General features: G+C 69.3%; 111 protein-coding genes, 3 tRNA genes and 1 other RNA gene (2 of these 115 only partly in view). 63 read left to right on the top strand and 52 right to left on the bottom strand.

Features of this window, described 5'->3' with window-relative positions:
• From lysA to ACZ1DY_RS42585, 5 genes are all read right to left on the bottom strand, one after another.
• A protein-coding gene (lysA, locus tag ACZ1DY_RS42605; RefSeq protein WP_465483075.1) for a diaminopimelate decarboxylase crosses the window boundary here: on the bottom strand, positions 1 to 1115 show its 5' portion. 229 nt of this gene lie to the left of the window's left edge; only the first 1115 of its 1344 coding nucleotides appear in the window; it begins with the start codon at positions 1113 to 1115; its stop codon lies off the left edge, out of view.
• Positions 1116 to 1383: 268 nt separating this feature from the next.
• Entirely contained in the window at positions 1384 to 1542 is a 159-nt protein-coding gene (locus ACZ1DY_RS42600) for a DUF6307 family protein (protein WP_185927419.1), read from the bottom strand.
• Positions 1543 to 1551: 9 nt separating this feature from the next.
• Positions 1552 to 1737 carry an RGCVC family protein gene (locus ACZ1DY_RS42595; RefSeq protein ID WP_126737541.1) on the bottom strand — a complete coding sequence of 62 codons (186 nt, stop codon included), beginning with the start codon at positions 1735 to 1737 and terminating at the stop codon, positions 1552 to 1554.
• Entirely contained in the window at positions 1734 to 2759 is a 1026-nt protein-coding gene (locus tag ACZ1DY_RS42590) for a fatty acid desaturase family protein (protein ID WP_126737542.1), read from the bottom strand. The genes ACZ1DY_RS42595 and ACZ1DY_RS42590 overlap by 4 nt, the downstream gene beginning before the upstream one ends.
• A gap of 433 nt (positions 2760 to 3192) precedes the next feature.
• Entirely contained in the window at positions 3193 to 4107 is a 915-nt protein-coding gene (locus tag ACZ1DY_RS42585; RefSeq protein WP_465483074.1) for a dihydrodipicolinate synthase family protein, read from the bottom strand.
• Positions 4108 to 4229: 122 nt separating this feature from the next.
• On the opposite strand from ACZ1DY_RS42585, the gene ACZ1DY_RS42580 reads away from it, so the two are divergent.
• Positions 4230 to 4613, top strand: a complete 384-nt coding sequence (locus tag ACZ1DY_RS42580; protein WP_465483073.1) for a hypothetical protein — start codon at positions 4230 to 4232, stop codon at positions 4611 to 4613.
• Positions 4614 to 4618: 5 nt separating this feature from the next.
• On the opposite strand, the gene ACZ1DY_RS42575 is transcribed toward ACZ1DY_RS42580, so the two are convergent.
• Positions 4619 to 5089, bottom strand: coding sequence for a heme-degrading domain-containing protein (locus tag ACZ1DY_RS42575; protein ID WP_465483072.1), 471 nt, complete (start codon positions 5087 to 5089; stop codon positions 4619 to 4621).
• Positions 5090 to 5122: 33 nt separating this feature from the next.
• A complete protein-coding gene (locus ACZ1DY_RS42570) occupies positions 5123 to 6352 on the bottom strand; it encodes a M20 metallopeptidase family protein (protein ID WP_192742588.1) in 1230 nt (409 codons plus the stop codon).
• Positions 6353 to 6428: 76 nt separating this feature from the next.
• On the opposite strand from ACZ1DY_RS42570, the gene ACZ1DY_RS42565 reads away from it, so the two are divergent.
• The 3 genes from ACZ1DY_RS42565 to ACZ1DY_RS42555 all read left to right on the top strand — a co-directional run bounded on the left by ACZ1DY_RS42565 (position 6429) and on the right by ACZ1DY_RS42555 (position 7678).
• Entirely contained in the window at positions 6429 to 6911 is a 483-nt protein-coding gene (locus ACZ1DY_RS42565; RefSeq protein WP_197684721.1) for a tRNA adenosine deaminase-associated protein, read from the top strand.
• Positions 6912 to 6934: 23 nt separating this feature from the next.
• Positions 6935 to 7387, top strand: a complete 453-nt coding sequence (locus tag ACZ1DY_RS42560) for a nucleoside deaminase (RefSeq protein WP_126737563.1) — start codon at positions 6935 to 6937, stop codon at positions 7385 to 7387.
• Positions 7388 to 7471: 84 nt separating this feature from the next.
• A complete protein-coding gene (locus ACZ1DY_RS42555; RefSeq protein WP_126737547.1) occupies positions 7472 to 7678 on the top strand; it encodes a CsbD family protein in 207 nt (68 codons plus the stop codon).
• Between the two features lie 47 nt (positions 7679 to 7725).
• On the opposite strand, the gene ACZ1DY_RS42550 is transcribed toward ACZ1DY_RS42555, so the two are convergent.
• Positions 7726 to 7813, bottom strand: a tRNA-Ser gene (locus ACZ1DY_RS42550).
• Between the two features lie 42 nt (positions 7814 to 7855).
• Positions 7856 to 8401, bottom strand: coding sequence for a DUF305 domain-containing protein (locus tag ACZ1DY_RS42545; protein ID WP_465483071.1), 546 nt, complete (start codon positions 8399 to 8401; stop codon positions 7856 to 7858).
• 94 nt (positions 8402 to 8495) lie between these two features.
• Between ACZ1DY_RS42545 and ACZ1DY_RS42540 the strand changes: the two genes are divergently transcribed.
• Complete coding sequence (locus ACZ1DY_RS42540; protein ID WP_465483070.1) at positions 8496 to 8954, top strand: limonene-1,2-epoxide hydrolase family protein; 459 nt, start codon at positions 8496 to 8498, stop codon at positions 8952 to 8954.
• 290 nt (positions 8955 to 9244) lie between these two features.
• On the opposite strand, the gene ACZ1DY_RS42535 is transcribed toward ACZ1DY_RS42540, so the two are convergent.
• The gene (locus ACZ1DY_RS42535; RefSeq protein WP_126737549.1) at positions 9245 to 9427 is read right to left on the bottom strand and encodes a hypothetical protein; all 183 of its coding nucleotides are present in this window, start codon (positions 9425 to 9427) and stop codon (positions 9245 to 9247) included.
• Positions 9428 to 9552: 125 nt separating this feature from the next.
• Positions 9553 to 10881 (bottom strand): BNR-4 repeat-containing protein, encoded by a 1329-nt coding sequence (locus ACZ1DY_RS42530; protein ID WP_465483069.1) that lies wholly within the window; start codon positions 10879 to 10881, stop codon positions 9553 to 9555.
• Between the two features lie 157 nt (positions 10882 to 11038).
• Between ACZ1DY_RS42530 and ACZ1DY_RS42525 the strand changes: the two genes are divergently transcribed.
• Complete coding sequence (locus tag ACZ1DY_RS42525) at positions 11039 to 13516, top strand: endonuclease/exonuclease/phosphatase family protein (protein WP_465483068.1); 2478 nt, start codon at positions 11039 to 11041, stop codon at positions 13514 to 13516.
• 762 nt (positions 13517 to 14278) lie between these two features.
• Here ACZ1DY_RS42525 and ACZ1DY_RS42520 read toward each other — a convergent pair.
• The 6 genes from ACZ1DY_RS42520 to ACZ1DY_RS42495 form a co-directional block, all read right to left on the bottom strand.
• A complete protein-coding gene (locus tag ACZ1DY_RS42520; protein ID WP_126737551.1) occupies positions 14279 to 14650 on the bottom strand; it encodes a hypothetical protein in 372 nt (123 codons plus the stop codon).
• Positions 14643 to 17384 carry an FtsK/SpoIIIE domain-containing protein gene (locus ACZ1DY_RS42515; protein ID WP_465483067.1) on the bottom strand — a complete coding sequence of 914 codons (2742 nt, stop codon included), beginning with the start codon at positions 17382 to 17384 and terminating at the stop codon, positions 14643 to 14645. Before ACZ1DY_RS42515 ends, ACZ1DY_RS42520 begins: the two co-directional genes overlap by 8 nt.
• A 15-nt stretch (positions 17385 to 17399) precedes the next feature.
• Positions 17400 to 17645: a hypothetical protein gene (locus ACZ1DY_RS42510; RefSeq protein ID WP_016337967.1), complete on the bottom strand. Its 246-nt coding sequence runs from the start codon at positions 17643 to 17645 to the stop codon at positions 17400 to 17402.
• 1 nt (position 17646) lies between these two features.
• Positions 17647 to 17907 carry a hypothetical protein gene (locus tag ACZ1DY_RS42505; protein WP_005167132.1) on the bottom strand — a complete coding sequence of 87 codons (261 nt, stop codon included), beginning with the start codon at positions 17905 to 17907 and terminating at the stop codon, positions 17647 to 17649.
• Positions 17908 to 18047: 140 nt separating this feature from the next.
• Positions 18048 to 18132, bottom strand: a tRNA-Ser gene (locus ACZ1DY_RS42500).
• Between the two features lie 72 nt (positions 18133 to 18204).
• On the bottom strand, positions 18205 to 18951 hold the full coding sequence (locus ACZ1DY_RS42495) for a PP2C family protein-serine/threonine phosphatase (RefSeq protein WP_465483066.1): 747 nt from the start codon (positions 18949 to 18951) through the stop codon (positions 18205 to 18207).
• Positions 18952 to 19028: 77 nt separating this feature from the next.
• Between ACZ1DY_RS42495 and ACZ1DY_RS42490 the strand changes: the two genes are divergently transcribed.
• The 5 genes from ACZ1DY_RS42490 (at position 19029) to ACZ1DY_RS42470 (ending at position 28322) form a co-directional block, all read left to right on the top strand.
• Positions 19029 to 20669, top strand: coding sequence for an N-6 DNA methylase (locus ACZ1DY_RS42490; protein WP_465483065.1), 1641 nt, complete (start codon positions 19029 to 19031; stop codon positions 20667 to 20669).
• Position 20670: 1 nt separating this feature from the next.
• Entirely contained in the window at positions 20671 to 21555 is an 885-nt protein-coding gene (locus ACZ1DY_RS42485) for a serine/threonine-protein kinase (RefSeq protein WP_257483296.1), read from the top strand.
• Positions 21556 to 21648: 93 nt separating this feature from the next.
• Positions 21649 to 22299, top strand: coding sequence for a L,D-transpeptidase (locus ACZ1DY_RS42480; RefSeq protein WP_465483064.1), 651 nt, complete (start codon positions 21649 to 21651; stop codon positions 22297 to 22299).
• A 122-nt stretch (positions 22300 to 22421) separates the two neighbouring features.
• Positions 22422 to 25409 (top strand): PQQ-dependent sugar dehydrogenase, encoded by a 2988-nt coding sequence (locus tag ACZ1DY_RS42475; RefSeq protein ID WP_465483063.1) that lies wholly within the window; start codon positions 22422 to 22424, stop codon positions 25407 to 25409.
• Positions 25410 to 25496: 87 nt separating this feature from the next.
• Positions 25497 to 28322, top strand: a complete 2826-nt coding sequence (locus ACZ1DY_RS42470) for a PQQ-dependent sugar dehydrogenase (protein WP_465483062.1) — start codon at positions 25497 to 25499, stop codon at positions 28320 to 28322.
• 51 nt (positions 28323 to 28373) lie between these two features.
• Here the strand turns inward: ACZ1DY_RS42470 and ACZ1DY_RS42465 are convergent, their stop codons facing one another.
• Entirely contained in the window at positions 28374 to 29897 is a 1524-nt protein-coding gene (locus tag ACZ1DY_RS42465) for a 3-hydroxyacyl-CoA dehydrogenase (protein WP_465483061.1), read from the bottom strand.
• A gap of 170 nt (positions 29898 to 30067) precedes the next feature.
• Here ACZ1DY_RS42465 and ACZ1DY_RS42460 point away from each other — a divergent pair, with 170 nt between their 5' ends.
• A complete protein-coding gene (locus ACZ1DY_RS42460; RefSeq protein WP_126737559.1) occupies positions 30068 to 30262 on the top strand; it encodes a hypothetical protein in 195 nt (64 codons plus the stop codon).
• A 9-nt stretch (positions 30263 to 30271) separates the two neighbouring features.
• Positions 30272 to 30895 carry a TetR/AcrR family transcriptional regulator gene (locus ACZ1DY_RS42455; RefSeq protein WP_465483060.1) on the top strand — a complete coding sequence of 208 codons (624 nt, stop codon included), beginning with the start codon at positions 30272 to 30274 and terminating at the stop codon, positions 30893 to 30895.
• Here ACZ1DY_RS42455 and ACZ1DY_RS42450 read toward each other — a convergent pair.
• A complete protein-coding gene (locus ACZ1DY_RS42450; RefSeq protein WP_465483059.1) occupies positions 30879 to 31568 on the bottom strand; it encodes a TetR/AcrR family transcriptional regulator in 690 nt (229 codons plus the stop codon). The two genes, ACZ1DY_RS42455 and ACZ1DY_RS42450, sit on opposite strands and share 17 nt — an antisense overlap.
• Before the next feature lie 117 nt (positions 31569 to 31685).
• Between ACZ1DY_RS42450 and ACZ1DY_RS42445 the strand changes: the two genes are divergently transcribed.
• A complete protein-coding gene (locus ACZ1DY_RS42445) occupies positions 31686 to 32174 on the top strand; it encodes a nitroreductase/quinone reductase family protein (protein WP_465483058.1) in 489 nt (162 codons plus the stop codon).
• Between the two features lie 375 nt (positions 32175 to 32549).
• On the opposite strand, the gene ACZ1DY_RS42440 is transcribed toward ACZ1DY_RS42445, so the two are convergent.
• The 5 genes from ACZ1DY_RS42440 to ACZ1DY_RS42420 all read right to left on the bottom strand — a co-directional run bounded on the left by ACZ1DY_RS42440 (position 32550) and on the right by ACZ1DY_RS42420 (position 36317).
• Positions 32550 to 33431 carry an IS3 family transposase gene (locus tag ACZ1DY_RS42440; RefSeq protein WP_465483057.1) on the bottom strand — a complete coding sequence of 294 codons (882 nt, stop codon included), beginning with the start codon at positions 33429 to 33431 and terminating at the stop codon, positions 32550 to 32552.
• Positions 33428 to 33712, bottom strand: coding sequence for a transposase (locus ACZ1DY_RS42435; RefSeq protein WP_465485635.1), 285 nt, complete (start codon positions 33710 to 33712; stop codon positions 33428 to 33430). Before ACZ1DY_RS42435 ends, ACZ1DY_RS42440 begins: the two co-directional genes overlap by 4 nt.
• Before the next feature lie 508 nt (positions 33713 to 34220).
• The gene (locus ACZ1DY_RS42430; protein ID WP_126737250.1) at positions 34221 to 34427 is read right to left on the bottom strand and encodes a hypothetical protein; all 207 of its coding nucleotides are present in this window, start codon (positions 34425 to 34427) and stop codon (positions 34221 to 34223) included.
• 67 nt (positions 34428 to 34494) lie between these two features.
• Positions 34495 to 35151: a response regulator gene (locus ACZ1DY_RS42425; RefSeq protein WP_126737249.1), complete on the bottom strand. Its 657-nt coding sequence runs from the start codon at positions 35149 to 35151 to the stop codon at positions 34495 to 34497.
• Complete coding sequence (locus ACZ1DY_RS42420) at positions 35148 to 36317, bottom strand: sensor histidine kinase (RefSeq protein WP_465483056.1); 1170 nt, start codon at positions 36315 to 36317, stop codon at positions 35148 to 35150. Before ACZ1DY_RS42420 ends, ACZ1DY_RS42425 begins: the two co-directional genes overlap by 4 nt.
• A gap of 52 nt (positions 36318 to 36369) precedes the next feature.
• On the opposite strand from ACZ1DY_RS42420, the gene ACZ1DY_RS42415 reads away from it, so the two are divergent.
• Entirely contained in the window at positions 36370 to 37431 is a 1062-nt protein-coding gene (locus ACZ1DY_RS42415; protein ID WP_465483055.1) for an AAA family ATPase, read from the top strand.
• Here the strand turns inward: ACZ1DY_RS42415 and ACZ1DY_RS42410 are convergent.
• A complete protein-coding gene (locus tag ACZ1DY_RS42410) occupies positions 37425 to 37970 on the bottom strand; it encodes a hypothetical protein (RefSeq protein WP_126737246.1) in 546 nt (181 codons plus the stop codon). The two genes, ACZ1DY_RS42415 and ACZ1DY_RS42410, sit on opposite strands and share 7 nt — an antisense overlap.
• Before the next feature lie 169 nt (positions 37971 to 38139).
• On the opposite strand from ACZ1DY_RS42410, the gene ACZ1DY_RS42405 reads away from it, so the two are divergent.
• Complete coding sequence (locus ACZ1DY_RS42405; RefSeq protein WP_125679704.1) at positions 38140 to 38889, top strand: response regulator transcription factor; 750 nt, start codon at positions 38140 to 38142, stop codon at positions 38887 to 38889.
• Positions 38867 to 40348 (top strand): sensor histidine kinase, encoded by a 1482-nt coding sequence (locus ACZ1DY_RS42400; RefSeq protein WP_465483054.1) that lies wholly within the window; start codon positions 38867 to 38869, stop codon positions 40346 to 40348. Before ACZ1DY_RS42405 ends, ACZ1DY_RS42400 begins: the two co-directional genes overlap by 23 nt.
• Here ACZ1DY_RS42400 and ACZ1DY_RS42395 read toward each other — a convergent pair.
• Positions 40326 to 41216 (bottom strand): serine/threonine dehydratase, encoded by an 891-nt coding sequence (locus ACZ1DY_RS42395; RefSeq protein ID WP_465483053.1) that lies wholly within the window; start codon positions 41214 to 41216, stop codon positions 40326 to 40328. The genes ACZ1DY_RS42400 and ACZ1DY_RS42395 overlap by 23 nt on opposite strands.
• Before the next feature lie 46 nt (positions 41217 to 41262).
• On the opposite strand from ACZ1DY_RS42395, the gene ffs reads away from it, so the two are divergent.
• Positions 41263 to 41357: signal recognition particle sRNA small type (gene ffs, locus ACZ1DY_RS42390), an RNA gene on the top strand.
• Positions 41358 to 41363: 6 nt separating this feature from the next.
• Here the strand turns inward: ffs and ACZ1DY_RS42385 are convergent.
• Positions 41364 to 42197: a spermidine synthase gene (locus ACZ1DY_RS42385; RefSeq protein ID WP_126737243.1), complete on the bottom strand. Its 834-nt coding sequence runs from the start codon at positions 42195 to 42197 to the stop codon at positions 41364 to 41366.
• 29 nt (positions 42198 to 42226) lie between these two features.
• Here ACZ1DY_RS42385 and ACZ1DY_RS42380 point away from each other — a divergent pair, with 29 nt between their 5' ends.
• Positions 42227 to 44254, top strand: coding sequence for a DNA polymerase III subunit gamma and tau (locus ACZ1DY_RS42380; protein ID WP_465483052.1), 2028 nt, complete (start codon positions 42227 to 42229; stop codon positions 44252 to 44254).
• Positions 44255 to 44278: 24 nt separating this feature from the next.
• Here ACZ1DY_RS42380 and ACZ1DY_RS42375 read toward each other — a convergent pair whose 3' ends face one another.
• Together ACZ1DY_RS42375 and ACZ1DY_RS42370 are read right to left on the bottom strand one after the other, a co-directional pair.
• A complete protein-coding gene (locus ACZ1DY_RS42375; protein WP_465483051.1) occupies positions 44279 to 45235 on the bottom strand; it encodes an ArsR/SmtB family transcription factor in 957 nt (318 codons plus the stop codon).
• A 275-nt stretch (positions 45236 to 45510) separates the two neighbouring features.
• Positions 45511 to 46374: an N-acetylmuramoyl-L-alanine amidase gene (locus tag ACZ1DY_RS42370; RefSeq protein WP_465483050.1), complete on the bottom strand. Its 864-nt coding sequence runs from the start codon at positions 46372 to 46374 to the stop codon at positions 45511 to 45513.
• 68 nt (positions 46375 to 46442) lie between these two features.
• On the opposite strand from ACZ1DY_RS42370, the gene ACZ1DY_RS42365 reads away from it, so the two are divergent.
• Positions 46443 to 46799, top strand: coding sequence for a YbaB/EbfC family nucleoid-associated protein (locus tag ACZ1DY_RS42365; RefSeq protein WP_007035126.1), 357 nt, complete (start codon positions 46443 to 46445; stop codon positions 46797 to 46799).
• A gap of 1 nt (position 46800) precedes the next feature.
• A complete protein-coding gene (gene recR, locus ACZ1DY_RS42360; RefSeq protein WP_005166260.1) occupies positions 46801 to 47397 on the top strand; it encodes a recombination mediator RecR in 597 nt (198 codons plus the stop codon).
• A 94-nt stretch (positions 47398 to 47491) separates the two neighbouring features.
• Here recR and ACZ1DY_RS42355 read toward each other — a convergent pair whose 3' ends face one another.
• Positions 47492 to 48604: a UDP-N-acetylglucosamine 2-epimerase gene (locus ACZ1DY_RS42355; protein ID WP_257483280.1), complete on the bottom strand. Its 1113-nt coding sequence runs from the start codon at positions 48602 to 48604 to the stop codon at positions 47492 to 47494.
• A gap of 61 nt (positions 48605 to 48665) precedes the next feature.
• Here ACZ1DY_RS42355 and ACZ1DY_RS42350 point away from each other — a divergent pair, with 61 nt between their 5' ends.
• Both ACZ1DY_RS42350 and ACZ1DY_RS42345 read left to right on the top strand, forming a co-directional pair.
• A complete protein-coding gene (locus tag ACZ1DY_RS42350) occupies positions 48666 to 49682 on the top strand; it encodes a glycosyltransferase family 2 protein (RefSeq protein ID WP_465483049.1) in 1017 nt (338 codons plus the stop codon).
• Positions 49679 to 50962 carry a polysaccharide biosynthesis protein gene (locus ACZ1DY_RS42345; RefSeq protein ID WP_465483048.1) on the top strand — a complete coding sequence of 428 codons (1284 nt, stop codon included), beginning with the start codon at positions 49679 to 49681 and terminating at the stop codon, positions 50960 to 50962. The genes ACZ1DY_RS42350 and ACZ1DY_RS42345 overlap by 4 nt, the downstream gene beginning before the upstream one ends.
• Here ACZ1DY_RS42345 and ACZ1DY_RS42340 read toward each other — a convergent pair.
• Positions 50959 to 53010 (bottom strand): DUF6541 family protein, encoded by a 2052-nt coding sequence (locus ACZ1DY_RS42340; RefSeq protein ID WP_465483047.1) that lies wholly within the window; start codon positions 53008 to 53010, stop codon positions 50959 to 50961. The two genes, ACZ1DY_RS42345 and ACZ1DY_RS42340, sit on opposite strands and share 4 nt — an antisense overlap.
• A gap of 277 nt (positions 53011 to 53287) precedes the next feature.
• Here ACZ1DY_RS42340 and ACZ1DY_RS42335 point away from each other — a divergent pair, with 277 nt between their 5' ends.
• From ACZ1DY_RS42335 to ACZ1DY_RS42295, 9 genes are all read left to right on the top strand, one after another.
• Positions 53288 to 53989, top strand: a complete 702-nt coding sequence (locus ACZ1DY_RS42335) for a glycosyltransferase family 2 protein (RefSeq protein WP_257489823.1) — start codon at positions 53288 to 53290, stop codon at positions 53987 to 53989.
• 12 nt (positions 53990 to 54001) lie between these two features.
• Complete coding sequence (locus tag ACZ1DY_RS42330; protein ID WP_257483276.1) at positions 54002 to 54439, top strand: DUF2304 domain-containing protein; 438 nt, start codon at positions 54002 to 54004, stop codon at positions 54437 to 54439.
• A 29-nt stretch (positions 54440 to 54468) separates the two neighbouring features.
• On the top strand, positions 54469 to 54984 hold the full coding sequence (locus ACZ1DY_RS42325; RefSeq protein ID WP_465485789.1) for a uridine kinase family protein: 516 nt from the start codon (positions 54469 to 54471) through the stop codon (positions 54982 to 54984).
• A gap of 338 nt (positions 54985 to 55322) precedes the next feature.
• Complete coding sequence (locus tag ACZ1DY_RS42320) at positions 55323 to 56996, top strand: ABC transporter substrate-binding protein (RefSeq protein WP_465483046.1); 1674 nt, start codon at positions 55323 to 55325, stop codon at positions 56994 to 56996.
• 86 nt (positions 56997 to 57082) lie between these two features.
• Positions 57083 to 58084, top strand: coding sequence for an ABC transporter permease (locus tag ACZ1DY_RS42315; RefSeq protein ID WP_126737231.1), 1002 nt, complete (start codon positions 57083 to 57085; stop codon positions 58082 to 58084).
• Positions 58081 to 59016, top strand: coding sequence for an ABC transporter permease (locus ACZ1DY_RS42310; RefSeq protein WP_126737230.1), 936 nt, complete (start codon positions 58081 to 58083; stop codon positions 59014 to 59016). Before ACZ1DY_RS42315 ends, ACZ1DY_RS42310 begins: the two co-directional genes overlap by 4 nt.
• Before the next feature lie 6 nt (positions 59017 to 59022).
• Positions 59023 to 60018: an ABC transporter ATP-binding protein gene (locus tag ACZ1DY_RS42305; protein WP_257483273.1), complete on the top strand. Its 996-nt coding sequence runs from the start codon at positions 59023 to 59025 to the stop codon at positions 60016 to 60018.
• The gene (locus ACZ1DY_RS42300) at positions 60015 to 61133 is read left to right on the top strand and encodes an ABC transporter ATP-binding protein (protein ID WP_257483272.1); all 1119 of its coding nucleotides are present in this window, start codon (positions 60015 to 60017) and stop codon (positions 61131 to 61133) included. The genes ACZ1DY_RS42305 and ACZ1DY_RS42300 overlap by 4 nt, the downstream gene beginning before the upstream one ends.
• Before the next feature lie 268 nt (positions 61134 to 61401).
• Positions 61402 to 62043 (top strand): SDR family oxidoreductase, encoded by a 642-nt coding sequence (locus ACZ1DY_RS42295; protein ID WP_192742620.1) that lies wholly within the window; start codon positions 61402 to 61404, stop codon positions 62041 to 62043.
• On the opposite strand, the gene ACZ1DY_RS42290 is transcribed toward ACZ1DY_RS42295, so the two are convergent.
• Positions 62036 to 62599: a CGNR zinc finger domain-containing protein gene (locus tag ACZ1DY_RS42290; protein WP_126737226.1), complete on the bottom strand. Its 564-nt coding sequence runs from the start codon at positions 62597 to 62599 to the stop codon at positions 62036 to 62038. The genes ACZ1DY_RS42295 and ACZ1DY_RS42290 overlap by 8 nt on opposite strands.
• A gap of 87 nt (positions 62600 to 62686) precedes the next feature.
• On the opposite strand from ACZ1DY_RS42290, the gene ACZ1DY_RS42285 reads away from it, so the two are divergent.
• Complete coding sequence (locus tag ACZ1DY_RS42285) at positions 62687 to 63385, top strand: SDR family oxidoreductase (RefSeq protein ID WP_465483045.1); 699 nt, start codon at positions 62687 to 62689, stop codon at positions 63383 to 63385.
• Positions 63386 to 63568: 183 nt separating this feature from the next.
• Positions 63569 to 64303, top strand: a complete 735-nt coding sequence (erm, locus tag ACZ1DY_RS42280) for a 23S ribosomal RNA methyltransferase Erm (RefSeq protein ID WP_465483044.1) — start codon at positions 63569 to 63571, stop codon at positions 64301 to 64303.
• Here the strand turns inward: erm and ACZ1DY_RS42275 are convergent.
• Positions 64206 to 65129 (bottom strand): EamA family transporter, encoded by a 924-nt coding sequence (locus ACZ1DY_RS42275; protein WP_257483267.1) that lies wholly within the window; start codon positions 65127 to 65129, stop codon positions 64206 to 64208. The genes erm and ACZ1DY_RS42275 overlap by 98 nt on opposite strands.
• A gap of 87 nt (positions 65130 to 65216) precedes the next feature.
• Between ACZ1DY_RS42275 and ACZ1DY_RS42270 the strand changes: the two genes are divergently transcribed.
• Positions 65217 to 66176 carry a LysR family transcriptional regulator gene (locus tag ACZ1DY_RS42270; protein ID WP_192742625.1) on the top strand — a complete coding sequence of 320 codons (960 nt, stop codon included), beginning with the start codon at positions 65217 to 65219 and terminating at the stop codon, positions 66174 to 66176.
• On the opposite strand, the gene ACZ1DY_RS42265 is transcribed toward ACZ1DY_RS42270, so the two are convergent.
• A complete protein-coding gene (locus tag ACZ1DY_RS42265) occupies positions 66112 to 66717 on the bottom strand; it encodes a TetR/AcrR family transcriptional regulator (RefSeq protein ID WP_465483043.1) in 606 nt (201 codons plus the stop codon). The genes ACZ1DY_RS42270 and ACZ1DY_RS42265 overlap by 65 nt on opposite strands.
• 58 nt (positions 66718 to 66775) lie before the next feature.
• On the opposite strand from ACZ1DY_RS42265, the gene ACZ1DY_RS42260 reads away from it, so the two are divergent.
• Positions 66776 to 67402 (top strand): peroxiredoxin-like family protein, encoded by a 627-nt coding sequence (locus ACZ1DY_RS42260; protein ID WP_465483042.1) that lies wholly within the window; start codon positions 66776 to 66778, stop codon positions 67400 to 67402.
• A 228-nt stretch (positions 67403 to 67630) separates the two neighbouring features.
• On the opposite strand, the gene leuA is transcribed toward ACZ1DY_RS42260, so the two are convergent.
• On the bottom strand, positions 67631 to 69388 hold the full coding sequence (leuA, locus tag ACZ1DY_RS42255; protein ID WP_185927396.1) for a 2-isopropylmalate synthase: 1758 nt from the start codon (positions 69386 to 69388) through the stop codon (positions 67631 to 67633).
• A 244-nt stretch (positions 69389 to 69632) separates the two neighbouring features.
• Here leuA and ACZ1DY_RS42250 point away from each other — a divergent pair, with 244 nt between their 5' ends.
• The gene (locus ACZ1DY_RS42250) at positions 69633 to 69998 is read left to right on the top strand and encodes a hypothetical protein (protein WP_257483265.1); all 366 of its coding nucleotides are present in this window, start codon (positions 69633 to 69635) and stop codon (positions 69996 to 69998) included.
• Positions 69999 to 70012: 14 nt separating this feature from the next.
• On the opposite strand, the gene ACZ1DY_RS42245 is transcribed toward ACZ1DY_RS42250, so the two are convergent.
• Both ACZ1DY_RS42245 and ACZ1DY_RS42240 read right to left on the bottom strand, forming a co-directional pair.
• The gene (locus ACZ1DY_RS42245; RefSeq protein WP_257483264.1) at positions 70013 to 70612 is read right to left on the bottom strand and encodes a hypothetical protein; all 600 of its coding nucleotides are present in this window, start codon (positions 70610 to 70612) and stop codon (positions 70013 to 70015) included.
• A gap of 159 nt (positions 70613 to 70771) precedes the next feature.
• Positions 70772 to 71602, bottom strand: a complete 831-nt coding sequence (locus ACZ1DY_RS42240) for a helix-turn-helix transcriptional regulator (protein ID WP_126737219.1) — start codon at positions 71600 to 71602, stop codon at positions 70772 to 70774.
• A gap of 103 nt (positions 71603 to 71705) precedes the next feature.
• Here ACZ1DY_RS42240 and ACZ1DY_RS42235 point away from each other — a divergent pair, with 103 nt between their 5' ends.
• Positions 71706 to 73166 carry an MFS transporter gene (locus ACZ1DY_RS42235; protein ID WP_465483041.1) on the top strand — a complete coding sequence of 487 codons (1461 nt, stop codon included), beginning with the start codon at positions 71706 to 71708 and terminating at the stop codon, positions 73164 to 73166.
• On the opposite strand, the gene ACZ1DY_RS42230 is transcribed toward ACZ1DY_RS42235, so the two are convergent.
• Positions 73127 to 73723, bottom strand: coding sequence for a nitroreductase family protein (locus ACZ1DY_RS42230; RefSeq protein ID WP_465483040.1), 597 nt, complete (start codon positions 73721 to 73723; stop codon positions 73127 to 73129). The genes ACZ1DY_RS42235 and ACZ1DY_RS42230 overlap by 40 nt on opposite strands.
• Positions 73724 to 73950: 227 nt before the next feature.
• On the opposite strand from ACZ1DY_RS42230, the gene ACZ1DY_RS42225 reads away from it, so the two are divergent.
• The 4 genes from ACZ1DY_RS42225 (at position 73951) to ACZ1DY_RS42210 (ending at position 78028) form a co-directional block, all read left to right on the top strand.
• Positions 73951 to 75216 carry an aspartate kinase gene (locus ACZ1DY_RS42225; protein WP_125679736.1) on the top strand — a complete coding sequence of 422 codons (1266 nt, stop codon included), beginning with the start codon at positions 73951 to 73953 and terminating at the stop codon, positions 75214 to 75216.
• Positions 75216 to 76256, top strand: coding sequence for an aspartate-semialdehyde dehydrogenase (locus ACZ1DY_RS42220; RefSeq protein WP_465483039.1), 1041 nt, complete (start codon positions 75216 to 75218; stop codon positions 76254 to 76256). Before ACZ1DY_RS42225 ends, ACZ1DY_RS42220 begins: the two co-directional genes overlap by 1 nt.
• A gap of 136 nt (positions 76257 to 76392) precedes the next feature.
• The gene (locus ACZ1DY_RS42215; RefSeq protein WP_465483038.1) at positions 76393 to 77583 is read left to right on the top strand and encodes an RtcB family protein; all 1191 of its coding nucleotides are present in this window, start codon (positions 76393 to 76395) and stop codon (positions 77581 to 77583) included.
• Positions 77584 to 77656: 73 nt separating this feature from the next.
• Positions 77657 to 78028, top strand: a complete 372-nt coding sequence (locus ACZ1DY_RS42210) for a hypothetical protein (RefSeq protein ID WP_257483259.1) — start codon at positions 77657 to 77659, stop codon at positions 78026 to 78028.
• Between the two features lie 72 nt (positions 78029 to 78100).
• Here ACZ1DY_RS42210 and ACZ1DY_RS42205 read toward each other — a convergent pair whose 3' ends face one another.
• Positions 78101 to 79243, bottom strand: coding sequence for an MFS transporter (locus tag ACZ1DY_RS42205; protein ID WP_465485788.1), 1143 nt, complete (start codon positions 79241 to 79243; stop codon positions 78101 to 78103).
• Positions 79244 to 79450: 207 nt separating this feature from the next.
• Between ACZ1DY_RS42205 and ACZ1DY_RS42200 the strand changes: the two genes are divergently transcribed.
• Together ACZ1DY_RS42200 and ACZ1DY_RS42195 are read left to right on the top strand one after the other, a co-directional pair.
• Entirely contained in the window at positions 79451 to 80893 is a 1443-nt protein-coding gene (locus ACZ1DY_RS42200) for a catalase (protein WP_126737213.1), read from the top strand.
• 433 nt (positions 80894 to 81326) lie between these two features.
• Positions 81327 to 81857, top strand: a complete 531-nt coding sequence (locus ACZ1DY_RS42195; protein ID WP_257483258.1) for a hypothetical protein — start codon at positions 81327 to 81329, stop codon at positions 81855 to 81857.
• 102 nt (positions 81858 to 81959) lie between these two features.
• Here the strand turns inward: ACZ1DY_RS42195 and ACZ1DY_RS42190 are convergent, their stop codons facing one another.
• The gene (locus ACZ1DY_RS42190) at positions 81960 to 83006 is read right to left on the bottom strand and encodes an alpha/beta hydrolase (protein WP_034314667.1); all 1047 of its coding nucleotides are present in this window, start codon (positions 83004 to 83006) and stop codon (positions 81960 to 81962) included.
• A gap of 148 nt (positions 83007 to 83154) precedes the next feature.
• Here ACZ1DY_RS42190 and ACZ1DY_RS42185 point away from each other — a divergent pair, with 148 nt between their 5' ends.
• The 6 genes from ACZ1DY_RS42185 (at position 83155) to ACZ1DY_RS42160 (ending at position 87155) form a co-directional block, all read left to right on the top strand.
• Positions 83155 to 83730: an NADPH-dependent FMN reductase gene (locus ACZ1DY_RS42185; RefSeq protein WP_257483256.1), complete on the top strand. Its 576-nt coding sequence runs from the start codon at positions 83155 to 83157 to the stop codon at positions 83728 to 83730.
• A 138-nt stretch (positions 83731 to 83868) separates the two neighbouring features.
• Positions 83869 to 84291: an organic hydroperoxide resistance protein gene (locus ACZ1DY_RS42180; RefSeq protein WP_126737210.1), complete on the top strand. Its 423-nt coding sequence runs from the start codon at positions 83869 to 83871 to the stop codon at positions 84289 to 84291.
• A gap of 56 nt (positions 84292 to 84347) precedes the next feature.
• Complete coding sequence (locus tag ACZ1DY_RS42175; RefSeq protein ID WP_125679743.1) at positions 84348 to 84824, top strand: Dps family protein; 477 nt, start codon at positions 84348 to 84350, stop codon at positions 84822 to 84824.
• Between the two features lie 72 nt (positions 84825 to 84896).
• Positions 84897 to 86270: a glutamate decarboxylase gene (locus ACZ1DY_RS42170; protein WP_465483037.1), complete on the top strand. Its 1374-nt coding sequence runs from the start codon at positions 84897 to 84899 to the stop codon at positions 86268 to 86270.
• A 62-nt stretch (positions 86271 to 86332) separates the two neighbouring features.
• Positions 86333 to 86959, top strand: coding sequence for a TIGR03085 family metal-binding protein (locus ACZ1DY_RS42165; RefSeq protein ID WP_257483254.1), 627 nt, complete (start codon positions 86333 to 86335; stop codon positions 86957 to 86959).
• 10 nt (positions 86960 to 86969) lie between these two features.
• Positions 86970 to 87155, top strand: a complete 186-nt coding sequence (locus ACZ1DY_RS42160; RefSeq protein ID WP_101611157.1) for a 2-hydroxymuconate tautomerase — start codon at positions 86970 to 86972, stop codon at positions 87153 to 87155.
• A gap of 13 nt (positions 87156 to 87168) precedes the next feature.
• Here ACZ1DY_RS42160 and ACZ1DY_RS42155 read toward each other — a convergent pair whose 3' ends face one another.
• Positions 87169 to 89013 (bottom strand): prolyl oligopeptidase family serine peptidase, encoded by a 1845-nt coding sequence (locus ACZ1DY_RS42155; RefSeq protein ID WP_126737207.1) that lies wholly within the window; start codon positions 89011 to 89013, stop codon positions 87169 to 87171.
• Between the two features lie 39 nt (positions 89014 to 89052).
• Between ACZ1DY_RS42155 and ACZ1DY_RS42150 the strand changes: the two genes are divergently transcribed.
• On the top strand, positions 89053 to 89745 hold the full coding sequence (locus ACZ1DY_RS42150) for a class I SAM-dependent methyltransferase (protein ID WP_465483036.1): 693 nt from the start codon (positions 89053 to 89055) through the stop codon (positions 89743 to 89745).
• Positions 89746 to 90234: 489 nt separating this feature from the next.
• On the opposite strand, the gene ACZ1DY_RS42145 is transcribed toward ACZ1DY_RS42150, so the two are convergent.
• The 3 genes from ACZ1DY_RS42145 to ACZ1DY_RS42135 form a co-directional block, all read right to left on the bottom strand.
• A tRNA-Pro gene (locus ACZ1DY_RS42145) sits at positions 90235 to 90308 on the bottom strand.
• Positions 90309 to 90337: 29 nt separating this feature from the next.
• Positions 90338 to 91264 carry a metallophosphoesterase gene (locus tag ACZ1DY_RS42140; protein ID WP_257489820.1) on the bottom strand — a complete coding sequence of 309 codons (927 nt, stop codon included), beginning with the start codon at positions 91262 to 91264 and terminating at the stop codon, positions 90338 to 90340.
• Positions 91265 to 91539: 275 nt separating this feature from the next.
• A complete protein-coding gene (locus tag ACZ1DY_RS42135; protein WP_465483035.1) occupies positions 91540 to 93708 on the bottom strand; it encodes a transglycosylase domain-containing protein in 2169 nt (722 codons plus the stop codon).
• 350 nt (positions 93709 to 94058) lie between these two features.
• On the opposite strand from ACZ1DY_RS42135, the gene ACZ1DY_RS42130 reads away from it, so the two are divergent.
• Positions 94059 to 94376 (top strand): WhiB family transcriptional regulator, encoded by a 318-nt coding sequence (locus ACZ1DY_RS42130; RefSeq protein WP_005166974.1) that lies wholly within the window; start codon positions 94059 to 94061, stop codon positions 94374 to 94376.
• A gap of 63 nt (positions 94377 to 94439) precedes the next feature.
• On the opposite strand, the gene bagB is transcribed toward ACZ1DY_RS42130, so the two are convergent.
• From bagB to ACZ1DY_RS42110, 4 genes are all read right to left on the bottom strand, one after another.
• Complete coding sequence (gene bagB, locus ACZ1DY_RS42125) at positions 94440 to 95570, bottom strand: ATPase BagB (RefSeq protein WP_126730022.1); 1131 nt, start codon at positions 95568 to 95570, stop codon at positions 94440 to 94442.
• Positions 95570 to 96574, bottom strand: a complete 1005-nt coding sequence (gene bagA, locus ACZ1DY_RS42120; protein ID WP_126730023.1) for an ATPase BagA — start codon at positions 96572 to 96574, stop codon at positions 95570 to 95572. Before bagA ends, bagB begins: the two co-directional genes overlap by 1 nt.
• A 22-nt stretch (positions 96575 to 96596) precedes the next feature.
• On the bottom strand, positions 96597 to 96845 hold the full coding sequence (locus tag ACZ1DY_RS42115; RefSeq protein WP_465483034.1) for a hypothetical protein: 249 nt from the start codon (positions 96843 to 96845) through the stop codon (positions 96597 to 96599).
• A gap of 83 nt (positions 96846 to 96928) precedes the next feature.
• Positions 96929 to 97873 (bottom strand): esterase/lipase family protein, encoded by a 945-nt coding sequence (locus tag ACZ1DY_RS42110; protein ID WP_465483033.1) that lies wholly within the window; start codon positions 97871 to 97873, stop codon positions 96929 to 96931.
• A gap of 129 nt (positions 97874 to 98002) precedes the next feature.
• On the opposite strand from ACZ1DY_RS42110, the gene ACZ1DY_RS42105 reads away from it, so the two are divergent.
• From ACZ1DY_RS42105 to ACZ1DY_RS42075, 7 genes are all read left to right on the top strand, one after another.
• Positions 98003 to 98164 carry a DUF4177 domain-containing protein gene (locus ACZ1DY_RS42105; protein WP_005166970.1) on the top strand — a complete coding sequence of 54 codons (162 nt, stop codon included), beginning with the start codon at positions 98003 to 98005 and terminating at the stop codon, positions 98162 to 98164.
• A gap of 12 nt (positions 98165 to 98176) precedes the next feature.
• On the top strand, positions 98177 to 98632 hold the full coding sequence (locus ACZ1DY_RS42100) for a RidA family protein (protein WP_257483249.1): 456 nt from the start codon (positions 98177 to 98179) through the stop codon (positions 98630 to 98632).
• A complete protein-coding gene (locus tag ACZ1DY_RS42095) occupies positions 98632 to 99261 on the top strand; it encodes a hypothetical protein (protein WP_125679756.1) in 630 nt (209 codons plus the stop codon). Before ACZ1DY_RS42100 ends, ACZ1DY_RS42095 begins: the two co-directional genes overlap by 1 nt.
• A gap of 38 nt (positions 99262 to 99299) precedes the next feature.
• Positions 99300 to 100448: a hypothetical protein gene (locus tag ACZ1DY_RS42090; protein WP_465483032.1), complete on the top strand. Its 1149-nt coding sequence runs from the start codon at positions 99300 to 99302 to the stop codon at positions 100446 to 100448.
• An 89-nt stretch (positions 100449 to 100537) separates the two neighbouring features.
• Positions 100538 to 101350: an NUDIX hydrolase gene (locus ACZ1DY_RS42085; protein WP_465483031.1), complete on the top strand. Its 813-nt coding sequence runs from the start codon at positions 100538 to 100540 to the stop codon at positions 101348 to 101350.
• A complete protein-coding gene (locus ACZ1DY_RS42080; RefSeq protein WP_465483030.1) occupies positions 101347 to 102117 on the top strand; it encodes an MBL fold metallo-hydrolase in 771 nt (256 codons plus the stop codon). Before ACZ1DY_RS42085 ends, ACZ1DY_RS42080 begins: the two co-directional genes overlap by 4 nt.
• Complete coding sequence (locus tag ACZ1DY_RS42075; RefSeq protein ID WP_034314716.1) at positions 102114 to 102365, top strand: glutaredoxin family protein; 252 nt, start codon at positions 102114 to 102116, stop codon at positions 102363 to 102365. Before ACZ1DY_RS42080 ends, ACZ1DY_RS42075 begins: the two co-directional genes overlap by 4 nt.
• Before the next feature lie 245 nt (positions 102366 to 102610).
• On the opposite strand, the gene dnaN is transcribed toward ACZ1DY_RS42075, so the two are convergent.
• From dnaN to ACZ1DY_RS42055, 4 genes are all read right to left on the bottom strand, one after another.
• Positions 102611 to 103675 carry a DNA polymerase III subunit beta gene (gene dnaN / locus ACZ1DY_RS42070; protein WP_465483029.1) on the bottom strand — a complete coding sequence of 355 codons (1065 nt, stop codon included), beginning with the start codon at positions 103673 to 103675 and terminating at the stop codon, positions 102611 to 102613.
• A gap of 9 nt (positions 103676 to 103684) precedes the next feature.
• Complete coding sequence (locus tag ACZ1DY_RS42065) at positions 103685 to 104947, bottom strand: MFS transporter (protein WP_465485787.1); 1263 nt, start codon at positions 104945 to 104947, stop codon at positions 103685 to 103687.
• A 462-nt stretch (positions 104948 to 105409) separates the two neighbouring features.
• Complete coding sequence (locus ACZ1DY_RS42060) at positions 105410 to 106084, bottom strand: Crp/Fnr family transcriptional regulator (RefSeq protein WP_003081747.1); 675 nt, start codon at positions 106082 to 106084, stop codon at positions 105410 to 105412.
• 159 nt (positions 106085 to 106243) lie between these two features.
• On the bottom strand, positions 106244 to 106495 hold the full coding sequence (locus tag ACZ1DY_RS42055; protein ID WP_005166943.1) for a hypothetical protein: 252 nt from the start codon (positions 106493 to 106495) through the stop codon (positions 106244 to 106246).
• 237 nt (positions 106496 to 106732) lie between these two features.
• Here ACZ1DY_RS42055 and nth point away from each other — a divergent pair, with 237 nt between their 5' ends.
• The 4 genes in view from nth to ACZ1DY_RS42035 are tightly spaced (at most 6 nt apart) and all read left to right on the top strand, a layout consistent with a single transcriptional unit that may run on beyond the window.
• On the top strand, positions 106733 to 107416 hold the full coding sequence (gene nth, locus ACZ1DY_RS42050) for an endonuclease III (RefSeq protein WP_126730625.1): 684 nt from the start codon (positions 106733 to 106735) through the stop codon (positions 107414 to 107416).
• Positions 107413 to 108009, top strand: a complete 597-nt coding sequence (locus ACZ1DY_RS42045) for a TlpA family protein disulfide reductase (RefSeq protein WP_465483028.1) — start codon at positions 107413 to 107415, stop codon at positions 108007 to 108009. The genes nth and ACZ1DY_RS42045 overlap by 4 nt, the downstream gene beginning before the upstream one ends.
• Positions 108006 to 108713 (top strand): NUDIX hydrolase, encoded by a 708-nt coding sequence (locus tag ACZ1DY_RS42040; RefSeq protein WP_126730037.1) that lies wholly within the window; start codon positions 108006 to 108008, stop codon positions 108711 to 108713. Before ACZ1DY_RS42045 ends, ACZ1DY_RS42040 begins: the two co-directional genes overlap by 4 nt.
• Positions 108714 to 108719: 6 nt before the next feature.
• Positions 108720 to 108899: the 5' portion of a MarP family serine protease gene (locus tag ACZ1DY_RS42035; protein WP_192744024.1), read on the top strand. 1005 nt of this gene lie beyond the right edge of the window; 180 of the gene's 1185 nt are visible here — the first part of the coding sequence; it begins with the start codon at positions 108720 to 108722; its stop codon lies off the right edge, out of view.

Raw genomic sequence — 108899 nt, 5'->3', positions numbered from 1 at the left:
CCGACCACCGTCATCGGCCGCCTGGCCGCACGGCTGCGCCTGCCGATCAGGCGAGCGGTGTACGCCGCGCCGTAGAGCGCCGGCCGCGCGTTGTCGCTCATCCCGCCGTCGACGGCGACGAAAGTGCGCGAGCCGCGTTTCACCGCGCAGACCCGGTACACGGTGATACCCGCCGGGCCGACGATGGCGCGGCCTGGTTCGATCGTCAGTTTCGGCAGGGGGAAGCCGTGCGAAGAGCATTCGTAGGCGAGCGCGACCCGCAGACGGCGTACGTAACCGTCGATGTCGAAACCCGGGTCACCGGGCAGATAACGCACGGCGTGCCCGCCGCCGAGGTCCAGTTCGCGCAGGGTGACACCGTGGGTCTCGCGGAGCGCGACGAGCACGCCGATCATCTTGCGGGCGGCCAGTTCGTAGAAATCCACCCGCGACACCTGCGAGCCGATGTGGCAGTGCAGCCCGGCCAGCCGGAGCCCGGGCTGCGCGAGCACCGCGGAGACGGCCCGGCCGAGGTTGTCGCGCACCCCCTCGCGCAACGAGAAGCCGAACTTCTGTCCTTCGGTGCCGGTGGTGATCGCCGCGTGCGTGCCCGCCGCGACGTCGGGGGTCACGCGGATCAGCACCTGCTGCGCGCCGGTGGCCAGCGCGCCGAGCTGCTCGATCTCGTCGAGCGAGTCCACCACGATCCGGCGGACACCGTAGGACAACGCCGCCTTGAGGTCTTCGGGGGTTTTCGCGTTGCCGTGCAGCAGGATCCGCTCGGCGGGGAAGCCGACCGACCGCGCCACCGCGATCTCCCCCGCCGAACAGGTGTCGAGGGAAAGCCCTTCCTCGGCGACCCAGCGCAGGACCGCGCGGGTGCACAGCGCCTTGCTCGCGTACGCCACCTCGGCGTCCGGCAGTGCCTTGCGGTAGGCGCGGGCGTTCTGGCGGACTTCGTCCTCGTCGAGCAGATACGCCGGTGTCCCGAACCTCGCGGCGAGGTGGGACACCGGCGCGCCGGCGAACAGCAGTTCCCCGCCGGGCCCGAGCCGGGTGCTCCGTGGCCAGACCCCGGGTTCGAGATGGTCGGCGGCCTCGCAGCCGAGGCTGGGCAGGAGCTCGGTGAGCGTCACGGTTACCTCCGCGTCGATCGGTCAGTGCCTTGTCAGCACAACTCCGATCGACCCGGCGGGGCCGTTCCGGCAACGTCTCCCTGACGCTTCGCGAGACCTCGCTGACGCCTTGTTAACGCGCGGGTAACCCCGGTCACGCTCGTGGGCGATGACCTTGGGGGGCGTGCCGGCGGTCTCCGCACCCAGGTGTCGCGAAAGCCACTTTCGGGACGTCAGACGTCGCGAAAGTGGCTTTCGCGTCATGCTCTGGCGGCAAGAAGGACACCGCCTAGCGGACTGGCTCCGGGACGGTGTCGAGCGCCCGCACCATGTGCACGGCCAGCGCGAACGCCTTCTCGTTGTCGAGGTCGGTGTGTTCGTTGACGATCTTCTTCACGGTGTCCACCCGGATCTCGTAGCGGGAGACGGGGACGGTGTCGGCGTTCATGGTGATCCTCTATTCGGTTGTTTCGGGTTTCGTGGCGCAGGTGCAGCCGCGGCTGAAGCCGCCGGCCGCGGTCGCGGTGCAGAAGCGGCGGGCGATCGCGTCGTGCGCGGACATCGGATGCGGGCAGCTCGGGCACCGGTCGCCGGCGGCGGGCTCGGTCACGACGTCGCCGAGGGAGCGGACGGAGGAGGTCATCGGACACCCACCGGTTGAGCACGCAGCGGCGCCCCGACCTCGTGCAGATGCCGGAGCACGTAGCCGTACGACGCCGCCCAGCCGCACTGCGCGTAGTCGATGCCGTGCTTCGCGCAGAACTCCCGCACGATCACCTGCGCGTGCTTGAGGTTCGGCCGCGCCATGCTGGGGAAGAGGTGGTGCTCGATCTGGTAGTTGAGCCCGCCGAGCGCGAAGTCCACCACCGGGCCGCCGCGCACGTTGCGCGAGGTGAGCACCTGCTTGCGCAGGAAGTCGAGCTTGTGCCCGGCCGACAGCGTCGGCATGCCCTTGTGGTTCGGGGCGAAGGAGCAGCCCATGTACACGCCCCACAGGCACTGGTGCACGGCGATGAAGACGAAACCGACACCGGGCGAGAGGACGACGAACACCGCGGTCAGGTACGCGGCGACGTGGGCCAGCATCAGCGCCGCTTCGAGCTTCCGCCGCTTGAACCCGCGCTGGAACATCGCCGTCACGCTCGAAACGTGCAGGTTCAGGCCTTCCAGCAACAGCAGCGGGAAGAACAGGAACGCCTGGTATTTCGCCATCCAGCGCAGAAAACCCCGCCGTTCGGTGCCCTGCGCCTTGGTGAAGATGAGCGCGGCGAGGTTGACGTCCGGATCCTCGTCCTCGTGGTTGGGGTTGGCGTGGTGGCGGGTGTGCGTGCCGATCCACCAGCCGTAGCTCAGCCCGGTCAGTCCACCGTGGACGAAACCGGTGACGTCGTTCGCCTTGCGGCCGCGGAAGATCTGCTTGTGTCCGGCGTCGTGCCCGATGAAGGACAGCTGCGTGAACATCATCGCGAAGAACGCGGCGAGGAACAGCTGCCACCAAGAGTCCCCGAGATGTGCGAAGGCGACCCAGCCGCCCGCGAAAGCCAGCAGGTTCAAGGAGATCTTCACCGCGTAGAACTTTCGGCGCCGGTCGAGGAGGCCGGCGTCTTTGACCAATTTGGACAGTTCGGCGAAATCGCTGCCCTGTCTCGTCTGTGTGGAGGTCATGGTGCATCACACCGTTCTGGTTCGTGAAAGTGGACAATCCAGCAACGGGTTCACAAACACCGAAAGGGTCTGGTTCGGCCGAGAAGAGGCACTGGTACCACAACACGCCACGGTCGCTCCGTGGCCTGCCTCCAGTGTTCCACGGCGGCGGAGCGGAAGCAATTCACCAAAGCCGCACGATCTGGCGTACAGTCGAAGACATCGAGGGAAATTTCCCCCGGTTCCGTCCGGTCGCGAGAATCGATCGGAGACAGGAGCACCGGCCAGACATCGTTCTTCGCGCTCATGGTCCCACCGGCCTCGCCGGTGAGCAGCCGCCCGCCGCGCACCAGCGCGCCCCGAGGCGCCCATCCGGGCCACGCCGCGATCGTCGATGGCCACGACCTCTGACCTGTCACCGTGTCCGCACCCGCCCCAGTGGGTGCGGACACGGTCAGAAAAACGTCAGCGCCGCGCGGACCCGCTCTCGTTCCGCGCCGGTCAGCGCGCGGCTCGGCGGCCGGACGCCGGCGCGGCACAAACCCAGCTGTGCCAACGCTTCCTTCACCACGCTCACGTTGTTGGCGTTGCCGTCCGCGGCCCGTAACTCCTCGAACGGCCGGACGCGTTCCCAGCAGGCCATCGCGCCGCGGAAGTCACCGTCGCGGAGTGTGCGGAACATCTCCAGCGAGAGCGACGGCGCGACGTTCACCAAACCCGACGTGAACCCCGTCGCGCCGACGGCGAAGTAACCCGGCGCCGACAGCTCCGCCAGCCCGGCGATCCACGTGAAGCGATCGATCCCGGCGTCCCGCGCCACCGACGCGAACCGCACCGGATCCGGCACCGCGTACTTAACCCCGATGACGTTCTCCGCGGCGTCGGCGAGCCTCGCCAGCCGCTCGCCGTCGATCCGCGCGTCGCGCACGTACGGCACGACACCCAGCTCCGGGACCGCCGCCGCGATGGCGCGGTGGTACTCGACCCAGCCCTCCGCCGAGACGTACGGATGCACCGGCTGGTGGATCATGATCAGGTCCGCGCCGGCTTCGGCGGCGTGCCGCGCCGCGGCGATCGCCGTCCGGACGTCGTGCCCCACTCCGGCGACCACGCTCGCCCGGCCCGCCGCGGCCTTGACCGTCAGCTCGAGGCAGAGCCGGGTCTCGGCCTCGTCCAGCGCGTAGAACTCGCCGGTGTTCCCGTTCGGTGTCACGACGCCGACACCGCCTTCGATCACCCGGTCCACCAGTTTCGCGTAGGCGTCCGGATCCACGGCACCGTCGGCGTCGAACGGCGTCACCGGGATGGCCACGACCCCGGACAGGCGCCGTTTCCGCTCGTCGAAGCGCGAAGAGGAGGTCACTGGCATGCCCTATCTGATATATGATGTGACACTCAACGGTAGCACGGGAGACGTGCCGGACGGTCGTCCCGAAGGTCGGGACAACCGTCCGAAGCAACCTCGAGGGCCGGTCCGCGCGTACTTCCGGTATGCGAAGACGGCGGCTCTGGGCGACCCCGGCGAAACTGGTGCTGTTCGGTCTGGTGCTCGTGTTCCTGAACGCCTCCTGGGGCCCGCCGGCGTTGGGCGACGCGTTCACGTTCCGCCTGGGCGCCTGGACGGTGCTTCCGGACGAAGACCTGCGCCTCGCCTATCTGGCGGTGCTGGACGAGCGGTGCCCGATCGGGGAGATGTGTGCTTCGCCGGGGCGCGCGATCGTGACGATGTCCTACGCCCGGCCGTCGACCGGCCCGGCGGTGTCGTTCACGATGGACGTGGTCGCGGCCGAGGGGGCTGCTTTCGGGGGCTACCGGGTCGACTACGCGGATCTCTCGCCCAGTGCCGACTTCCTCACCTTGCGCCTCGGCCGCTAGCCCGATCAGGACCGTTCGGCGAGGAAGATCTCCAGCTGCTCGACGACGAACGCGTGGTCCTCGGCCTGCGGCAGGCCCGAGACGCCGACGGTGCCGACCGGGCCGACACCCTCGACGATCACCGGGAACACGCCGCCGTGCGCGGCGTAGAGATCCGGGTCGAGCCGGGAATCGGCCTCGAACGTCGTGCCCTTCGCGCGGAACTGCTCGCCGACGAGAAACGAGCTGTGCCCGTACCGGTCGACGACGCGGCTCTTGCGGTCGATCCACGCGTCGTTGTCGGCCGAGGTGCCCGGCAACGCCGCGTGGAACAGCCGCTGCCCGCCGCGGCGCACGGAGACCGTCACCGGGAGGGCGCGGTCCCGTGCGGCCGCGAGCAGGTGGGCGCCCAGCTCCAGCGCGGTCTCGTTGTCGAACCGGCGGAAGACCAGGCGCTCCTCCTGTGCGGCCAGGACGGCCAGGGTGTCATCGCTCATGCCACCCATTAAATCAACGCTGTTGTGTAATGGCTAGCGAAGGGCGTCCAGCGCGAAGGCGGCGTACATCGCGACGCCGTTGGCCATCGCGTCCTCGTCGAAGACCACGCGGTTCGAGTGGTTCGCCTCGACCGTGGCCAGGTCGGCGTCGGGCGGGCAGGCGCCTAGGAACGCGAAGGCGCCCGGAACCCGCTGCAGGACGTAGGAGAAGTCCTCCGCGCCCATCACCGGGTTCTCCATGACCTCGGAGTTGCGGGCGCCGAGGACCTCGGCCGCCAGGTCCAGCACGCGCGCCGCGACCTGGGGGTCGTTCACCGTCACGGGGTAGCCGGGGAGGACTTCGGCGCTCACGCGGACGCCGTGCGCCGCGCCGACCGCCTCGCACACCTTCGGCAGCTCCTCGCGGACGAACGCCTGCGTCCGCTCGGACAGCGTGCGGATCGTGCCCTCCAGGAACGCCGTCTCGGGGATGATGTTCGTCGTCGTCCCGGCCTCGATCCGGGTGACCGAGACCACCGCGGGCTCGAACACGCTGACCTTGCGGGTCACCATCGTCTGCAGTGCGCTCACCATCGCGGCCGCCGCAGGCACCGGGTCGATCGCCTGGTGCGGCGCCGAGCCGTGCCCGCCCCGGCCGGTGACGGTGACGTGGAAGCTGTTCGCCGACGCCATGATCGGCCCAGGCCGGGTCTGCACGATGCCCGACGCGACCTGGGTGAAGATGTGCAGGCCGAACGCCTTCTCGACGCGTTCGCCCGAGGCGTCGAGCACGCCCTCGTGGATCATGTGGCGCGCGCCGTGCTCGCCCTCCTCGCCGGGCTGGAACATGAACACCACCGACCCGGCCAGCTCGTCGACGTGCTCGCTGAGCAGCCGCGCGGCCGACGCCAGCATCGCGACGTGGGTGTCGTGCCCGCAGGCGTGCATCGCGCCGTCGTCCTCGGAAGCGAAGTCGAGGCCGGTGTCCTCGTGCAGCGGCAGCGCGTCCATGTCGCCGCGCAGCAGGATCGCCGGGCCCGGCTTCCCGCCGCGGAGGACGGCGGTCAGCGAAGTGGTCGATTTGCCCTCGATGATCTCGAGCGGCAGGCCGTCGAGGGCCGCCTTGATCGAGGCCTGGGTTTTCGGCAGGTGGAGCCCGATCTCCGGATTCCGGTGGATCTCCCGGCGGAGCTCTACGGTTTTCGTCTGGAGCGCGCGGGCCTCCTCCAGCAATCCGGCGAAGCGGGCGTCGGGGAGGGTGGGCAGGTCGGTGGGTCCGGTCATGTCTCGATAGTGGCGCATGCGGCGCTTCGGGCGCACCGTGCGTGCGTTCCGAATGCGGGCGGAATACGGTGTGCGCATGGCGGTGCAAGAGCCGATCACGGGGTTCGCGGTGGCCGTGGTGCGGGAGGACGGTCGGTGGCGGTGCAGTTCCCTTGATCCGGGGGCGCTCGGCGAGCTCGACGCTGCGATCACCGAGCTCGGCAAACTGCGTTCGACAGGGGCCGCGTTCGGCCTGCTCGCGGTCGACGACGAGTTCTTCGTGATCGTCCGGCCGAGCCCGAGAGGCCCCTCCCTGCTGCTGTCCGACGCCGCCGCGGCGCTCGACTACGACATCGCCGCGGACGTCCTCGACGTGCTGAGAGTCGACCCCCCGGACGAGGACGACGACGCGGTCTGGCCGGAAGGCGACCTGGAGATCCTGTCCGACCTCGGACTCCCCGGGGCCGAACTGCAGGTGATCGTCGGCGAGGTCGACCTCTATCCGGACGAACAACTCCAGATGGTCGCGCAGCGGTGCGGATTCGCCGCCGAGTTCACGAAGATCCTGGACGAGATCTGAGCCCCGCAGCCTCCGCCGCCGACATCGCCGCCGTCCGGGCGGCGATCGCCGCGGCGCGAGGTGCGGGCGACGACGTGCCGATCGGCGCCGTCGTGCTGTCGCCGGACGGGACCCCGCTCGCCTCCGCGCGCAACGCCCGCGAAGAACTCGGGGACCCGACGGCGCACGCGGAGATCCTCGCGCTGCGGGCCGCGTCCGAGATCTACGGCGACGGCTGGCGGCTCGAAGGCTGCACGCTCGCCGTGACCCTGGAGCCGTGCACGATGTGCGCCGGCGCCCTCGTGATGGCCCGGGTCGCGAAGGTCGTCTTCGGCGCTTGGGAGCCCAAGACCGGGGCCGTGGGGTCGCTGTGGGACGTCGTCCGCGACCGGCGGCTCAGCCACCGCGCGGAGGTCGTCGGCGGTGTGCTGGAGGCCGAATGCGCGGCCCTGCTCGAAGAGTTCTTCCACGGGCAACGGGGTAACCGCACCGGGTGACAGATGTGTCGGATCCCGTGGCCCGGGTAACCCGGAGACAGGCGGTCGCAAACGGCGGCCGCAGTCGAAGGAGGAACATCCGCCATGAGCGTTTTCGACAAGGCGAAGGACAAGGCCGAACAGGCCATCGGCGCCGCCAAGGAGAAGCTCGGCGAGAAGACCGGCAACTCCGACCTCGCGAACTCCGGCCGGGCCGACCAGACCGAAGGCCAGGTCAAGGAGACCGGGCACGACCTGCGCGACCGCGCGGAAGGCGGCGTGCAGGACCTCAAGGACAAGTTCAACAAGTAGTCCCGGACGCAGAAGAGCCGGTCTCCACGGAGACCGGCTCTTCGCTGCGGTGGCGGTGGGATTTGAACCCACGGACGGGTATTAACCGTCACACGATTTCGAGTCGTGCTCCTTCGGCCGCTCGGACACGCCACCGCCGAGAACAATACCGGAGGGTCTTCCGGGGCCTTCAGGGGGTCAAGGAAGCTGCGCGGTGATCTCGTCGATAGCCGCCGTCTGGTTCTCCACGATCTCCTGTGCCAGCGCTTTCGTCTCGGGGTGCTCGCCCGAAGACAGCACGGTCTTGGCCATCGCGACGCCGTTGCGCAGGTGTTCGGCCATCAGCGGGAGCCACACCTTGTCGAACTCGGCGCCCGACAGATTCTGCAGCGAGGCGACCTGCCCCTCGGTGATCATCCCCGGCATCGCGTGCCCGGCGTGACCCGCCGCGGGCAGGACGGCCGCGTTCCAGGACTGCAGCCAGCCGGTCATCGTCTGGACCTCCGCCGACTCGGCCTTGACGATCTTGGCGGCGGTGGCCTTCACGAACTCCGAGGCCGACCGGTCCGAGGCCAGGTTCGCGACCTGGATCGACTGCTGGTGGTGCGGGACCATCTGCTGGGAGAAGGTGATGTCGGCCTGGTTGGCGCCCGGTGCCGCCGGTGCGGCGCCCGTGGCCGACGAACAGCCCGCGAGCACCCACACGACCAGCCCGAACAGTGCCATCGGCAGTCGCCGTCGCATCGATACCTCCGTAGTCAGGGGAAAACCGGCCCCTCCGCCCGGTGATACGGCTGTGACCTTCCGGCGGTTCAAAATCGGATTAGCCTTGGCAGGCATGACGGATCCGAAGACAGTGGTGACCGGTTTCCTTCAGGCCCTCGAAGAGTTCGACATCGATCGGGCGCTCGGCTTCGTGGCGATCGACATCGTCTATCAGAACGTCCCGCTGCCGCCCGCCCGCGGCCTTTCCGCGGTGGAGAAGCAGTTGCGCACCATGGCCCGTTACGGCAGCGGGTTCGAGGCGCGCACCCACCACATCGCCGCCGACGGGCCGATCGTGCTGACCGAGCGCACTGACGTCCTGCGGCGTGGTTCGTGGGAGGCCGAGTTCTGGGTGTGCGGCACGTTCGAAGTGCGCGACGGCCGGATCGTGCTGTGGCGCGATTACTTCGACTGGACGACGTTCCTGGCGGCGAGCGCGAAGGGCGCGGGCAAGGCGGCGGTCGCCGGCGCGAAGTCGCTCATCGGGAAGTACAAGACGCGGCAGAACCTCGTGAGCGGTAAGGACGGTTAGAACCGTCCTTACCGCTCACGAGGCGGAACACAGGTTGCGGGCCCAGCCGCGGCACAGGCACGTTGCGAAAGCCACTTTCGCAACGTCCGTACGCCACCTGCCCCGAGTGCCGGGATGTCGCGAAAGCCACTTTCGGGACGTCTGGTGCCCCGAAAGTGGCTTTCGCGACACCCAGCGGCTCGGACCGTCCTTGCCCCTCACGAGGCGGAAATGACACACCGCCGGTGTACGGGCCCCGTCCTCCCCCGACGGGTCCCGTGCACCGGCGGTGCGCCCCCAGTTCCCCCTGCTCACCCTCCCCGGTGAGCGTCGAGAAGCCGTTCGCTCAAGTCAGCCTCGCGCAGTACGGCGTCGAGCCGCGCGCCGCCGAAATGGGCCACCGGCCGTCCGCCGCGTTCCCGGTCGCGCAGATCGACGGCCAGTGCGATGCTCAGCAGCAGAACCAGTGCCGTACCGACGATGAGCCAGTTCATCGGACACCTCCTCCGGCGACGTGAGCCGAGGATTTGTGTCCTCGCTCACGTCGCCAAGGTAGCTCCGGAATTGCCGGGTTGTACCCCGACTTGAGGTTCATTTAAGGCAGCGGAACACCAATGGGCTATTTGCGCGGGGCTCCCGCGACATAAATGTCACCGTCGGCCACGGAGACGTCACGGGCACTGGACGCGCCGGTCGCCAGAATGCGGGCCGGATCCCGGAAACCGGTGATCACTTCGACGCGCTGGACCGGTTTCGGTGTGGTGATCAAGGTTTCCGGCTTCCAGACGCGGCCGTTCTCGAGCAAGAACGTTTCGATGCCCGGCTTTCCGTCACGTGTTCCGTAAACGCGCCAGGTGCCGCCATTGAGCTGTTCGATCTCGCGCAATCGGAGCCCGTTCGCGACTTCGCGCACTTCCCAGTTCCGGCCGTTCCACGCGCCCGCGAAATCGCGCGGCGAGCCGGCGGCGTCGAACTGGAACCAGGTGACGAACGGTTTGCCGTCGCGCTGGGTGCCGACCTGCAGGATGTAGTCCGGCGACTTGAGCCCGCCGGGGAGTTCGAGCGGCGTTTCGACGACCTTGAGGTACCGCTCCTGTTCGGCGTCGTCCACCTGCGTGCCGAGGTCGTGGCCCGCGGCGGAGAAGAAGCGCAGGGTGCGGACGTCGAACGACAGGTAGTAGACGTTCCGGTGGTAGACGTCGTGCTTGTGCTGGCCGGGCCCGCCGCCCGCGAGCGTGTAGACGAACTGGATCCGCCCGGACGACGGCAGGTACCGAAGCTGCCCGACGTAGATCTCGTCCATGTGGTCGGCCCGGCCCAGCGAGCCGAACGCCCACGGCTTCCCGGTCAGCCGCACGGAGTTCTTCCACGTCTTCCCGTGGTCGCGGGAAACGAGGTACTTCATCGGGCGGAAGTCGGAGTCCGCCGTCGGATCCAGTTCCTTCGTGGTCTCCCGGTAGAACAGGAACAGCGTGCCGTCGACGGTCTTCACCGGCATCGGGTAGCTCGCCGCGGCACCCTCGGGGACCTCGACGTCGGTCCAGGTGCCGTCGAGGGAATGCGCGAGCGGCGCGCGGCTGAGCACGGTCCGCTTGTTGTGCATCCCGCGGAAGATCAGCAGATGCCCGTCGCCGGCCAGCAGCATCGTGGGGTAGTTGTGCGGATCGGACTCGCCGTCGGCGATCTTCTTCGGCGCCGTCCAGGCGCCGGTCCGGTGGTCGTAGGCCTGGACGTAGGTGTCCGCGGCCTTGCCGGACCACGAGATGAAGGTCTTGCGCGCGACGGGGTCGAAGATGCCGCCCGCGTTCGGCCGCCGGTCGGTGCGCGACGCGACCGTGCTCGCCGGGGTCATCACTTCGAACGCCGCCTTTTCCGGTGGCTTGGCGGCCGCCGGGGGAACGGGGATCACGAGACCGGCCGCGACGATCGCGCAAAGCAGTCTGCGCATGAAGACGCCTCCTGGTGCGTAACAGGCGGCGGAGCTCGATCTTCGCACGCGAGGGTCCGAACGGGCTAGCGGTGACGAATCGTTGCCTTGCCGTCTTCCTCATTTCACTTGTTCGGGGGAGTATGCCTCGACCGATCTTGTGAAAAGGGGACTCAGCGTGACCATTTCCCGACGTGCCGCCCGGAGACGGGCCCTGACCGTGGCCGTCGCCTCCGGCCTGGTCGTGAGCGGCATCACCGCTCCGGCCGCGCTCGCCGCGCCCAGCGCCGACGCCGTGATCGCCGAGGTCTACGGCGGTGGCGGCAACTCGGGCGCCACGCTGACCAACGACTTCGTCGAACTCGCCAACCGCGGCACGGCCGCCGTGAGCCTCGACGGCTTCAGCGTCCAGTACGCGCCCGCGTCGGGGAACAGCTGGCAGGTCACGCCGCTGACCGGCAGTGTCGCCGCGGGCGCGCGGTATCTCATCGCGCAGGCGAAGGGCTCGGGCGGCACCGTCGCGCTGCCGACGCCGGACGCCACCGGCTCGCTGGCGTTGTCCGCCACCGCGGGCACCATCGCGCTCGTCCAGGGCACCGCGGCCCTGACCTGCAAGACGGCCGCCGACTGCGCGGCCGACACCCGGATCAAGGACCTGGTCGGCTTCGGCGCGGCCGCCGTCATCCGCGAGGGATCCACGGCGCCGGCGCCGTCCAACACCGCCTCCGTCGCCAGGGGGACGACGCTCGCGGACACCGACGACAACGCCGCCGACTTCACCTCGGGCGCGCCCACCCCGACCAACGCCAAGGGTGAGACGCCGGGCGAGACCGGCCCGCCGCCGGTCGACGCGAAGATCCACGACATCCAGGGCACCACCCGGATCTCGCCGTTCAAGGACCGGAAGGTCGCCGGGGTCACCGGCGTCGTGACCGCGATCCGGAGCTTCGGTTCGGCGCGCGGGTTCTGGCTCACCGACACCGCGCCCGACGCCGACCCGCGTACGAGCGAGGGTCTGTTCGTCTTCACCGGTTCGACGACGCCCGCCGTGGCCGTCGGCGACGCGGTGACCGCGGGCGGCACCGTCCGCGAGTTCTACCCGGACGCTCCCGCGACCTCGCCGTACCAGTCACTCACCGAGCTGACGAGTGCACAGTGGACGGTCCTGTCGAGCGGGAACGCTTTGCCCGCACCGATCGTCGTCTCGCCGGACACGGTCCCGGACACCGTCGCCCCCGCGCCGGGCGGCAACATCGAGCCCCTGCCGCTGGAGCCGGCGAAGTACTCGCTGGACTTCTGGGAGACCCACGAGAGCGAGATCGTCAGCGTCTCCGACGCGCGCGTCGTCGGCCCGACGTCGTCGTTCAACGAGCTTTACGTGACCACCAAGCCGAAGCAGAACCCGAGCGTCCGCGGTGGCGCGGTGTACCTGGACTACGACCGGCTCAACACCGGCGTGCTCAAGGTCGCGTCGCTGATCCCGTTCGCCCAGCAGCCGTTCCCGAAGGTCAACACCGGCGACGTGCTCACCGGCGAGACCTCCGGCCCGGTCGAATACAGCAACTTCGGCGGCTACACGCTGTTCGCGACGAAGCTGGGCGCCGCCAAGGACAACGGGTTGCAGCGCGAGAGCACCCGCGCGCAGCGCAGCGGTGAGCTCGCCGTGGCGACCTACAACGTCGAGAACCTGTCCGCTTTGGACAGTGCGGAGAAGTTCGGGGAGCTGGCCAAGGCCGTCGTCGGCAACCTGGCGAAGCCGGACATCCTGAACCTGGAAGAGATCCAGGACAACAACGGGCCGGCGAACGACGGCACCGTCGCCGCCGACCAGACGTTGCGGAAGTTCGTCGACGCGATCGTCGCCGCCGGTGGCCCGCGATACGAGTGGCGCCAGATCGACCCGGAGAACGGTAAGGACGGCGGTCAGCCGGGCGGCAACATCCGCGTCGGCTTCCTGTTCAACCCGGCTCGGGTGTCCTTTGTGGACCGGCCGGGTGGTACCGCGACCACGCCCGTCGACGTGGTCAAGGAACGCGGCAAGACCCACCTGACCGTCTCGCCCGGCCGGGTCGAGCCAGGGAACGAGGCGTGGGAAGCCAGCCGCAAGCCGCTGGTCGGCGAGTTCGTCTTCAAGGGCCGCACCGTGTTCGTCATCGCGAACCACTTCAACTCCAAGGGCGGCGACCAGCCGACCCACGGCCGCAACCAGCCGCCGGTCCGGAGCTCCGAGGTGCAGCGGGCCAAGCAGGCGACCGTGCTCCGTGGCTTCATCGACAAGCTGCTCGCGTCGGACAAGAACGCGAACATCGTCGTGGCTGGTGACCTGAACGACTACCCGTTCTCGCCCGCCGTCGAGACGCTGACCGCCGGTGGCGCGCTGAAGGACCTCATCGCGACGCTGCCCGAGAACGAGCGGTACAGCTACGTTTTCGAGGGCCAGTCGCAGGTGCTGGACCACATCCTGGCGTCGAGGGCGCCGCGCGGTCTCGACTACGACGTCGTCCACCTGAACGCCGAGTTCGCGAAGCAGGCGAGCGACCACGACCCGCAGGTGCTGCGGTTCCGGCCGAGCGCGGGCAACCCCGTCCAGGACGCCTTCCACGACCTGGCGGACTACCTGGAGAAGGTGCTCGGCCCTTACCTGCCGAAGCCGTAACTTTCTCGCGTGAAGGCCCCCTTCCCTCGGCTGAGCCGAGGGAAGGGGGCCTTCACGCGAGTTGCGCCCTCAATCACGCGAGTTACGCCCTCAATCACCTGTGTCGGTCGCCCAGTCACGCGTGTCGTCCCTCCAGTCACGCGTGTCGTCCGCTCAGTCACGCGTGTCGTCCGTCCGATCACGAGTCCCCTCCATCGAGTACGCGTGATCGGAGGCGTAACACACATGATTGGGGACGTAACTCACGTGCTTGGAGGCGTAACTCGCGTGATCAGGGGGCGCACACTCGTGATTGGACGGAGAACTCGCGTGATTGGAGGGACGCCTCGCGTGATCGGAGGGACGGCACGCGGGGGTCAGGAGCGTTTGGCGCGCCAGCCGAGGGAAAGCACCGCCTGCACGAGTTACGCCCCGACCCACGCGAGTTACGTCCCCAATCACGCGAGTTCCGGCCCCAATCACGCGAGTTACGCCCTTAATCACGCGAGTTACGCCCTCGAACACCTGTGTCGGCCGCCCAGTCACGCGTGTCGTCCCTCCAATCACGCGTGTCGTCCGTCCGATCACGAGCCCCCACCATCGAGTACGCGTGATCGGAGGCGTAACACACATGATTGGGGACGTAACTCACGTGCTTGGAGGCGTAACTCGCGTGATCAGAGGCGTAACTCGCGTGATTGGACAGCGAACTCGCGTGATTGGAGGGACGCCTCGCGTGATTGGAGGGACGCCTCGCGTGATTGGAGGGACGACGCGCGGGGGTCAGGAGCGTTTGGCGCGCCAGCCGAGGGAAAGCACCGCCTGCACGAGTTCCTGGTAGCTCGGCTTGACCTCTTCCAGGTACTTCTCCAGGTAGCCGGGCCGCGCGGTCGGCACCGGGCGCGGGGCCTCGTCGTCGGGCAGCCACGAGAGGCCCTCGACGTTGTGCTGCGCCATCTTCCACCAGCGCGTGCACCGGTCGACGGCGCGCTGCTCGCGTTCGGCGGCGTCCGCGACGGCCTGGTGCGCCTCGGCCAGACGCGCCTCCAGTTCGTCCGCGCGGCCGATCTCCCAGTTGCGCAGGTTCTCCGCCGAAGCGCGCGCGAGGCCGACGATCTCCTTGTACCGCATGGCCGCGGTGATGCCGTCATCCATCGAGAAGCCCTTCCGGACGCTGGAACGGGATGATCACCTCAGGGGCACCGTGGGTGGTGCGGTCGAAGAACAGCGCCCGCCCCGGCCGCGGTGACCAGTGCACGACCTGGCCGGCGGCGAACGGCGACAGTTCGTTGCCCTGGACGTCCAACGCCGCCCAGGTCCCGATGTCGTCCGTGCCCGCGAAACCGAGCGTGTCCTTCAGCCGCGCGATGCTGCGCCACCAGCCGATGGTGTGGACGCCGTGCGTCGGGCCCTGCTTCAGCAAGACCCGCAGCTGATCCAGACCGCTCTTGAGCTGTCCGGGCGCCTTCGCCTCCAGCGCGGGGATCGACGCGTCGACGCCGTACAGCAGCAGTACCCGTGCTTTGTCCAAAGAGGACAGATTCTCCGCGATATCGATTACCCGGCCGGGCAGATCATCGACAAGGGTGGCCTCGTGTCCGTCCGCGCGCAGCCGCTCGGCCAGCTCCTCCACGGCGGGGACGGACGCCTCGATGGGGCACGAGAGCACGAACTCCACCGAATCGCAGTGATACTGGCGGGCGAGCGATCGGGCGGCGGAGTCCATGATGGACAGTGCTTCCGCGGTCGCCGCGCCGAGGACGGCGACGTTGCGTCCCGGAGCCTTCGGCAGCTCGACACCGCAGGCGGCCTCGTCGACGTCGATGGACTGCCCGAGCAGCGCCCGCGGCCGGTCGGTCGGCTTCAGGTCCGCGAACGCCGGGAACTGTTCCAGCACCGGGGAATGCGCCCCGTCGAACAGCCGTGGCCGCTTGAAAGACTCCGAGTACTGCTCCCAGAGCCGGTGCTGCAGCTTGTTGAAGACGTCCTTGGTGCTCGCGTCCGGCACGTGGGCGAGCTGGTTTCCGTGCGCCACCCCGGAATCGTGGTTGATCACCGCGTGCCACTTGGGCGCCGAGACCGCCGCGTTGTTGGTCTCGGCCAGCACGCGCCGCGCCTTCGGCATCGCGATCCGCAGCGTGCACTGCTCGAACACCGCCGGTTTGCCCCAGAAGGCCTCGATCCCGGCGACGTCCTGGCTCGCCAGCACCAGGTGGATACCTTGCGACCGGCCTCGCCGCGCGATGTCCTCCAGCAGCTGGGTCGCGGTCGCCGTCACGCCGTCGCGGCCGGCGAACAGGTACTGGAATTCGTCGATCACCGCGACGATCCGCGGCCAGTGCCCGCCGGGGTCCTGTTCGCGCAGGTCCGAGAGGTTGGTGACCTCGTGCAGTTTCGCCGCGGCGGACCGGCGGCGCAGCTCGTCGGCGAGGAAGCGCAGCAGGGCCAGGCCGAACTCGCGGTCGGTGTTGACGTTGACCCCGATGAGCTTGGCGTGCGGCAGCCAGCTGGCGTCCCGCCGTCCCGGCGCGAGCCCGGCGAACGACACGCCCTCCTTGAAGTCCAGCAGGTACAGCGCGAGCTCGTCCGGCGAGTACCGCGCCGCGAGGCTGCCGAGCAGCGAGTACAGGAAGTTCGTCTTCCCCGAACCGCTCGGCCCGCCGATGAGCACGTGCGGGCTGGCGTCGCCGATGACGACCTCCACCGGCTCGCCCTCGAAGAACCCGACCGGTGCCCGCAGCTCCCGCGCCGAGCTTTCCTTGCCCAGTTCGGTCGGCAGGAGGTCGGCGAACGCGCGCGGCCCGCCCTGTTTGGCGATCAGCGCCTCGGCGATCCGGCCGGCGGCGCGGATGACCTGCCCGGACGGCATCGGCGGATCCAGGTCGACGACCAGGTCGGGGCCGGTCATGCTGCTCTTCGCGTGCCGCTCGTCGTACAGGCTCAGCGATTCGACCGAAGTCGACAGCATGGTCGGCACGTCGATCAGGATCAGGCAGATCCCGGCCGCGAGCGCCCCGGTGGCGACCCGTTTCAGTTCGCGGGCGCGTTCCGGTTCGAGCGTTTCGCCGTTGCCGTAGAGCACCGCGACGCGGAACGGTTCGACGCGCTGGCCGCTCGCCCGCCGGATCTCCCGCAGCGACGTGTGACCCGCCTGCATCCCGGTCGCGTGGATCCGGCGGATGTGGCCCGCCAGTTCGTCGAGGAGGTCTTCGAGCCGTCCCGGGTCGTACAGCGTGAGCGCGCTCGTGCGGCTCAGCGGATACAGGTCGGGCAGGATCGCGGTCAGCTGCCCGACGTCCCACAGGTGGACGCGCACCGCGCCGGGTTCGAACGTGCTCAGGATCCGCATCAGCAGGTTCTGCACGATGCCGTCCACCGCGGCCCTGGTCTTGGGCGCCGACGTGATGGACAGATGCGACTCGTCGAGCAGGGGCACCGCGACGTCGAACGTGCGCGGGACGTCCTTGCCCGAAACGGTCGCCGAGCCGACGCGCCACAGCCCCGGCGCGGTGATGCCGGGATTCCCGCCGACGCGGCCGAGCCAGTTGCCCGGCGGCTGGCTCGCGGGCCCCGGCGCGTTGTGCGCGACGAGCTCGCGCAACGCGTTCGGGCCCGCTTCCCAGTCCGCGTAGAACTGGCCGCGCACGCTGCCGAGCAGGCCGAACACCTCGTTCGCGGCGGGATGCCGGGACCATTCGGCGTACTGGTCCGAGGTGGAGTTGTTCATCCCCACCCGGACTATGTGCTGCTCCAGTTCGAGTTTGGCCAGCTCCGCCTCGGCGGACTGGCGGGCGCCGGCGGCGGCGCCGAGGACGAGGCCGATCTGGTGCCGGACCCGCTCGAGCGCCGTAACGACGCGATTGCGCTGTTCACTCGCTTTGCTGCCCATACCGGCTCGCCGATCTCAGAGGCGGGATTGGTAACCGCTGACCAGGTCGTCAGCGGCGGAAAGGCGCGTCAGGAGGTTTTCCATTCCCTCGTCGGCCTGCGCCAGCTGCGGCGGCACCCATGGCACGGCTTGGGCCTGGGGTTCCACGATGGCGCGCCGGGACTCTTCGAGCAGGCTCCTGGCCCGCTCCGCGTGAGCGCGTCCGTCGGCGAGGCCGGTTTGGACGGCCGTCAGCAGCTGGTGCAGCTCCTCGAGGTACATGTCAGAGACGGGTCGAGTACGACTCGGCCGACGAGATGCCCGCCTGGATGGTGCTCTGCATCCCGGTGATGCCCTGCAGGGCCTCGGCGAGGAGCCCGTGCGCCTGGCTCACCTCGTGCTGGGTGCTGCCCTGGGTGGCCTGGGAAAGCGAAAGCTGGGCTTCTTCGAGAGACTGCGCTGCCTGCTGAAGTGCGGCGATGCTCGCGGATGCCTTCTCGTTCGCGAGCGCGATACCAGCGCGGATCTCTTCGACTCCGGCCATTTTGGCGGACTCCTTGGGACGTCGGGGGCTGGAACGACCACTGTTAAACTTAGCGTGATCAACTGACTCTGTTAAGTGAAGGTCCTGCTAAGTAATCAACAAGGCCCCGGACGTCGGAACGTCCGGGGCCTTGCTGACGGCGGAGGATACAGGATTCGAACCTGCGAGGGCGTGAACCCAACACGCTTTCCAAGCGTGCGCCTTAGGCCGCTCGGCCAATCCTCCGTGGAGAACTTTACCGGATGCCCTTCCGCCCCCTCGAAGGCGGGTCTGACCTGCGCTTGCGGCTCCGCGGGCTCAGGCGGGCGCGGGGGCGAGAACGTCGGCAACGACGCAGGTGATGTTGTCCGGTCCGCCGCCTTCGTTGGCCAGGTCGATCAGCCTTGGGACGGCCTCCGCGGGATCTTGGAAGGCCCCCAGGACGTCTTTGATAACGGTTTCGACAACCGTTGCCGTTAACCCGTCCGAGCACAGCAGGAGACGGTCTCCGGGTGTGGCGTCGAAGGTCCAGATGTCGGCTTCGCCGCTGCCGGTGCTCAACAGCGCCTTCATCAACAGCGAGCCGCGAGGATGCCCCTCGACCTCCGAAGGGTCGATACGCCCGTCGTCCGCGAGGGCCTGCGCGAGCGTGTGGTCGCGGGTGAAGCGCTGAAGCGTGCCGCCGCGCAGCAGGTAGCCCTTCGAGTCGCCGATGTGGGCGGCCGTGAAGTGGGAGCCGTCGAACAGCACGGCCGTGAGGGTGGTACCCATGCCCCGCGTCTCGGGCTCCTGCTCGGCCGTCGCGGCGAGCCGGTCGTCGATGGCGCGAAGGCCGCCGGAGAGCACCTCGACCAGGTCGACGTCCGCGAGGTCGAAACCGTGGAGGTCCTTGTCGAGCCGGGACAGGACGCCCACCGCCTCGGCGCTGGCCACCTCGCCGTGCGGCTGGCCGCCGATACCGTCGGCGACGGCCAGCATCCTGGTGCTGGCGTAGACCGAGTCCTGGTTGACCTGGCGGCGCCGCCCGACGTCGGAGCCGGCGGCGTACCGAAGGGTGTACCTCATGGGACCCAGTAAAGCAGTTGTGTACTGAGTTCACAAACAAAGGGCTGGAATAGTCCGCTGTCGGTTACGATGCGGCGATGGAGGAGCAAGCCACCGTCACCGCGGCGGACATCGCGCGGATCGCGGGCGTCGGCCGCGCCGCCGTCAGCAACTGGCGCCGACGTTACGGTGATTTTCCGCCGCCCGTCGGCGGGACGGCGTCGAGCCCCTTCTTTTCCCTGGTTGCCGTCGAAAAGTGGCTGCGTGAGCGGGGGAAACCGGTCGAGATCTCGCTCGGGGACCGGATCTGGCAGCGGCTGCGGAACCTCGGCGACGACCTGGCGCTCGGTGACCGGGTCGGCCGGGTGGGCTCGTACCTGTCGCGGCAACACGCGTGGACCTTTTCGCCGCGTTACGACGACGCGGAGCTGCTCGAACTGCTGGACCGCTTCGCCGCTGAGCGGGGCGCGCGCGAGGCCTTCGAGTTCCTGTGCGAGCGCTACGTCGAGGCGCACTCCCGGCAGTTGTCCGTCACCCCGGAGCCGGTGGCTGAGCTGATGTCCCGGCTCATCGGCCCCGCGCCCGGCGTGGTGCTCGACCCGGCATGCGGCTTCGGGACGCTGCTGCTCGCCTCCGGCGGGACCCGGCTGCTCGGCCAGACCGGCGATCCGGCGACCTCGTGCATCGCGGCGCACCGGCTGCTGCTCGCGGGCGCGGACATGGAGATGTACGGGGCGGACGCCCTGTCGATGGACTCCTTCGAGGGGGTTCTCGCGGACGCCGTCGTCTGCGATCCACCGTTCAACGAACGGGAATGGGGCTACGACGAACTCGTCGGCGACCCGCGCTGGGTGTACGGCCAGCCGCCGCGCGGCGAACCGGAACTGGCCTGGGTGCAGCACTGTCTCGCGCACGTGAAACCCGGCGGGCTGGTCGCGATCCGGATGCCGCCCGCCGCCGCCGGACGCCGCACCGGGCGGCGGATCCGCGGGAACCTGTTGCGGGCCGGGGCTTTGCGCGCCGTGGTCACGGTCGGCGGCGCGGATCTCTGGCTGCTGCGGCGTCCGGAACCCGGGGAGCGGCCGCCGTCCCGGCTGCTGCTGGCGACCGATCCGTCCACTGTGGAGGAATACCTGCGTGGCGTGGATGTGCCGGGCACGGTCCGGATCATCGATCTGCTCGACGAGGAGATCGACCTTTCCCCCGCGCGGTACCAGGATCGGGACGAACACGCGGGCGAAGCCTTTCTCGAGGTCCGCAGGTATTTCGAGGGGATCCGGCCGGAACTGCCGTCGCTCGCGGTGTCTGAAGAGAAGCCCTCGTACGTCACGATCGGCGAGCTGCTGAAGTCCGGCGTGCTCACCGTGCCGGAATCGGTGGAAGAGGGGGACGTGGTCGCGTCGCCCTCCGTGCCCGCGTATGTCCACAGTGGAGAGACAATCGAGGTCGAACCGACGATGTCGAAGTACCGCACCGATCCTGACCGGCTGGACGCCGCCTTCCTCGCCGGGTGCCTGCGCGCGGCGGGGCAGATAGCGCCGACCTCTTCGACGAGGATCGACCTCAAGCGCACCCGGATCCCGCGCCTGCCGATCGAGACGCAGCGCACCCACGGGGTGGCGTTCACCCGGCTCGCCGCCTTCGAAGCTGCCCTGCGCGAGGCGGCGGAATCGGGCCTGGAGCTGGTGAGGCTAGGCTTGACGGGACTGACTGAGGGCCAGCTCAAGCCGGAGAAATAGGTTGTTGATCGCGGACCGTTACGAACTCGACGAGCTGCCGCTCGGGCGAGGTGGGATGGGCGCGGTCTACGCCGGCCACGACCGGCATCTTGGCCGCCGCGTGGCGGTGAAGTTCCTCGGGCTTCCCGGCGGTCCCGACGCCGAGCTCGAACAACGGTTCATCCGTGAGGCGCGGATCCTCGCGACCTTGGAACACGCTGGCGCGCCGACGCTCTACGACTTCGGCACCTACGACGAGCGGTTGTACCAGGTCATGCAGTTCATCGAAGGCGTGACCGTCGCCGACCTCGCCGCCGAACACGGTCCGCTGCCGGTGCCGTGGGCGGCCGCGATCGCCGCGCAGGCGTGCGCCGTGCTGTCCGCCGCGCACGCGCTGTCCATCTGCCACCGCGATCTCAAACCCACCAACCTGATGCTGTGCCCCGACGGCAGCGTGAAGGTGCTCGACTTCGGGCTCGCGATGCTGCGCGAGACCGACGTCGCCCAGTTCACCCGCGCCGGGCAGATCCTCGGCACCCCCGCGTACATGGCGCCCGAGCAGATCCAGCGCGGGATCGCCGGGCCACGCAGCGATCTGTACGCGCTGGGCTGCGTCCTGCACGAAATGCTGACCGGCAGGCAGCTGTTCACCGGGCCGACGGCGTACGCGGTGTTCGAGAAACAGGTCAAGGAGAGTCCGGCCGAGGTGGACGGTGTCCCGCGTGGACTGAACGACCTGCTCGCGGATCTGCTGGAGAAGGACCCGGAACGGCGCCCCGCCGACGCGGACGAACTGTTCGGCAGGCTGGCCGGATTCGCGCGGGACCTGCCGCCGCTGCCGGGATACCTGGACGAAGGCGCCAATCCGGGCCGGATGTACGCGCGGGTCGTCGGCCGCGTGCCCTGAGACGCGATCGTGACCATCCGATCAACAACCCCGGGCGGGTGAGCTCCGTCTTTACCCATGTCGGACGGACTACGGACAACGGGGGTACGGGTCGTGAAGAAGATCCTGGTGGGGGTGACCGCACTGGCCACCGCGCTGGTGCTGACCGCGTGTTCCGGCAACACCGGTGGCGGCGCGCCCGGTGGCGGTGGCGTCGCTCAGGGCGGGACCACGACCACGTCGGCGCCGTCTGTGTCGTCTCAGACACCGTCGACCTCGTCCGCGACGCCGACACCGACGCCGAGCAGCAGCAGCTCCACGCCGAAGCCGACGTCCTCCAAGCCCAAGCCGACGCCGAAACCCACGCCGAAGCCGGCGCCCAAGCCCGCCCCGAACGCCGCCGACGTTCCCTGCAAGGCCGCGCTGGCCTCGCCGGGGGTGAGCGCCTGCGTCGACCTCTCGGCGCTGAAGACGTGGTTGCTGCAGGACGGCAAGGTCATCTACGGCCCGGTCAAACAGCTCCCCGGCAAGAAGGGGTACGCCACGCCGACGGGCGTCTTCCACGTTTCGGCCAAGGTCAAGAACTACCACTCGAAGCAGTTCGACGCGCCGATGCCGAACTCCGTGTTCTTCCTGCCGGGTATCGCGTTCCACACCGGCAGCCTCTCGGTGTATTCGCACGGCTGCATCCACCTGTCCGCGGCGGCTTCGCAGAAGTACTTCGCGTTGCTGCAGAAGGGCGGCGTCGTACAGGTCGTGCCCTGATCGTTCCACCGCGTGACGATCATTGCGGTTCGATTGCTTTGAGATAAATGAAAGCTCCCGACCGCAATGACTTCCCCGCCTCCGGCGACGTGCCATGACACGCCGGAAGCAGGGAAGTACAGATGATCAGAAGCCGGGTACTCGTTCGCCTGTTCGCCGCACTGTCGGTTTCAATCCTGCTTCTCCCTGGATGGGTGGGCGCGCCGGAAGCGGCGGCGGCGCCCACCCTGCCGTCGGGTTTCGTGCTGCGTGACCAGCCGAGTGGTCAAGCCGCCTTCGATCTGACGGATTTCGCTTATCTGCCGGACGGTTCGGTGCTCAGCACCGGCAAGAGCGGCAAGGTCGCCTGGGTGCCTCCCGGTGGTCCGGCGCGGACGATCGCGAACCTTCCCGTCCACGACCGCAGCGACCTCGGCCTCGTCGGCTTGGCCGTCGCACCGGATTTCGCCACCTCGCGCCAGATCTACCTCACGTGGTCGTTCGACACCTCCGGTGGCGGGTTCACCATGCGGGTGGCGCGCTGGACGGTGACCGGCACGGACGTCCCGACGGGGCTCGCGAACGAACGGGTGCTCGTCGACCTCCCCGGGTTCCACGAGGTCCACGGCATCAGCGGGCTCGTCGCGGCACCCGACGGGACCTTGTGGATCTCCATCGGCGACGCCGCCGACTTCACCCGCGTGGATCCCGGCGCGCTGCGCTCGCTCGACCTCGATCAGCTCTACGGCAAGATCCTGCACATCACCCCGGACGGCGCCGGCGTCCCCGGTAACCCGTACTACTCGGCCGCGGCGCCGAACGCCAATCGTTCCAAGGTCTTCGCCGGCGGCTTCCGCAGCCCGTTCCGGTTCTCCCTGGACCCGCGGCTCGGCCTCCCGGTCGTCGGGGACGTCGGCTGGAACACCTGGGAAGAGGTGGACGTCGTGCGGCCGGGGGCGAACCACGCCTGGCCCTGCTGGGAAGGAAACGCGCCGACGCCCGGGTATTCCGGGCTCGCCGGTTGCGCGGGTGTGGTCAACACGGCGCCGGTCATCGCGTACCACCACGGTTCCGGCGCCGACGAAGGGAACAGCGTCACCGCCGGGATCGTCTACAGTGGATCGTCCTATCCGGACGAATATCGCGGCGCGTTCTTCTTCGGGGACTATGTCACGCAGAAGATCTGGACGATGACCTACGACAGCCAGGGCAGGCTCGTCCGCGCGCCCGAGCGGCCACCGAAGTTCACCGGCGTCGGCGGCCCGGTCAAGTTCGCGGCCGCGGCCAACGGGGACATCGTCTTCGCCGACATCCACACCGGGAACCTGCGGCGGCTCAGCTATCCGGGGACGAACGCCGAACCGGTGGCGGTGGCGGCGTCGAGCACCGAACCGTCGACGAGGACGGTGACCTTCGACGGCGCCGGTTCCTACGATTTCGACGGCGATCCGCTGACGTACCACTGGGATTTCGGCGACGGCACGAGCCAGACCGGGGCCCGCGTGACCCATGCCTACGGGGCCGGGATCGAACGGGCGTCCGCGCGCCTCACCGTCACCGACCGGCTCGGCGCGTCCGCGAGCACCGACGTCGTCGTGGTGCCCGGAAACCATTCCCCGGAACTCGCGATGACGGATCCCGGTGCGCGGACGTTCGCCGTCGGGGAACCGGTCGTCGTCGAGGCGACGGCCACGGACGCCGAGGATGGCGCGCTGCCGGTCTCGTGGACGACGCTGATCCGCCATTGCCCGGAGGAATCGACCTGCCACGCGCATCCCGGTTCGCCGGGCGGTGGAACGGCTTTCACCGTGCCCTTCACCGATCACCAGGACTCCCGGATCGAGATCACCGCGACGGTGACCGACAGCGCCGGCGTGACGGCGAGCAGGACCTACGTCGCCATGCCGCGCGAACACCGGTTGTCCCTTGCCTCGAGTGTCCCGGCGGCGGTGAGCATCCCGGCGGAAGGCGGGGTCAACACCGCGATGGTGACCGAGGGCGCGACGTTCGAGGTCGTGGCGGACGAGATCGCCGCCGACGGCGTTTCGAAGTTCGCGAGCTGGTCCGACGGGAGGACAACGCGCACGGTGACCGTCACCGTCCCGGCGGGCGACCTGACCCTGACCGCGAACTACCTCACCCCGATCGACCAGCGCTACCAGGCGGAACCCGCGCTGCGGCAACGGCTCGGCGCGCCGACCGGGCCCGAGGTCGCCGACGGGCCCGTGCGCTACCGGCCGTATGCGAACGGCAGGCTCTACTGGAGCGCCGAGACCGGAGTGAAGCAGATCGAGGGCGACATCCTGGCGCGGTATCTCGCGCTGGGCGGGCACCGGACGTTCGGGCCGCCCGCGACCGACGAGACCGCCACGCCGGACGGCGTCGGCCGGTACAACCACTTCCCGTACCGTCCGGGCCCGGGGCTGTCGTCGATCTACTGGACCCCGTCGACCGGCGCGCACGCGGTGTACGGGCGGATCCGGGTCAAGTGGGCGGCGCTGGGGTGGGAGCACGGGCCGATGGGGTACCCGACGACAGACGAAATGGGTACGCCGGACGGTGTCGCGCGCTACAACCATTTCAGCAAGAACGCGTCGATCTACTACACGCTGCAGACGGACGCGCGTGCGGTCTGGGGCCGTATCCGGGTCAAGTGGGCCGCGCTCGGCTGGGAGCACGGCCCGATGGGATACCCGACCACGGATGAGACAGCGACTCCGGACGGTGTCGGCCGGTACAACCACTTCACCAAGGGCGGTTCGATCTACTGGACGCCGTCGACCGACGCACACGGGATCTATGGGGCGATCCGGCAGCGCTGGGCGGCGCTCGGCTGGGAGCACGGGCCGATGGGCTACCCGACCACCGACGAGTCGGGCACGCCGGACGGTGTCGGCCGCTTCAACCACTTCACCAAAGGTGGCTCGATCTATTGGACGCCGTCGACCGGCGCGCAAGGGGTCTACGGGGCGATCCGGCAGCGCTGGGCCGCGCTCGGCTGGGAGCGGTCGTACCTGCGCTACCCGACGACGGACGAATTCAGTATCCCCATCGGACGGCGGAACAACTTCCAGGGCGGTTACGTCACCTGGAACCGGAGCACGGGCCAGGTGATCGACCGACGGTGGTGATTACGGTTCAATCAAGCCACTCGAAAGAGTGAAATGCCCAGGTGGGCTCGGTCGATGGGATGTTCGACTGGGGAAAGGGGTCCACGCATGCCTTCGAGATTCCGCGCGCTCTGCCAAGCCGTCGCGGTGGTGCTGCTGGCGACCTTGCTGGTGCCGTCGACGTCCACTTCGGCGTCCGCGGCGCCGCTGTTGCCGCCCGGCTTCGTGCTGCGTGACCAGCAGAGCGGGCAGGCGCCGTACGACCTGACCGACTTCGCCTACCTGCCCGACGGCTCGATCCTGACCACCGGGAAGGCGGGCAAGGTCGCGTGGTTGTCCACCACCGGCCAGATCAGGGAGATCGCGAACCTGACCGACGTCCGGACCGCCAGTGACCTGGGCCTGACGGGTATCGCGGTCGCGCCCGACTTCGCCACTTCGCGCAAGATCTACACGGCGCGTGCGGTGAATCAGGCCGGTGGCGGGTTCGTCCTGCGGGCGTCGAGCTGGACGGTGTCCGGCACCGCGGAACCGACCGGGTTGACCGGCGAGAAGATCCTGATCGAAGGCCCCGGCAACACCGACGTCCACGGCATCACCGGTGTCGTCGCCGCCCCCGACGGCACGGTGTGGGTCTCGATCGGCGACAGCGCCCGCTTCCAGGGCGCGGCGGATCCGTTCGCGCTCAACGTGTACGACCTCGACACGATCTACGGCAAGATCTTCCACGTCACCGCCGACGGTGCCGGTGTTCCGGACAACCCGTACTACACCGCCGCGAACCCGGATTCCGTGCGCTCCAAGGTTTTCGCGACCGGTTTCCGCAGCCCGTTCCGGTTCAGCATCGACGCGAGCACCGGCCTCCCGGTGGTCGGCGACGTCGGCTGGGGTACGTGGGAAGAGGTCGGCTTCGTCCAGAAGGGCGCGAACCACGGCTGGCCGTGCTTCGAGGGAAACCAGCCGACCGACGGTTACTCCGCGATGCCACGGTGCGCTTCGGTCGTGAACACCCCGCCGATGCTGGCGATCCCGCACGGACAGGGCCCCGACAACGGCAACAGCGTCACCGGCGGCATTGTCTACAATGGAGAGTCGTATCCGGAGGAATACCGTGGTGCGTACTTCTTCGGCGACTACGCCACGCAGAAGCTGTGGACGGCGAAGTACGACACGCAGGGCCGCGTCGTCCGCCCGCGGGAGACGCCGCCGAAGTTCAGCGGTATCGGCGGCCCGGTCAAGTTTTCGGCCGCGGCCAACGGCGACATCGTCTACGCCGACATCTACACCGGCCTGCTGCGGCGGCTCAGCTACACCACCGGGAACAAGGCGCCGGTCGCGGTCGCCACTTCCGAGACGAATCCCGGAACCCGCACGGTCTCCTTCGACGGCAGCGGTTCGTACGACTTCGACGGCGACCGGCTGACCTATGAATGGGACTTCGGCGACGGCACCACCGGCACGGGCGAGAAGGTCAGCCACACCTACGCGGCCGGGACCGAGAGGTTCACCGCCAAACTGACGGTGAAGGACGGCTTGCTGGCGTCCGGGAGCACGGATATCGCCGTGGCGCCTGGGAACCACTCGCCGAAGCTGACCATGACCGACCCCGGTGGCAGCCTGTTCGCGATCGGTGAGGAGGTCGAGGTCGGCGCGACCGTCACCGACGTCGAGGACGGCGATCTGCCGGTCACCTGGACCACCCTGGTCCGGCACTGCCCGGAGAACGCGGTCTGCCACGCGCATCCGGCCGAAAGCGGCACCGGCCCCGGGTTCGCCATGCCGTTCACCGACCACACGGACTCCAACCTGGAGTTCACCGCGTCGGCGACCGACAGCGCCGGGGTCACGGTCTCGAAGACCTACGTCGCGAAGCCTCGCGAGCACCGGCTGACCCTCACCGGCAACGTCGCCGCGGCGCTCGGCATCACCGCGGAAGGCGGGGCGGCGTCGGCGATGGTGGTCGAAGGCGCGACCGTGGAGATCCAGGCGGCCGAGGTCGCTTCGGACGGCGCGTCGACCTTCACCGGCTGGTCCACCGGGGCCGCCGACCGGCTGACCACCATCACCATGGGTGCCGCCGACCAGACGATCACGGCGAACTACAGCACCCCGATCGACAAGCGCTACCGCGACGAACCCGCGCTGGCGCAACGGCTCGGCGCGCCGACCGCGCCCGAGGCCGTCGACGGCACGGTCCGCTTCCGCGCCTACGAGCGCGGACGGCTGTACTGGTCGAAGGAGACGGGCGTGCGGCAGATCGAGGGCGAGATCCTCAAGATGTACCTCGCCGCCGGCGGGCACGTGAAGTTCGGCCCGCCCGCGACCGACGAGCAGTCCACTCCGGACGGTGTCGGCCGGTACAACCACTTCCCGGTCTGGCCCGGCGTCATGCAGGCGTCGATCTACTACACCGTCGGAACCGGCGCGCACGCGGTCTACGGCATGATCCGGCGGAAGTGGGCGGCGCTCGGCTGGGAGCACGGTCCGATGGGATATCCGGCCACCGACGAAATGGGTACGCCGGACGGTGTCGCGCGATACAACCATTTCAGCAAGAAGGCGTCGATCTACTACACGCTGCAGACGGATGCGCGTGCCGTCTGGGGCAGCATCCGCGTCAAGTGGGCGGCGCTCGGCTGGGAGCACGGCCCGATGGGGTACCCGACCACCGACGAGACGGCCACGCCGGACGGTGTCGGCCGGTACAACCACTTCACCAAGGGCGGCTCGATCTACTGGACCCCGTCGACCGACGCACAGGGGGTCTACGGGGCCATCCGGCAGCGCTGGGCCGCGCTCGGCTGGGAGCATTCGTACCTGCGCTACCCGACCAGCGACGAGTTCTCCGTCTCCGGTGGACGGCGGAACAACTTCCAGGGCGGCTACGTGTTCTGGAACGGCACCACCGGCGCGGTGACCGACCGCCGCTGGTGATCCGCGCGTGAAGGCCCCTTCCCCCGGATGGGGCCTTCACGCTTCCGCGTCTCAGCGGAGCAGATCGGCGGGGGTGGTTCCGGTCGAGGCGAGCGGCAGGCCGAGCGCGACGCGTTCGGTGAGCCAGGCGCTCGGCCGGTAGCGCTGGTCGCCGGTGCTCGCGACGAGCCCGCGCAGGACCCGCAGCACGAGCTCGGCACCCGTTTCGTCGCCCCAGGTCAGCGGTCCGCGCGGGTAGCCGAGGCCGAGCCGGACGGCGGTGTCGATGTCCTCCGGAGTCGCGAGACGCTGCCCGGCGATGAAGCAGGCGGTGTTGACGATCGACGCCAGCAGCCGCTGCGCGATCGGGGCGGGACCGTCGCGGACCACGGTCACCGGCAGGCCGGTCGCGGCGAGCGCGCCCCAGGCGGTGCGGCCGGCGGCGGGGTCGAGCGCGGGGTGGACCGAAAGAGTCAGGCGTTTCCCGTAGCCGCCGAGCGGGTCGACGCCGACGACCCGCTCCGCCGGGAGGCCTGCCGCGCGCGCGGCGTCCACAGTGGACGAACCGATCGGGCTGACGATCAGGACGGTGTCCGGGTAGGCGGAGTGCACGACCTGGATGCCCGCCGAAGAGAGCAGCGTGCCGAGCCGTTCGTCGTCGACCCACACCGGCGTGGCCGGGGCCTCCGGCGCGGCCGGTTCCGGCTCGACCTGCTGCTGTCCGTCGACATAGGAGTAGAAGCCTTCGCCGTTCTTGCGCCCGAACAGCCCGGCGGCGACGCGGGGGCGCGTCAGCCACGACGGCCGCAGCCGCGGTTCGCCGTGGAAACCGCTCCAGATGCTTTCGAGCACGGCGTGCGAGACGTCGAGCCCGGTGAGGTCGAGCAGCTCGAACGGGCCGAGTTTCAGGCCGAGCACGTCACGGGCGATGCGGTCCACCTCGGCCGGGCTCGCGATCCCTTCGGCGAGGATCTGCAGCGCCTCCGTGCCCAGCCCGCGGCCGGCGTGGTTGACCAGGAAACCCGGCGCGTCGCGGGCGAGGACGGGTTCGTGTCCCCAGCCGCGGACGAGTTCGGTCACGGCGGGCGGCAGCCAGGCGGCGGTCCGCGCGCCGGGCACGACCTCGACCAGCCGCATCAGCGGGACCGGGTTGAAGAAGTGGAGGCCCAGCAAGCGGCCGGGATCGGTCAGCGCGGCCCCGATCTCGGTCACCGAGAGCGAGCTGGTGTTGGTGGCGAACACCGTGTCCGGCCCGCATACGCGCTCCAGTTCGGCGAACAGCGTGCGTTTGATCTCCAGGTCCTCGCGCACCGCCTCGACGACCAGGTCGACGCCGTCGGCGGGGGCCAGCGGGCCCTCGGCCGCGATCAGCCTGCCCCTGGCCGACTCGGCGGCTTCCTCGCTGATCTTGCCCTTCGCGGCGAGCTTGCCGAGCATCGCGCCGACGTGCTCGATGGCCTCGCCGACCGCGTCGGGCCGGGCGTCGGCGAGCTCGACCTCGAGCCCCGCCGTCACGGCGAGCTGGACGATGCCCCGGCCCATCACCCCGGTTCCGATGACCCGGATCCTGCCGACCTGCTCCGCCCACTTCTCCACCGCGAGCCGCCTTTCCCTCGAAGTCGTTCCCGCTCGTGACGCTAGCCGCCACGCCGATATCTCGCCCGGAAGGGTGATCCGCGCCCTGCTCGGCGTAAGGCCGCCTGCCCGGCGCGGTCTCCTCCGCGAAAACCGAGTGTTCCGCGCCCCACCCCGAAGGGAAAGCTCCCATGGCCACCGTCCCCGCCGCCGCAGCCGTCCGGACCACGCCGTTGCTCCTCGTCGCCGTTCTCTTCGGCGCCGTCGCCGCTTTCCTGGCGAGCCAGGCGTTGTGGTCGCTCACCGCGCTGGCCGTCGTGGTCGCCGCCGCCGTCCTCGCGGGCGGGGTGTGGCTGACCGGCCGGAAGGCGAACGCCGAACTCTAAGATCGCCGTGTGACGGCGAAACGCTTGACGCGGGAAGAAAGCCGCGAGCAGACCAGGCAGCGCCTGCTCACGGCGGCCGCCGAGCTGTTCTCCGAACGCGGGGTCAACGGCACGTCCGTCGAGCAGATCGCCGAACGGGCCGGATTCACCCGCGGCGCCTTCTACGGCAACTTCGACGGCAAGCACGAGCTGGTCGTCGAGCTGCTGCGCCGCCGGACCCAGCGCGAGGCCGAGGAGGTCGCGGCGCTGCGAGACGGCGTCGGCTCCTTCGCCGAGATGATGGACCGGCTGCGCGCGTGGAACGTCGAGCGCGCCGAACACCTCGCCGGCTGGCTGACGCTGCGCACCGAGCTGGCGCTGTACGCGCTGCGGAATCCCGACGCGCGCCCGCTGGTCGGCGAAGGCGAGAAGTCGACAAGGGCGCTGCTGGAGACCTCGGTCCGGACCGAACTCGCCGCGCGCGGCGTGGAACCGCCCGCCGACCCGGCCTTTCTCGCGCTGATCCTGCACGCGCTCGAGGACGGTCTCCTGTTGCAGCGCTTCCTCAGCCCGGAGGGGACCGGCGACGAGGACGTGGTGGACGCCGTCCAGCTGCTGATGCGGTCGTGGACCGCGCTCAGCCGGTCATCTTGATCCCGGTGAACTCGGCCATCTGCCGGATCCCGTGCGCGAAGAAGTCGTCCGCCGGGTCCACCGAGCCGACGTACTGACCGAACAGCTCGAAGTTGATCATCCCGAACAGCTGCGTCCAGGCCATGATCAGCCGGGAGGCGGTCTCCGGGGCCAGGTTGATCTTGAGAATCCCGGTGAGGGCGTCGAGCTGGTGGTGTAGCGCGACGGGCATGTCGCCGACCTCCGTCTCGATTCGGAGGTTCGAGTCGCGCAGGACGGCGACCAGCGCGAACGCCACCCGTCCGGCCGGGGCGACGGTGTCCTGCGGGGCCTGGTAGCCGGGGATCGGCGAGCCGTAGATCAGCGCGTACTCGTGCGGGTGCGCCTTCGCCCAGGCGCGGACCGCGTGCCAGATCGACTCCCAGCGCTCCAGTGAGGTCTTCTTCGGGTCGTCTGCCGCCTCCGCGGCTTCGCCGACGGCGTTGTAGGCGTCGACGATCAGGGCGGTCAGCAGCTCTTCGCGGCTGGAGAAGTACCGGTAGAGCGCGGACGAGACCATGCCCAGCTCTCGCGCCACCGCGCGGAGCGACAGGCCGAGCGCGCCGACTTCGGCGAGCTGGCGGCGGGCTTCGTCCTTGATCTCGCGGGTGAGCTCGGCGCGAGCGCGTTCGCGCGCGGTCTGGGTGGCGGCCATGCTCTCACCATAGAGCATCGCACTTAAACGAGAGCACTGCTCTTGACACGATGTACTGCTCCGGTGTTCACTGCTCTTAACAGAGAGCACTGCTCTCGTAGACCTCGAGGAGACGAGATGACCACCGCCGCTTCCGCCGCCCCCACCGGTTCCGACAAGGCTGTCGGCAATGCCGCCCGCTATCTCAAGCCGGCGAAGGCGACCAGCGCGTTCAACGAATTCGTGCTCAAGCTGACGAGGCTGGGCGTCAGCGTCCTGGGGAGCCGGGTGCTCTCGGTCCGCGGCCGCAAGAGCGGCGAGCTGCGCTCGGTCCCGGTCAACCTGCTGAAGCTGGACGGCGAGCGCTACCTGGTCGCGCCGCGTGGTGTCACGCAGTGGGTGCGCAACCTGCGCGTCGCCGGTGAAGGCCAGCTCAGCGTCGGGCGGCGCACCGAGACGTTCACTTACACCGAACTCGCCGACGCCGAGAAGCCCGAAATCCTCCGCGCGTACCTCAAGCGCTGGAAGTTCGAGGTCGGTGTTTTCTTCGACGGTGTCGACGCGAAGGCGTCCGACGAGAAACTGCTCGAGATCGCGCCTGGCTACCCGATCTTCAAACTCGCCTGACCCCGCGACCCACGCCCCTTCACCCCGTCACACCCCCCACCCACGTCCCGCCCCAACTCACCCAAGCCACGCGAGTTACGTCCCCACTCACGCGAGTTACGCCCCCAAACACGCGAGCTACGCGCCCACGCACGTGAGTCACGTCCTCAATCACGCGAGTTACGCCTTCAAACACGCGAGTCGCGACCCCAATCACGTGAGTTACGCCTTCAACCACGTGGGTTACGACCCCGATCACGGGAGTCACCGCTCCGACCTGCGTCGCGTCTTCAATTCTGCGCCGACTGCCTGCCGCCGACGCGTGCCCAGCCAGCCGACTCGCGTGATTGACAGGACGGCTCGTGGAGTTGCCCCCGGATTCCGGACACGGGGTTGTTACGCGGCTTGCTGGTGACTGTAGCTGGTTCGGGTTTCGTGGGGTGTTCGGTGACCGACTGTCGAATGTAGACGGTTGTGGTTGTAGTAGTGGAGGTAGCGGAATATGTCGTGTCGTGCCTGGTCACGGGTGGGCCAGATGGTGGTGCCGATCTCGGTTTTGAGGGTGGCGAAGAACGACTCGGCGACGGCGTTGTCGTAGCAGGATCCGACCCGTCCGATCGAGGGCCGGATCCGGTGATCGGCGAGCGCGGCCCGGAATTGGCCGGAGGTGTACTGGACACCGCGGTCGGAGTGGAACACCGCGCCGGGGCGGATCAGGCCGCGTGCGGTGGCCAGGGCGATCGCGTCACAGACCAGGCCGGCGCGCAGGTGCTCGCCCATCGCGTGCCCGACGATCTCGCGGTTGTGCAGGTCGATCACCGTGGCCAGGTAGAGCCAGCCCTGGAACGTGGGCAGGTAGGTGATGTCCCCCACGAACCGGTGACCCGGACGCTCGGCGGTGAAATCACGGCGGAGCACATCCGCCACCGGCGTCACCGGGCTGGCGGCGGGCGTGGTCAGGCTCCGGCGTTTGCGGCGGGTGATCCCGGCCAGGCCCTGTTCGCGCATCAACCGCTCCACCCGCTTGTGGTTCACCACCCGCCCGCGCCGGCGCAGCTCGGCGGTGATCCGCGGGACACCGTAGGCGCGCCGGTGCTCGGCATGGATCGAGGCGATCACCGCCACCAGCTCCCGCTCCCGCGCCGCCGCGGCCTCGCGGGCGGCCTCGGCGGCGACCCACTCGTGGAAACCCTGCCGGCGCAGGCCCAGGACCTGGCACAACCGCTTCACACCGAACTCGGCGCGATGCTCGGAGATGAACCGGTAGCGGTAGATCATCGATCCATCTCTTTGGCAAAATAGGCGGCCGCTTTACGCAGGATCTCCTTCTCTTTCTGCAGCTCAGCGACCTGCTTCCGCAACCGCTGCACCTCATCGGTGACCGCGGGATCCTCCACCGGCGCGGCCGCTTCCTCCTTGGCCTTGTTCACCCACGACCGCAGGGTCTCGTGATTGACACCCAGCTCACGAGCGATCTGACGCAACGGACGATCACCGGACTCCACCAGCTCCACCGCATCCCGACGGAACTGCTCCGGATACTTCGACGAACGCGACACCAAGACATCCTCCCTCCAGACCACTGTCTGGAATCAAGGTGTCCGCATCACGGGGGCAACTCCACTCGCGTGACTGGATGGCCGACACGCGTGATCAGACGGACGACACGCGTGATCAGACGGACGGCTCGCGTGACTGGAGGGCGAACTCGCGTGATCGGAGCCGTAACTCGGGTGATTGAGGGCGTAACTCGCGTGATCGGAGGCGGAAGTCGCGTGATTGGGGGCGTAACTCGTGTGTTCAGGAGGACGACGCAACTGTGGTCGGCCGAGCAAGGGTGTCGTCCCGCTGAACACGCGTGTCGTCCGTCCAGTCACGCGTGTCGTCCATCTGAACACGGGTGTCGGCCATCCAGGCACGAGGGTCGGTCGGCTGGGCACGCGTCGGCGGCGGGGGCGGCGGCCGGAGGAGTCCGGAAGCCGGAAGCGGTAAGGAGAGGAGGAGGGGAGCGGAGAGGAGGGGAGCGGAGAGGAGGGGAGCGGAGAGGAGGAGAGGAGGGGAGAGGGGTCAGTCGTCAGTGGGTGCCCGTCGCGGTCGGCGGGCGGTGGCGGCCACCAGCACCACCCCGATCAGGAACGCGACCAGCCCGATCAGGAACCACAGTTTCTGCCCGGTCATGAAGCTGCCGGTCAGCACCCCGGCGCCCTGGAGTACCCAGACGCCGCCGACCAGCAGGAAGACCAACCCGACCGTGAGCGTGACCCAGCGTTTCATCCACAGCTCCCCGCCTCGACGTGCCCTGCGGCGATTCTGGCACGGGGAGCCCCGTCCGGCGAACCGATCACCGTCCGCCGACGAGACCGTTCCGGTAGGCGTAGACGACGGCGTGCACCCTGTCCCGCAGCCCGAGCTTCGCCAGGATCCGGGACACGTGGGTCTTCACAGTCTCCTCGCCCACGTGCAGATGCGCGGCGATCTCCGCGTTGCTGGAGGCGTCGGCGACGAGCAGGAGGACTTCGCGTTCGCGGGAAGTGAGCCGTTCCAGTTCCGCCGGTTCGGCGGCCGCGGGTTCGATGCTGGTGGCGAAGGTCGACACCAGCCGCCGGGTCACCGTCGGATCGATCAGCGCGTCGCCGCGCGCGGCCACCCGCATGGCGGAGACGAGCTCTTCCGGGGCGAGGCTCTTCAGCAGGAACCCGCTCGCGCCAGCCCGAAGCGCGCGGTAGACGTACTCGTCCGAGTCGTAGGTCGTCAGCACGAGGACGCGGGTGTCGTTCCCGGGCGCGGACATGATCGCCTCGGTCGCGGCCAGACCGTCCAATTTGGGCATCCGGACGTCGAGCACGGCGACGTCCGGGCGCAGCGAGGCCGCTTGTGCGACGGCGTCGCGTCCGTCCGCGGCCTCGCCGACGCATTCGAAGTCCGCCTGGGTGTCCAGTACCGCGCGCATCCCGGACCGGAACATCGCGTGGTCGTCGGCGAGTAGAACCCGGATCACTGTGCCTCCAAAGGAAAACCGACGCGGACCCGCCAGTTCCGGCCGTCGTCGAGCGGTCCGCATTCCGCGTGCCCGCCGAACAGCGCGACCCGTTGCCGGATGCCGGCGAGGCCGCGTTTGGTCGATTCGGCCGAGGTGTTCGCGCGGCCGATCTCGTTCGTGATCGTGATGACCACCTCCGTCTGCCGGTAGGCGAGATCGATCTCGACGATCCCGCCGGAGCCGTGCCGGAGCGCGTTCGTCAGCGCCTCCTGCGCGATGCGGTACAACGCGATGTCCACCGAACCGGGGAGTTCCCGCGGCCCGCCGTGGCTCGTCAGCCGCGCGGGCAGCCCGGCGGTGCGGAGGTTGTCGAGCAGCTCGTCGAGGTTGTCCAGCCCCGGTTGCCGCTGCGCGTCGCCGTTCTCCTTGCCGTGCAACAGATCCAGCAGACGCCGCAGATCGGCCATCGCGGCCCGGCTCGACGATTCGACCGCCGAGAGCGATCGCCGTACGGCCGGTTCGCCGTCCGGCAGCCCGAGCCGCGCGGCGCCCGCGTGCACGCCGATCGCGCTGACGTGGTGGGAGATCACGTCGTGCAGGTCGCGGGCGATCGTCGTGCGTTCTTCGGCGACGGCCCGGCGGACCGCTTCGGCTTCGTGCTGCTGCCGTTGTTCCTCCGCTCGCTGGAGGTCGGCGATGTACGCGCGCCGCGCGGTCGTGTACCGGCCGACCATCCACGGGAGCAGCCCGCTCACGCCGACGTCGATGAGCAGCAGCCGCCAGTCCCGGTCGGCCCGGTCGACCGGGATGATGTTGCAGGCGAAGAGCCCGGCGAGCATCGCCGCCAGTGCCGCCAGTGCGGGTTTGGCCGAAAGCCAGGCACCCGCGCGGTATCCGGCGATCAGCACGCCCGCGTTGGTGGCCTGCAGGTAATGGTCGTACGGGTACAGCAGGAGCGGCGCGGCGGTGAGCAGCGCGCCGTGCGCGGCCGAAACCCAGCCGGAATACCGCGAAGGCCCGGCGAGCGCGACGTTCGCCAGGATTCCGCCCAGCAGCACCACCCACGCCGTCCAGCCGAGCGAGAGCGGCGGGCCCGCGATGAGGAACAGCCCGGCGTCGGCGACCAGGCAGACGGCCGCGACCGCCCAGGCCTGCCTCGCCAGCGAACCACTGATGTCCCGCACGCGCTCAACTCTGCCCTATTTCGCTGGACAGGGGTTCCTAAGATCGAAAGCCATGGGGACCGCGAAGACGCCCGTGCTCTGGACGACCGGAGCGCCAGGCGCCGGGAAATCCACCACGGCCTGGGGTTTGTACCGCCGGATCGTGGAGGCGGGCGGCAACGTCGCGTACGTCGACATCGACCAGCTCGGGCTGATCGGGCCGCCGCCCGGCGGCGGGGACGCCGCGCACGCGATCAAGGCGGCCAATCTGCTGCGCGTGCTGGAAATCCTGCGGGCGCGGGGCGCCGCGCAGCTCGTCGTGTCCGGGGTGGTGGACCCGGCGAAGCCGTACATCGAGGGCCGCGGCTTCGATCTCACGCTCGTCCGCCTGACGTGTGATCGCGACGAACTCCGGAGCCGGTTCCTCGGCCGTGGCTCACCCGCCGCGGCCTTGCCGGACCTCTTCGCCGTGGCGGACGCCTACGACCGCGGCGGTTTCGGCGAGGAGATGGACACGACCGGCCAGCACCCCGACGAGACCGTGGAGGCGCTGTTCCATCGCTGCGTCGTGGACAACGGAAGCGTCCGGCCGCCGGAGCCCGGGCAGCCGCTGCCCGGACCGGTGACCGTGGTGACCGGTCCGACGGCGGTCGGCAAGTCGACGGCCGCGTTCGCCGCGCTCCGGGACCTGTGGGAGCGCGACCTGCCCGTCGCGTACGTCGATCTCGCGCAGCTCGGGTTCGCGCACCCCGGCCCGGATCCGGCGCTGGAAGCCGCACTCCTGTCGGCCGTCTGGCGCGGCTATCGCGACGCGGGCGCGAAGCACCTGATCGTCGTGGCCCGGGAATTCCGCCCGGAGCACCGGCGGGTCTTCGACGCGGTCACCGTCGTCCACCTCGACGCGGACGACCCGTCGCTCACCGAACGGGTCCGGCGCCGGGCCGAGGGCGAGTCCGCGTTGCTGGCGGGCGACGAACTCCGCGGCGCGCCACCCGGCGTACGGGACCGGGTGGCCGCGCGCGCGATCGCCGAGGCGGCCCGGATGCGCCGTTCCGGCGATCGCGTCGTCCTCGACACCTCCGGACAGGAACCCGCCGAAACGGCCGCCGCGTTGCTCGCCGTCTTGGCTCAGTAGCGCCGCTGGCCGTCCTGGCCCTGTCCGGGCGGCCCTCCGCGCTGGTTCTGCCCGGGTTTGGCGATAGTCGTCGCCGTCGCGGTGCTCCCGGTGACCTTGGCGTTCACCGTCACCGTCTCGCCGGTCTTGGGTTCACCGGTCTTCTTCGTCGACGCGTCGATCGTGTAGACCTGCTTGTAGCCGTCCTTGCTGGTCAGGCTGACGGACGTCGCGCTGATCTCGGTGATCTCCCCGGTCTGCGTCCGCTCGGTGCGGTAGCCGCCGTTGCCGTCGGACACGACGAAGTCGCCGTGCAGCGTGTCGCGCGGCATACCCCCGTCGGGGCCGATGAGCACCCGGCCGCCGCCGGGGCCGCCCATCATCCCGCCCTGCTCGGCGCCGTTGGCGGCGGTCCCGGCCCAGATCGCGGCCCCGCCACCGGCGGCGATCACCACCGCCGCCCCGGCCGCGATCGCGGTCTTGCGGCCCGACCAGGTCTTCTTGGGCTCGCCTTCCGGGGCGGGCGCGCCCCATTCGGCGGGTTGGGTCGGTTCGGTCATCAGGTCGCCTCCGTGTACTCGGTTGCGGCCATGCTCGGCGCCGTCGCTGTGCGGGAGCTGTGCCACCGGTGGGCACGCGCTGTGATTCCTCCCCGGCAGGGTGATCGTTCACAGGAAACGCACAGGCGGCACACAGAGAAGCCTCATCGCCGCCGCCCACGATGGCACCATGACCAGTGTGAACGTCCCTTCGTCCGGTTCCGCGAAGGCCGGCCTGCGCCGTGCCGACGGCAGCCCCGTGCGGGTGCTGGTCGTCGACGACGAGGCGACCCTGTCCGAACTCGTGTCGATGGCGCTGCGCATGGAGGGCTGGGACATCCGCACCGCCGCGGACGGCACCGAGGCCGTCCGCGTCGCGCGGGAATTCCGGCCGGACGCGGTGGTGCTGGACGTCATGCTGCCGGATATGAGCGGCCTGGAGGTCTTGCGCCGCCTGCGTTCCGAGGTGCCGAACCTGCCGGTGCTGTTCCTGACCGCGAAGGACGCGGTGGAGGACCGGATCGCCGGGCTCACCGCGGGCGGCGACGACTACGTCACCAAACCGTTCAGCCTGGAGGAGGTCGCGTTGCGGCTGCGCGCGCTGCTGCGGCGCGCGGGCGGTGTCGCCGGGCCGAGCGGATCGATGCTGGTCGTCGGTGACCTGACCCTGGACGAGGACAGCCGCGAAGTGCACCGCGGCGGCGATCTGGTGCCGCTCACCGCGACCGAGTTCGAACTGCTGCGTTATCTCATGCGCAATCCCAAACGCGTGCTGTCCAAGGCACAGATCCTCGACCGCGTGTGGAGCTACGACTTCGGCGGCCAGGCCAACATCGTCGAGCTGTACATTTCCTATCTCCGCAAGAAGATCGACGCCGACAGGGAGCCGATGATCCACACGATGCGCGGCGCCGGGTATGTCCTCAAACCCGCGGGGTAGGCGGCCGTGGTCCCTGCGACGGCGGCTGATCGCGCAGGTCGCGGGGCTGCTCGCGCTCGTCTGCCTGGTGGTGGGCGTGGTGACCGAACTGGCGCTGCGTGACTTCCTGATCGACCAGCTCGACGCGCGGGTCGCCGAGACCAGCGAACGCGCCAGCCGTCCGCCGCCACCGGGCCGTCCCGGCGGGGAACGGGTGCCCGAAGGCCTGCGCGCGTACGGCCAGAGCACCGGTTCGCTGTTCGTGAACATCCTCCCGGACGGCCGGGTGGTCGCGGCGGTGCTGCGGTCCAGTTACGACGCGAAGGTCGCGGACCCGTTCCCCCACGACCCGCTCGGCCCGGCCCAGCTCTCCGCCCTGCTGCGGTCGACGCCGAGCGACCGGCCCACCGACGTCGACCTCGGGTCGCTCGGGGAGTACCGCGTGATCGCCAAACAGGCGGCCAACGGCGGTATCGCGATCACCGGACTGCCCACAAAGGACGTCACGGACACCCTGTGGAACCTCGGTTTCATCTTCGGCGGGGTCGCCGTCGTCGGCATCCTGCTGGCCGGCGCGCTCGGCGCGGTGACCGTGCGGCGCACCATGAAACCCCTCGACCGCCTGGCCGCCACCGCGACCAGGGTCGCCGAACTCCCGCTCGACCGCGGCGAGGTCGCCCTGTCCGAGCGAGTGTCCGAAGTGGACACCGATCCGCGGACCGAGGTGGGGAAGGTCGGGTTCGCGCTCAACCGCATGCTCGGCCACATCTCGAACGCGCTTTCCGCCCGCCAGGCAAGCGAAAGCCGGGTGCGCCGCTTCGTCGCGGACGCCAGCCATGAACTCCGGACGCCGCTCGCGGCCATCCGTGGCTACGCGGAGCTCACCCGGCGCTCCGGCTCCGAGGTGCCGCCGGACATCGCGTTCGCGATGGGCCGGGTCGAATCGGAATCGACGAGGATGACCGGCCTGGTCGAGGATCTGCTGCTGCTCGCCAGGCTCGACTCCGGACGTCCGGTGGTGCACCAGCCGGTCGATCTCTCCCGGCTGGTCGCGGACGCGGTCGCCGACGCGCATGTCGCCGGGCCGGAGCACAAATGGCTCCTGGAGGTCCCGCCGGAGCCGATCACCGTCCTCGGCGACGCGGATCAGCTGCACCAGGTGGTGATCAACCTCCTCGGCAACGCGCGCACGCACACCCCGGCGGGGACCGAGGTCACCACCTCTTTGTCCATAGTGGACTCGACGGTGACACTGTCCATTGTCGACGGTGGGCCGGGGATCCCGCCGGAGATCCTTCCTGATGTCTTCGAACGTTTCGCCCGCGGTGACGACTCGCGATCGCGGGCCGCCGGCAGCACCGGACTGGGGCTGGCCATCGTCGCGGCGGTCGTCGCCGCGCACGGCGGGCAGGTCGGGGTCACGAGCCGTCCCGGGCGGACGGAATTCCGGGTCGTGCTCAGGGCGTCCAGTCACTGTTAGCGCCGCACAGGACGACGCAGGGAAGCTCGCCCTCGGTCCGCCCGGCGAGCCATGCGGCGAACGGGACCGCGGCCGCCGGCTCGACCGCGAGGCGGAACTCGTCCCAGAGCCGGTCGCGCGCGGCGAGTAGTTCCGCGTCGCTGACCAGCACGGACGTCACGCGATCGCGGAGCACGGCGAACGGGACGCGCCCGATCCTGGTCGCGCCCAGCGCGGACGCGGCCACCGAGTCGATCTCCACGTCCACCGGCTCGCCCGCCTCCAACGCCGCGCCGAGCGCGCGGCACCGCTCCGGCTCGACGGCGAACGTGGGCACCCCGGACAGCGACGTCCCGGCGACCAACCCGCCACCGCCGACCGCGACCAGGAACGCGTCGACGTCCGGCGCGTCCTGGACCACTTCGGCCGCCACGGTGCCCTGACCGGCGACGACGGCGGGGTCGTCGTACGCGTGCAGATACCGCGTACCCGGCTCAGAAGCGGCTTCGAGCGCCTTCGCGGCCGCCTCCGCGTACGTCGCTCCGTGGCGGATCAGCTTGGCGCCGGCCGCTTCGATCCGTGCCGTCTTCGCCAGCGGAGCCGACTCCGGCACGTACACCGTCGCGGGCAGACCCAGCAGCGAAGCCGCCGTCGCCACGCCCAGCCCGTGGTTGCCGCCCGACGCCGTCAGCACCCGCTCCGGCAACGGACCACTCACCAGCGCGTTCACCGCGCCCCGCAGTTTGAACGATCCGCTCCGCTGCAGATGCTCCAGTTTGAGGACCAGCGGCCGCCCGTCGACCTCGGCGCGCAGCAGCGGCGTGTGTCGCACGAACGGGTGGACGGCCTCGGCGGCCTTGCGGACATCTGCCCAGGTCGGAGTGTTCATACCCCCCACTGTCCTCCATGCCGGGACGGGAGTGACTACACTGGTCCCCGGATCCCGCGCGGCGTCCATCTTGTGAACCTCCCCAGGGCCGGAAGGCAGCAAGGATAAGCAAGCTCTGACGGGTGCGCGGGATCCCCTTTTTTGGGGCTAGAAGATCCCGAAGACATCTTTCGGCGGCACAGGCGACGGCAGGGCTTCCGCGTCGGCGATGGGGCGCGCCTTGCCCTGGAGCTGCCGCAGGTCTTCTCCCGCGACGCAGCGCGCCGGGTACGCCGAGGAAGCCGCCCGGCGGGTCATCTCGGTCACCGGGAGTTCGACGCGGGAAGCGGCGACCACGATGTTCCCGAAGCGGCGGCCCCGGAGGACGCCCGGCTCGGCCAGGATCGCCAGGTGGGGGAACGAAGTCGCCAGTGTCGCCAGGAACCGGCGGAGGAACGGCAGGTTCGGCCCGTCGGAGACGTTGGCGACGTAGGCCCCGGCCGGGCGGAGGACCCGCGCGACCTCGCTCGTGAATTCGACGGTCGCGAGCCCGCCGGCGAGCACTCCACGTTCGAAAGCGTCCACGATGACCAGGTCGGCCGAAGCGTCGTACCTGCCGGAGACACCTTCGCGGCCGTCCCCGACGCGGACCTTCAACCCTTTCAGGCCCAGTTGCTCCCGGACGAGCGCCACGAGTTCGCCGTCGGCGTCGAAGACCAGCTGCCGCGAGCGCGGCCGTGCCGCGGCGATGTAGCGCGGGAGGGTGCAGGCCGCCCCGCCGACGTGAAGCGCGTCGAGCGGGCCTTCGCCGAGACAGTCGACGACGTCGGCGATGCGGCGGATGTAGTCGAATTCGAGATCCTCGGGATCGTCGAGGTTGACATGCGACTGGGCGACGCCGTCGACCGAGATCAGCCAGGCGTTGGGGCGGTCGGCGTCCTGGAGCAGTTCGGCGGTGCCGAAGCGCACCGGATACCTGCCGGGGGTCGGTGCCGGTCTCACCTGTCGGGCCCTCCCGGTAGTCTCGCCGCGTGGCTCTAGCTCTATACCGAAAGTACCGTCCGGCTACCTTCGCCGAGGTCGTCGGGCAGGAGCATGTGACCGATCCGCTGCGCACGGCGCTGGCCGCCGGTCGCATCAACCACGCCTACCTCTTCTCCGGCCCGCGCGGCTGCGGCAAGACGTCCAGCGCCCGCATCATGGCGCGGTCGCTGAACTGCGCGAAGGGCCCGACGCCGGATCCGTGCGGCGAGTGCAACTCGTGCCGCAACCTCGCGCCCGAAGGCCCCGGCAGCGTCGACGTCACCGAGCTCGACGCCGCCAGCCACGGTGGTGTCGACGACGCCCGCGAGCTGCGGGACAGGGCCTTCTACGCCCCTGCGGACTCGCGCTACCGCGTCTTCATCATCGACGAGGCGCACATGGTCACCACGCAGGGCTTCAACGCCCTGCTGAAGATCGTGGAAGAGCCGCCGGAGCATCTGATCTTCATCTTCGCGACCACCGAACCGGACAAGGTGCTCCCCACCATCCGGTCGCGGACGCACCACTACCCCTTCCGCCTGATCCCGCCCAGTTCCATGCGCGAGCTGCTGGAACGCAACGTCGCCGCCGAGGGCGCGAAGGTCGAGCCCGCGGTGTATCCGCTGGTCATCCGCGCGGGCGGGGGCTCCGCGCGGGACACGCAGTCGGTGCTGGACCAGCTGCTGGCGGGGGCCGGGCCGGACGGCGTCGACTACTCGCGCGCCGTGTCGCTGCTGGGTGTCACCGACGTCGCGCTCATCGACGGCATGGTCGACGCGCTGGCCGCGGACGACGCCGCCGGCGTGTTCGGCACCGTCGAGCGGCTCGCCGAGGCCGGGCACGACCCGCGCCGGTTCGCCACCGACCTGCTCGACCGCCTGCGAGACCTGGTGATGCTGCGTTCGGTGCCGGACGCGGGTGAGCGCGGCCTGGTCTCCGCGCCGGACGACGAACTCAAGAAGATGAAGGAGCAGGCGGGCAAACTGGAGCCCGCCACGCTCTCGCGCTATGCCGACATCGTCCACAATGGACTCCTGGAGATGCGGGGCGCGACCTCGCCGCGGCTGGTGCTGGAACTGCTGACGGCCCGGATGCTGCTGCCGTCGGTCGCCGAGGGCACCGACGCGCTGCTCGCCCGGCTCGAACGGCTCGAACGCCGTGCCGCTTCGGGTCCGGCGCCCGTCGCCGCCGCTCCGGCGCCGTCCGCTCAAGCCGCTCCGGTGGCGCAGTCCGCTCCGGTCGCTCCGGCGGGCGAGCCCGTGCGGGAGTTCCAGCGGCCGTCGCAACGGGCCGCGGCGCCCGCCCAGCAGGCGCCTCCGGCGCAGCAGGCCGCACCGGCTCCCCAGCCCGCCGCACGGCCCGAGCCGGTCGCCGAGCGGCCCGCTCCGCAACGTCCGCCTGCTCCGGCTGCTCCCGCTCCCGCCGCGGCTTCGGGTGGCGCAGCGCCCGCATCCGACGTGGACGGGATCCGTGGCCGCTGGCCTCAGGTGCTGGCCGCGATCCGCAAGGTCCCGGGCGGCCGCAGCACCGAAGCGATGCTCACGCAGGCGAGCGTGGTGAGCGTCGAGGGCAGCGCCGTCACGCTCACGCACAGCGCCGAGCCGCTGGCTCGACGGCTTTCCGAGCCGCACAACGCGGAACGTGTCGCGACCGCGTTCAAGGAGGTCTTCGGCGGCGACTGGCAGGTGCGGTGCGTCCACGGCGCCGCGCAGGCCCGGCAGGCGGCCGCTCCGAAGGCCGCGCCGCCGCCACCCGCGCCCGAGCGATCCTTCACCCGCCGGTCCGCCGAAGCGCCCAGCGCCCCTCCGGCGCCTCCCGCGCCGAAGCCGGAGCCCCAGCGGCCGAAGGTGACGACCTCCGAGCCGGACATCCCGCTCCCGCCCGAGCCGGTCGAGGAGGACGAGGACCTCTACAACGAGGACGCGAGCCCCGCGCCGCCGCCTCCGCCGCTCCCGCCCGAGGAGGATCCGGAAGAGATCGCCCGGAAGCTGCTCGCGGACCATCTCAACGCGCGTCCCCTCGACGAACGCAAGTAGTCCTCTGGAGGACGGAACGCGGCGTCAGGGAACGGAGTCCCCGGTGAGCAGTGCCGTGCCGAGCCGGGTGAGGTGGTGCAGGATGGCGCTGCCCTGCCGGTCGCTGGCGACGAGGCCCGCTTCGCGCAGCACGGCGGCCTGTTTGCTCGCCGTGCCGATCGAGGTGCCGAGACAGGAGGCCAGCTTGCTGGTCGTGCGCGGGACACGCAGCGCGCCGAGGCTTTCGGCGCGGGTCCTGCCGAGGAGCGCCACCAGTTCGGGTGACACGGCCGCCGGGTGGGCGCCTGCCGCCCTTGCCGGGTAGAGCAGCACCGGCGGCAGCGCCGGATCGATGAACGTGACCGGGGTGTTCGCGCAGAACCGGCTCGGGATCAAGGTCAGCCCCCGGCCGTCGAGATGGACGGTCCGCTCCCGCGGGTACGCGATCTCCAGCACTTCGCCGTCCCAGCCGCGGACGCCGGGGATACCGCGCATCATCGCGCCCGCGCCCTCGGTGGCGAGCGTGCGGACCCGGCGGGCCCGGTCGGCGGCGACGGTCTCGCGCATGCTGTGCCAGAACGGCTCGATGACCAGTCCGTACGCGTCCCGCAGTGCGCCGACGACTCCGCCGACCTCTTCGCGATCGCCGTCGGCGAGCCGTTTCACCCAGGGTGGCGCGGCGCCGGTGAACACGGTCCGGAGGTCGGCGCGCAACCGCCCGCGAGGCGTGCACGCCACCGCCTCGAGCCCGCTTTCGAAGGAACCCGCCGTGGTGGGCGGAGTCAGGAAGTCGGGAAAGTTCCCCTTCGGCGGAACCAGGGTGAACAGCGTCTTCAGCGCTCGCGCCGCTCCTTCGTGCCGGCGCACATTCAGCCGGACCTGCTGCCGCCAGGCCGACGGGCGGTCCTCCCGCAGCTGATGCGAACCCAAGACCAGCTCCCATAGCGGGTCGGGCGCTTCGGCTATCCGGATCCCCTGGAGGTCCTTTCGATCGAAGATCATGCGCAAAGTCATGCCTCGTCCCCCTCAAGACGGCATTTCCTTCTCCGCCGGTAACTCAAACGTGCCGGGCGGGCCGGGACAAGCCATTCGGCCCAATCCGGGAGGGTGGGACGGAAAACCGTCTCCGACCTGCGGAGACACCGGCGCGTGAGACGGCGTGTTTTCGCTGGGACGAAAAGGTGTGTCCCCGCGCGGGTCCGTCGGTGACGCTTGGTAGGCACCATGCGGGGAGGGGAACGCGCGGACGCGGCAAGGGGAGATGTCGCGTCCGCGCCTCACAGCCTCGCGAGATAGTCCTCGATGGCCTTCGCGATGACGGCGGCGTACTTCTGACGTCCTTCTTCGCTCGCCATCGCCGCGGCTTCGGCGGCGTTGCGCATGTTCCCGCATTCGACGAGCGCCGCGGGCCGCGTCGAGAGGTTGAGCCCGCCGAGGTCGGCGCGCGGGGCGAGCCCGTCCGACCCGAGGTACGTCGACGTCGGGAAGCCGCCCGCGCGGAGACCGTCCCGCAACGCCGTCGCGAGTTTCACCGAAGGCTCACCCTGCTGGGCGTTCAGCGGCGGGGCCGAGTAGGCGACGTGGAAACCGTGCGCCCCGGCGGAATTCGAGCCGTCCGCGTGGATCGACACGACCGCGTCCGCCTGGGCGTCGTTCCCGATCGCGGCGCGCTCGTTGACGCAAGGCCCGACCCCGGTGTCGTTCTGCCGGGTGAGGATGACGCGGATTCCCTTGGCCACCAACGCCTGCGAGATCCGCTGCGAGACATCCCAGGTGAACGCGTGCTCGGAATAGCCGGAATTCGTCGACGTTCCGGTGGTGTTGCACGGTTTCGTCTTGCCGCGCCCCGCCGGGACCTGCCTGTTGATCTCGCCCGGCTTGCCCGCGTTCCCGCCGTTGTGACCGGGATCGAGCACGACGACCTTGCCCGTCTTCGGCGGCGGCGTGCTCGGAGACGGCGGCGCGCTCGACGGCGGCGTGCTCGTGGTGGTGCTCGGCTGCGGAAGGGTGGTGAAGACCGTCGTGGTGCCGGGGGGAGCCGGACTCGACGGCGATGACGCTGGGGTGTCCACCCCGCACGCCGTGAACAGCGTCAATCCGATCGCCACCACCAGGCCAAGCCGTCGTCGCACGGCGCCCACGGTGCCACACACGTGACGGCTAGGCTGGGAGGCGGCACGGGATTTTCCAGGAGAGGACCGATCGGATCATGGTGCAACCCGGTGGCGGCTTCGACCTGTCGCAGATCATGCAACAGGCCCAGCAGATGCAGCAGAAGCTGGTCGAGGCCCAGGAAGAGCTGGCCAACACGGAGGTGACCGGTACTTCCGGCGGCGGCCTGGTCACCGCGACCGTGTCCGGCGACAGCCAGCTCAAATCGCTGTCCATCGACCCGAAGGTGGTCGACCCCGACGACGTCGAGACCCTGTCCGACCTGGTCGTCGCGGCCGTGCGGGACGCTTCGGCCAACGCGCAGAAGCTGACCGAGCAGAAGCTCGGCCCGCTCGCCGGCGGCCTCGGCGGCGGGATGCCGGACCTCGGCGGCTTCCCCGGGCTCGGCGGCTAGCTTGTACGAGGGTGTCGTCCAGGATCTGATCGACGAACTCGGGCGGCTGCCCGGCGTCGGTCCCAAGAGCGCGCAGCGGATCGCCTTCCACCTGCTGGCCGCGGATCCCGCGGATATCGCGCGCCTGCAGGAAGTGCTCGGCAAGGTCAAGGAAGGCGTGCAGTTCTGCGAGGTCTGCGGCAACGTCTCGGAACAGGAGACCTGCCGGATCTGCCGCGACACCCGCCGCGACCTCACGGTCATCTGCGTGGTCGAGGAGCCGAAGGACGTGCTCGCCGTCGAGCGGACGCGCGAGTTCAAGGGCCGCTACCACGTGCTCGGCGGCGCGCTGGACCCGTTGTCCGGCATCGGCCCGGAGCAGCTGCGCATGCGGGAGCTGCTCGCGCGGATCGGCGGCGCGGAGATCAGCGAGATCATCATCGCGACCGACCCGAACACCGAAGGCGAGGCGACCGCGACGTATCTCGTGCGGATGCTTCGCGACTTCCCGGGCCTGACCGTGACGCGGCTCGCGTCGGGGCTGCCGATGGGCGGTGACCTGGAGTTCGCGGACGAGCTGACGCTGGGCCGGGCACTCTCGGGCCGGCGGGCACTTTAGCTCGCCGGCCGCCGCGGTCGCGTGGGTCGTGAGTGGCGATTCGGGTTAGAACCCGAATCGCCACTCACGACCACGGTGACCCACTCGAGAAGCGTCAGCAGTAACCCAGGCGGGCGAGCGTGTCGACGATGATCTCCGACGGGTGGAACTTGTCGACCCAGGACTCGCCGCGGCGGTTCTGGTAGGTGTCGAGGAAGTTCTGCAGCTTGTCCCCGCGCATCTCGGTCAGCACGACGGTCTCGCCGAGGTGCTGCGGCGTCTCGGTGCGCTCGCGGTGCACGGCGCACGGCAGGCCGAGGTAGTAGCACTCGGCCGACAGGCCACCCGAGTCGGTGACCACGTACTCGGCGCGCGCGACCAGCGGCAGGAACTTCAGGTACCGCATCTTCGGCTGGATGATGAAGTTCTTCTCGTCGAACAGGTTCGCCAGGCCGAGCGAGCGGATCTTCTCGCGCTCGGGCGCGCCCGCCATGTAGAGGATCGGCATCTGCTTGCTCTGCTCGCGCAGGATCTCCAGCGCCTCGCGGTACTTCTCCGCGCGCGAGACCAGCTCGAAGCGGTGCAGGGTGGCGAGACCGAACTTCTCCGGCAGGCCCTCGACGTCGAGCGGGCCGTTGATGGCCATCCGCATCGCGTCGATCGCGGTGTTCGCCTCGGTGTCGACGACGACGCCGCGCGCGTTGCGGAGGTTGTTCACCTCACGCGCGCTCGGCGCGAAGTGCATGTCGACGATCTTCGCGGCGATCTTCCGGTTCAGCTCCTCCGGCAGCGGCGACATGATGCTGCCCGACCGCGCGCCCGCTTCGACGTGCCCGACGCGCGACTTGAGGATCCGCTTCCCGATGAGCGAGCCGTACGGCGTGGTGAAGGTGTCGCCGTGCACCAGGACCAGCGGCGGGCGGCCGTCCTCGACCAGCGCGGCCTTCAGTTCGGCGCGGCGGCTCCACGCGGTGCGCAGCACCTGCGTGGCCCAGCCCGGCACCTGCGCGGGCGACTCCAGGTTGTGCGCCTTCTCCTTCGGCACGAGCCAGACGTCGGGCTCCGGGAGGTTCAGGTCGGCGAGAACGTCCGAGACCTCGTCGACGTGCTGCGCGGTGAACCAGATCTTCGGCCGGACCCCGCGTTCGAGGATGCCGTGGTAGACCGGCGCGATTTTGATCAGTTCCGCCGTGGTGCCGAGAATGAAGGAAATCACCGGAAGAGCCATTCTGTCGGGGTCTGCGGTGCCCGAAGGATACTGGTGGGCCGCGCAAGGTAGCCTCGCCGGGGTGAGTGCGAATTCGCTCCTTCCGGCCCTGTCCGTCGTGATCCCGGTCTACAACGAGCAGGACTGGATCGATCGCAGCGTCGGCGCGCTGATCGCGTCGGCAGAGGCGGCGAACTGGCCGGTCGAGGTCGTCGTGGTCGACGACGGCAGCACCGACGGCACCGGCGCCAAGCTCGCCAGGCTGCAGGAGCTGTACGGCATCACCGTCCTCACCCAGCCGAACAGCGGCCGGTTCGAGGCGCGCCGCGCCGGGATCGCCAAGGCTTCCGGGCGGCAGATCCTGCTGGTCGACAGCCGCGTGATCGTGGATACCGGCTCGCTCACCTTCCTCCGCGACCAGCTCGTCGACCATCCCGAGCGCACGGTGTGGAACGGTCACATCAACGTCGCGTCCGAACACAATCCGTACGCGGGATTCATGGCGGGACTGGTCAAGATCCCGTGGCGCCGTTATTGCGCGAACCCGCGGCTGATGTCGTTCGGTATCGAGGAGTTCGACGTCTTCCCCAAAGGCACCGGATTCTTTTCCGCGCCGAAGGACGTTCTCGAGGATTCGTCCAACGCGTTCGAGTCGCTCTTCGAAGACGTCCGTTTCGCCAGTGACGACACGGGTGTTCTGCGTTGGATCGCCGAACGTCACCGCATCTTCCTCGCGCCGGAGTTCTCCGCGACCTACCACGGCCGCGATTCGTTCCAGAAGTTCGTCGGGCAGTCGTATTTCCGCGGCACCACGTTCGTCGATTCGTATCTCGCGTCCCCCGGCCCCGCGCGCAACGGCCTGTTCGCCGCGATGGCGGTCGGAGTCCTCGGCCTCGGTGTCGCCGCGAAGCGCCCGAAGACCGCCGTCGCGCTGGCCGCCGCCGGGTCGACGGCCGCCGGGTTCGCGGTGACGAAGTTCGGCGCGACCAAGGCCGAGGCCAAGGCCGTCGCCCGGCTCACGCCCGTGTTCGCAGCCGGCTTCGGCGCCGGCGCGCTCCGGGGTCTCTTCATGGCGCTGCGGGCCCGGCTGCGTAAATGAGCAACGCGGTGAGCAGCGAAGAGCTGGCCAAGGACACCGGGAAATCCGCCGGCCGCATCGGCGTCTACCTGCTGATCGCCATCGCGCTCGGCTACGTCCTCACCGTCGTGTGGGGACGGACGCTGTCGCCTGCCGACAACGCGGTCCTGCTCTCCTTCTGGGGCATGTTGATGGGGCTGGGCGCCGCCCTGTCCCCGCTCGAACAGGAGATCTCCCGACAGTCGGCGCATGCCGCGCTCGAAGGCCGCAAGGCGGGCCGCCCGGCGGTGATCGCCTTCGTCACCAGCCTGGTCGCGGTCGGCGTCGCGGCCCTGTTCACGCTCATCCCGCCGGTGACCGGCAAGGTCTACGGCGGCCAGTTCGCGCTCGCCGTGATCGTGCTCGCGGGCGGCCTTTCGTTCGCCTTCCAGTTCGCCGCGCGCGGCCTGCTGATCGGCCAGGACCACGTCCGGTCCTACTCGTGGCTCATCCTGGTCGAGGCCGCCGTGCGGATCCTCGTGGTCGCCGCGCTGGTGGTCGCCGGGCTCACCCAGCTGTACTGGTTCGCCATCGCCGCCGCGACCGGCTCGTTCGCCTGGCTGCTGTTCGCCCGCGGCGCCGCCAAGCTGGTCGACCCGAAGCTGGACGCCGACGAGCCCGCGAAGCCGGTCGTCACGAACATGCTGATGCTGCTCGCGGGCGCCGGGCTGACCGCGAGCGTCATCACCGGCTATCCGGCGCTGGTCAGCCTGCTCGCGCCCGGCGGTGACAAGGACGCGCTCGGCGTTCTCTTCCTCGCTCTGTTCGTGGCGAGGACACCGCTCACGCTGATGGCGCCGGTCCAGGCGCTGGCGGTCCCGACCGTGGTGCGCCTGTCCAGCACCGAGGAGGGCAAGCACCGGCTGCGGAGGCTGCTCGCGCTCGGCTCGGTGGGTGCGCTGGCGCTCGCGGCCCTCGGCGCGCTCATCGGCTGGCTGATCGGCCCGTGGGTGGTGCGCCTGGTCTACGGCGCCAAGAACGACCCCGAAGCCTGGTGGATGGCCGGGCTGGTCTGGTCGTCGGTGCTGCTGGCCGCGATGCAGCTGCTCGCCGCCGTCCTCGTCGCGCAGGCCAAGGCCACGAAGGTGCTGATCACCTGGGCCGCGGTCGTCGTCGCGACCGCGCTGGTGCTGCTGTTCTTCCCCGGCGACACGGTCGTGCGCGCCGTCGTCGGCCTCGCCGCCGGGCCGACCGTCGGCCTGCTGGTCGTCATGGCGTTCGTGGTCCGCGGCGGCCCCGGGACCACGAACGCCGACGCTTAGCTCTGCGGCGGCAGATCGAGCCGGTAAACGCTGACGCTGCCCGACGAGAAGGTCTTCGTCAGCCCCGGCAGCCCGGCCAGGTTGCTCAGCCCCGGCGCCAGCGCGAAGGACAGGTCGCCGCTCCAGTGGCGGCCGTCGGTCCCGACCGTCGGGGCGACGGTGTCGACGTAGATCCAGCGCACGTTCTTCCGGCGCAGGATGTCCCGCACCTGCGAGTCGGCAGGGTAGGTGTTGAACCGCGCGAGCAGCAGCTCGTTCTCCTTGATCGGGCTGTGCCCGTCGGGAACGATGTTGACGATCGGCAGGTCGTAGTCGACATAGAGCAGGGTCGAGCCGTCGTTCGCGTTGTTGAGGATCGCTTCGCCCGGCGCCGCGTGCTCTTTCAGCCACTTCGCGGCGGCGTCGTCCTGATCGGAGTACCGCGTGAACTGCGGTGCGGAGTAGCGCTGGCTGAGTGAGTAGGCGGCGGTGTTCATGTAGCCGCGGAACGTGGTCACGGTGAGCGCGCCGAGCAGCACCACGGTCAGCCCGAAGGCGATCGCGGGCCGGGCCTTCGCCGGGACCGGGTTGCGCACCTTGCCCGAGACCAGCACCAGCCCGATCACCACGAAGATGACGCCGACCAGCGTCGGGATCAGCAGGTAGATGTGGCTGTCGATCCTGCTGGCCACCCGGTAGTAGTACCGGCCGACCATCGCGCCGAAGCCGGAGTTGGGCGAATTGTGGTAGGTCACGATGACGGCGGCCCAGAAGACCCAGGCGGTCACCAGCGTCCACGCGCGCCGCGAGAGCACCGCGAAGACCAGGCCGACCAGGCCGAGGACGCCGAGCGTCAGCTGGCCCAACGTGTTGCCGGGATCGAAGTAGCCGCCGTAGGGCAGCTTGGCGAGCACGCCGAAGGCGTCGCCGAGGGCGACCCCGCGGATGTTCGCGGGAGCGTCCGAAACCGTGCCGCCACCGAGCCGCAGCAGCGCCAGCACACTCGGGATCAGCAGCACGACGGTGACGACGGCGGCCAGCACCAGCGGCAGCAGCGAGCGGACGAACGCGAGCCTGCCGGACCGCGTGACCAGCAGGCCGAGCATGGCCGCGACGGTGGTGAACGCGATCGACGTCAGCGCGCTCGGGTGCAGGTTGAACGCCCCGGCCATGGCGACACCGATCAGCACGGCGCGTCCCCAGTGGCGCTTGCCGATCACCAGCATGACGGCGACGAGACCCGGGGTGATCGCCAGCGCGGCCGCGTTCGGCAGGACCCCGCCGTCGTGCGCGAAGGCGATGGCCGGGCGGTAGAGCTGCACGGAGACGAGCGCGGCGACACCGGCGGCGAGCTCGACCCAGCCGCGGCCGACGCGGCCGTGCCGGAGGACCGCGGCGGTGAACGCGGCCACCGAAAGCGGCATCACGATCACCGTGAACACGACGGTCACCAGGTTGATGGACAGCATCGTGTCACCGAAGATGTCCGTCAGCAGCGCGCTGACGTCGGTGAAGCCCGGCGGGTAGTACTGGATGTTGGTGTCGTTGACGACGTCGATCGGCAGTACCTGCCACGGCGCCGCGCGCCCGGTGAAGTGCGTGTACGCGGTCAGCACGGCGTGCGTGACGGTGTCGTGCTCCTGCGTGGGGGTCGCCCAGGAACCGAGGCCCTTGTGCCACATGCGGACGCCGAGCACGACTCCGCCCAGCGCGATCACGGCACCGAGGAGCTGCGCGATCCGGGCAGGCCTTCCGGTCAGCGCGCGAAGCCGGTCGTCCTCGGCGGGCTCGGCGAGCTCGGCGGGCGGACGGCGGCGGACGATCAGCAGCCTGCCCCCGCCGGTCAGCAGCAGCACCACGACCAGCGCGATCACGACGGTGAGCAACCCGAAGCGCAGCCCGGTGACACCGGTGAAGAGCGACACCAGCAGGACGAAGCCCATGGTGAGCGGCGCCGAGAGCCCGGCGAGCCACAACCGCTCGCGCAGGCCGGCGGTGAGGAGGATCGCGAGCCCAGGGAGCAGTACGACGAGTGCGCCGACTGCGAGCTGGGCGGCTTCGGACAGCATGTCTTCTCCGATCGAAAAATGCCGCTGACGCGGCGAGTCTATGAGGGGGGATCGCGACGTCCCGGACGCGGGGGAGTGGCCGCTGACTTGCCCGGTTGGCGTCTTCGAGACCACTACCGGCGGGCACACCGCGGTTTCCGCTCTCATGGCTGATGGCGTCGCGCTCTCGGGGGAAGCAGCGAGTGATGGAGCGGGTAGCGGCCGCTCACGGCCAGTGAGAAGATAGAGTGATCCAGTGTCCAGTACGTCCGTGACCACCCGCCGCGTACTCATCGTGATGCCCGCTCTCAACGAGCAGGCCAGCGTCGGCGCCGTCATTTCCCAGGTCAAGCAGTCCCTGCCCGGCATGGACGTGCTGGTGGTCGACGACGGCTCGTCCGACGACACGGCCAAGCTCGCCCGCGCGGCGGGCGCGGAGGTGGCCCGCCTCGCGGTGAACCTCGGCGTCGGCGGGGCGATGCGCACCGGTTTCCGGTACGCGGCCGCCCGCGGCTACGACGTCGTCGTCCAGGTGGACGCGGACGGTCAGCACGATCCCGACGAGGTCGCCGCCCTGCTGGACGCGCTCGACGACGCCGACATCGCGATCGGCTCGCGGTTCGCGGGCAAGGGTTCGTACAAGGCGAGCGGCCCGCGGAAATACGCGATGGTCGCGCTCTCGGTCGTTTTCTCCCGGCTCGGGAAGACCAAGCTCACCGACGTGACCTCCGGGTTCAAGGCGATGGGCCCGCGCGCGATCAAACTGTTCGCCGCGTACTACCCGGCCGAATACCTCGGCGACACGGTCGAATCGCTGGTGATGGCGATCCGTGCCGAACTGAAGATCAAGGAAATCCCGGTGATCATGCGCGAACGGGCGGCCGGAACGCCGAGCCATTCGCCGGTGAAATCGGCCATCTACCTCGGCCGTGCCGGACTCGCCCTGCTGTTGGCGCTGGTGCGCCGCCGTCCCGCCGTCGACTCGTCGGATTCGGCGTAAAAGGAGCTGATTATGGCTGGCTGGCGCATTCTCAGCATCGTCGTCGCCTGTCTCGTGCTGTTCGTCGTCCTCGAGATGATGCGGCGGCGGAAACTGCGGGAAAAGTACGCGGGTGTCTGGCTCGTCCTCGCCGTCGGCGTGGTCGTGCTCGCCCTCGTTCCGCAGGCGGCCGACTTCATGGCGCGGATAACCGGCGTGCAAACGCCGTCGAACTTCGTATTCCTCATGGCCGGTGTGGTGCTGGCGCTGGTCGCGCTGCATCTGTCGACCGAGGTCGGGCATCTCGAAGAAGAGGTCCGGACCTCCGTCGAGGAGATCGCGCTGCTCCGCTGCGAACTCGCCGACGCCCAGCGTGACCTGGAAGAACGGGTCGCCGCGCTCGAAGCCAGGACGGCGGCCCCCGACGACGTCAAAGGGCTCCCCGAAGTGAGCCCCGCACGCGCACGCTGATCGACGCGCTTCTCGCGGCCCCGCCGAGGCTGGGCCCCGCCCGCGTGCTGGCCGTCGACGGCCCGTCCGGCTCCGGGAAGTCCACGCTGGCCGGGAAGATCGTCGCCGAACTGGCCGGCCGGGGCGTCCGGGTGGCGCTGGTGAGCACCGACGAGTTCGCCACCTGGGACGAACCCGTTTCGTGGTGGCCGCGGCTGGAAACCGGCGTCCTGGAACCGCTGCGCGCGGGCCGGGCCGGTCGATACCGGCGGGTGGACTGGTCCAGTGGTGTCCCGCTGCCGGGTGAAGAGGTCGAGATCCCGGTCCCCGAGGTGCTGGTACTGGAGGGCGTTTCCAGTGGCCGCGCGCGGATGCGGCCTTCGTTGTCCCTGCTGACCTGGCTGGACGGCGGGAGCGAGGCCGAACGTCTCGACCGTGGTGCCGAGCGTGACGGTGAGGAGTCCCGGGCGGATCTTCGGCGCTGGCAGCTGTTCGAGCGCGGGTGGTTCGCCGTCGACGGGACCAGGGCGGCGGCCGATCGTGTGGTCACCTCTCGTGAGTGGTAAGGACGGTTAGAACCGTCCTTACCACTCACGAGACGGGTCCAATGTCCTGCCGGTGTCTTGTTTTGTCCGGCACCCATTGGTCGTAGTGGTGGGCACCCATTTGAGTCAGTGACCCGGCACTCTGCGCGTTAGTGGTCCGGAATTGATTACACTCCGTCCGGAATTGCGGACACTTTGCGGTCGTATTGGCCGTCGTGTAGCGCGATCGTAACCTCGCGTGCTTAAGTGCGGGCTGAGTTCCCGCTAGTGTCGGCGGGCACACCGATCGTCCGTGGAGCTCGACTTTCCGACCGACCGGACGGTGCCTAAACACCGAAAATCTCCTCAAGGGGTGCCAGATGCAGCAACTGCGGGTGACCCGAGCACGCCGTGTGGCCCTGATCGGGCTTGCCGGCGCACTCGCGGTCTCCATTTCCGCCTGTGCCGAATCGAAGCGTGAAGAAGGCGCAGGGGGTGGCTCGGGAGGCACCATGGTCTTCGGTGCCGCCGGTAACCCGAAGACGTTCGACCCGCTCTTCAACGACGACGGTGAGACCTTCCGCATCATCCGCCAGATGATGGACACGCTGATCATGAACAAGCCGGGGACCGCGGACCTCGAGCCTGGTCTGGCGGAGAAGTGGGAAGGCAGCAACGAAGGCAAGACCTGGACCTTCACCCTGAAGAAGGGTGTGAAGTTCCACGACGGCACCCCGTTCAACGCCGAAGCGGTCTGCTTCAACTTCAACCGCATGTACAACATGAAGGGCGCCGCCGCCCAGAGCCAGATGATCTACTACGGCGACGTCTTCGAGGGCTTCGCCAAGAACGAGGGTGACGCCTCCGGCGCCCCGGTGTTCAAGGACTGCCAGGCCAAGGACGAGTCGACCGCCGTCCTGAACCTGAACAAGGCCAAGGGCGCCTTCCCGGCGGCCTTCACGCTGCCGTCGTTCTCGATGCAGAGCCCGGACGCGCTGAAGAAGTACAACGCCGACGCCGTCACCCAGAGCGGTGACTCGTTCTCCTACCCGGAGTACGCGCTGAAGCACCCGACCGGCACCGGCCCGTTCAAGTTCGAGAGCTGGGACCAGGCCAAGGGTGAGATCACGCTGGTCAAGGCCACCGACTCGCCGACCCAGACGGCCAAGCTCGACAAGCTGGTCTTCAAGGTCATCCCGGACGAGAACGCCCGCAAGCAGGCGCTCAAGGCCGGCGACATCCAGGGCTACGACTACCCGTCGCCCGCGGACTACGGCCTGCTGCGCAACGACGGCGAGCAGGTGCTCATCCGCCCGTCGTTCAACATCCTGTACCTGGGCATCAACCAGAAGAACAACCCGAAGCTGAAGGACCTCAAGGTCCGCCAGGCGCTGGCCTACGGTCTCAACCGCGACCAGTTCGTGAAGTCGAAGCTCCCCGAGGGCGCCGAGACCGCGTCGCAGTTCGTGCCGAAGGCGATCGACGGCTACAACGAGAACGTCACCAAGTACGAATACAACCTTCAGAAGGCGAAAGACCTGCTGAAGGAAGCCGGCGCCGAGGGCATGACGCTGAAGTTCTACTACCCGACCGAGGTCACCCGGCCGTACATGCCGAACCCGGCCGACATCTTCACCTCGCTGTCCGAGGACATGAAGGCCATGGGCATCAAGGTCGAGCCGATCGCCAAGCCGTGGAACGGTGGCTACAAGGACGACGTCCAGAAGGCGGGCAAGCACGACGTGCACCTGCTCGGCTGGACCGGTGACTACAACGACGCCGGTAACTTCGTCGGCACCTTCTTCGGTCGTGAGAAGCCGGAGTTCGGTTTCGAAAACGCGGAGCTGTTCTCGGCCATCTCCGCCGCGGACGCCGCGCCCGCCGGTGAGGCGCACACCAAGGCGTACCAGGAAGTGAACCAGAAGATCATGGAATACCTGCCCGCCATCCCGATCTCCTACGGCCCCCCGGCGATCGTCGTCGGCCCGAAGGTGAAGGGCCTGGTGGCCAGCCCGCTGACCGACGAGCGCTTCTACACCGTCACGGTCAACTGATCCACCACCACTGAGCCATCAGGGGGTGGGCGCTACCGCGCCCGCCCCCTGTGGCCCATTCCCGGGCTGGCAACAAAGGAACGCACGTGCTCCGTTTTCTCGTGCGTCGGCTGCTACAAGCGATACCGACGCTCTTGATCCTGTCCATTTTGATCTTCGCCTGGCTCCGGTCCCTGCCCGGCGGCCCCGCCGGCGCCCTACTGGGTGACAAGGCGACCCCGGAGAAGATCGCCGACCTGAACAAGCTTCTCGGCCTCGACGATCCGATCTTCGTCCAGTACTTCAAATTCCTCGGCCGGGCCATCACCGGCGACTTCGGCAACTCGCTGGTCTCCGCCCAGCCGGTCATGTCGGAGATCGCGAACTTCCTGCCCGCGACGATCGAGCTCGGTTTCTGCGCGATGCTCATCGCGGTGGGCCTCGGCATCCCGTTCGGTTACCTGTCCGCGCGGTTCCGCGGCGGGGCCGTCGACAACGTCATCATCGTGCTCAGCCTGGTCGGCGTCGCCGTGCCGGTCTTCTTCCTCGGCTACATGATGCAGGACCTGCTGGCCGCCCCGCTGGGACTTCCCTCGCAGGGCCGTCAGATGGCGGGTCTCGACGCCACCACCGTCACCGGGTTCGCGGTCTTCGACGGCATCATCACCCAGGAATGGGACGCCGCCTGGGACGCGCTCACCCACCTGATCCTCCCGGCGTTCGCGCTGGCCACGATCCCGCTCGCGGTCATCGTCCGGATCACCCGGGCTTCGGTGCTGGACGTGCTGAACGAGGACTTCATCCGCACGGCCAACTCGAAGGGCCTGACCCAGCCGATCGTGCGGCGCCGTCACGTGCTCCGCAACGGTCTGCTCCCGGTGGTCACCGTCATCGGCCTCCAGACCGGCGCGCTGCTCGGTGGCGCCGTGCTGACCGAGCGGGTGTTCAACTTCCGCGGCCTCGGCTTCCTGCTCGCCGAAGGCATCGAACGGCGTGACTACCCGCGTCTCCAGGCGCTGCTGCTGTTCGGCGCACTGGTCTACGTGCTGGTGAACATGCTGGTCGATATCTCGTACGGGCTCATCGACCCGAGGGTGCGTGTCCGATGAACACCTTGCTGAACAAGAAGAAGGAGCCGATCGACCGGCTCGCGGCTTCCTCGGCGAAGGGGCACAGCCTCGGTGGCGAGGCGCTGCGCCGGATGATGCGGAGCCCGGTGGCCATCACCGGCGCCGTGATCACCGGCCTGTTCCTGCTGGTCGCGATCTTCGCGCCGCTCCTGGCGCCGAAGGATCCCTACGAGCGGTATCTGCAGAGCCAGGTCATCCTCGGCCAGGGCATCATCCCGGGCGCCCAGCCCGGATTCCCGCTCGGTGTCGACGACTTCGGCCGCGACTACCTTTCGCGGCTGCTGGTCGGCGCGCAGAACACGCTGCTGGTCGGTGTGCTCGCGACGATCATCGGCGTCGTGGTCGGCATGATCATCGGCGGCCTCGCCGGCGCCTTCGGCGGCTGGGTCGACACCGTGCTGATGCGGCTCGTCGACGTCATGCTGTCCGTGCCGTCGCTGCTGCTGGCGATCTCGGTCGCCGCGCTGTTCCAGAAGCCGAGCCAGTGGACGGTGATCGTCGCGGTGTCGATGGTCAGCGTGCCGATCTTCGCGCGACTGCTGCGCGGTTCGATGCTCGCGCAGAGAAACAGCGACCACGTGCTCGCGGCGACGTCGCTCGGCGTCAAACGCGGGGCGATCGTGTTGCGGCACATGCTGCCGAACTCGCTCGGCCCGGTCATCGTGCAGGCCACGCTGACCCTGGCGACCGCGATCCTCGAGGCGGCGGCGCTGTCGTTCCTCGGTCTCGGCGACCCGGACCCGAACCGGGCGGAATGGGGAATCATGCTGAGCCGCAGCGCTCGGCAGTTCCTCGACATCCGCCCCGAGCTGGCGTACTACCCGGCCATCGCGATCATCATCGTCGCGCTCGGGTTCACGCTGCTCGGCGAGTCCCTGCGGGAAGCCCTCGATCCGAAGAACAGGCGGTGATTTCTGATGGCACTCCTCGAAGTACGTGACCTCAAGGTCGTTTTCTCCCGACGCGGCGAAAAGCCGTTCACCGCGGTGGACGAGGTCAGTTTCGACGTCGAACCCGGCCAGACGGTCGGTCTCGTCGGTGAGTCCGGTTGCGGCAAGTCCGTGACCTCGCTGGCGATCATGCGGCTGCTCGCGAAACGCGGCAACCAGGTCAGCGGTTCGGTGTCGTTCGAAGGCACGGATCTGCTTCGCCTGTCGGACAAGGAAATGCGGGACCGCCGCGGCCGTGATCTCGGCATGGTGTTCCAGGACCCGCTGTCCTCGCTGAACCCGGTCATCCCGATCGGCCTGCAGATCACCGAGGTGCTGGAGCGGCATCGCGGGATGTCGCGCAAGGCGGCGTCGGTGGAGGCGGCGGAACTGCTGGACAAGGTCGGCATTCCCGACCCGGCACGGCGGCTTTCCGAGTACCCGCACCAGCTTTCCGGCGGGATGCGGCAGCGCGCGCTGATCGCGATCGCGCTGGCGTGCCGTCCGCGGCTGCTCATCGCCGACGAGCCGACCACCGCGCTCGACGTGACGATCCAGGCGCAGATCCTCGCGCTGCTGCGGGAACTGGTGCAGGACACCGGGACCGCGCTGATCATGATCACGCACGACCTCGGTGTCGTCGCCGGTCTCTGCGACCAGGTGAACGTGCTCTACGGCGGCAAGATCGTCGAGCGGGCGGAGCGGCACGCGCTGTTCGCCGAGCCGCGGCATCCGTACACGCACGGCCTGCTCGCCTCGATCCCGCGTCTCGACGCGGGCCGCGGCGAGAAACTGATCCCCATCAAGGGATCCGTCGCCGACAACATCCCGTGGGACGGCGGCTGCGCCTTCGCGCCCCGCTGCCCGAACGCTCTCGGCGTGTGCCGGGAGGTTTCACCGCAGCTGACCCCCGACCGCAATGGGCTGCTGCGCTGCCACAACCCGGTGATCCCGGCCGTGGCCGCACAAGGAGGGGTCCGATGACGCACACGGTTCCGCCGCAGGAAGTGCTGCTGGAGGTCAACGACCTCAAGGTGCACTTCCCGATCAAACGCGGCATCGTGATCGACCGGACGATCGGGTACGTGTACGCCGTGGACGGCGTCGATCTGGCCATCCGCAAGGGTGAGACCTACGGTCTGGTCGGGGAATCCGGCTGCGGGAAGTCCACTTTGGGCAGGGCGATCCTCCGGCTGACCGAGCTGACGAACGGCAACGTCGTCTTCGACGGCACCGACGTCGCGGGCCTCAAGGGCGAGGACCTGCGCAAGGCCCGCCGCCGGATGCAGATGGTCTTCCAGGACCCGATGTCCTCTTTGGACCCCCGGCAGTCGGTGGAATCCATTCTGACCGAAGGAATGAAGGCGCACGGCCTCGCCAAGGACAAGGAGGCGACGGCCAAGCGGCTGCGCGAACTCCTTGCCGCCGTGGGCCTTCCGGAGTCCTCGCTGCGGAAGTACCCGCACGAGTTCTCGGGCGGCCAGCGTCAGCGCATCGGCATCGCGCGGGCGCTCGCGGTCGAGCCGGACCTGATCGTCGCCGACGAACCGGTGTCCGCGCTGGACGTCTCCGTGCAGGCGCAGGTGGTCAACCTCCTGGAGGACCTGCAGGAGAAGCTCGGGCTCACGTACCTGGTGATCGCGCACGACCTCGCGGTGGTGCGGCATATCTCCGACCGCATCGGCGTGATGTACCTCGGCTCGCTGGTCGAAGAGGCCGACGCCGACACGCTGTACGAGAACCCGCTGCACCCGTACACGCGGGCGCTGCTTTCGGCGATCCCCGTGCCGGACCCGACGGTGGAGGACAGCCGGGAGCAGATCCTGCTCGCCGGCGACCTGCCCTCGCCGGCGCGGCCGCCGTCCGGCTGCCGGTTCCACACGCGGTGCCCGTGGAAGCAGCAGAGCCTGTGCGACACCGACCGCCCGCAGCTGCGGGAGATCGGCACCGGGCACCGGGTCGCGTGCCACTACGCGGAGGACATCCGCGACGGGCGGATCAAACCGCACGAGGTCAAGGCGGAGCTCGTCGGTGCCGGGGAGCTGAACCCGGACGTCGGCGGGCTGCCGGACGTCGGCTCGGCGGCGGAGATCCTCTAGACCCGAACGCGCGTGAAGGCCCCCTTCCCTCGGCTCAGCCGAGGGAAGGGGGCCTTCACGCGCTATGACCGCATTTAGTCCTCTAAATGTGTGCAGTCGGCGCGACCGGACGTGTTGCGAAAGCCACTTTCGCAACGTTGAAGGTTGCGAAAGTGGCTTTCGCAACACGCGGCCCGGCGGCGAGGGCGCCGATCCCGCCGCAGTTAGCCGACTGCTTGCGGAGCGTGTGACCAGGCACGGGTCGCCGACTTCGGGCAGACTCGGTGTCATGCGGGTCACAGTGCTGGGTGCGTCGGGGCGGACGGGGATCCACGTGGTCCGGCTTCTGCGGGGTCGGGGGCATCAGGTGCGGGCGGGGCTGCGCAGCCGCCGCCGCGCGGACGAGGTCGCCGGCCTCGGCGCCGAAACCGTGGTCGCGGACGTCACCGCCGACGCGGAAGACCTCGTCGAGGCGCTCGCCGGTTCCGAGGTGGTGATCAGCGCGATCGGCGCACCCGATCCCGATCAGGCCTCGGTCGACCTCGTCGACCGCGACGGCGTGATCACCGCGATCCGTGCCGCCGAGAAGGCCGGTGTCTCCCGGTTCGTGCAGCTTTCCGCGCAGTTCGCGGATTCACCGGACCAGGGCGATCGCCTGGTGCGGTCGATCCTGATGGCGAAGCAGATCTCCGACAGCGTCCTCCAGCGCTCCAGCTTGAACTGGACGATCGTCCGGCCCGGCACACTGACCGACGACCAACCCACCGGCCACGTCAAGATCGCCGGTCATCTCGAACCGGGCCGCGTCTCCCGCGCGGACGTCGCCGCCGTCCTGGTCGCCACGCTCGAGGAACCGCTCACCGAGAACCAGGGTTTCGACGTCATCGGCGGCGAGATCCCGATCCCCACGGCGCTGGCTTCGTTCAGCTGAGCGCCTTCTTCCGCTCGCGCGCGGCCCGCAGGTTCGCGACGTTCCCGCAGGTGCGCACGTCGTGCCAGACGCCGCTGTTGTTGCGCGAGACGTCGTAGAAGGCCGAACGACAGCCGTCGAGACGGCACAGTTTCAGCCGCGGCCAGATCCCGGCCTGCTGCGCGAGCAGTGTCTCGGTCCACAGCGCCGACGCGAGCCACTGCCGTCCGGTGCCGGACGGGAACAGCCGGACGACGCCGTCCCGCAGTGTCAGATCCGCCTTGACCGGTTTGCCGAAGTCCGCGTCGCCGCCGTCCACGAGCGAAACGAACGTCTCTCGCAGGTCGCGAAGCGCGCGAAGGTCACCCGGCCCCAGCGTGATCTCGGGTACGTCGGCGTCCCGGGCCCGCGACCATTCCGCCAGCGCCTCGGCGGCCCAAGGCCGCGTCAGGTCGGCATCGCTCAGCAGGTCTAGGCCGTACGTCTTGATCGCCTTCGTGTTGAGGAAGTCCTGAACGAGCGCCAGCCCCGAGGGGGCGGTGCGTAACCGGTACCGGTCCGTCGCGGTCCATGACATAGGTCAAGCGTACTTGACTCTGTCGGCCGGCGTCGCCATGCTGACGACAGAGGCAAACCAAGAACACTTCTGTCAAAGGGGCGAGTCATGACCTCCATCGAAGGCGCCGTAGCACTGGTCACCGGCGGGCAGCGCGGACTCGGCAAGGCGTTCGTCGCCGAACTGCTCGACCGCGGCGCCGCCAAGGTCTACGCGACCGCCAGGTCGCCGCGTGCGGAGACCGACCCGCGGATCGTCCCGCTCCCGCTCGACGTCACCGATCCGGAATCCGTCCGCGCGCTGGCGGAGAAGGCGGGCGACGCCACGATCGTCTTCAACAACGCCGGCGTCCTCGGCCTCGGCTCGCTGCTCACCGAAGACGTCGACGCGCACCGCCCGGTCTTCGAGACCAACGTCTTCGGCGCGCTGCGCATCGCGCAAGCGTTTGCGCCGCAGCTCAAGAACGGCGGAGCGCTGGTCAACGTGCACTCGATCCTGTCGTGGGCGGCCGGCTCGGGCTCCTACGGTGCGTCGAAGGCGGCTTTCTGGTCGCTCACCAATTCGCTCCGCATCGAGTTCGCCGAACAGGGCACCCACGTCGTCGGCGTCCACCTCGGCTACACCGACACCGACATGACCCAGGGCCTCGACATCCCCAAGAACGACCCGCGCGACGTCGCCCGCCAGGTCGTCGACGGCCTCGAAAAGGGCGAGACCGAGGTGCTCACCGACGACCTCACCCGCCACGTCAAGGCCGCGCTGTCCGGCCCGGTCGAGCACCTCGGCACGAGCCGGATCGGCGCGTAGAAAACGGTTGGCGTGACGCAGGCGGCCCGAGGTAGTTTCGCCGCCATGTGTGCTTCCGCGTTCACCAGGACCCGCCGCGCCTAGCGGCGGATCCCCGGCGTCAAGCAAGGAACCGCCGCCCGAGCGAGCCATCGCCGGGCAGGCCCAGTGCTGCCCGGCTCACCTCGAAGCCGCGGAGATCCCTTGCGCACACAGCGTCCTGGCCGTCACGAACTCGGCCAGAACTTCCTCATCGACCGGAACACCATCGAAACCGTCGTGAAGCTCGTCGGTGGCACGGACGGGCCGATCATCGAATTCGGCACGGGCGACGGCGCGTTGACCCTCCCGCTGGAACGGCTCGGCAGGCCACTGACCGGCATCGAGATCGACGACCGCCGCGCCGCCCGGCTGGCGGGCCGCGTCCGGCCGTCCACGGAGATCGTCACCGCGGACTACCTGCGGTTCCCCCTGCCACGGACACCACACGTACTGGTCGGCAATCTGCCGTTCCATCTCACCACCGCGACGCTGCGTCACGTCCTCGCCGCTCCCGGCTGGACGGACGCCGTCCTGCTCATGCAGTGGGAGGTGGCGCGCCGCCGGGCCGGGGTCGGCGGCGCGACCATGATGACCGCGCAGTGGTGGCCATGGTTCGACTTCCGGCTGGCGGGCCGGGTGCCCGCCGCGGCGTTCCGCCCGAGGCCCGGCGTCGACGGCGGTCTGCTCACCATGACCCGCCGCGAGCGGTCACTCGTCGACGACACGGATCGTGAGCGCTACCAGGACTTCGTGCGGCGGGTGTTCACCCGTCCTGGCAAGGAGGTCGAGCCCAAACGTCTCACCGCACACCAGTGGGCTGAGGCGTTTCGGCTTCGGCGAGGAAGTCCGGCTCGCGCACGCGGCGTTTCGTCGAACCGAACAGGACGCCGCCGATGACCACGGCCGCCGCGATGATCTCCACCAGCGAGGGGCGTTCGTCGAGGACCAGGAACGCCATCGACAGTCCGACCACCGGCACCAGCAGGGAGAACGGCGCGACCACGCCCGCCGGGTTGCGGCGCATCAGCGACGTCCAGATCCCGGAGCCGACGATCGTGCCGAACAGCACGACGTAGGCGAGGCCGCCGAGGCCGATCAGCCCGGTGGTGGTGCCGAGCGTGCTCAGTGAGTGCCCGATCTCGGCGGGTCCCTCCATGACCAGCGACAGCGCGAACATCGGCAGCGGCGGCACCACGGACATCCAGAGGACGAAGTTCAACGGGTTGTCCGGGGCCGCCTGCCGGGTGCTCAGGTTGCCGAACGCCCAGCTCAGCGCGCCGAGCAGGGTCAGGATCACCGGCAGCAGGGCGGCGTTCCCGGCCTGCTGCCAGGCGATCGTCGCCATCCCGGCGACGGCGAGCAGGATGCCGGTGAGCTGCCGTCCGGACACGCGTTCGCGGAGGAAGACGGCGCCGAGCAGGACGGTGAACGGCGCCGACGCCTGCAGCACCAGCGACGCGAGCCCGGTCGGCATGCCGGTGTCCATCGCGATGAAGAGGAACACGAACTGCCCGGTGCCGAAGCCCAGCCCGTAGCCGAGCAAGTGGCGGATCTTCACCTTCGGCCACGGCACGAACAGGATCGTCGGGATGGCGATGACCGCGAAACGCAGGCCGCCGGCGAAGACGGGCGGGAACTGGCCGAGGGTGGCGTGGATGGCAAGGAAGTTGCAGCCCCAGAGGACGGCGACGAACAGGGCGAGCAGGCGATCGCGGGCGGGCATGTCTTCACTCTTACGTGGCGCGACCCTTTAGGACCAGCGAGAATATTTGCAGCGATCGTTCAGTTCGGCTTCACATATGCTGGCGGTATGGACATCGGCCGGTTGCGGACCCTGCGGGAATTCGCCGATCGCGGCAGTGTGACGGCGGCCGCGAAGGCGTTGCACTGCACGCCGTCCGCGGTTTCCCAGCAGTTGCGCGCCCTGCAGAGTGACGTCGGTCTCGCGCTGACCGAACCGGCGGGCCGAGGCCTGCGGCTGACCGACGCCGGCCGCGCGCTGGTCGCCCGCGCGGACGACGTGCTCGCCGCGCTGGAACGCGCGGAGTCCGAATTGGACACTTATCGCAGCGCCCCGCGTGGCAGCGTCCGGGTGGCGATCTTCCAGTCCGCCGGGCTGATGCTGCTGCCCGGGCTGCTGCACCGGACGGCGGAGTTCGACGGGCTGGACGTCATCGTGCGCGACGTCGACATGACCCCGCCGGAGGTCCCCGGACTCGTCGCGGACTACGACATCGTGGTGGCGCACCGGGACGAACACGCGCCGTCGCTCGGCTCGGACCGGCTGGAGACGCGGCATCTGCTGCGTGAACCACTCGACGTCGCGCTCCCCGCCGGGCACCGGCTGGCCAAGCGGCGCCGCATCGAGCTGGCCGAACTGGCCGACGAACGCTGGATCAGCGTCAACGCCGGTTTCCCGGTCGACGACATCCTCCAGTCGCTGATCATCCGCACCGGCGTACGCCCGCAGGTCGTCCAGCGCATCAACGATTTCCGTATCACTGAACGGCTCGTCGCCGCCGGGCACGGGATCGCACTGCTGCCCCGGTACACAATGGACACTCGACGCGGCAGCGGCCTCGTCGGCCGCCCGCTCGCCGGTATCAAGGCGGCGCGGCACGTGGAAGCGGTCTACCGGCTCGGAGCGGCTTCCCGGCCGGCGGTGGCGAAGGTGCTCGACGCGCTCGCCGAGGAGGTCGGCGCGCTCACGGGCGAGCGTGACTCTTCAGGTGGTCCAGCGCGATCTCGAGCGCGTCGGCGATCGGCGTGACGTCGTGGCGAAGGTGGGCCATCAGCAGACCGCCCTGGACGCAGCTCATCGCCGCTTGCGCGAGCCTGGCCGGATCGGCGTCCGCGGCGAGTTTTCCCTGTCCCCGCAACGATTCCAACCCGCGCTGGAGATGTGACTCCCATTCGCGGTAGGCCTTGTCCAGCAGCGGCGCGATCTTGGGGTTGTCGCCGAGTTCGCCCGCGAGGTTGCCCAGCGGACAGGCGATCGGACCCTTGGGGGTGGTCTGGATGGCCAGGATCTCGCTCGCCCACTGGTCAAAATCGGCCCAGTCGTGCAGCTGGAAGATCGTCGGCTGGTTGCCGAGGATGTTTTCGAGGAAGCGGGCGATGACCGCTTCGACGAGCTGATCCTTGTTCTTGAAGTAGTGGTACATCTGCGATTTCCCCGCGCCGCTCGCCGCGAGCACCTTGTCCACGCTCGTCCCGGCGACGCCGTTGACGTACATCAGCTCGGCCGCCGCGTCGACGATCGCGTCCCTCGTCATCCGCCCCTGCGGGGTCTTCGCCGGTTGACCACTCATGTACCGGATAGTACAGTCGGCTTCACTGTACCGATCAGTACAACCAAAGGAGCCGACCATGGGGGATCTCAACACCGACCTCGCCGAGCTGCGGGAATCCGTCGCGAGCCACGTCCCGGCCGAGGTCGCCGAGGTGCTCAAGGCCGACCGGGCGGCGTTCGTGGGGGTGGTCGCCGAGGCGGCCGCGAAGCCGGGAACGCCGATGCCGGACCTCGCGCTGCCGGACGCCGGAGGCGAGCGGGTCCGGGTCGCGGACGGGCCCGCGGTCGTGGTGTTCTATCGCGGCGCTTGGTGTCCGTACTGCAACCTCGCCTTGCGCACGTATCAGCAGGAATTGCTGCCGGAGCTGGAGAACCTGGGCGTGAAGCTGGTCGCGGTCAGCCCGCAGCTTCCGGACGGCTCACTGTCCACAAAGGATCTTGAGTTCGCCGTACTGTCCGATGTGGACAACGAGCTCGGCCGCGCGCTCGGCATCACGTTCCGGCTGGCCCCGGAGACGAAGCCGGCTTTCGACACGCTCATCGGTGACGTCGGGAAGATCAACGGGGCGGCGGAATGGGAGCTGCCCTATCCGACCGTCCTGGTCGTGGACGGCGAGGGGGTCATCCGGTACATCGACGTGCACCCGGACTACACCACGCGCACCGATCCGGCCGACGTCCTGGCCGCCGTGAAGGCCCTGTAGCCGCCACCTTCCGCAGCCTTTAGACGTAACTCACGTGATCGCGCGCGTAACTCGCGTGATCGAAGGCGTAACTCGCGTGATCGAAGGCGTTCCGGCTCCAAACACGCGAGTTACGCCTGCAGACACGCGAGTTACGGCTTCGATCACGCGAGTTACGCCCCGGCGCGCGTGAAGGCCCCCTTCCCTCGACTCAGCCGAGGGAAGGGGGCCTTCACGCGCGAAGCGAAACTACCGGTGAGCCCGGTTCACCGCCGAGACGACGGCCCGCAGCGAAGCGGTCACGATCGACGGGTCGATCCCGATGCCCCAGTACACCCGGTCGGAGATCGCGCACTCGATGTACGACGCGGCCCGCGCGTCGTCGCCCGGCGAGAGCGTGTGCTCGCTGTAGTCCAGCAGCCGCAGGTCGAACCCGACGGTCGACAGCGCGTCGAAGAACGCCGCGATGGGGCCGTTCCCGCGGCCGGTGACCTCGTGCTCGTCACCCTCGACCCGCACGGTAGCGGTGATGTCGTACTCGCCGTCCCCGTTGTCCCGGACGTGCTGGCGCACCAGCTCCAGCGGCGTCTTCAGCTCCAGGTACTCGGCCGAGAAGGCGTTCCACATCGTGGTCGGGTCGACCTCGCCGCCCTCGGTGTCGGTGTGCCGCTGGACGACCTTCGAGAACTCGATCTGCAGGCGCCGCGGCAGGTCGAGCTGGTGCTCGGCCTTCATGATGTAGGCGACGCCGCCCTTGCCGGACTGCGAGTTCACCCGGATCACGGCCTCGTAGTTGCGGCCGATGTCCTTCGGGTCGATCGGCAGGTACGGGACCTCCCACGGGTGCTCGTCGACCGGCGTCCCCACCTTGTCGGCGGCGGCCTTCAGCGCGTCGAGGCCCTTGTTGATCGCGTCCTGGTGGCTGCCGGAGAACGCGGTGAACACCAGGTCACCGGCCCACGGGCTGCGTTCGTGCACCGGCAGCTGGTTGCAGTATTCGACGGTCCGCTTGATCTCGTCCATGTCGGAGAAGTCGATCTGCGGGTCGACGCCCTGGCTGTACAGGTTCATGCCCAGCGCGACCAGGTCGACGTTGCCGGTGCGCTCGCCGTTGCCGAACAGGCAGCCTTCGATCCGGTCCGCGCCCGCCTGGAAGCCCAGCTCGGCGGCGGCGATCCCGGTGCCGCGGTCGTTGTGCGGGTGCAGCGACAGGATCACCGAATCGCGGCGTTCCAGGTTGCGGTGCATCCACTCGATCGAGTCGGCGTAGACGTTCGGGGACGCCATCTCGACGGTCGCGGGCAGGTTCAGGATCACCGGCTTCTCCGGCGTCGGCTGCCAGATGTCGGTGATGGTGTTGCAGACCTCGAGCGCGTACGACAGCTCGGTGCCGGTGTAGGACTCCGGCGAGTACTGGAACCGGAAGTCGGTGTCCGGCTGCTTCGCGGCGTAGTCGACGACCAGCTCGGCGGCCTGCGAAGCGATCTTCGTGATGCCGATGCGCTCCTCGCGGAACACGACACGGCGCTGCAGGATCGAGGTCGAGTTGTAGATGTGGACGATCGCGCGCGGCGCGCCTTCGAGTGCCTTGAAGGTGCGCTCGATCAGCTCCGGGCGGCACTGGGTCAGCACCTGGATGCTGACGTCGTCCGGGATGGCGCCCTCGTCGATGATCTCGCGGACGAAGTCGAAGTCGGTCTGCGACGCCGCCGGGAAGCCGACCTCGATCTCCTTGTAGCCCATGCGGACCAGCAGGTCGAAGAACTTGCGCTTGCGCGCGGGCGACATCGGGTCGATCAGGGCCTGGTTGCCGTCACGCAGGTCGACGGCGCACCACAGCGGCGCGGTGTCGATGCGCTTGTCCGGCCAGGTGCGGTCGGGCAGCGAGATGTCCTCGACCAGGTCGTACCAGGGGCGATAGCGGTGTACGGGCATCGAAGTGCCGCGCTGGGTGTTCCACGAAGCCTGCTCGGAAGGGGCAGGACGGGTGGGCTTGCGGATGCTCATGAGGGGAGGGTTCTCCTGAAGAATCGGGTGCGACGACCGGCACCACGAAGCCCCGCGACGGGGAGCCGGTCCGATCAGGCCCCGTCGCGGCAGCGAAGCAGGAGAGCTCGAGCCACGACGTCACCTTAACCGCGCGATCTCCCGAAAGGAAACCCGGGCCGCGATCGAACCGTGACTCAAGTGGCGCCCATTCGGGTTACTCGCGGGTAGCAATCGGACCAGGCGGCGTGCCACACTGCCCGGCATGGGCGAGCACGCTGAAGAGAAGGAAACCGCTGATCAGCCGACCAGACGCAAGGTCGACTGGCGAGCGGGCGGCGGTCGCGCGGCCGGGATACTGGCGAGCGTGGTCCGCTGGGCCGGCTTGATCTTCGCGGCCATCCTCGTGTTGCACGTCGTCTTCGTGATCGGCGAGGCGAACCCGGACAACGGCATCGTGTCGTTCGTCCGCGGCTGGGCCGACGGGCTCCTGCTCGGCTTCAAGGACCTCTTCATGCCCGAGGACGCCAAGCTCCGCGTGCTGATCAACTACGGCATCGCGGCGATCTTCTGGATGGTCGTCACCGGGATCCTGGCCAAGATCATCCGTCGGGTCGGCGGCGCGAACTAGCCGCGTTTCGTCCTCTAAATGCGGTCGGGGGAAAGCCGTTCGTAGGCCTCGACGGCGGCTTTCGGGTCGTCCGCCTGGAACTTCACGACGCGGACGGTCTCGGTCGCGCCGAGCGGCCGGGTCACCGTGATCGGCTCGCGCAGTTCGGCGATCAGGTTGGTCTCGTAGAAGTTGTCGTGACTGAGCCAGGTTCCGTCGCGGAACTTCTGAGCCTTGAGCGGGTCGTGGCTCTCCTTCACATGCCGCAGCGCGACGACGTTCTCCCGAGGGATCCGCACGTCGTAGAAGGAGCTGTACCGCACCCGCACCTCGCGCGACGAGATCACGTGCGGCCGGACGACGGTGCCGGCGTAGACCCCGAACACCAGCAGCGCCGAGTACACGCCGAGGGCGAGCAGCAGGAGATCGACGACGAGGCCGAAGTCGATCAGCCAGAAGAGACCCGCTTCGACGGCGCTCACCACCGCGAGCACGATGAAGATCGACTTGCCGTTCGCGCCGTACGGCACCGCGACGGCGTCCCCGTCGACTCCGTCCTTCCGGCGCCTGAGATACAGCCAGAGTCCGGCCATCGTGCGGGATTCGTTGCGGAGAACGCTGCGAACTGCCCCCATGACCCCAGGTTAGCGACCGAATTGGGCGGGTTGCGAATGCGGCGGTCGTGAGTGGCGATTCGGGTTAGAACCCGAATCGCCACTCACGACCAACCCGGCCCAGCGCCGTACCGGCACTTTCCCTGCCGAAGTCTGTGAAGGCCACCTTCGCCCCACCGCTCAATAGCGAAGGATCTTCAGCGCGTCGGCGGACCCCGGGTCCTTCGGCGTGTAGATCTCCAGCCGGTGGTCGGGGCTGTCGGGCTGCAGCCACACCTGGTAGTCGACGCTCACCGCACCGACCGTCGGATGCCGCAGATGCATGGCGCCGACGGTGCAGTCGGCGACGTCGCCGGTCGCCCACAGGGTCGCGAATTCGTCGCTGCGCATCGAAAGTTCGCCGATGAGCGCGGCGAGGCGGGCGTCGGTGGGGTACCGGCCCGCGGTCAGCCGCAGATAGGCGACGTGGATCGGCGCGAGTTCGGCGCGGTTCCGGTGAAGATCGCGGGTCAGCGGGTCGAGGAAGAACATGCGCGGCAGCGACGGCCGCCGTTCGGGATCCTTCGGCGCGTCGAAATCGAGGTGCTCGGCCATGAGCGTGTGCCCGGCGTGGTTCCACGCGAGCACGTCGCCGCGACGGCCGAAGACGAGTGCGGGCACGGCTTCGCCGAGGTTCTCCAGCAGCGCGAGGACCCGAGGGTGCGGGTCTTCCGGGCCCGGATCGGACATCTTCGGGAGCGAGGTCTGCCGGGCGAGGTTGTGCAGATGGCCGGTCTCGACGTCGTCGAGCCGGAGCGCGCGGGCGAGCGCGTCGAGCACCTGTCGTGAAGCGGTCTCGGCCAGTCCTTGTTCCAGCCGCGTGTAGTACCCGGCGCTCACTCCGGCGAGCTGGGCGAGTTCCTCGCGGCGCAGGCCGGGCACGCGGCGCGAGGTGCCGTAGGTGCGCAGGCCGATTTCGGCGGGGGTCACCCGATCACGACGGCTCTTCAGGTACCCGCCCAGGCTTTCCATGACTCCGAGCCTAAGTACTTCGCCCGCCTCGTGGGTGTACCCGCGAGGTGTACCCACAGCGAGGGGATGGCTGCTCTGCCGAAGCCGGTACAGCGTCGAAGGCATGACACGACAGCACTCCCGGGCCTGGTTCGGCCTGCTGGTGATCCTCTGCCCGGTGTTCCTGGTCTCCATGGACGGATCGATCCTGTTCCTGGCGATGCCCGCGATCAGCCGGGCACTGACCCCCACGGCCGATCAGGCGTTGTGGATCCTCGACGTCTACGGCTTCGCGGTCGGCTCGCTGCTGATCGCGTTCGGCAACATCGGCGACCGGTACGGACGGCTGAAGCTGCTGATGATCGGCGCCGCCGTGTTCGGCGCCGGCTCGGCGGGCGCGGCGTTCGCCCCGAGCCCGGAACTGCTCATCGCGTTCCGTGCCCTGATGGGGCTGGCGGGAGCGACCCTCCTGCCGTCCGCGCTCGCGGTGCTGAGCGAGCTCTTCCCCGACGCGCGACGCCGGGCGCGGGCCATCGGGATCTTCGCGGCCGCGTTCGCCGCCGGTTTCGCGATCGGCCCGGTCGTCGGCGGTGTCCTGTTGGAACGGTTCCCGTGGGGGTCGGTCTTCCTGGTCAACCTGCCGGTGATCGCGGTGTTCCTGGCGCTCGCGCCGGTCCTGCTGCGGGAGGTCCGTGCCGCCGGGAAGGGGCGCGTCGACGCGCTGAGCGTCGTGCTCTCCGCGGCCGGCCTGCTGCTCGCGATCTACGGGATCAAGCACGCGGCCGCCGAAGGCCTGTCCGTCACCGCGGTCTCCGCCGCGATCGCCGGTGCCGGGCTGCTGGTGTGGTTCGCCCGGCGTCAGCGTGGTCTGGAGTACCCGCTGATCGAGTTCTCCCTGTTCCGTGACCGCGTCTTCACGATCGCGATCGTCACCGGGTTGCTGCCCTTGGCGGCGTGGTCGGCCTCCGCGTACCTGTCGGGGATCCTCCTGCAGTCCGTGCTCGGCCTGCCGGTCCTGCACGCGGCGTTGCTGGCGCTGCCGGGCGCGGCCGTGCTCACGATCATGTGCGTCGTCACGCCCGCGCTGGTCGACCGGATCGGCGCCCGCGCGGCGCTGATCGTCTGCCATTTCTCCATCGCCGCCGGGCTGGCGCTGCTGCTCATGACCGGGGTCGCGGGCGGGGTGGGCTGGTACGTCGCGTCGACGGTGGTCGCCGGTGCCGGCTACGGCATCTCGTTCAGCGTGGTGGCGGACACGGCCGTCGGCGCGGTGCCCGCCGAGCGAGCTGGAGCGGCGGGCGCGATCGCCGAGACGAGCAACGAGATCGGCAACGCGCTGGGGATCGCGCTCATGGGCTCGCTCGCCGCGCTGGTGTTCCGCCTGGCCGGACCGGACCTCGCGCCCACCCTCGGCGAAACCCTCGATATCGCGCCCGCGGCCGCTCTTGACGCGAAGACGGCCTTCGTCGCGGGACTTCACACCGCCGTCGCGGTGCTCGGCCTGCTGCACGTCGGGCTCGGGATCCTCGCCCTTCGCCGGCTCCCTCAGTCGGCGAAAGCGCTTGAGCCCCAGGTGTCGGCGTAGGCGAATTCAGCCAGCGGGACTCGTTCACGCGGCGCCTTCTCGCGCTCGATGCGCCAGTCCTCTTCGAGCACGGAGGGGTCCGCGGGGTGACCGACCGCGATGGCGACCTTCGGGACGACGTCGTCGGGGAGGCCGAAGAAGTCCTTCGCCGCTTCGGCCGAGAAGCCCGCCATCTGGTGCGCGATCAGGCCGAGGTCGACGGCCTGGAGCACGAGGTTCTCGCTCGCCAGCCCGAGCCCGTACTCGGCGTACGGGACGTCACCCTTCTCGTTCGTGGTCACCATCACGCCGATCAGCAGCAGCCCGGCGCGATGGGCCCACGCGCGGTTGCCCGAGTTGAGCGTCGAGAGGATGCGGTCGAACGACGGCGTGCCCCGCAGGCCGACCAGGTAACGGGCGGGCTGGGTGTTGCCGAACGACGGCGCCCAGCGGGCCGCTTCGAGCAGCGCGCGGAGCTGGTCTTCGGTGACGATCGCTGACTCGTCGTAGGCGCGCGGGCTCCAGCGGTGGGCCAGGATCGACGCGATCGGGGTACTCGTGTCGGCGGGTTTCTTCACGACGGGACGATAACAAGGGGTGCTCTCCGTCACTAAAGTGAAAGCCCTCCGACTATTTCGTTGGTGTTAAGGAAGATTTACTTCCGGGAGTCCTCGAAGTGGTGGTCAGGACCACTTACGAGGGTGGCGTGCGTGCGCGACCCCGGTAGGCTTTCGCCCAAATAAGGGACGCGGGGGCTCCTCGGTGCCCACCAGGAGCACGCCCGGCCCGTCGAGGAGGTTCGGGCGTGGCCCTCGTGGTCCAGAAGTACGGCGGTTCGTCGCTGGAAAGTGCCGACCGGATCAAACGCGTCGCGGAACGCATCGTCGCCACCAAGAAGGCGGGCAACGACGTGGTCGTCGTCTGCTCCGCCATGGGCGACACGACCGATGAGCTGCTCGACCTGGCTCAGCAGGTCAACCCGGCGCCGCCGGAACGCGAGATGGACATGCTGCTCACCGCGGGTGAGCGCATCTCCAACTCCCTGGTGGCGATGGCGATTTCGGCGCAGGGCGCGGAGGCATGGTCGTTCACCGGCTCGCAGGCCGGTGTGGTGACGACGTCGGTGCACGGCAACGCCCGGATCATCGACGTCAGCCCCAGCCGGGTGACGGAGGCCCTCGACCAGGGCTACATCGCGCTGGTGGCGGGGTTCCAGGGCGTGTCGCAGGACACCAAGGACATCACCACCCTCGGCCGCGGGGGTTCGGACACCACCGCCGTCGCGCTGGCCGCCGCGCTGAACGCCGACGTCTGCGAGATCTATTCCGATGTGGACGGTGTGTACACCGCCGATCCCCGGGTCGTGTCCGACGCGCGCAAGCTCGACACCATCGCCTACGAGGAGATGCTGGAGCTGGCGGCGAGCGGGTCGAAGATCCTGCACCTGCGCTCGGTGGAGTACGCGCGCCGCTACGGCGTCCCGATCCGAGTCCGTTCTTCCTACAGTGACAAGCCGGGCACCACGGTGACCGGTTCTATCGAGGAGATCCCCGTGGAACAAGCGTTGATCACCGGTGTGGCGCACGACCGCTCCGAAGCCAAGATCACGGTGACCGGAGTGCCGGACCACGCCGGCGCCGCCGCCAGGATCTTCCGGGTGATCGCCGACGACGAGATCGACATCGACATGGTGCTGCAGAACGTGTCCAGCACCGTCTCGGGCCGCACCGACATCACCTTCACCCTGTCGAAGGCCAACGGGGCCAAGGCCGTGCAGTCGCTGGAGAAGATCAAGGACGAGATCGGCTTCGAGTCGGTCCTCTACGACGACCACGTCGGCAAGGTGTCGCTCGTCGGCGCCGGGATGCGCTCGCACCCCGGTGTCACGGCGACGTTCTGCGAAGCGCTCGCGCAGTCGGGCGTCAACATCGAAATCATCAACACCTCGGAGATCCGGATCTCGGTGCTGATCCGGGACGCGCAGCTCGACGACGCGGTGCGCGCGATCCACGAGGCGTTCGAACTCGGCGGCGACGAAGAAGCCGTCGTCTACGCGGGGAGTGGTCGCTGATGTCCGAAGGTTTGCGGGTAGGCGTGGTCGGGGCGACCGGTCAGGTCGGCGGCGTGATGCGCCGTCTGCTGGCCGAACGGGGTTTCCCGGTCGCCGAAATGCGGTACTTCGCCTCGGCGCGGTCCGCCGGGTCCAAGCTTCCTTGGGGTGACGGGGAAATCGTCATCGAGGACGCGACGACCGCGGATCCGTCCGGTTTGGACATCGCGCTGTTCTCGGCCGGAGGCGCGACCTCCAAGGCGCAGGCGGAGCGGTTCGCCGCGGCCGGTGCCACGGTCATCGACAACTCGTCGGCGTGGCGCATGGACCCGGACGTCCCGCTGATCGTCAGCGAGGTCAACCCGGAGGCGGTCAAGGAGGCGCGCAAGGGGATCATCGCGAACCCCAACTGCACCACCATGGCCGCGATGCCGGTGCTCAAGCCGCTGCACGCCGAAGCGGGCCTGGTGCGCCTGGTCGCCAGTACCTACCAGGCCGTGTCCGGCAGCGGGCTCGCCGGCGTGGAGGAGCTGGAAGGGCAGCTCGCCGCGGCCGCGGCGAACGCGGGCGCGCTGACCCACGACGGCTCGGCGGTGGAATTCCCCGAGCCGAAGAAGTACGCGCGGCCCATCGCGCACAACGTCCTCCCGCTCGCCGGGTCCATTGTGGACGACGGCGAGTTCGAGACGGACGAAGAGAAGAAGTTCCGCAACGAGAGCCGCAAGATCCTGAGCATCCCGGAGCTGCTGGTCTCGTGCACCTGTGTGCGGGTGCCGGTGTTCTCGGGGCACTCGATCTCGATCAACGCCGAGTTCTCGCAGCCGCTTTCGGTCGCCCGCGCGACCGAACTGCTGACCAGTGCCCCCGGCGTGGAGCTCTCGGACATCCCGACGCCGCTGCAGGCCGCGGGCCGGGACCCGTCGTACGTCGGGCGTCTGAGGACGGACCCGGGCGTCGACGGCGGTCGCGGTCTGGTGCTGTTCCTGTCGAACGACAACCTGCGGAAGGGCGCGGCGCTCAACGCCGTGCAGATCGCGGAACTGGTCGCCGCGAACTCCTGACGTTTGCTCGCGCGTGAAGGCCCCCTTCCCTCGGCTCAGCCGAGGGAAGGGGGCCTTCACGCGCTAATTGCGTTTGTCGGAGGCCGTCGGTCAGTGCATGCTCTGTGGCGACAAACGTTTCCACGAAGGGAAAATCATGTACACGGCGGTCGAAGGCTCGCGGGTTCCGATCCGGATGTGGGCGGACCCCACATCGGTCGAGGACCAAGCCATGCGACAGCTGCACAACGTCGCCAACCTGCCGTGGGTGCACGGCGTCGCGGTCATGCCCGACGTCCACTACGGCAAGGGCGCGACCGTCGGCAGCGTGATCGCGATGCGCGACGCGGTGTCCCCGGCCGCCGTCGGCGTGGACATCGGCTGCGGGATGAGCGCGGTGCGGACCTCGCTCACCGCCGCCGACCTGCCCGACGACCTCCTGAAGCTCCGCCGCCGGATCGAATCGGCCGTCCCGGTCGGGTTCGGCCTGCACAAGACCCCGGTGAACCCGGCGAAGGTGCACGGAGTCGGTGGCTGGGACGCGTTCTGGAAGTCCTTCGGCGACCTGCATCCCGGCGTCCAGGATCTGCACGACCGCGCGTCGCGCCAGATCGGGAGCCTCGGTGGCGGTAACCACTTCATCGAGGTCTGCCTCGAACAGGGCGGCGACGACGAAGGCCGCGTGTGGCTGATGCTGCACTCCGGTTCGCGCAACATCGGCAAGGAACTCGCGGAACGGCATATGGCCGTCGCGCGGAAGCTGCCGCACAACGCGGACCTGCCGGACCCGGATCTCGCGGTGTTCGTCGCGGGCACGCCCGAAATGCAGGCGTACCGGCGCGACCTGTTCTGGGCGCAGGACTACGCGGCGCGCAACCGCGCCACCATGGTCGCGCTCGTGAAGCAGGCGCTGAAGGACGTCGTGCCGCAGACGACGTTCGACGACGCGATCAGCTGCCACCATAATTACGTCGCCGAAGAGACCTACGACGGCGTCGACCTTCTGGTGACCCGCAAGGGCGCGATCCGCGCGGGTTCGGGCGATCTCGGGATCATCCCGGGCAGCATGGGCACCGGTTCGTACATCGTGCGCGGTCTCGGGAACGAGTCGTCGTTCCAGTCCGCGTCGCACGGCGCGGGCCGCCGGATGTCGCGGAACAAGGCGAAGAAGCTGTACACCGCCGAGGACCTCGCGGCGCAGACCGCGGGCGTGGAGTGCCGCAAGGACTCCGGTGTGGTGGACGAGATCCCGGCCGCGTACAAGGACATCGAAACGGTGATCAAGGCGCAGACGGATCTCGTCGAGGTGGTCGCGCACCTCAAGCAGGTCGTCTGCGTGAAGGGCTGAATTACCGGGCGGTTCGTGGGTGGTGGCCGGGGGAACCCGACATACCACCCACGTTCTCGCTACTGTGGTTCTCATGAAGAGGTTGGGAATCGCGGCGCTCCTGGCGGCCGCCGGGCTCGCGCTGGCGGGCTGCAGCGAGGTCACGAACGCGGTCGATCAGACGAACAAGGCGGCGACGAAGGTCAGCGCCTGCGCCGAGGCGCTCAGCCTCGCCGACCTCAATCCGGACCCGGCGACGCTCAAGGAGCGCGCCGCGGACAAGGAGAAGCGCCTGCGTGAGCTGGCGAACAGCGTCGGCGAGCAGAACGTGGCGACCGCGCTCACCGGCATGGCGGACTCGTATCTGCAGGTGCAGAAGGAGAACATCCAGGACGCGGGCAAGGTCGCGGACTGGACCAAGCGCAACCTCGAGCAGCTGGAAGCCCTCCGGAAGGTCTGCGCCTAGCTCCATCTCGCATTTCGTCCTCTGGATGCGGTAGTTGCGTGTGCAACGACCGCATTCAGAGGACGAAACGCGTCAGGAGGAAGAGAGCGCGGGCACCTGGGCGGGCGTCCGGGACCGGCGCCAGAACAGGCCGACCGAAGCGATCGCCAGCGCGCCCAGCGCCGAGGCCGCGAATCCCCAGCCGGGGCTGGAGTGGTCGATCACGAACCCGATGATCGGGCTCCCGATCGCCAGCCCGATCCGGCTGGCCGCGTCCAGCAGGCCCATCGCCTCCCCGCGCACGCGGGCGGGCGCCGCGGCGCTGACCGTCTCCGTGCTCGCCGCGAGCGTCGGCGCGCACAGCACGTTGCCCGGGAAGAGCACGATCGCCAGCAGCCACCACGGCCCGGCGATCAGCCCGACCGGCAGCGTCAGCACCGCGAGCAGCAGCATCAGCGTGCCCTGCGAAAGCGACCGCCGGACCGCGCCGTGGATCGCCCCGCCGAGGACCGACGCGACGCACATGAACGTGATCAGCAGCCCGGACCAGGCGATGTCACCGCTCGCACGCAGGGTCGCCAGCGCGGCGAGTTCCATGCCGACCAGGCAGAACAGCGCGCCGGCGGCGATGAACATCGCCATCACGAGCCGTCCGGTGAGCCAGCTCCGCACGGGCGGCCGCTCGCCGGTGAACACCTCGGCGTCGGCCTCGGCGCGGATCGGCGGGTTCTGCCGGTAGATCAGCGTCGCCGAAAGCGCGAAGCAGACCCCGATCCCGGTGAGCGCGTACACCGCGGGCAGCTGCGTGATCGCCATGATCCCGGCCGACGGCCCGATCATGAACGACGCCTCCACCAGGATCGTGTCCAGCGAGTAGGCGGCCCGCCGTTGTTCGAGCGGCACGAGCGCGGTGAGCACCAGCCGCGCGAGCGTCCCGGCGGGCACCGAAAGCACGCCGGCGGGGAGCGCGACCGCGAGCAGCACCTGATACGGCAGATGCGGCGCACTGATCCAGAACGTCGACGAGGCCAGCCCGCAGATCGCGACCACCGGCCGCAGCCCGTAGCGGTCGACGTACCGGCCGACGAGCGGGGCCCCGATCGCGCTGCCGAGCGTCGTGGCGGCGCCGATCAGCCCGGCCGCGCCGTAGCCACGGCCGAGATCGTTGACCACGTACAGCGTCATCGTCACGCCCATGGCCGTCATCGGGAGCCGGGCGAGGAACATCAGCAGCATCGAGCTGGGAACTCCGGGCACGGCTAACACGCGACGATACGGAGCGAGGGCCATGCGTCCGATGAGAACGTAACTTGGTACGCACGTGCAAGTTTTTTTCGCGAGGTCCGGGTCACCCGGACCGGGGTGTTTTCTTGACTGATTCCAGATTAGGCGAGAGGGTGGGGAGGACTGACCGCTCACCACCACGAACCAGGAGGCACCGGCGTGACCCTGCCGACCACGAACAACGTGGGCATCCCCGTCGCGAGCGACAACGACTCCCTGACAGCGGGTGCCAACGGCCCGATCCTGCTCCAGGACCACTACCTGATCGAGAAGAACGCCCAGTTCAACCGTGAGCGGGTACCCGAACGGGTCGTCCACGCCAAGGGCGGCGGCGCGCACGGCTTCCTCGAAGTCACCGAGGACGTCAGTCAGTTCACGAAGGCCGCGCTGTTCCAGCCGGGCGTGCGCACCGAAAGCCTGGCCAGGTTCTCGTCGGTCGCCGGGGAGAACGGCTCGCCCGACACGTGGCGCGACCCGCGCGGCTTCGCGGTGAAGTTCTACACCTCCGAGGGCAACTACGACCTCGTCGGCAACAACACCCCGGTGTTCTTCATCCGCGACCCGATCAAGTTCCCCGACTTCATCCACTCGCAGAAGCGCCGCGCCGACAACCACCTGCGCGACCACGACATCCAGTGGGACTTCTGGACGCTGCGGCCCGAGTCCGCGCACCAGGTCACCTGGCTGATGGGCGACCGCGGCATCCCGTCGAACTGGCGGGAGATGGACGGCTTCGGCTCGCACACCTACCTGTGGGAGAACGCGGGCGGCGAGAAGTTCTGGGTCAAGTACCACTTCAAGACCGACCAGGGCATCGGCTACCTCACGCAGGCCGACGCGGACCGGATCGCCGGCGAGGACTCGGATTACTACATCCGCGACCTGTTCAAGAACATCAAGCAGGGCAACCACCCCAGCTGGACGCTGTACGTCCAGGTGATGCCCTACGCCGAGGCCGCGGACTACCGCTTCAACCCGTTCGACCTGACCAAGGTGTGGCCGAAGGGCGACTACCCGCTGATCAAGGTCGGCCGCTGGGTGCTCGACCGCAATCCGGCGAACTACTTCGCCGAGATCGAGCAGGCCGCGTTCGAGCCGTCCAACCTGGTGCCGGGTATCGGCCCGTCGCCGGACAAGATGCTGCAGGGCCGCCTGTTCGCCTACCCGGACGCCCACCGTTACCGGATCGGCGCGAACTACACGCAGCTGCCCGTCAACGCGCCGAAGTCCCCGGTGAACAGCTACTCGCGTGACGGCGCGATGCGCTACAACAACCCGGGCGACCCGGTGTACGCGCCGAACTCCTACGGCGGCCCGCACGCGAACGCGGAGATCGCCGCCGAGGCCGCTTCGGGCTACGGCGTCGAGGACGAGGTCATCCGGTCGGCGTACAAGCTCCACGCCGAGGACGACGACTTCGGCCAGCCGGGCACGCTCGTCCGCGACGTGATGGACGACGCGCAGCGCGAGCGGCTCGCGAGCAACATCATCGGCCACGCCTCGAACGACGTCTCGCGCCCGGTGCTCGAGCGGGTCTTCGAGTACTGGCGCAACGTCGACAAGGACCTCGGCGACAAGGTCGCGGACGCTTTCCGCGAGTAAAGGACCTCTTGCGAGAGGCTGCTCCCACCACGGAACGCCCCCGGTGCCCGCACCGGGGGCGTTCCCATGTCCCCACTCGCATGTGAAACCAGAAGAGGGCGTGGCGTGCGTGGGGGACACCCCGAGTGGAGCAGCGCGACACGCCTGTCCGACGGAGTGATGAAGCCAAACGATCACCGTTTACACCGCTGTGGGTGAACGAGCCGCACCACCGTGTCGGTCGGTCACAGGTGGTCATAAAACGGCGGGAAAAGGATGATCTTCAGGGGGAGGCGCAAGATTTCGCCGTTAATCAATTGCGGGGGTCTTCCCCTGGATTGAATCCGGCACGTAAGGGTTAGAAAAGTGTTCCAACCGGTGATCGGGTGGTGTTCGGCCGATACGGCGGGTATCGATTTACCTCGTCAGGTCCCAGAGGCCAGGAGGTAAGGGAATGAAAGGCAACATTGCCCGGACGATTGCCGCGGTCGCCGCAGGCAGTCTGTTGGCGGTGGCCTCGGCCGGCGCCGCAACGGCTAGCACCGATGGTGGGAAGGGCTCGTCCAACACACAGGCGCTCGCCGCGCAGGTGCTGCAGATGCGAGACGGCCTCACCAAGGTGGCCTACGCCGGCGACGTCGCCAAGACGCGGGCGGACTTGGACAAGCTCAGCCCCGTCCTCGGTGACATCGCCGCGGGCAAGCGCTATCAGATCCAGACCGAAACCCAGAAGCTCGGCGACCTGGCCCAGGGCCGCTCCGTCGAGTCCAGCAGGCTGCTGGCCGACCCGACGGCGAAGGCGCGTCAGCTGCCGCCGCTGCCGGTGCCGATCCCCTCGCTCCCGGACCTTCCCGGACCGCTGAAGATCGTCAGTGACCTGGTGAAAGCCCTGCTCACGGCCGTGACCGGCATTCTCGCGGGCCTGCTCGGCGGACTCCCTGTCCCGCCGCTGCCGACCCCGCCCGTACCGCTTCCCACGCCCTAGGAGACCGAGGGAGTCGTCAGGTTCCGCCGTGCAGGGCGGCGGGCCACGATATGGGGGCCGGAGCCCGAGTGGGGACATTTCTCCTCACTCGGGCTCTGGCTTTCACTTCGGCGCGAGCCCCAGCCGCAGGGCTCCCGCCGCTTCGGCCGTCGCCTCGCGGAACCGCCGTCCGACGCCGAGGAAGTTGATGTACCCGTGGATCAGGTCCGGCTGGCGGCTGAGCGCCACCGGGACCCCGGCCTTCCGCAATTTCTCCGCGTAAGCCTCGCCCTCGTCGCGCAGCGGATCGAAACCCGCCGTCGCGATATACGCGGGCGGCAATCCGGAAACGTCACCGTGCAGCGGCGACAGTTTCGGGTTGTACAGATCGGTGCCCTTCGGCACGTAATGTCCTTCGAACCAGGTCATATCCGAATCGGTGAGGAACAGGTCCTCGGCGAACAATTCCCGGGAGCGGCGGCGCACGGTGAAATCCGTCGCCGGGTAGAACAGCAGCTGGAACGCCGGAACCCCGCCGCCGCGTTTCACCGCCTGCTGCGCCGTCACCGCGGCGAGGTTCCCTCCCGCGCTGTCGCCGCCGACGGCGATGCGTGCCGGGTCGGCGCCCAGGTCCCGCGCTTTCGCGAAGGCGTACTCGAACGCCGCGATCGCGTCTTCGGTGGCGCCGGGGAACCGCGTCTCCGGGGCGAGCCGGTATTCCACCGAAAGAACCCGCACGCCCGCCTGTTTCGCCAGGTAGCGGACGGTGTTGTCGTGGGAGACGCGGCTGCCGACCACCCAGCCGCCGCCGTGGAAGAACACCAGCAGCCCGGACGGATCCGGCAGCCCGGCTGGGGTGTAGAGCGTGGCGGGAACGTCGCCGTCACCCGTGGGGATGAGCAGCTCCCTGGTGGCGACCGGTTCGATCGTCGGCCCGCTGACCAGATGCCTGCTCGCCAGGAGCATGGTGCGCGACTCTTCGACGGTCCCCCGTACCAGCGACGCCTTCGCCAGCTTCTGCAGGCGGAGCAGGAGCTGGGCGTCCAGCGCGAGTTCCTGTCCGTCCAGGCGGAGGGGTGGTCCGGCGATGGCCCGTCTGACCGGCTTCGGGAGCCAGAACGCCAGCTGCGAAAACGCGGCCTCGGCACGGATCTGGAGCGGTATCGCCATGCTTCCTCCTGAGGGCTTCCCGTCAGGTTACTTTCGAGTAGGTAAGCCGTCCAGCGGGGAAAGCGGGCCTTGCGGCGAACGGGTGTGACGCAGGCCTCCGTTCCAGATCCTGGTCCTCCACTTAAGTAGAGGGGTTAGCCTCGAAAGCGTGACTTCGACGAACGCGGTGCATGTCCTCGGTATCGGCGGCTCCCTCCGGGAGGGCTCGCAATCCGAGCGCGCGCTGCGTATCGCGCTCGGCGCCGCGGCCGAAGCCGGAGTCACCACCGAGCTGATCTCCGGGCCCGATCTGGTGCTGCCGTTCTACGACACCGCGTTGGCGGAGCGGCACGAGCGCGCCACCCGGCTGGTCGAAGCGATCCGCCGCGCCGACGGGATCGTCGTCGTCTCGCCCGGCTACCACGGCGCGCTGTCCGGACTGGTCAAGAACGCCTTGGACTACGTAGAAGACCTGCGCGACGACGCCCGCCCGTATCTCGACGGCCGCGCGGTCGGCCTCGCCGCCGTCGCGTACGGCTGGCAGGCCGCGGTGACCACACTGGAGCAGTTGCGCACGATCACGCACGCGCTGCGCGGCTGGGCCACCCCTTTGGGTGGTTCGATCAACACCGCGGAGACCAAGTTCGACGAAGCCGGCGGCGCCTCGGACGAGAAGAGCGTCCGCACGCTCCGCCTGATCGGAACCCAGGTCGCCGAGTTCGCGCTGAGTCGCGCCGGTCACTAGCCGTTTGCTCCGGTCTCCGTCCGGGTAGTTCCCGGACGTGATGCCTGCCATGGGGTGGCAAGGTTTCGCGGTTGCGGGACGTTGACACCGAAGAGACGCTCAACGGGGCGTGTCTTGAGACCAGGAGGTAGGCGAAGAATGGCTGAGGCTCTGTACACCGCTGTGGCCACCGCTCGCGGCGACGGCCGCAACGGTGAGGTCACGTCCTCTGACGGCGTCATCGACGAGTCGCTGGCGATCCCGAAGGAGATGGGCGGCCCGGGCGGGGACAAGACGAACCCCGAGCAGCTCTTCGCCGCCGGCTATTCCGCCTGTTTCCACTCCGCGTTGCAGCTCGTCGCGCGCCAGGCGAAGGTGACGCTGGACGGCTCCACCGTGACCGCCGAGGTCAGCGTGCTCAAGCAAGGCGAGGGCTTCGGTCTCGGCGTGGCGCTCAAGGTTTCGCTGCCCGGCCTGGAGCAGGCGCAGGCCGATCAGCTCGTCGAGCAGGCGCACCAGGTGTGCCCCTACTCGAACGCGACCCGCGGCAACATCGAGGTCGCACTGTCCGCGACGGTCTGACCCCGGCCGCGGCAGGTCCATTCCCGAACCGGCAGTTTCTGAAAGGAAGACCGAACATGGGCAAGTCTCCGATCAAGAGTCCGCTGAGCGAAGCCGACAAGGAGATCACCGGTAACGCCTTGCAGGCCACGCTGGTCGATCTGGTGGACCTGTCGCTGATCGCGAAGCAGGCCCACTGGAACGTCGTCGGCGCCAACTTCCGCAGCGCGCACCTGCAGCTCGACGAGCTGGTCGCCACCGCGCGCCAGTACGTCGACGAGGTCGCCGAACGCGCCAACGCGATCGGGATCTCGCCGAACGGCCAGGCGAAGGCCGTCGTCGAGAGCTCCGGCCTGCCGGACTATCCCGACAACTGGCAGTCCGTCGAGTCCACGGTCGCCGCGATCGTCGACATCCTCGCGGCGCTGATCGAGCGGTTGCGCAAGCGCATCGACGAGACCGACAAGAGCGACCTGGTCACCCAGGACCTCCTCATCGAGATCACCCAGGAGCTCGAAAAGGCGCACTGGATGTGGCAGGCGCAGCAGGCCTGACCCCCACCCCTCGTGAGTGGTAAGGACGGTTCTGACCGTCCTTACCACTCACGAGCCGCTACCGTTCGACTCATGGTGCTGCACAAGGGATCCGCTCCCGATCCGGAGCGCAAGACCGGAGCCAACCCGCTGTACGCCGGCGCGTATCCCGCGCTCGCCGCGACCATCCGCCTCCCGCACGACAGCCTCGCCGAAGACCCGCTCCCGCCCGGCACCGCGCTCCAGCTGGTGCGCGACGAGCTGATGCTCGACGGCAACGCCCGGCTCAATCTGGCCACGTTCGTCACCACGTGGATGGAGCCGGAGGCCCGCGAGCTGATGGCCGAATGCGTCGACAAGAACATGATCGACAAGGACGAGTACCCGCAGACCGCGGAACTCGAGCGGCGCTGCGTGAACATCCTCGCCGATCTGTGGCACGCGCCCGATCCCACGGCGATCATGGGCTGCTCCACCACCGGTTCGTCGGAAGCCTGCATGCTCGCCGGGATGGCGCTGAAACGCCGCTGGTCGAAACTGGGCCGCACCGGGAAACCGAATCTGGTGATGGGCGCGAACGTCCAGGTCTGCTGGGAGAAGTTCTGCGAATACTGGGAGGTCGAGCCGCGGCTGGTGCCGATGGACGGCGACCGGTTCCATCTCACCGCCGACGAGGCGATCGCCCGCTGCGACGAGAACACGATCGGCGTCGTCGCCATCCTCGGCTCCACCTTCGACGGCAGTTACGAGCCGGTCGCCGAGATCGCGGCCGCGCTCGACGGCTTGCAGGAACGCTCCGGCTGGGACATCCCGGTGCACGTCGACGGCGCTTCGGGCGCGATGATCGCGCCGTTCCTCGACCCCGACCTGAGCTGGGACTTCCGCCTGCAGCGGGTGGCGTCGATCAACACCTCCGGGCACAAGTACGGGCTGGTCTACCCCGGTGTCGGCTGGGTGGTGTGGCGCGACAAGGAGGCGCTGCCGGAGGAGCTCGTCTTCAACGTCAACTATCTCGGTGGCGACATGCCGACTTTCGCGCTGAACTTCTCCCGCCCCGGCGCCGAGGTGGCCGCGCAGTACTACACGTTCGTCCGGCTCGGCCGCGAAGGTTTCCGTGCGGTGCAACAGGCTTCGCGTGACGTCGCGACCCAGCTGGCGGACGGGATCGCCGAACTCGGCCCGTTCGAACTGCTGACGCGTGGCGATCAGCTGCCCGTGTTCGCCTTCACGACGAAGGCGGACGTCGAAGGCTTCGACGTCTTCGACGTGTCACGGCGGCTTCGCGAGCGTGGCTGGCTCGTCCCGGCGTACACGTTCCCGGAGCACCGGACCGATCTCGCGGTGCTGAGGATCGTGGTGCGCAACGGTTTCACGCACGACCTCGCCGACCTGCTGCTCGCCGACCTCCGGCGCCTGCTGCCCGAGCTCGAACACGGCCCGCGACAGCGGACCGCGTTCCATCACTGAGCCGGGTGCCCTGCGTCACGCCGGATTTCCCCGCGCCCTACCGGCGCGTAACGTCGTGGGGTATGGGAGTCGCCGGAGACGAACGTCGTGCGTTGAGCGAGCTTTTCGAAGAGGTCGGCCCGGACGCGCCGACCCTGTGCGCGGGCTGGAAGACGCGGGATCTCGCGGCGCACCTGCTGGTCCGCGAGCGGCGGCCCGACGCGGCGCCCGGCATCCTGGTCCCGGCGCTGGCTTCGTACACGCAGCGCGTGCAGGATTCCTACGCCGCGCGGCCGTGGTCCGAGGTCGTCGGCAAGGTCCGCTCCGGCCCCGCCTGGTTCTGGCCGACGTCGATCGGCGCGCTCGACGAGCTGGCGAACAGCGCGGAGTTCCTGATCCACCACGAAGACGTCCGCCGAGGACAGCCGGGCTGGGAGCCGCGTCCGGCCGATTCCGCGCGGGACGCGGCGGCGTGGAAGTCGGCCAAGCAGGCCTCCAAGCTGAACCTGCGGAAATCACCGGTCGGCGTGATCTTGAAGACCCCCGAAGGCCGCGAAGCGCGGGTGAAGGAAGGCCCGGACACAGTGACCGTGATCGGGGCGCCGATCGAGCTGCTGCTGTTCGTCTTCGGCCGCGACGCCGCCCGGCTCACCTTCGAGGGTGACGCCTACGCGGTGGACAGGCTCCGGAAGCACGACCGCGGGCTTTAGAGTTCCGGCCATGCCGATGATCAGTGTTTCGATGTTCCCCGGCCGCACGGCCGAACAGAAGCAGGCCCTCGTCCGCGAGGTGACCGACGCCTTCGTCCGCACCTGCGGCGGCAAAGCCGAAGGCGTCTGGGTGACGATCAACGAGATTCCCGCCGAACACTGGGCGTCCGGCGGGACTCTCTTCTCCGAGCGCTGACCCCTCGCCGGGGTCAGCGAAGCCCGACCGCCCGCTGCGCGAAGAACACCTCGATCGCGGTCTGCTTGATCGTCTCGGCGATCACCAGCGACCCGTGGCCCGCGTCGAACCGGTAGAACTCGAACGGGATCTCCCGCTTCGCGAGCCTGTCGAGGTAGTTCTCCACCTGCCGGATCGGGCAGCGCGGGTCGTTGTCCCCGGCGAGCACCAGCACCGGCGCCGTCACGGCTTCGACGTAGGTGATCGGCGAGCATTCCCGGTACACCGCCGGAACCGTCTCCGGCGAACCGCCGAACAGCGCCCTGTCGAACGAGCGGAGCTGCTCCATCTCGTCCTCGTACGCGGCGACGTAGTCCGCGACGGGCACTCCGGCGATCCCCGCCGCCCAGCGCGACGGCTGGGTGCCCAGCGCCAGCAGGCTCAGGTACCCGCCCCACGAAGCGCCGTTCACCACGCACTTCTCCGGGTCCGAGAGTCCACTTTGGACCGCCCAGTCGTGCACGGCGGCGACGTCCTCGAGTTCGGTCAGGCCTGGACGGCCTTCGATGGCGTCCCGCCAGGCCGAGCCGTAGCCGGTCGAACCGCGGTAGTTGACCTCGACGACGGCGAATCCCGCGTCGAGCCACACGGCCCGGTACGCGGAGAAGCGGTCCTCGTCGGCCGAATGCGGACCGCCGTGCAAGGAGAAGACCGTGGGCAGCGGACCGTCCGGCGCGTCTGCCGGACGTGAGACGAGCGCGTGGATCTGCCCGCCGATCCCGTCGACGAACGCGTCGGTGACCGGCACGGATTCCGGGGCCCGCTCACCCGGCGGTTCGAGGAGCACCGAGTCTTCGCCGTCCGCCGTCCGCGCGCGCACGGCCGTCGGCTGCGCGGCACTGGACCACGAGTACTCGACGGTGCCGTCGGGCCGCACTCCCGCGCCGCCGATCCGGCCGGGCGGGGTGTCCAAAGAGGACAACTCGCCACTGGCGAGGTCGTAGCGGTGCAGGGAACTGCGGCCTTGGTGGAAGTGGACCACCAGCAGCGCCCGCGCGTCCTGGTACCAGCCGGCGACCACCTCGCCGGGCAGGTCCAGTTCGATCTCCTGCTCGGTGTCCGCGGCGGTGTCCCAGATCAGCAGTTCTTCGCGACCGCGCCGCTCGTGCAGCACCAGCAACCGCTGATCGCCCTCGACCGGGGAGAACTCCAGTGCGCCGAGCCCCTTGCCCTCGCCGTCCCATTTGTCGGCGACCGTCGTGAACCCGTCGGTCGACAGGACGCGAAGCGCGGGGTGTCGTGAATCACCGTGCTCGGAGTGGGAGATCACGAGCAGCGACTCGTCGCGGGACAGCGAGGCGATCCCGGCGTCGTCCTCGTGTTTATAAAAGGAGGTGGTTTCGCCGTCGATATGGGCGAAAAGTTCGCTTCCGTCGTCGGTCGAGACGCCGACGGCGACCAGCTTGGTGCCGATCTCGAGCCCGGCGGGGTAGCCGTCGTGGACGTCCGGCACCGCGCGCTCAGCGGCGGCCCCCGGCGCGAACGGTTCGCGGACCCAGGAGCCGAATTCGTCGCCGTCGGTGTCGTTGAACCACCAGATCCAGCGGCCGTCGGGGGACGGGGTCGCGTGCATCGTGCCGTTGGGCCGATCGGTGACGCGGCGGTGCTCGCCGGTCGACCGGTCCCAGGAGTAGACCTCCCACACGCCGCTGGCGTTGGAGACGTAGACGTTGGCGTCCGGGGCGTCGATGGCCCATTCGGGCACCGAGATGCGCGGCGCGCGGAAGCGGGCCCGCCACCTGGCTTCGGCTTCGGCGTCGTCGAACAGGCGGTCCGGGACCACCGCGGTCGGATATTCATTGCCTGGCTGCGTGCTCACCCCTCGATCCTGCCACCCCGGAGCCGTACTGTGTGCGGGGTGCTGGAGGGAAACGCGCCGCGCGCTGCGGTGTCCGCGCGGTTCGCGCGTCAGGCGGTCGAGCGGGCCGTGTTCGCGCAACCGCTGTTCGGGCCGGGGATGGGGTGCGTCGACGTCGGCTGCGGGCCGGGTTCGATCACCCTGGGTATCGACGACGGGTACAGAAAGTCCACAGTGGACTTTCTGGTGGCGGAGGCGTGCGCGCTGCCGTTCGTCGAAGCGTCGGTGGACGTGGTCTTCGCGCACGCCGTCTTCGAGCACCTGAAGGAACCGGGCGCCGCGCTGGCGGAGCTCCGGCGGATCCTCAAACCGGGCGGCACCCTCGCACTGTCCACATCGGACTGGAGCCGGGCGCGGCTGCGGCCGAAGACGGCGAACGTCGACGCCGCCCTCCGCGGTCACTATCTGCTGTGGCGCCGCGCGGGCGGCGACCCGTTCGCCGGACGCTCGCTGCCCGCCGCGGTCACGGCCGCCGGTTTCACCGACGTGCGAACGAAAATCCGCTACCGCACGGATATGACGTACCGGGCGCTGGCGACGTCCGTCGAGGCGCGTCTGGTGACGGCGCTGGAAACCGCGACGACCCCGGACCGCGACCAGCTCGCTTCGGCCGCCCGCTCGGCCTGGTCGTGGGCGCGCTCGGGGGACGGGGATTTCGCGCAGTGCTGGACCGAGCTGCTCGCGACCCGCTGAGGCGCTCGCTTCGGCTTCTCGGGTTGCTTCGGCTCCTCCGCCGCGCGCTTCGGCTCTGCCGCTGCTCGCTGTCCGGTTGCTTCGCCTCCTCCGCCGCTCACTCTCCGGTTGCTTGCGCCCTTCTGCCGGTGTCCCCAATGTCGCATTGGAGACGCTCAGTGTCCCCAATGCGACATTGGGACCCCCGATGCCGCCGCCCCTGCGGTTGTCCACACCCACCCCGCCGTTGTGGACAACCACCCCCACCACCCCCGCTTTCGCCCGGCCCCGACGCCCCTCAGCGATACGCTGGACCCGGGGTCGCCCCCCTGGGAGTGGCGGGGGCTGCCCGGTGGCTTGGTGGCCGATGGGCTGGGCTGGCCGGGGCTGGCGACACGCAACGGCAAGAGTTCCGCGATGGCGCTCCAGGACACGCAGAGACGGGCCCCAAGGCCCATAACGCGAAAGAGCCTTGCTCGCCAAAGCGAGCAAGGCTCTTTCGATTCAACGTCGGGGTGGCGGGATTCGAACCCACGACCTCCTCGACCCGAACGAGGCACGCTACCAAGCTGCGCCACACCCCGGGGTACTGCTTAACGGGTCGTGGAGAAGTCTAGCGGACGGTGTTCCGGGCTTTGCGGGGGGCCGCGTTCCGGCGATCGTCGCTGGTCGTACCCCGTGGGACGAGGGTCAGCAGGCTCGCCTCGGGCGGGCACGCGAAGCGGACGGGAGCGTACGGCGAAGTGCCCAGTCCGGCGGAGACGTGCAGCCACATCTGGGCGCCCCAGCGGGACGCGCCGCGGGCGCGGGTGCGGTCGAGTTCGCAGTTGGTGACGAGCGCGCCGTAGCCGGGGACGCGGAGTTGCCCGCCGTGGGTGTGCCCCGCGAGGACGAGGTCGTAACCGTCGCCGGCGAACTCGTCGAGCACGCGGGGCTCCGGCGAGTGCGTGACGCCGATGCGGACGGCGGCCGCGGTGTCCACCGGGCCGGCGATGTCGGCGTAGCGGTCGCGGTGGAGGTGCGCGTCGTCGACGCCGGCGGTGAACACGTATTGGTCGGCGACCTCGATGGTGCGGCGGACGTGCGTGAGGTCGTGCCAGCCGTGCTCGACGAAGGCCGCGCGGAGGTCGCGCCACGGCAGGTGCTCGCCGTGGATGCGCTTCTTCTTGCCCTTCGGCATGAGGTAGCGCGCGGGGTTCTTCGGCTTCGGCGCGTAGTAGTCGTTGCTGCCGAAGATGAACACGCCGGGCCGGTCGAGCAGGGGGCCGAGTGCGCGCAGCACCGAGGGGACGGCCTGATGATGTGACAGGTTGTCACCGGTGTTGACGACCAGGTCCGGTTCGAGTTCGTCGAGCGCCGCTACCCAGCGTTGCTTGCTCACGTGACCGGGCAGCATGTGCAGGTCCGAGATGTGGAGGATCGTGAAGGGCTTCGCCCCTGCCGCGAGGACCGGGAGCTCCGCGGTGCGAAGCGTCCACCGGCGCCTTTCGATACCGACCGCGTAACCGAGGGTCGCGGCTCCCAGGGCGGCGGTTCCCACGGCCAAGCGCCGTACCGTCGCCCCCGAAGTGCTTTCGTTACTGAGCGTGCTCACAATGTCCAGTTTACGTGCTCTCCGGTGGTGATCGTTCGCCCCCATTCCGGCGATCTCGGTAAATCGCTGGAATGGCCTCTTTTCTTCACTTTCCGTGGTCGGCGCGGAGTGTCGCGATCGACCGGCACGGTCCCGTCGACCGCTGTTCCCCGTTAGGCCGCCAGGCGCTCACTCAAAGTTAGAAGAGCGTGACTCATCGTGATTTGCGCTGGTGAACGTGGTCAGCGTCCGCCGCCCATGTACTTCGGGTCCGGCTGCGGCAACGGCAGCGGTTCCTGGCCTTCGAGGATCTTCGACATCGCCCCGAACCAGGTCTGCGCCGGCGTCTTCCCGCCGAACATGTTTTCGCAGCCGCGAGTGGTCACGTTACCCGGGCCGAGGTAGCACAGGCCGCCGTTTCCACCCTTCGGACGGAACACCATCGCCGCGCCCGCGAGCTGCGGGGTGGCCCCGAGGTAGGTTCCCGAGCCGTTGCTCTGGGTGGTCCCGGTCTTACCCATCACCGGCCGGTTCCACCGTGCACCGTTCGCGGCGCCGAACGACGTGCCGCCGGGCTGGCTGTCCCTGCTCATGCCGACCGCGAGGGTGTTCGCGAGGCCTTCGGGGACCACCTGCTCGCAGGCGGCTTCCTTGACGGGCACCGGCTTTCCGTCCCGGTCGGTGACGCCGGACAGCGGGGTCGGCGGGCACCAGACGCCACCGCTCATGATCGTGGCGCCGACGTTCGCCAGCTCCAGACCGCTCAACGGAGCCGGGCCGAGCGTGAACGACGCGTTTCCGGCCCAGCCGGGCCTCGGGCCGAAGGCCTGCTGCTGACTGGTGTTGGCGCCGGGGTTGTCGGACTTCGGATCCACGGCGCCACCGCCGAGGTTGCTGGCCATGGTGTCGCGCATACCGAGTTTGCGCGCCATCTCGACGATCGGCCCCGTGCTCCCGACCTTCTCTTCGAGGGCCACGAACGCCGTGTTCGGCGAAGTCGCCAGCGCCTGCTGCAACGACATGGTCCCGCCTGCCGGGTTGTAGTCACCCGCGTTGCCGAGGCAGTACCAGCGGGAGCGCAAGGGCGGCCCGGTCGGGGCACACTTGGGGCCACCACCCGCGAACACGTGCGAGGTGTAGAAGTCGGGCACCGGCAAGGGGGAGTTGATCCCTGCCACGCCCGCTTCCAGCGCCGCGGCGGCGGTGAAGACCTTGTACGCCGACCCGGCACCACCGGTGTTGTAGACGCCGGAAGGCAACGCGAAGGTCGTCTGTCCCTGGTCTTCGTGGAGCCCGTAGTCACGGTTCGCCGCCAGCGCAACGACTTCGTGCCGTTGCTTGCCCGGCTTCACCAGCGAAAGCGTGTTCGCGACGTTGTCCTGGGTCTTCTTGACCTGGGCTTCAGCCGACATCTTGGCTTCGTGGTTCGCCCGTTCGTCCAAAGTGGTCTTGATCTTGTAGCCGCCGGTGTAGAGGTCGTCCTTGGTCATCCCCGACTTGAGGAGATAGTCCTCGACGTACTGGCAGAAGAAACCGTTCTCCGGACCGGCTCCGGTGCAGTTCGACGCGGGCTTCTGCGGGCCGCCTTCGACGACGCCGAGCGGCTCGGCCTTGAAGCGTTCCGCGTCCACCTTCGCGAGCTTCTGGTTGTCGACCATGCGGTCCAGCACCAGGTTGCGGCGCTCGGTCGCCTTCGCGGGGTTCTTCCACGGGTCGTTGACGATCGGGTTGTTCACCAGACCGGCCAGCAGCGCCGCCTGCGGCACGGTGAGCTTCTCGACGGGCGTGTTGAAGTACGCGTTCGCGGCCGCGCCGACGCCGTAGATCTCGCGCGAGAACTCGACCACGTTCAGGTAGCCGGTCAGGATCTGCATCTTGTTCAGCTTGGTTTCGAGCTGGATCGCGATCCGGGCTTCCTTCAGCTTCCGGGCGACCGACTGCTCCTGTGCGCGCTTCTGCCCCGGCTTGTCGTCCCGGTAGACGACGTTGATCAGATAGTTCTTGACGTACTGCTGGGTCAGCGTCGACGCGCCCTGCGTGTCCCCGCCGGTGCTGTTGCTGACCGCGGCGCGCAGCGTGCCTTTCCAGTCCACCCCGTTGTGCTCGTAGAAGCGCTTGTCCTCGACCGAGATCAGCGCCCACTTCATGGCGTCGTTGATCTGCGTCTCGCTAGTGGGGATGCGGTACTGCTTGTAGAGCGTCGCGATCTGCTTGCCGGTGTTGTCGGTGATCGTCGTCACCAAGGGCGGCGGGATGTCCGCCAGATCCGAAGATGTCTTGTCGACGGTCTCGCTCGCCTGGTTCGACAGCACCCCCGCGGCACCCGCCACCGGGAACAACATCCCCGCGACCAGCACCCCCGCGAGCACACACAGGCCAATGAGCTTCAGCAGACCGTCTGTTTTGCGCACGCGGACCAGGGTACGCGGATCCCGTTAGCCCACCGTGACGTCACCTCGCTGTAAGTGGGTGTTCGGTCACGAAATCGACCCCATGAGGTGACGTTAGGTAACGGCAGGCATTCTAGGGCTTGGCGGGGGGAACCGAGGGCCCCTACAGTCCGTCAACGTCTCACGTATGAAAAAGCCGACAGACGGGTGAGTGCGAGCGGCAGTCGCATTCGGCCGAACGGAGGCACCGGCACCGGGGAGGTGCCGGCTCAACCGACGTGAGCACACAGGGAGACACGCTCATGGGGGCAGGAGCGCAGGCTTTTCGTCCTCCCGTGGTGTGTCGAACACCAGGGTAGGGAGCTGGGGGTATGGAAACCAACCAGTCGAGCTGGCGAGTCAATGCGTCGTGCCGCGACACCGATCCGGACGGTTTGTTCGTCCGGGGGGCGGAACAGAACCGGGCCAAGGCGGTCTGCCTCGGTTGCCCGGTCAGGACGGAGTGCCTCGCCGAAGCGCTCGATGGCCGGATCAACTTCGGCATCTGGGGAGGTATGACCGAACGGGAACGGCGGGCGCTGCTGCGGCGGCGGCCGGACGTTTCCAGCTGGGCGGACCTGCTAGAAGCGGCGAAGCGCAGTTTCACCGGGATCGACGAAGAGGAAGACGTCCGCGTCCGAGTCTCGTGATCATGGTTTCGTGAAAGGCCCCTTCCCTGAGTCCAAGGTAGGGAAGGGGTCCTTCACGGAGATTCAGGACTGGGTGGCGAGCCTGGTCCCGATGTCGCGCAGGCCTTCGAGATCGTGCACGTCACTGGGGAGCGCGGGCACCCGCACCAGCGGGACCTCGGGATGCGCCCGCGTGAACCTGGCGAGCAGCCGCGTCTCTCGATCGGCCAGCGCGACCCGGTCCGCGTGCAGGCGAAGGACCGCTTCGGCCAGCGGAGCGCCGGCCTCGCCCTTCGCGAGCTGCTCGGCGGCCGCGATGGCTTCGGCGCTGGACAACGGCGCCAGCACCGGATGCGTCCGGTTCGCGACCAGCCCGGCCAGCGGCATGCTCTCCTCCGAGAGCCGCTCCACGAAGTAGGACGCCTCGCGCAGCGCGTCCGGCTCCGGCGCGGCCACCACCAGGAACGACGTACCGCCGGACCGCAGCAGCTCGGAGGTCTTGCGCGCGCGTTCGCGGAAGCCGCCGAACATGCTGTCGAAGGCCTGCATGAACGCCGAAGCGTCGGTCAGCAGCTGGCCACCGATGATCGTCGAGACCGCCTTCGCGAACATCGAGAACCCGGCGTTGACGACCTTGCGCAAACCCCAGCCGCCCGCCTTGGCCGGGCCGGTGAGCAGCCGGATCATCCGGCCGTCGAGCGCGCTGGAAAGCCGCGTCGGCGCGTCGAGGAAGTCCAGCGCGGACCGGCTCGGCGGCGTGTCGACGACGATCAGATCCCATTCGTCGGTGGCCGCGAGCTGCCCCAGCTTCTCCATCGCCATGTACTCCTGCGTTCCGGAGAACGACGTGGAAATGGTCTGGTAGAAGGGGTTCTGGAGCAGCTGCTCGGCGCGTTCCGGGCCGGCGTGCACGCGTACCATGTCGTCGAAGGTGCGGCGCATGTCGAGCATCATCGCCCAGAGTTCGCCCTTGGGCTCGAAGCCTTCGACCTGCACCTGCTTCGGGTGATTGCCCAGTTCGCGCAGGCCGAGCGCCTGCGCCAGCCGCCGGGCCGGGTCGATGGTGAGCACCACCGTCTGCCGCCCGCGTTCGGCCGCGCGCAACGCCAGCGCCGCCGCGGTGGTCGTCTTGCCGACCCCGCCGGACCCGCAGCACACGATGACCCGGCTTTCCGGATCGTCGATCAGCTTGTCGACCTCCAGGATGTCCGACATCAGCGCACCCCCTGCTCGGTCAGCGCTTCGGCGAGGTCGTAGAGCGCCGCGACGTCGACGCCGTCGGTCAGATCCGGCAGTTCGAGGCCGGGCAAGTCCGCTTCGGCCAGTTGCTCGCGGGCGCGTTGTTCGGCCGCGACCCGCACGGCGTGCTCGACGGTCTCCTCGACCAGCGCGTCGAGGGTGCTGTCGGGCAGCTTCAGCCCGGCCGACGCGAGCCCGGCGCGGACGCGCGAGGCGTCGACGCGGCCGTCCGCGGCGGCGGTCACCGAGCGGGCGGGCAGGCGCGGCGGGCGGACCCGGTTGACCAGGACCGCGCCGGGGCGCAGGTCGGCGCCGTCGAGCTCGGCGACCGCTTCGACGGTCTCCCGCACCGGCATCTCTTCCAGCAGCGTCACCAGGTGGACCGCGGTCTCACCGGAGTGCAGCAGCCGCACGACGCCGTCGGCCTGGCCGCGGATCGGGCCGGTCTTGGCGAGATCGGTCAGCGCCTTGGTGACGTCGAGGAACTTCACGACCCGGCCGGTGGGTGGCGAGTCGACGACGACGGCGTCGTAGGTGTGGCGGCCGTCCGATTCGGTGCGGCCGACGCATTCCTTGATCTTCCCGGTGAGCAGGACGTCGCGCAGCCCCGGCGCGAGCGTGGTCGCGAACTCGATCGCGCCCATCCTGCGCAGCGTCCGCCCCGCGAAGCCGAGGTTGTAGAACATCTCGAAGTATTCGAGGAGCGCGGCCTCGACGTCGATGTGCAGGGCGCGTAGTTCGCCGCCGCCGGGAACGGCCGCGATGCGCTGCTCGGCGTACGGCAGCGGCTCGGTGTCGAAGAGCTGGGCGATGCCCTGGCGGCCTTCGACCTCGATCAGCAGCACCCGGCGCCCGCCTTTGGCGAGCGCGAGGCCGAGGGAGGCGGCGAGCGTGGTCTTGCCCGTCCCGCCCTTACCGGTGACGAAATGCAGCCTGGCTCTCGCGAGTTCGTCGGTCCAGCCGGCAAGGGATGTGCTCACCGGTCCCACCCTAATTGAGCGATCAGCTCGCCAGCATCATGACGCCGAGCGCGGCCACGATGAGTCCCAGAAGACTCCAGGTCAGGACGCCGGGCAGCACCGTGAGCATCACCACACCGAGCAGCAGGAGGACGACGAAGGCCACCGCGCCGGTGATCGCGACCGTCCCCGAGCTGTCCGTGCGGTCCCGTGCCTTGGCCATGAGAACCAGCACCAGCGGCAGCCCGGCCGCGGCGAGCAGGACGGTCGCGACCACACGCCAGGTCTCCACGGGCCCACCGTATCGCCGCCGAACGCGCGTGAAGGCCCCCTTCCCTCGGCTCAGCCGAGGGAAGGGGGCCTTCACGCGCTTGGTCAGCTCCCGATGGGGGTCGCGGGCACGCAGGGGACCGGCTTCGCGTGCGCGGGGTCGAGCGCGTTGAGGACGTGCCCGGCCGCGTTCTTGTCGGCGGCGACGCCCGCGTGCTCGGCCAGGTCCAGCACACAGCCGTCCTGAAGCACGATGTTCTTCACGTTCGGCCCCTTGCCCATCCCGCTCGTGTACGGGATGACGGCCTCGTCGTAGCGGGTCATGATGTTCGTGTAGGTCACGCCCGGCTGGAAGACGCCGTTGCCGGACCGCAGCTTCGTGAGGAATTCCGAGCCGCGCAGGAACTGGCGGCACGAGCCGCAGGCCGGATCGAGGATGCCGTCGAACCCGGGCGCGAGTCCCAGCGCGGCGGCGAGCGCGTACAGATGCGAAGCGCCGAGCAAGGTCGTGCCGTCCCAGAGCGGGGTCAGGCTGACGTACTTGTCCACTTTGGACGCCCCGCCGAGGAACTTCACATAATAGGAAGGCATCAGCGTTCCCTCGGAATGGCCGAGGAGGTCCACCTTGGACGCGCCGGTCGCGCCGAGCACCTTGTCGACGAACGCCGAAAGCTCCTTCGCGCTCTGCTCCATCGGAAGGAGACCGCCGGGCTGGTAGACCGGCAGCGGTTTCCCGGGGATCCCGTAGGTCAGGGAGAAGACGCAGTACCCCTGGTTCTTGAGCAGCGGGGCGAACGTCTGCCAGTTCACCGTCTGGTTGGCGCCGAGGCCGTGGGTGAGCACCACCGGATTCGGATGGGCGTCGCTCGGACGGCAGCCGAAGTCGTTCGAGCCGGGCGGCGGGCCGCCGGGATTCGCCGCTTGCGCGGGCAGTGCCGCGGCCAGCGTCCACGGGACGGGGAGTTCCTCGTCGGCGTTCGCCGGTGAAGCGCAGATCAGGGCAAGGGCCGCGGCCAGGAAGGTGGCGGCGAGGGACTTCGTCGTCCGCATGTCGGCGTCCTATCTACTCCCGAGTAGGTGTGAAGTGAACCACATCGGCGGGAATTCGGCGAACCGGTCGCGAGAGGGTTTTCCGCATGTGTGTCGGGCGCGCTTGCCGGTTTGGCTACGCTCCCGGGCATGAGCGCCACCAAGTGGGAGTACGCGACCGTCCCCCTGTTGATCCACGCCACCAAGCAGATCCTCGACCAGTGGGGAGAGGACGGCTGGGAGCTCGTCACCGTGCTCCCGAACCCGACCGGCGAGCAGCACGTCGCCTACCTCAAACGAGCGAAGAACTGAGGGATTGAAGCCATGACCTGGAGCGATCGACTCGCCGAGCTCGGGATCGAGCTGCCAGCCGTCGCCGCCCCGCTGGCGGCCTATGTGCCGGCCGTCCGCACCGGTTCGCACGTCTACACGGCCGGCCAACTGCCCTTCGTGAAGGGTGAGCTCGAAGCGACCGGCAAGGTCGGCGCCGAGGTCAGCCCCGAAGAGGCGAAGCAGTACGCGCGGACGTCGATCCTCAACGCCCTCGCCGCGGTCGATTCGGTCGTCGGCATCGACAACGTCGTCCGGGTGGTCAAGGTCGTCGGTTTCGTGGCGTCAGCGGAGGGCTTCACCGGTCAGCCCGCGGTGATCAACGGCGCGTCCGAGCTGCTCGGCGAGGTCTTCGGCGAGGCGGGTATCCACGCCCGCTCGGCCGTCGGGGTCGCCGAGCTGCCGATCGGGGCGCCGGTCGAGATCGAACTGATCGTGGAGGTGAAGTGATGGACCCGGACATCGAACGGTCCTCGCACGAGCTCCTGCTCCGGCTGGCCGGACGGCTGCCGGACCAGCTCTTGTGGCGGTTCCGTGACTGGCTGGGCGAAGGCGCGATGGGCACCCTCGCGCGGACCCTGCCCAGGTCTTTGCTTAAGCACAGGATCGACCTGGATCAAACGGAGTATCGCCTGCTAGTCGCCGGGCTCATCCCTCACGGAGCCGACTGGCATCAGGTGAGTTCCACCCTGGGGGTAGACGACGTCACCGAGACCAGGTACACATTCACGCAGAGTGCGCCCGAATGGGTGAACTCCGTCGACTCTGTGTCCGTATTGATCCACGCAACGTTGCGGGGACGGCCGGATGTGGGTGAAGTGCGGCAAAGCTGGCGACACCTCGGTGTGGTCGGCGAGGGTGGGGCGAAACGAGTCCTCCTGGTCACGGCGCTGAACGGGCTGCCGAGGCTGACCGGCGAACTGCAGCGCGTCCTGCGCGTGCTGGGTGACGAGGAGCCCGGCGTCGAGGTTCTCCCGCCGAGCATCGACCTCACCGGCTACCACCGCACCGCGCTCGCCAACTCCGAGCTGGTCTGTGTGGGCGCGGTGGACACGGGAAGTCGGCTGGTCGCCGCTTAACGCTCGCTCCACCAGGCGAGCCGGGAGGGAGCAGAGCAATGGTGGAGGTCCACGACGGCCCGCCCATGGACGGGTTCTCGGTGCCCCTGCGCCTGCACAACCTGTTACTGGCCCTGGCGGGTCGTATCGACGACAGTGCTTTGACCGAAGCGCGTGAGCTGATCGCGCGTGCGCACATCGACGAAGCGGTGGAGCTCACCACCGGCACCTTGATCGCGGGGAAGATCCCGGTGAGCTCGGCCGAACAGCGTGAACTCGCGCTCGTCCTCGAGATGAGCAGGTCCGACGCCACCCTGGCGAACGACCTGCTGGTCGTCGAGGAGGACGAGCCGGTGCTCACCCACCGGTTCACCGGTGAGAACCAGCCCGAATTCGGCCTCGCCGAGGCGCTCGACCGCACCCTGCAGGTGCTGCCGGACGTCCGCTCGGTGCACGCGGTGTGGCGGAACACGCCGGCGGGCAGTGTGCCCGGCGCGCTGCCGCAGCGGGTGGTCCTGGTCGAGATCGGCCCGGAGGGCAACCCGCCCGCCGTCGCGTTCCGCGTGGACACCGCGCTTCGCCGCGCGGGGATCCGTTCGGTCGTCGAGGTCGCGGGACCCGGCGTCGCGCGGTCCGCGTACCACCAGGCCGCGTCGTCGGCCGCGAGTCCTGTCTGGGTCACCGGGAGTACCCACTCCAGTGACTTTCGGTCCGAGCCGGTGACCCCGCCGCCCGCTCCCGCCCCGGCTCCCGAGCCGGTCAAGGAGCAGCCGAGCAGGCACGGGCTTCGGCCGGTCGGCAGCGGGAGCCACGAACCGGTCGAGCCGATCGCGCCGGTGGTGCCAATCGTGCAGCAGGCGCCCGCGGCGACGTCGTCGTCCTCGTCTTCGTCGGAGCCGGCCTCGCCGCGCAAGTCGCGGGCGGAGACCCGCGCCGAGCGCACGGCGGACCTGACACCGGCCGAAGTGGCGCAGCTGCGCCAGGCGCTCAAGGAGGACCCCGAAAAGGGCCGCGAGATCGCCACGGGCAAGCCGAGCATGCACGAGGTCGTCGAGCTGCCCGCTCTCGACCTCGACGACCCCAGCCTGAGCGAGCGCGACCGCGCGCTCCTGCGTGAGCTGCACGCCGAGCTCGCCGAACGGGAGCGCGCCGAAGCGGCGAAGATCCGGCTGAACGGTGCTTCGCGCAGCAGCGGCTGGTCTTCCTGACCTGTTTTGAGCATTTCGTCCTCTGGATGCGGTGGTTGCACGCGCAACTACCGCATCCAGAGGACGAATTGCGATGTTAGGTTGCGAGGGTGGCTGAAGAACTGACATTCGACATCCCGGTGGGGGCCGGAGTGGGCACCCGCGCCAACGCCGACGGTGAGCCGGTGACGCCCAAGGACGCGGCGACCGTGATCCTCCTCCGGGACGGCGCCGACGGCGTCGAGGTCTTCCTGCAGCATCGGGTGAAGGGCATGCCGTTCGCGGGCGGGATGACCGTCTTCCCCGGTGGCGGCGTGGATTCCCGCGATGTCGACACCTCCGTCAGCTGGGCGGGCCCCAAGCCGGCGTGGTGGGCGGAACGCTTCGGCTGCGACGAGTCGCTCGCCCGCGCCCTGGTGTGCGCGGCCGTGCGGGAGACGTTCGAGGAGTCGGGTGTGCTGCTAGCGAGCGTCGGGGACGCCGTGGTCACCGATACGACGCCCTACCACGACGCCCGCGCGAAGCTGGTTTCCCGCGAGCTCTCGCTCGCCGCGTTCCTCGAAGCCAACGGCCTGACGTTGCGCGCGGATCTGCTGCGCCCGTGGGCGAACTGGGTCACCCCGCCGCAGGAGCCGCGCCGCTACGACACCTGCTTCTTCGTCGCCGTGCTGCCCGAGGGGCAGGAGGCGGACGGCGCCACCTCCGAGGCCGTCAGCTCCGGCTGGCAGCGGCCCGAGGAGGCCATCGCCGATGCCAAGGAGGGGCGCCGCATGCTCATGCCACCGACCTGGATGACGCTTTCGGAACTGGGCGAGTTCGACTCGGCGGCCGCGGCCCAGGCCGCCGAACGCGAGATCTCGAAGATCATGCCGACGCTGGTGCGCGAAGGTGACAAGGTCCGCGTCGTCCTGGACCCGGCATGAACGCCCCCGCGTACGGTGTGCTGCGCCAGGTGACGCCGACGGCTTCCGTGCTGCTGGAGCACAATCCGTCGTCGATGACGTTGGAGGGCACCAATTCCTGGGTGCTGCGCGGGCCCGGCGCGGCTGGCTCCGTGGTCGTCGACCCGGGGCACGAGGACATCGAGCATCTGACGCTGCTGGCGGAGACCGGCGCCGTCGAACTGATCGTCCTGACCCACCACCACCCCGACCACGCCGAGGGCGCGCCCTGGTTCGCCGAGCGAGTCGGCGCTCCGGTGCGGGCCTTCGACGAGTCGCTCTGCGTCGGCGGGAAGTCCCTTGTGGACGGCGAAGTGATCGAGGCGGGCGGCGTCCGGCTGTCGGTGCTGCACACGCCCGGCCACACCGGCGACTCGATCTGCCTGGTGTCCGACGGGCAGATCCTGACCGGCGACACCATCCTCGGCCGCGGCACCACCGTGCTGCACGACCTCGGCGACTACCTGCGCTCGCTGCGGAAGCTCATCGGCCTGCCCGGCGGCACCATCGGCCTGCCGGGACACGGCCCCGAACTGCCCGACCTGGCCGCGACCGCGCGCGAATACCTGGCGCACCGGGAAGAACGGCTCGACCAGGTGCGTTCGGCACTGGAGAAGCTCGGTGCGGACGCCACCCCGCGCCAGGTGGTCGAGGTCGTCTACGCCGACGTCGACAAGGCTTTGTGGGCGCCCGCCGAATGGAGCGTGCAGGCGCAGTTGGACTACCTGAGGTCGGAGGACGGCGAATGAGTGACGTCGAGGTCGAGTTCTACTGGCGCCCCGGATGCGGGTTCTGCGCCGCGCTGGAACGGCCGCTGTCGAAGAGCGGTTTCAAGGTGAAGCGGGTCAACATCTGGGAGGACCCGGACGCCGCCGCGCGGGTGCGTTCCGTGGCGAACGGGAACGAGGTCGTGCCGACGGTCTTCGTGGGCTCGAAGGCGATGGTGAACCCTTCGTTCGGTGAGATCGAGGCCGCGGTGAAGGCCGCTTCCGCCTAGGTCGTTCGGTACGGGGCGACGCGTCGAGTTGGGCGGCTTGGCCGGTGTCGCGAAAGCCACTTTCGGGACACCTGGTGTCGCGAAAGTGGCTTTCGCGACACCTGACGAAGGGGAGGCGGTCGTCCTTCTCGGCATGCCTCGCGCTCACCTCTACCGTGTTGCGAAAGCCACTTTCGCAACCTTCAACGTTGCGAAAGTGGCTTTCGCAACACGCGCCACGGCATGGGTCCCTTGTGGAGCCAGCGTCAGCGCGCCAGCATCGGCATCACGTAGTACGTCAGCTCCACATCTCCCGGCTCCACCGCCCGGATGACGCAAGCCCGCATCCCTGGCTGGATCTCCAGCCGCACCCGTTCCCCGGTGAAACCCTGCAGCGCGTCCAGCAGGTAGCGCGCCTGGAACGAAGGTGACGTCCGGCCGCCCGAAACCTCGGCCTTCAAGGTCTCTTCGGCCTCCCCGGTGTCCTGCTTCGAACTGGCCAGCCGGAGGTGCGAATCGCCGACCTCGAGCGTCAGCACCCGGCGATCATCGGCGTAGACGCCCACCCGGCGCACGGCGGCGGCCAGCGCGTCGGCGGCGACCTCGACCGTGGTGTCCACAGTGGACGATTCGATCAGCTTCTCCGACAGGAATCCCGCGTCGAGCACGGCGGTGGTGACGGTGACGCCGGCCCAGCTCAGCCCGAAGCGGGTCTTGTCACCATGCAGGCCGACGACGCCGCGTGCCTGCTTCGCCGTCTCCGCGAGCAGGCCCGCCGGGACGAGCGCGTCGATCGGCTCACCTTCGGACCGCAAAGGCAGGGTGGCCACGGCCATCCGGTACCGGTCGGACGCCGTCAGCCGCAGCTCGCGGCTGAAGCTCTGTACCCGGACGCCGGTGAACATCGGCAGCGCGTCGTCCTTCGCCGCCGTGCCCGCGACCGTGCGCAACGCGGTCGCCAGCGCGTGACCGTCCACTTCGGACACCTTCGGCGGCATGTCCGGCAGTTCCAATTCGCGGCTCAGTAGGGGAAGCGCGTAACGGCCACCCTCCACCCGCACCGCCAGCCGCGAACCCTCGACGACCAGGCGCACCAGGTCGTCGTCGAGCATGCGCAACGTCTCCGCGAGCGGCCCGGCGGGGACGAGGACCTCACCGTCGGTGTGGACCATGGCGTCACTGGTCAGGAGTACCGCCCGCTCACTGTCGCTGCCGCCGACGGTCAGCCCGTCCTTCCCGGCGCGCAGGAGCAGGCCGGAGCGGGCCGACAGCAGCCGGGCGGCGGCGGAGACGGCGGACGAGAGGGAGCGGGTGGCGGCAGTCAGGTCCATGCCCGCAAGCTAGCGGGCGGCACCGACAAGTTCGGGGGCTTCGGCGACGGCTCCGGCCGGCCGCGGGCGGAAGGTGCCGCGCAGCAGCCACACCACCGCGGCGAGCGCGAACCCGACACCGCCGGCGGCGAGGAACGCCGCTTCGTGTCCGGCGTGCTCGACGAGGTAGCCGCTGATCGACTGCCCGAACGCGAGACCGAGGGTCACCGCGGTGAGCACCCAGCCGAACGCCTCGGCCGCCGTGCCCTTCGGCGCGGCGATCTCGATGGCCGCCGAGTGCGTCGTCGACTGCGGCGTGATGAGCGCGCCCGCGGCGAGCATGGCGAGCGCGAGGCCCCAGAGCGATCCGGGCAGCGCGAGCAGCGCCACCAGCGCGCCGAATCCGGCCAGCAGCACCGGCAGCCGCAGGCCCATCTGACGCGGCCACGGGCGCAGGCTGTACGCGACGCCGAACGCGACCGAGCTGACCGACCAGGCCGAGAGCAGCAGACCGCCGATGGAGGTGTTCCCGGCCTCGGTGGCGGCCGCCGGGACGGCGACCTCGACGAACCCGATCACGGCGCCGAAGCCCAGCGCGGCGATCGCGAGCGTGCGCATCCCGGGGCTGGCCAGCGCGCCGAGCAGTTTGCCGCCCGTCGACGGCGACGGCCCCCACGCGCGCACGGTCGGGCTCAGCGCGAACAGCACGGCGCCCGCGATCATGGTCAGCGAGCCGGTCACGATGCCTGTCCCCGCCCACGGCGCGGCGATCAGCAGCCCCGCGAACCCGGGGCCGAGGATGAAGAAGACCTCCATGGAGATCGCCTCGTACGAGAACGCGGCGTTCCGCGTCGGCCCGGCGGGCAGCAGGCGTGTCCACAGCGCCCGCGAGGCCGAACCGACCATCGGCTCCGTGATCCCGGTGCCGAAGGCGAGCGGGACCAGCACGAGGGTCGGCGCGTGCGCCTCGATCGCGAACACCAGCGCCGTCATCGCCAGCGCGAAAAGCACGGTGGTGGTCAGCAGCGGCCTGGTCGGACCGAAGCGGTCGATGAGCCGTCCCTGCACGACCGCGCCCACGGAGACGCCCACCAGCGACCCGGCCGACACCAGTCCGGCCGCGGCGAAGGAGCCCGTCTCGCGCTGGACGTAGAGCAGCGCGGAGATGCCGATCATCGCGATCGGCAGGCGGGCGAGCAGGGACGCGATCACCGCCCCACGGGATCCGGGCGCGGTCAGCGCGGCCCGGTAGTCGGCGAGGGAGGTGCGGTGGCTCTCGGCGGAAGCGGACACAGACTGGGACACGCGTACCAGTATGAACACTTTGGTACGCGAGTACCAGTTCCTCGGCGGTAAGTTTGGTCACCACCGGTTTTGGGTACTACGGGGGTCGAAGCACTCCAGTTCGTCACGATCGGGTAACAGTCGGCCGATTCTGGGTCATTCGGGGCAACAAATCGACGCGTTCGGCGTCCTTGAGAGTGAAAGAGCTTGAGTTCACGGCCGATGGCCGTGGATGGTTGTACGACAATCACACAGTCTCCAGCTCCCTCCGGCGTACGGGTCGGGGCCTTGTTCCGGAGGGCGGGGAGCGCGGATCGTCGGGGGATGGTCCGCGCACAGCGAAGAGCCGGTGCGCCACGTCGGGGGTGGCGCCCGGCTCTTCGTTGTGTCGGGCACTGCGTCGAGCACTAGTACGTGAAGGCCCCCTTCACTGCGTCTAGCGCAATGAAGGGGGCCTTCACGTACTTGAAATCAACGGGCGCGGCGGGCCAGGCGCTCGGGGTCCAGGATCAGGACGCTCTTGCCCTCCAGCCGCAGCCAGCCACGGTGCGCGAAGTCGGCGAGAGCCTTGTTCACGGTCTCGCGCGAGGCGCCGACGTACTGGGCGATCTCTTCCTGCGTCAGGTCGTGCGTGACCCGCAGCAGGCCGGCCTCCTGGCTGCCGAAGCGCTGCGCCAGCTGCAGCAGCGCACGTGCCACACGGCCGGGGACGTCGGTGAAGATCAGCTCGGCGACCATGTTGTTCGTCCGGCGCAGCCGTCGGGCGACCACCCGCAGTAACTGCTCGGCGATCTCCGGGCGGGTGGAGATCCACTGCCGCAGCGCCGGGCGGTCCATCGTCACCGCGCGGACCTCGGTCACGGTCGTCGCGCTGGACGTCCGCGGGCCGGGGTCGAAAATGGACAGCTCGCCGAACATGTCGGACGGGCCGAAGATGCCGAGCAGGTTCTCGCGGCCGTCGGGTGACTTGCGGCCGATCTTCACCTTGCCGGACTGGATGATGTAAAGCTTGTCGCCGGGTTCACCCTCGTTGAAGATGACATGCCCGCGAGGGAACTCCACGGATTCCAAGGTCTGTGCCAGCGCCTCGGCGGCTGCCGGCTCAACACCCTGGAAAATGCCCGCTCGGGCCAGGGTTTCGTCCACCTCGGGTGCCTCCTCATCGAGATACGACGTCGATCCTCATTCTGCCGAGGACCGTGTCGTCGATCACTTTTCGCGTCAGTCTAGGTCGTGCGCGCGAGATCGCTCGTCGGCACGCCGAACGCGCGGGCGGCCGGGAACGATCTCGCTCGAACGTGGAGCCTAACTCCGCACGCGTCGCGCGCGAAGCCTGGCCGCCTTCCCGCCCAGCCTGCGCAGCCGGAAAAGCTCGAGCGCGCGCCCGATGCCGTGCCCGTAGAGGGCCCTGACCTCGTTGGGCTGAGCCTGCTCGAGGAACTCCTCGACCTCGTTCTCCTGCACCGCGACGTGCTTGAGCCTGGTCTCCACGCGTTCCATGAACAGCGCGAAGAACATGATCACCAGGGGGACCAGGATGACGAACCAGACGGTCATGAGCCCTGCCCAGGGAATTCGGAAAAGTTGTGCATTACTCCAGATCCTCGCTCATGGCGTCCTCGATCGAAGCGCCGAGGTGGTGCTCTGGCGTGTCGGCCGTCGACCGGCGGGTGCTCCCACTGGCTCGCCCGATGGCGCCCGTAGGCTATCGGGGTGCCTCCTGCCCCTGCCAATGCCCCCCGTGCGGGGGGCAAGGGTGAAAGCCGGCTCGCATTGGTGAGACGCGCCAGGCGGATGAAGCGTTGCCTCGACGACGAGTTCCCGGACGCGCACTGTGAGCTTGACTTCACCACTCCGCTCGAATTGCTGGTCGCGGTCGTGCTTTCGGCGCAGACCACCGACGTCCGCGTGAATCAGGTCACGCCCGCCCTCTTCGCCCGCTATCGGACGGCCGCCGATTACGCCGGCGCCGACCGCGCCGAACTCGAGGAGTACCTCCGGCCGACGGGGTTCTTCCGCGCCAAGGCGAACTCGGTGATGGGGCTGGGCGCGGCGCTGGTGGAGCGCTACGACGGCGAAGTGCCCGGCAAGCTGAAGGATCTGGTCACGCTGCCGGGTGTCGGCCGCAAGACGGCCAACGTCGTCCTCGGCGACGCCTTCGGCGTTCCCGGGATCACCGTCGACACCCACTTCGGCCGTCTCGTCCGCCGCTGGGGCTGGACCGAGGAGGAAGACCCGGTCAAGGTCGAGCACGCCGTCGGCGAGCTGATCCCGCGCAAGGAGTGGACGCTCCTGTCGCACCGGACGATCTTTCACGGCCGCCGCGTGTGCCACGCCCGCAAACCCGCCTGTGGCGCCTGTCCGCTGGCCAAGATGTGTCCCTCGTACGGAATCGGCCCGACGGAGTTCGAAGAGGCCGCGAAGCTGGTCAAGGGCGAAGAACGCGAGCACATCCTCGAACTGGCGGCCCGCCGGTGACCAGGGTCACCAAACTGGCCCTCGGCGCCGCCGTGCTGGTGGTGGCCCTGATCGTCGCGCTGCTCACGACGCGTGACGGCCAAGCGCCCGCCAAGACGTCGGGGGATCTCACGGCCGCGCGCGCGAAGGCCGCCCTCGCCCCCTGCCCGCCGCCTGGGCCGGGCGAGGTGGCGAAGCTGCGCGGAGTGGACGTCGAATGCCTCGGCGACGGCTCCCGCGTCGACCTCGCGAAGGTGGTCTCGGGCGGTCCAGTGCTGGTCAACCTGTGGGCGTCGTGGTGCGAGCCGTGCCGCGCCGAACTGCCGTTGCTCCAGCAGTACGCGGCGTCGCCCGGTGCCGCGCGCGTGCTCCTCGTCCAGGTCGCGAGCTCCGGGGCCGACGGGCTTGCGCTGCTGACCGAACTGGGGGTCCGGTTGCCGTCGGTGTTCGACGGTGACGGTCAGTCGGGGCCGGTGCGGACGGCACTGAAGGTCCCTTCCTCCCTCCCGGCGACGTACCTGGTCACGGCGGGCGGCGACGTCCGGCTCATCGAGAACCCACGCGTCTTCCTGAACACTGACCAGGTGCGCGCCGCTGTGGAAGGGACACCATGACCGGCCCCCTCGTGGATCCGGAGGCCGTGCCCGCCTGGTTGCAGCCGCTGGTCAAGATCAGCGGCGAGATCGGCGCGGACGCGTTCAGCCGGTTCAGCGTGCCGCGGGACGCGACCTACCGGTCCGCGTCCGTCTTGATGCTCTTCGGCGAAGGCCCGCAGGGTCCCGACGTCCTGCTCCAGCGCCGCGCCGACACGCTCGGTTCGCACGCCGGTCAGGTCAGCTTCCCCGGCGGTGGCGCCGAACCGGAGGACGGCGGGCCGGTCGGCACCGCGTTGCGCGAGGCGGAGGAGGAGACCGGCGTCGAACCTTCGGGAGTGCTGCCGGTAGCGGTCTTCCCGGAGCTTTTCGTGCCGGTGTCGAGCTTCGCCGTGACGCCGGTGCTCGCCTACTGGCGGACGCCGTCGCCGGTGCACGCCGTCGATCCCGGCGAGACCGCGGCGGTGGCCAGGGTGCCGATCGCCGAGCTCACCGACCCGGCCAACCGATTCCAGGTCAAACGCGCGGGCTACGACTGGAAGGGGCCCGCGTTCGACGTCGGCGGGATGTTCGTCTGGGGGTTCACGGGCGGCCTGCTGGCGATGACGCTGTCGCTCGGCGGCTGGGAACGGGACTGGGACCGAGGCGACGTCCGGGAGCTTGACGTAGCGTTGGCCGAACATCAGGCGCGGGTCGACGGGCGGCAAGTGCCGGAGAAGGAGTAGGCGCCGGTGAACTGGGTCGACGTACTGGTGATCCTCCTCGCGCTGCTGGCGGGCGTGTCCGGCGCGTTCCAAGGGGTGATCATCGCCCTCCCCTCGCTGGTCGGGGTGGTGCTCGGCGCGCTCGCCGGGATAAAGATCGCGCCGCTGATCGTCGAACTCTTCCAGCATCCGGCGGCGAAGGTCGCC

The sequence above is a fragment of the Amycolatopsis sp. PSD-21 genome (assembly GCF_055561455.1).
Note: the sequence above shows the minus strand (reverse complement) of the source record. Positions and strands in the feature narration are given on the sequence as shown.

What these genes read in the sequence shown, in the direction of transcription:
- ACZ1DY_RS42600 (WP_185927419.1), bottom strand. Translation starts at nt 1,542, where the DNA reads ATGAACGCCGACACCGTCCCCGTCTCCCGCTACGAGATCCGGGTGGAC.
- ACZ1DY_RS42595 (WP_126737541.1), bottom strand. Translation starts at nt 1,737, where the DNA reads ATGACCTCCTCCGTCCGCTCCCTCGGCGACGTCGTGACCGAGCCCGCC.
- ACZ1DY_RS42590 (WP_126737542.1), bottom strand. Translation starts at nt 2,759, where the DNA reads ATGACCTCCACACAGACGAGACAGGGCAGCGATTTCGCCGAACTGTCC.
- ACZ1DY_RS42585 (WP_465483074.1), bottom strand. Translation starts at nt 4,107, where the DNA reads ATGCCAGTGACCTCCTCTTCGCGCTTCGACGAGCGGAAACGGCGCCTG.
- ACZ1DY_RS42580 (WP_465483073.1), top strand. Translation starts at nt 4,230, where the DNA reads ATGCGAAGACGGCGGCTCTGGGCGACCCCGGCGAAACTGGTGCTGTTC.
- ACZ1DY_RS42575 (WP_465483072.1), bottom strand. Translation starts at nt 5,089, where the DNA reads ATGAGCGATGACACCCTGGCCGTCCTGGCCGCACAGGAGGAGCGCCTG.
- ACZ1DY_RS42570 (WP_192742588.1), bottom strand. Translation starts at nt 6,352, where the DNA reads ATGACCGGACCCACCGACCTGCCCACCCTCCCCGACGCCCGCTTCGCC.
- ACZ1DY_RS42565 (WP_197684721.1), top strand. Translation starts at nt 6,429, where the DNA reads ATGGCGGTGCAAGAGCCGATCACGGGGTTCGCGGTGGCCGTGGTGCGG.
- ACZ1DY_RS42555 (WP_126737547.1), top strand. Translation starts at nt 7,472, where the DNA reads ATGAGCGTTTTCGACAAGGCGAAGGACAAGGCCGAACAGGCCATCGGC.
- ACZ1DY_RS42545 (WP_465483071.1), bottom strand. Translation starts at nt 8,401, where the DNA reads ATGCGACGGCGACTGCCGATGGCACTGTTCGGGCTGGTCGTGTGGGTG.
- ACZ1DY_RS42540 (WP_465483070.1), top strand. Translation starts at nt 8,496, where the DNA reads ATGACGGATCCGAAGACAGTGGTGACCGGTTTCCTTCAGGCCCTCGAA.
- ACZ1DY_RS42535 (WP_126737549.1), bottom strand. Translation starts at nt 9,427, where the DNA reads ATGAACTGGCTCATCGTCGGTACGGCACTGGTTCTGCTGCTGAGCATC.
- ACZ1DY_RS42530 (WP_465483069.1), bottom strand. Translation starts at nt 10,881, where the DNA reads ATGCGCAGACTGCTTTGCGCGATCGTCGCGGCCGGTCTCGTGATCCCC.
- ACZ1DY_RS42520 (WP_126737551.1), bottom strand. Translation starts at nt 14,650, where the DNA reads ATGGATGACGGCATCACCGCGGCCATGCGGTACAAGGAGATCGTCGGC.
- ACZ1DY_RS42515 (WP_465483067.1), bottom strand. Translation starts at nt 17,384, where the DNA reads ATGGGCAGCAAAGCGAGTGAACAGCGCAATCGCGTCGTTACGGCGCTC.
- ACZ1DY_RS42510 (WP_016337967.1), bottom strand. Translation starts at nt 17,645, where the DNA reads ATGTACCTCGAGGAGCTGCACCAGCTGCTGACGGCCGTCCAAACCGGC.
- ACZ1DY_RS42505 (WP_005167132.1), bottom strand. Translation starts at nt 17,907, where the DNA reads ATGGCCGGAGTCGAAGAGATCCGCGCTGGTATCGCGCTCGCGAACGAG.
- ACZ1DY_RS42495 (WP_465483066.1), bottom strand. Translation starts at nt 18,951, where the DNA reads ATGAGGTACACCCTTCGGTACGCCGCCGGCTCCGACGTCGGGCGGCGC.
- ACZ1DY_RS42490 (WP_465483065.1), top strand. Translation starts at nt 19,029, where the DNA reads ATGGAGGAGCAAGCCACCGTCACCGCGGCGGACATCGCGCGGATCGCG.
- ACZ1DY_RS42475 (WP_465483063.1), top strand. Translation starts at nt 22,422, where the DNA reads ATGATCAGAAGCCGGGTACTCGTTCGCCTGTTCGCCGCACTGTCGGTT.
- ACZ1DY_RS42470 (WP_465483062.1), top strand. Translation starts at nt 25,497, where the DNA reads ATGCCTTCGAGATTCCGCGCGCTCTGCCAAGCCGTCGCGGTGGTGCTG.
- ACZ1DY_RS42460 (WP_126737559.1), top strand. Translation starts at nt 30,068, where the DNA reads ATGGCCACCGTCCCCGCCGCCGCAGCCGTCCGGACCACGCCGTTGCTC.
- ACZ1DY_RS42450 (WP_465483059.1), bottom strand. Translation starts at nt 31,568, where the DNA reads ATGGCCGCCACCCAGACCGCGCGCGAACGCGCTCGCGCCGAGCTCACC.
- ACZ1DY_RS42445 (WP_465483058.1), top strand. Translation starts at nt 31,686, where the DNA reads ATGACCACCGCCGCTTCCGCCGCCCCCACCGGTTCCGACAAGGCTGTC.
- ACZ1DY_RS42440 (WP_465483057.1), bottom strand. Translation starts at nt 33,431, where the DNA reads ATGATCTACCGCTACCGGTTCATCTCCGAGCATCGCGCCGAGTTCGGT.
- ACZ1DY_RS42430 (WP_126737250.1), bottom strand. Translation starts at nt 34,427, where the DNA reads ATGAAACGCTGGGTCACGCTCACGGTCGGGTTGGTCTTCCTGCTGGTC.
- ACZ1DY_RS42415 (WP_465483055.1), top strand. Translation starts at nt 36,370, where the DNA reads ATGGGGACCGCGAAGACGCCCGTGCTCTGGACGACCGGAGCGCCAGGC.
- ACZ1DY_RS42410 (WP_126737246.1), bottom strand. Translation starts at nt 37,970, where the DNA reads ATGACCGAACCGACCCAACCCGCCGAATGGGGCGCGCCCGCCCCGGAA.
- ACZ1DY_RS42405 (WP_125679704.1), top strand. Translation starts at nt 38,140, where the DNA reads ATGACCAGTGTGAACGTCCCTTCGTCCGGTTCCGCGAAGGCCGGCCTG.
- ACZ1DY_RS42400 (WP_465483054.1), top strand. Translation starts at nt 38,867, where the DNA reads ATGTCCTCAAACCCGCGGGGTAGGCGGCCGTGGTCCCTGCGACGGCGG.
- ACZ1DY_RS42395 (WP_465483053.1), bottom strand. Translation starts at nt 41,216, where the DNA reads ATGAACACTCCGACCTGGGCAGATGTCCGCAAGGCCGCCGAGGCCGTC.
- ACZ1DY_RS42375 (WP_465483051.1), bottom strand. Translation starts at nt 45,235, where the DNA reads ATGATCTTCGATCGAAAGGACCTCCAGGGGATCCGGATAGCCGAAGCG.
- ACZ1DY_RS42365 (WP_007035126.1), top strand. Translation starts at nt 46,443, where the DNA reads ATGGTGCAACCCGGTGGCGGCTTCGACCTGTCGCAGATCATGCAACAG.
- ACZ1DY_RS42355 (WP_257483280.1), bottom strand. Translation starts at nt 48,604, where the DNA reads ATGGCTCTTCCGGTGATTTCCTTCATTCTCGGCACCACGGCGGAACTG.
- ACZ1DY_RS42345 (WP_465483048.1), top strand. Translation starts at nt 49,679, where the DNA reads ATGAGCAACGCGGTGAGCAGCGAAGAGCTGGCCAAGGACACCGGGAAA.
- ACZ1DY_RS42340 (WP_465483047.1), bottom strand. Translation starts at nt 53,010, where the DNA reads ATGCTGTCCGAAGCCGCCCAGCTCGCAGTCGGCGCACTCGTCGTACTG.
- ACZ1DY_RS42335 (WP_257489823.1), top strand. Translation starts at nt 53,288, where the DNA reads ATGCCCGCTCTCAACGAGCAGGCCAGCGTCGGCGCCGTCATTTCCCAG.
- ACZ1DY_RS42330 (WP_257483276.1), top strand. Translation starts at nt 54,002, where the DNA reads ATGGCTGGCTGGCGCATTCTCAGCATCGTCGTCGCCTGTCTCGTGCTG.
- ACZ1DY_RS42320 (WP_465483046.1), top strand. Translation starts at nt 55,323, where the DNA reads ATGCAGCAACTGCGGGTGACCCGAGCACGCCGTGTGGCCCTGATCGGG.
- ACZ1DY_RS42310 (WP_126737230.1), top strand. Translation starts at nt 58,081, where the DNA reads ATGAACACCTTGCTGAACAAGAAGAAGGAGCCGATCGACCGGCTCGCG.
- ACZ1DY_RS42305 (WP_257483273.1), top strand. Translation starts at nt 59,023, where the DNA reads ATGGCACTCCTCGAAGTACGTGACCTCAAGGTCGTTTTCTCCCGACGC.
- ACZ1DY_RS42300 (WP_257483272.1), top strand. Translation starts at nt 60,015, where the DNA reads ATGACGCACACGGTTCCGCCGCAGGAAGTGCTGCTGGAGGTCAACGAC.
- ACZ1DY_RS42295 (WP_192742620.1), top strand. Translation starts at nt 61,402, where the DNA reads ATGCGGGTCACAGTGCTGGGTGCGTCGGGGCGGACGGGGATCCACGTG.
- ACZ1DY_RS42290 (WP_126737226.1), bottom strand. Translation starts at nt 62,599, where the DNA reads ATGTCATGGACCGCGACGGACCGGTACCGGTTACGCACCGCCCCCTCG.
- ACZ1DY_RS42285 (WP_465483045.1), top strand. Translation starts at nt 62,687, where the DNA reads ATGACCTCCATCGAAGGCGCCGTAGCACTGGTCACCGGCGGGCAGCGC.
- ACZ1DY_RS42275 (WP_257483267.1), bottom strand. Translation starts at nt 65,129, where the DNA reads ATGCCCGCCCGCGATCGCCTGCTCGCCCTGTTCGTCGCCGTCCTCTGG.
- ACZ1DY_RS42270 (WP_192742625.1), top strand. Translation starts at nt 65,217, where the DNA reads ATGGACATCGGCCGGTTGCGGACCCTGCGGGAATTCGCCGATCGCGGC.
- ACZ1DY_RS42265 (WP_465483043.1), bottom strand. Translation starts at nt 66,717, where the DNA reads ATGAGTGGTCAACCGGCGAAGACCCCGCAGGGGCGGATGACGAGGGAC.
- ACZ1DY_RS42260 (WP_465483042.1), top strand. Translation starts at nt 66,776, where the DNA reads ATGGGGGATCTCAACACCGACCTCGCCGAGCTGCGGGAATCCGTCGCG.
- leuA (WP_185927396.1), bottom strand. Translation starts at nt 69,388, where the DNA reads ATGAGCATCCGCAAGCCCACCCGTCCTGCCCCTTCCGAGCAGGCTTCG.
- ACZ1DY_RS42250 (WP_257483265.1), top strand. Translation starts at nt 69,633, where the DNA reads ATGGGCGAGCACGCTGAAGAGAAGGAAACCGCTGATCAGCCGACCAGA.
- ACZ1DY_RS42245 (WP_257483264.1), bottom strand. Translation starts at nt 70,612, where the DNA reads ATGGGGGCAGTTCGCAGCGTTCTCCGCAACGAATCCCGCACGATGGCC.
- ACZ1DY_RS42240 (WP_126737219.1), bottom strand. Translation starts at nt 71,602, where the DNA reads ATGGAAAGCCTGGGCGGGTACCTGAAGAGCCGTCGTGATCGGGTGACC.
- ACZ1DY_RS42235 (WP_465483041.1), top strand. Translation starts at nt 71,706, where the DNA reads ATGACACGACAGCACTCCCGGGCCTGGTTCGGCCTGCTGGTGATCCTC.
- ACZ1DY_RS42220 (WP_465483039.1), top strand. Translation starts at nt 75,216, where the DNA reads ATGTCCGAAGGTTTGCGGGTAGGCGTGGTCGGGGCGACCGGTCAGGTC.
- ACZ1DY_RS42215 (WP_465483038.1), top strand. Translation starts at nt 76,393, where the DNA reads ATGTACACGGCGGTCGAAGGCTCGCGGGTTCCGATCCGGATGTGGGCG.
- ACZ1DY_RS42210 (WP_257483259.1), top strand. Translation starts at nt 77,657, where the DNA reads ATGAAGAGGTTGGGAATCGCGGCGCTCCTGGCGGCCGCCGGGCTCGCG.
- ACZ1DY_RS42205 (WP_465485788.1), bottom strand. Translation starts at nt 79,243, where the DNA reads ATGCTGCTGATGTTCCTCGCCCGGCTCCCGATGACGGCCATGGGCGTG.
- ACZ1DY_RS42195 (WP_257483258.1), top strand. Translation starts at nt 81,327, where the DNA reads ATGAAAGGCAACATTGCCCGGACGATTGCCGCGGTCGCCGCAGGCAGT.
- ACZ1DY_RS42190 (WP_034314667.1), bottom strand. Translation starts at nt 83,006, where the DNA reads ATGGCGATACCGCTCCAGATCCGTGCCGAGGCCGCGTTTTCGCAGCTG.
- ACZ1DY_RS42180 (WP_126737210.1), top strand. Translation starts at nt 83,869, where the DNA reads ATGGCTGAGGCTCTGTACACCGCTGTGGCCACCGCTCGCGGCGACGGC.
- ACZ1DY_RS42175 (WP_125679743.1), top strand. Translation starts at nt 84,348, where the DNA reads ATGGGCAAGTCTCCGATCAAGAGTCCGCTGAGCGAAGCCGACAAGGAG.
- ACZ1DY_RS42170 (WP_465483037.1), top strand. Translation starts at nt 84,897, where the DNA reads ATGGTGCTGCACAAGGGATCCGCTCCCGATCCGGAGCGCAAGACCGGA.
- ACZ1DY_RS42165 (WP_257483254.1), top strand. Translation starts at nt 86,333, where the DNA reads ATGGGAGTCGCCGGAGACGAACGTCGTGCGTTGAGCGAGCTTTTCGAA.
- ACZ1DY_RS42160 (WP_101611157.1), top strand. Translation starts at nt 86,970, where the DNA reads ATGCCGATGATCAGTGTTTCGATGTTCCCCGGCCGCACGGCCGAACAG.
- ACZ1DY_RS42130 (WP_005166974.1), top strand. Translation starts at nt 94,059, where the DNA reads ATGGAAACCAACCAGTCGAGCTGGCGAGTCAATGCGTCGTGCCGCGAC.
- bagB (WP_126730022.1), bottom strand. Translation starts at nt 95,570, where the DNA reads ATGTCGGACATCCTGGAGGTCGACAAGCTGATCGACGATCCGGAAAGC.
- ACZ1DY_RS42110 (WP_465483033.1), bottom strand. Translation starts at nt 97,873, where the DNA reads ATGCGGACGACGAAGTCCCTCGCCGCCACCTTCCTGGCCGCGGCCCTT.
- ACZ1DY_RS42105 (WP_005166970.1), top strand. Translation starts at nt 98,003, where the DNA reads ATGAGCGCCACCAAGTGGGAGTACGCGACCGTCCCCCTGTTGATCCAC.
- ACZ1DY_RS42100 (WP_257483249.1), top strand. Translation starts at nt 98,177, where the DNA reads ATGACCTGGAGCGATCGACTCGCCGAGCTCGGGATCGAGCTGCCAGCC.
- ACZ1DY_RS42095 (WP_125679756.1), top strand. Translation starts at nt 98,632, where the DNA reads ATGGACCCGGACATCGAACGGTCCTCGCACGAGCTCCTGCTCCGGCTG.
- ACZ1DY_RS42090 (WP_465483032.1), top strand. Translation starts at nt 99,300, where the DNA reads ATGGTGGAGGTCCACGACGGCCCGCCCATGGACGGGTTCTCGGTGCCC.
- ACZ1DY_RS42080 (WP_465483030.1), top strand. Translation starts at nt 101,347, where the DNA reads ATGAACGCCCCCGCGTACGGTGTGCTGCGCCAGGTGACGCCGACGGCT.
- ACZ1DY_RS42075 (WP_034314716.1), top strand. Translation starts at nt 102,114, where the DNA reads ATGAGTGACGTCGAGGTCGAGTTCTACTGGCGCCCCGGATGCGGGTTC.
- dnaN (WP_465483029.1), bottom strand. Translation starts at nt 103,675, where the DNA reads ATGGACCTGACTGCCGCCACCCGCTCCCTCTCGTCCGCCGTCTCCGCC.
- ACZ1DY_RS42055 (WP_005166943.1), bottom strand. Translation starts at nt 106,495, where the DNA reads ATGACCGTCTGGTTCGTCATCCTGGTCCCCCTGGTGATCATGTTCTTC.
- nth (WP_126730625.1), top strand. Translation starts at nt 106,733, where the DNA reads ATGAAGCGTTGCCTCGACGACGAGTTCCCGGACGCGCACTGTGAGCTT.
- ACZ1DY_RS42040 (WP_126730037.1), top strand. Translation starts at nt 108,006, where the DNA reads ATGACCGGCCCCCTCGTGGATCCGGAGGCCGTGCCCGCCTGGTTGCAG.